Origin of the sequence: Rothia aerolata (assembly GCF_014635585.1) — a bacterium.
Classification (GTDB): Bacteria; Actinomycetota; Actinomycetes; order Actinomycetales; family Micrococcaceae; genus Rothia; species Rothia aerolata.
This window is the reverse complement of the sequence record NZ_BMDC01000001.1, coordinates 1-115,343: the sequence shown is the minus strand read 5'-3', so window position 1 is coordinate 115,343 and position 115,343 is coordinate 1. Positions and strand designations below refer to the sequence as shown.

General features: G+C 58.4%; 92 protein-coding genes, 1 rRNA gene and 1 pseudogene (1 of these 94 running past the window's edge). 35 read left to right on the top strand and 59 right to left on the bottom strand.

Going from position 1 to position 115,343, the window contains the following annotated elements; translation table 11 throughout:
* From IEV00_RS00460 to IEV00_RS00445, 4 genes are all read left to right on the top strand, one after another.
* A protein-coding gene (locus tag IEV00_RS00460; RefSeq protein WP_188358389.1) for a leucyl aminopeptidase crosses the window boundary here: on the top strand, positions 1-1,484 show its 3' portion. 34 nt of this gene lie to the left of the window's left edge; 1,484 of the gene's 1,518 nt are visible here — the last part of the coding sequence; its start codon lies beyond the left edge, outside the window; its stop codon occupies positions 1,482-1,484.
* Positions 1,485-1,732: 248 nt separating this feature from the next.
* Positions 1,733-3,103 carry a dihydrolipoyl dehydrogenase gene (lpdA, locus tag IEV00_RS00455; RefSeq protein WP_188358388.1) on the top strand — a complete coding sequence of 457 codons (1,371 nt, stop codon included), beginning with the start codon at positions 1,733-1,735 and terminating at the stop codon, positions 3,101-3,103.
* A 101-nt stretch (positions 3,104-3,204) separates the two neighbouring features.
* Complete coding sequence (gene sucB / locus IEV00_RS00450) at positions 3,205-4,941, top strand: 2-oxoglutarate dehydrogenase, E2 component, dihydrolipoamide succinyltransferase (RefSeq protein ID WP_188358387.1); 1,737 nt, start codon at positions 3,205-3,207, stop codon at positions 4,939-4,941.
* A 166-nt stretch (positions 4,942-5,107) separates the two neighbouring features.
* Positions 5,108-5,503, top strand: a complete 396-nt coding sequence (locus IEV00_RS00445; protein WP_188358386.1) for a hypothetical protein — start codon at positions 5,108-5,110, stop codon at positions 5,501-5,503.
* A 51-nt stretch (positions 5,504-5,554) separates the two neighbouring features.
* Here IEV00_RS00445 and IEV00_RS00440 read toward each other — a convergent pair whose 3' ends face one another.
* Positions 5,555-7,072: a serine/threonine-protein kinase gene (locus IEV00_RS00440; protein ID WP_188358385.1), complete on the bottom strand. Its 1,518-nt coding sequence runs from the start codon at positions 7,070-7,072 to the stop codon at positions 5,555-5,557.
* A gap of 217 nt (positions 7,073-7,289) precedes the next feature.
* On the opposite strand from IEV00_RS00440, the gene lipB reads away from it, so the two are divergent.
* The 3 genes from lipB to IEV00_RS00425 all read left to right on the top strand — a co-directional run bounded on the left by lipB (position 7,290) and on the right by IEV00_RS00425 (position 9,940).
* The gene (lipB, locus tag IEV00_RS00435; RefSeq protein WP_188358384.1) at positions 7,290-7,991 is read left to right on the top strand and encodes a lipoyl(octanoyl) transferase LipB; all 702 of its coding nucleotides are present in this window, start codon (positions 7,290-7,292) and stop codon (positions 7,989-7,991) included.
* 84 nt (positions 7,992-8,075) lie between these two features.
* Positions 8,076-9,083, top strand: coding sequence for a lipoyl synthase (lipA, locus tag IEV00_RS00430; protein WP_188358383.1), 1,008 nt, complete (start codon positions 8,076-8,078; stop codon positions 9,081-9,083).
* A 110-nt stretch (positions 9,084-9,193) separates the two neighbouring features.
* Positions 9,194-9,940 (top strand): DUF4191 domain-containing protein, encoded by a 747-nt coding sequence (locus IEV00_RS00425; protein ID WP_188358382.1) that lies wholly within the window; start codon positions 9,194-9,196, stop codon positions 9,938-9,940.
* A gap of 647 nt (positions 9,941-10,587) precedes the next feature.
* Here the strand turns inward: IEV00_RS00425 and IEV00_RS00420 are convergent.
* Positions 10,588-11,043, bottom strand: coding sequence for an RDD family protein (locus tag IEV00_RS00420; protein WP_308936395.1), 456 nt, complete (start codon positions 11,041-11,043; stop codon positions 10,588-10,590).
* A 195-nt stretch (positions 11,044-11,238) separates the two neighbouring features.
* Here IEV00_RS00420 and glnA (IEV00_RS00415) point away from each other — a divergent pair, with 195 nt between their 5' ends.
* Both glnA (IEV00_RS00415) and budA read left to right on the top strand, forming a co-directional pair.
* Positions 11,239-12,663, top strand: a complete 1,425-nt coding sequence (gene glnA / locus IEV00_RS00415; RefSeq protein ID WP_188358381.1) for a type I glutamate--ammonia ligase — start codon at positions 11,239-11,241, stop codon at positions 12,661-12,663.
* 131 nt (positions 12,664-12,794) lie between these two features.
* Positions 12,795-13,598 carry an acetolactate decarboxylase gene (budA, locus tag IEV00_RS00410; protein ID WP_229722983.1) on the top strand — a complete coding sequence of 268 codons (804 nt, stop codon included), beginning with the start codon at positions 12,795-12,797 and terminating at the stop codon, positions 13,596-13,598.
* 27 nt (positions 13,599-13,625) lie between these two features.
* On the opposite strand, the gene IEV00_RS00405 is transcribed toward budA, so the two are convergent.
* Positions 13,626-16,796 carry a bifunctional [glutamine synthetase] adenylyltransferase/[glutamine synthetase]-adenylyl-L-tyrosine phosphorylase gene (locus IEV00_RS00405; RefSeq protein WP_188358380.1) on the bottom strand — a complete coding sequence of 1,057 codons (3,171 nt, stop codon included), beginning with the start codon at positions 16,794-16,796 and terminating at the stop codon, positions 13,626-13,628.
* A gap of 76 nt (positions 16,797-16,872) precedes the next feature.
* On the bottom strand, positions 16,873-18,213 hold the full coding sequence (gene glnA / locus IEV00_RS00400) for a type I glutamate--ammonia ligase (RefSeq protein ID WP_188358379.1): 1,341 nt from the start codon (positions 18,211-18,213) through the stop codon (positions 16,873-16,875).
* Between the two features lie 168 nt (positions 18,214-18,381).
* Here glnA (IEV00_RS00400) and panB point away from each other — a divergent pair, with 168 nt between their 5' ends.
* Positions 18,382-19,302 carry a 3-methyl-2-oxobutanoate hydroxymethyltransferase gene (gene panB / locus IEV00_RS00395; RefSeq protein ID WP_188358378.1) on the top strand — a complete coding sequence of 307 codons (921 nt, stop codon included), beginning with the start codon at positions 18,382-18,384 and terminating at the stop codon, positions 19,300-19,302.
* A 7-nt stretch (positions 19,303-19,309) separates the two neighbouring features.
* Here panB and IEV00_RS00390 read toward each other — a convergent pair whose 3' ends face one another.
* Positions 19,310-19,510, bottom strand: a complete 201-nt coding sequence (locus tag IEV00_RS00390) for an SPOR domain-containing protein (RefSeq protein ID WP_188358377.1) — start codon at positions 19,508-19,510, stop codon at positions 19,310-19,312.
* Between the two features lie 121 nt (positions 19,511-19,631).
* Here IEV00_RS00390 and map point away from each other — a divergent pair, with 121 nt between their 5' ends.
* Both map and ppgK read left to right on the top strand, forming a co-directional pair.
* The gene (gene map / locus IEV00_RS00385) at positions 19,632-20,543 is read left to right on the top strand and encodes a type I methionyl aminopeptidase (RefSeq protein WP_188358376.1); all 912 of its coding nucleotides are present in this window, start codon (positions 19,632-19,634) and stop codon (positions 20,541-20,543) included.
* Between the two features lie 39 nt (positions 20,544-20,582).
* Complete coding sequence (ppgK, locus tag IEV00_RS00380; protein WP_308936399.1) at positions 20,583-21,407, top strand: polyphosphate--glucose phosphotransferase; 825 nt, start codon at positions 20,583-20,585, stop codon at positions 21,405-21,407.
* Positions 21,408-21,669: 262 nt separating this feature from the next.
* Here the strand turns inward: ppgK and nrdR are convergent, their stop codons facing one another.
* Positions 21,670-22,167: a transcriptional regulator NrdR gene (gene nrdR / locus IEV00_RS00375; RefSeq protein WP_188358375.1), complete on the bottom strand. Its 498-nt coding sequence runs from the start codon at positions 22,165-22,167 to the stop codon at positions 21,670-21,672.
* A 3-nt stretch (positions 22,168-22,170) separates the two neighbouring features.
* Positions 22,171-23,538 carry a histidinol dehydrogenase gene (gene hisD / locus IEV00_RS00370; RefSeq protein WP_188358374.1) on the bottom strand — a complete coding sequence of 456 codons (1,368 nt, stop codon included), beginning with the start codon at positions 23,536-23,538 and terminating at the stop codon, positions 22,171-22,173.
* A 361-nt stretch (positions 23,539-23,899) separates the two neighbouring features.
* On the opposite strand from hisD, the gene IEV00_RS00365 reads away from it, so the two are divergent.
* Positions 23,900-25,192 (top strand): M20 metallopeptidase family protein, encoded by a 1,293-nt coding sequence (locus IEV00_RS00365; protein WP_188358373.1) that lies wholly within the window; start codon positions 23,900-23,902, stop codon positions 25,190-25,192.
* A 141-nt stretch (positions 25,193-25,333) separates the two neighbouring features.
* Here the strand turns inward: IEV00_RS00365 and IEV00_RS00360 are convergent, their stop codons facing one another.
* The 24 genes from IEV00_RS00360 to dinB form a co-directional block, all read right to left on the bottom strand.
* On the bottom strand, positions 25,334-25,885 hold the full coding sequence (locus IEV00_RS00360) for a DoxX family protein (RefSeq protein WP_188358372.1): 552 nt from the start codon (positions 25,883-25,885) through the stop codon (positions 25,334-25,336).
* 378 nt (positions 25,886-26,263) lie between these two features.
* Complete coding sequence (gene dnaE / locus IEV00_RS00355) at positions 26,264-29,755, bottom strand: DNA polymerase III subunit alpha (RefSeq protein WP_229723092.1); 3,492 nt, start codon at positions 29,753-29,755, stop codon at positions 26,264-26,266.
* Between the two features lie 120 nt (positions 29,756-29,875).
* Positions 29,876-30,826, bottom strand: coding sequence for an RluA family pseudouridine synthase (locus IEV00_RS00350; RefSeq protein ID WP_188358370.1), 951 nt, complete (start codon positions 30,824-30,826; stop codon positions 29,876-29,878).
* Positions 30,823-31,437, bottom strand: coding sequence for a signal peptidase II (gene lspA, locus IEV00_RS00345; RefSeq protein WP_229722982.1), 615 nt, complete (start codon positions 31,435-31,437; stop codon positions 30,823-30,825). The genes IEV00_RS00350 and lspA overlap by 4 nt, the downstream gene beginning before the upstream one ends.
* A gap of 172 nt (positions 31,438-31,609) precedes the next feature.
* On the bottom strand, positions 31,610-32,296 hold the full coding sequence (locus tag IEV00_RS00340) for a DivIVA domain-containing protein (protein WP_188358369.1): 687 nt from the start codon (positions 32,294-32,296) through the stop codon (positions 31,610-31,612).
* Positions 32,297-32,500: 204 nt separating this feature from the next.
* Entirely contained in the window at positions 32,501-32,800 is a 300-nt protein-coding gene (locus IEV00_RS00335; RefSeq protein WP_188358368.1) for a YggT family protein, read from the bottom strand.
* A gap of 1 nt (position 32,801) precedes the next feature.
* Positions 32,802-33,497, bottom strand: a complete 696-nt coding sequence (locus tag IEV00_RS11200) for a cell division protein SepF (RefSeq protein ID WP_188358367.1) — start codon at positions 33,495-33,497, stop codon at positions 32,802-32,804.
* Positions 33,498-33,593: 96 nt separating this feature from the next.
* Entirely contained in the window at positions 33,594-34,397 is an 804-nt protein-coding gene (locus tag IEV00_RS00325) for a YggS family pyridoxal phosphate-dependent enzyme (RefSeq protein WP_188358366.1), read from the bottom strand.
* A gap of 2 nt (positions 34,398-34,399) precedes the next feature.
* The gene (locus tag IEV00_RS00320) at positions 34,400-35,173 is read right to left on the bottom strand and encodes a purine nucleoside phosphorylase YfiH/LACC1 family protein (RefSeq protein WP_188358365.1); all 774 of its coding nucleotides are present in this window, start codon (positions 35,171-35,173) and stop codon (positions 34,400-34,402) included.
* 83 nt (positions 35,174-35,256) lie between these two features.
* Positions 35,257-36,456, bottom strand: a complete 1,200-nt coding sequence (ftsZ, locus tag IEV00_RS00315) for a cell division protein FtsZ (RefSeq protein WP_188358364.1) — start codon at positions 36,454-36,456, stop codon at positions 35,257-35,259.
* A gap of 201 nt (positions 36,457-36,657) precedes the next feature.
* Positions 36,658-37,581 carry a cell division protein FtsQ/DivIB gene (locus tag IEV00_RS00310; RefSeq protein ID WP_188358363.1) on the bottom strand — a complete coding sequence of 308 codons (924 nt, stop codon included), beginning with the start codon at positions 37,579-37,581 and terminating at the stop codon, positions 36,658-36,660.
* A gap of 2 nt (positions 37,582-37,583) precedes the next feature.
* Positions 37,584-39,062 carry a UDP-N-acetylmuramate--L-alanine ligase gene (murC, locus tag IEV00_RS00305; protein WP_188359385.1) on the bottom strand — a complete coding sequence of 493 codons (1,479 nt, stop codon included), beginning with the start codon at positions 39,060-39,062 and terminating at the stop codon, positions 37,584-37,586.
* Entirely contained in the window at positions 39,062-40,159 is a 1,098-nt protein-coding gene (murG, locus tag IEV00_RS00300; RefSeq protein WP_188358362.1) for an undecaprenyldiphospho-muramoylpentapeptide beta-N-acetylglucosaminyltransferase, read from the bottom strand. Before murG ends, murC begins: the two co-directional genes overlap by 1 nt.
* A gap of 78 nt (positions 40,160-40,237) precedes the next feature.
* On the bottom strand, positions 40,238-41,974 hold the full coding sequence (locus IEV00_RS00295) for an FtsW/RodA/SpoVE family cell cycle protein (protein WP_188358361.1): 1,737 nt from the start codon (positions 41,972-41,974) through the stop codon (positions 40,238-40,240).
* 46 nt (positions 41,975-42,020) lie between these two features.
* The gene (murD, locus tag IEV00_RS00290; RefSeq protein WP_188358360.1) at positions 42,021-43,559 is read right to left on the bottom strand and encodes a UDP-N-acetylmuramoyl-L-alanine--D-glutamate ligase; all 1,539 of its coding nucleotides are present in this window, start codon (positions 43,557-43,559) and stop codon (positions 42,021-42,023) included.
* 2 nt (positions 43,560-43,561) lie between these two features.
* Positions 43,562-44,677 (bottom strand): phospho-N-acetylmuramoyl-pentapeptide-transferase, encoded by a 1,116-nt coding sequence (gene mraY / locus IEV00_RS00285; RefSeq protein WP_188358359.1) that lies wholly within the window; start codon positions 44,675-44,677, stop codon positions 43,562-43,564.
* Positions 44,677-46,260: a UDP-N-acetylmuramoyl-tripeptide--D-alanyl-D-alanine ligase gene (locus tag IEV00_RS00280; RefSeq protein WP_188358358.1), complete on the bottom strand. Its 1,584-nt coding sequence runs from the start codon at positions 46,258-46,260 to the stop codon at positions 44,677-44,679. Before IEV00_RS00280 ends, mraY begins: the two co-directional genes overlap by 1 nt.
* On the bottom strand, positions 46,257-47,939 hold the full coding sequence (locus IEV00_RS00275; RefSeq protein ID WP_229722981.1) for a UDP-N-acetylmuramoyl-L-alanyl-D-glutamate--2,6-diaminopimelate ligase: 1,683 nt from the start codon (positions 47,937-47,939) through the stop codon (positions 46,257-46,259). Before IEV00_RS00275 ends, IEV00_RS00280 begins: the two co-directional genes overlap by 4 nt.
* Positions 47,940-48,039: 100 nt before the next feature.
* A complete protein-coding gene (locus IEV00_RS00270; protein WP_188358356.1) occupies positions 48,040-49,884 on the bottom strand; it encodes a peptidoglycan D,D-transpeptidase FtsI family protein in 1,845 nt (614 codons plus the stop codon).
* Positions 49,885-49,958: 74 nt separating this feature from the next.
* Positions 49,959-50,645 (bottom strand): cell division protein FtsL, encoded by a 687-nt coding sequence (ftsL, locus tag IEV00_RS00265; RefSeq protein WP_188358355.1) that lies wholly within the window; start codon positions 50,643-50,645, stop codon positions 49,959-49,961.
* A 2-nt stretch (positions 50,646-50,647) separates the two neighbouring features.
* Positions 50,648-51,634: a 16S rRNA (cytosine(1402)-N(4))-methyltransferase RsmH gene (gene rsmH, locus IEV00_RS00260; protein WP_268234160.1), complete on the bottom strand. Its 987-nt coding sequence runs from the start codon at positions 51,632-51,634 to the stop codon at positions 50,648-50,650.
* Between the two features lie 42 nt (positions 51,635-51,676).
* Positions 51,677-52,111, bottom strand: a complete 435-nt coding sequence (gene mraZ / locus IEV00_RS00255) for a division/cell wall cluster transcriptional repressor MraZ (RefSeq protein ID WP_188358354.1) — start codon at positions 52,109-52,111, stop codon at positions 51,677-51,679.
* Between the two features lie 232 nt (positions 52,112-52,343).
* Positions 52,344-52,739 (bottom strand): SCO2097 family morphological protein, encoded by a 396-nt coding sequence (locus IEV00_RS00250; RefSeq protein WP_188358353.1) that lies wholly within the window; start codon positions 52,737-52,739, stop codon positions 52,344-52,346.
* Between the two features lie 99 nt (positions 52,740-52,838).
* Positions 52,839-54,104 (bottom strand): DNA polymerase IV, encoded by a 1,266-nt coding sequence (gene dinB, locus IEV00_RS00245; protein WP_188358352.1) that lies wholly within the window; start codon positions 54,102-54,104, stop codon positions 52,839-52,841.
* Between the two features lie 189 nt (positions 54,105-54,293).
* On the opposite strand from dinB, the gene IEV00_RS00240 reads away from it, so the two are divergent.
* Positions 54,294-55,403, top strand: coding sequence for a polyprenyl synthetase family protein (locus IEV00_RS00240; RefSeq protein ID WP_229722980.1), 1,110 nt, complete (start codon positions 54,294-54,296; stop codon positions 55,401-55,403).
* Positions 55,404-55,494: 91 nt separating this feature from the next.
* Here IEV00_RS00240 and IEV00_RS00235 read toward each other — a convergent pair whose 3' ends face one another.
* Positions 55,495-55,872 (bottom strand): Rv2175c family DNA-binding protein, encoded by a 378-nt coding sequence (locus tag IEV00_RS00235; RefSeq protein WP_188358350.1) that lies wholly within the window; start codon positions 55,870-55,872, stop codon positions 55,495-55,497.
* A gap of 127 nt (positions 55,873-55,999) precedes the next feature.
* Between IEV00_RS00235 and IEV00_RS00230 the strand changes: the two genes are divergently transcribed.
* On the top strand, positions 56,000-57,430 hold the full coding sequence (locus tag IEV00_RS00230; RefSeq protein WP_229722979.1) for a serine/threonine protein kinase: 1,431 nt from the start codon (positions 56,000-56,002) through the stop codon (positions 57,428-57,430).
* 3 nt (positions 57,431-57,433) lie between these two features.
* Here the strand turns inward: IEV00_RS00230 and IEV00_RS00225 are convergent, their stop codons facing one another.
* Positions 57,434-58,807, bottom strand: coding sequence for a class II 3-deoxy-7-phosphoheptulonate synthase (locus tag IEV00_RS00225; protein WP_188358348.1), 1,374 nt, complete (start codon positions 58,805-58,807; stop codon positions 57,434-57,436).
* A 171-nt stretch (positions 58,808-58,978) separates the two neighbouring features.
* Positions 58,979-59,722 (bottom strand): lysophospholipid acyltransferase family protein, encoded by a 744-nt coding sequence (locus IEV00_RS00220; RefSeq protein WP_188358347.1) that lies wholly within the window; start codon positions 59,720-59,722, stop codon positions 58,979-58,981.
* A gap of 142 nt (positions 59,723-59,864) precedes the next feature.
* Between IEV00_RS00220 and IEV00_RS00215 the strand changes: the two genes are divergently transcribed.
* The 5 genes from IEV00_RS00215 to IEV00_RS00195 all read left to right on the top strand — a co-directional run bounded on the left by IEV00_RS00215 (position 59,865) and on the right by IEV00_RS00195 (position 66,245).
* The gene (locus IEV00_RS00215) at positions 59,865-60,635 is read left to right on the top strand and encodes an alpha/beta hydrolase (RefSeq protein ID WP_188358346.1); all 771 of its coding nucleotides are present in this window, start codon (positions 59,865-59,867) and stop codon (positions 60,633-60,635) included.
* 11 nt (positions 60,636-60,646) lie between these two features.
* Positions 60,647-62,593, top strand: coding sequence for an AMP-dependent synthetase/ligase (locus IEV00_RS00210; RefSeq protein ID WP_188358345.1), 1,947 nt, complete (start codon positions 60,647-60,649; stop codon positions 62,591-62,593).
* Positions 62,594-62,739: 146 nt separating this feature from the next.
* Positions 62,740-63,336, top strand: coding sequence for a TetR/AcrR family transcriptional regulator (locus IEV00_RS00205; RefSeq protein WP_188358344.1), 597 nt, complete (start codon positions 62,740-62,742; stop codon positions 63,334-63,336).
* 73 nt (positions 63,337-63,409) lie between these two features.
* Positions 63,410-64,741 carry an anaerobic C4-dicarboxylate transporter family protein gene (locus IEV00_RS00200; RefSeq protein WP_188358343.1) on the top strand — a complete coding sequence of 444 codons (1,332 nt, stop codon included), beginning with the start codon at positions 63,410-63,412 and terminating at the stop codon, positions 64,739-64,741.
* A gap of 43 nt (positions 64,742-64,784) precedes the next feature.
* Entirely contained in the window at positions 64,785-66,245 is a 1,461-nt protein-coding gene (locus IEV00_RS00195) for an amidohydrolase (protein WP_188358342.1), read from the top strand.
* Between the two features lie 90 nt (positions 66,246-66,335).
* On the opposite strand, the gene IEV00_RS00190 is transcribed toward IEV00_RS00195, so the two are convergent.
* Entirely contained in the window at positions 66,336-67,748 is a 1,413-nt protein-coding gene (locus tag IEV00_RS00190) for a mycothione reductase (protein WP_188358341.1), read from the bottom strand.
* A 668-nt stretch (positions 67,749-68,416) separates the two neighbouring features.
* Positions 68,417-71,866 carry a pyruvate carboxylase gene (locus tag IEV00_RS00185; protein ID WP_188358340.1) on the bottom strand — a complete coding sequence of 1,150 codons (3,450 nt, stop codon included), beginning with the start codon at positions 71,864-71,866 and terminating at the stop codon, positions 68,417-68,419.
* Between the two features lie 293 nt (positions 71,867-72,159).
* Here IEV00_RS00185 and IEV00_RS00180 point away from each other — a divergent pair, with 293 nt between their 5' ends.
* A complete protein-coding gene (locus IEV00_RS00180) occupies positions 72,160-72,969 on the top strand; it encodes a ParA family protein (protein ID WP_188358339.1) in 810 nt (269 codons plus the stop codon).
* Positions 72,970-72,990: 21 nt separating this feature from the next.
* Here IEV00_RS00180 and IEV00_RS00175 read toward each other — a convergent pair whose 3' ends face one another.
* From IEV00_RS00175 to IEV00_RS00155, 5 genes are all read right to left on the bottom strand, one after another.
* A complete protein-coding gene (locus tag IEV00_RS00175; protein WP_188359383.1) occupies positions 72,991-73,584 on the bottom strand; it encodes a MerR family transcriptional regulator in 594 nt (197 codons plus the stop codon).
* 282 nt (positions 73,585-73,866) lie between these two features.
* On the bottom strand, positions 73,867-74,598 hold the full coding sequence (gene ftsR / locus IEV00_RS00170; RefSeq protein ID WP_188358338.1) for a transcriptional regulator FtsR: 732 nt from the start codon (positions 74,596-74,598) through the stop codon (positions 73,867-73,869).
* On the bottom strand, positions 74,598-75,050 hold the full coding sequence (locus IEV00_RS00165) for an FHA domain-containing protein (protein ID WP_188358337.1): 453 nt from the start codon (positions 75,048-75,050) through the stop codon (positions 74,598-74,600). Before IEV00_RS00165 ends, ftsR begins: the two co-directional genes overlap by 1 nt.
* Positions 75,051-75,301: 251 nt before the next feature.
* Positions 75,302-75,688: a glycine cleavage system protein GcvH gene (gene gcvH / locus IEV00_RS00160; RefSeq protein ID WP_188358336.1), complete on the bottom strand. Its 387-nt coding sequence runs from the start codon at positions 75,686-75,688 to the stop codon at positions 75,302-75,304.
* A 113-nt stretch (positions 75,689-75,801) separates the two neighbouring features.
* The gene (locus IEV00_RS00155; RefSeq protein ID WP_188358335.1) at positions 75,802-79,284 is read right to left on the bottom strand and encodes a bifunctional proline dehydrogenase/L-glutamate gamma-semialdehyde dehydrogenase; all 3,483 of its coding nucleotides are present in this window, start codon (positions 79,282-79,284) and stop codon (positions 75,802-75,804) included.
* A gap of 164 nt (positions 79,285-79,448) precedes the next feature.
* Between IEV00_RS00155 and IEV00_RS00150 the strand changes: the two genes are divergently transcribed.
* The gene (locus IEV00_RS00150; protein ID WP_229722978.1) at positions 79,449-80,363 is read left to right on the top strand and encodes a LysR family transcriptional regulator; all 915 of its coding nucleotides are present in this window, start codon (positions 79,449-79,451) and stop codon (positions 80,361-80,363) included.
* A 192-nt stretch (positions 80,364-80,555) separates the two neighbouring features.
* On the opposite strand, the gene IEV00_RS00145 is transcribed toward IEV00_RS00150, so the two are convergent.
* Entirely contained in the window at positions 80,556-81,503 is a 948-nt protein-coding gene (locus IEV00_RS00145) for a sugar-binding transcriptional regulator (protein ID WP_188358334.1), read from the bottom strand.
* Between the two features lie 99 nt (positions 81,504-81,602).
* Here IEV00_RS00145 and IEV00_RS00140 point away from each other — a divergent pair, with 99 nt between their 5' ends.
* From IEV00_RS00140 to IEV00_RS00125, 4 genes are all read left to right on the top strand, one after another.
* Positions 81,603-83,360: a glycerol-3-phosphate dehydrogenase/oxidase gene (locus IEV00_RS00140; protein ID WP_188358333.1), complete on the top strand. Its 1,758-nt coding sequence runs from the start codon at positions 81,603-81,605 to the stop codon at positions 83,358-83,360.
* A 155-nt stretch (positions 83,361-83,515) separates the two neighbouring features.
* Positions 83,516-84,316 (top strand): MIP/aquaporin family protein, encoded by an 801-nt coding sequence (locus IEV00_RS00135; protein WP_188358332.1) that lies wholly within the window; start codon positions 83,516-83,518, stop codon positions 84,314-84,316.
* Between the two features lie 36 nt (positions 84,317-84,352).
* Entirely contained in the window at positions 84,353-85,912 is a 1,560-nt protein-coding gene (glpK, locus tag IEV00_RS00130) for a glycerol kinase GlpK (protein ID WP_188358331.1), read from the top strand.
* A 111-nt stretch (positions 85,913-86,023) separates the two neighbouring features.
* Complete coding sequence (locus IEV00_RS00125) at positions 86,024-87,742, top strand: ABC-ATPase domain-containing protein (protein ID WP_188358330.1); 1,719 nt, start codon at positions 86,024-86,026, stop codon at positions 87,740-87,742.
* A gap of 3 nt (positions 87,743-87,745) precedes the next feature.
* Here IEV00_RS00125 and IEV00_RS00120 read toward each other — a convergent pair whose 3' ends face one another.
* Both IEV00_RS00120 and IEV00_RS00115 read right to left on the bottom strand, forming a co-directional pair.
* Positions 87,746-89,314 carry an SLC13 family permease gene (locus IEV00_RS00120; RefSeq protein ID WP_229722977.1) on the bottom strand — a complete coding sequence of 523 codons (1,569 nt, stop codon included), beginning with the start codon at positions 89,312-89,314 and terminating at the stop codon, positions 87,746-87,748.
* A 136-nt stretch (positions 89,315-89,450) separates the two neighbouring features.
* Positions 89,451-90,677, bottom strand: coding sequence for an MFS transporter (locus IEV00_RS00115; RefSeq protein ID WP_229722976.1), 1,227 nt, complete (start codon positions 90,675-90,677; stop codon positions 89,451-89,453).
* Between the two features lie 208 nt (positions 90,678-90,885).
* On the opposite strand from IEV00_RS00115, the gene IEV00_RS00110 reads away from it, so the two are divergent.
* The 3 genes from IEV00_RS00110 to IEV00_RS00100 are packed head-to-tail and all read left to right on the top strand — an operon-like array spanning position 90,886 to position 92,931.
* A complete protein-coding gene (locus IEV00_RS00110; protein WP_188358329.1) occupies positions 90,886-91,464 on the top strand; it encodes a methylated-DNA--[protein]-cysteine S-methyltransferase in 579 nt (192 codons plus the stop codon).
* Complete coding sequence (locus IEV00_RS00105; RefSeq protein ID WP_188358328.1) at positions 91,464-92,195, top strand: alpha-ketoglutarate-dependent dioxygenase AlkB family protein; 732 nt, start codon at positions 91,464-91,466, stop codon at positions 92,193-92,195. The genes IEV00_RS00110 and IEV00_RS00105 overlap by 1 nt, the downstream gene beginning before the upstream one ends.
* A 16-nt stretch (positions 92,196-92,211) precedes the next feature.
* Positions 92,212-92,931: a DNA-3-methyladenine glycosylase I gene (locus IEV00_RS00100; RefSeq protein ID WP_188358327.1), complete on the top strand. Its 720-nt coding sequence runs from the start codon at positions 92,212-92,214 to the stop codon at positions 92,929-92,931.
* On the opposite strand, the gene IEV00_RS00095 is transcribed toward IEV00_RS00100, so the two are convergent.
* Positions 92,928-94,229, bottom strand: a complete 1,302-nt coding sequence (locus IEV00_RS00095; RefSeq protein WP_188358326.1) for a cytochrome P450 — start codon at positions 94,227-94,229, stop codon at positions 92,928-92,930. The two genes, IEV00_RS00100 and IEV00_RS00095, sit on opposite strands and share 4 nt — an antisense overlap.
* Before the next feature lie 50 nt (positions 94,230-94,279).
* The gene (locus IEV00_RS00090; RefSeq protein WP_188358325.1) at positions 94,280-94,963 is read right to left on the bottom strand and encodes an SAM-dependent methyltransferase; all 684 of its coding nucleotides are present in this window, start codon (positions 94,961-94,963) and stop codon (positions 94,280-94,282) included.
* Positions 94,964-95,396: 433 nt separating this feature from the next.
* Here IEV00_RS00090 and IEV00_RS11105 point away from each other — a divergent pair, with 433 nt between their 5' ends.
* The 6 genes and pseudogenes from IEV00_RS11105 (at position 95,397) to IEV00_RS00070 (ending at position 101,979) form a co-directional block, all read left to right on the top strand.
* Entirely contained in the window at positions 95,397-96,632 is a 1,236-nt protein-coding gene (locus IEV00_RS11105) for a PTS transporter subunit EIIC (RefSeq protein WP_229722975.1), read from the top strand.
* Positions 96,633-96,687: 55 nt separating this feature from the next.
* Complete coding sequence (locus tag IEV00_RS11100; RefSeq protein ID WP_229722974.1) at positions 96,688-97,350, top strand: PTS sugar transporter subunit IIA; 663 nt, start codon at positions 96,688-96,690, stop codon at positions 97,348-97,350.
* A gap of 15 nt (positions 97,351-97,365) precedes the next feature.
* Positions 97,366-98,807, top strand: a pseudogene (locus IEV00_RS00080) (glycoside hydrolase family 1 protein).
* 116 nt (positions 98,808-98,923) lie between these two features.
* Entirely contained in the window at positions 98,924-99,790 is an 867-nt protein-coding gene (locus IEV00_RS00075; protein ID WP_188358324.1) for a PRD domain-containing protein, read from the top strand.
* A gap of 121 nt (positions 99,791-99,911) precedes the next feature.
* On the top strand, positions 99,912-100,946 hold the full coding sequence (locus tag IEV00_RS11090) for a hypothetical protein (protein WP_229722972.1): 1,035 nt from the start codon (positions 99,912-99,914) through the stop codon (positions 100,944-100,946).
* Positions 100,849-101,979, top strand: coding sequence for an ExeM/NucH family extracellular endonuclease (locus IEV00_RS00070; RefSeq protein ID WP_229723090.1), 1,131 nt, complete (start codon positions 100,849-100,851; stop codon positions 101,977-101,979). The genes IEV00_RS11090 and IEV00_RS00070 overlap by 98 nt, the downstream gene beginning before the upstream one ends.
* Positions 101,980-101,985: 6 nt before the next feature.
* Here the strand turns inward: IEV00_RS00070 and xerD are convergent, their stop codons facing one another.
* The 13 genes from xerD to IEV00_RS00005 all read right to left on the bottom strand — a co-directional run.
* The gene (gene xerD / locus IEV00_RS00065; RefSeq protein ID WP_188358322.1) at positions 101,986-102,948 is read right to left on the bottom strand and encodes a site-specific tyrosine recombinase XerD; all 963 of its coding nucleotides are present in this window, start codon (positions 102,946-102,948) and stop codon (positions 101,986-101,988) included.
* 2 nt (positions 102,949-102,950) lie between these two features.
* On the bottom strand, positions 102,951-103,715 hold the full coding sequence (locus IEV00_RS00060) for an NUDIX domain-containing protein (RefSeq protein WP_188358321.1): 765 nt from the start codon (positions 103,713-103,715) through the stop codon (positions 102,951-102,953).
* Positions 103,716-103,820: 105 nt separating this feature from the next.
* Positions 103,821-105,506 (bottom strand): CTP synthase, encoded by a 1,686-nt coding sequence (pyrG, locus tag IEV00_RS00055; protein WP_188358320.1) that lies wholly within the window; start codon positions 105,504-105,506, stop codon positions 103,821-103,823.
* A 92-nt stretch (positions 105,507-105,598) separates the two neighbouring features.
* Positions 105,599-107,305, bottom strand: coding sequence for a DNA repair protein RecN (recN, locus tag IEV00_RS00050; RefSeq protein WP_188358319.1), 1,707 nt, complete (start codon positions 107,303-107,305; stop codon positions 105,599-105,601).
* A gap of 68 nt (positions 107,306-107,373) precedes the next feature.
* On the bottom strand, positions 107,374-108,315 hold the full coding sequence (locus IEV00_RS00045; protein ID WP_188359379.1) for an NAD kinase: 942 nt from the start codon (positions 108,313-108,315) through the stop codon (positions 107,374-107,376).
* 180 nt (positions 108,316-108,495) lie between these two features.
* Entirely contained in the window at positions 108,496-109,224 is a 729-nt protein-coding gene (locus IEV00_RS00040) for a TlyA family RNA methyltransferase (RefSeq protein WP_188358318.1), read from the bottom strand.
* Positions 109,221-109,382, bottom strand: coding sequence for a hypothetical protein (locus tag IEV00_RS00035; protein WP_188358317.1), 162 nt, complete (start codon positions 109,380-109,382; stop codon positions 109,221-109,223). The genes IEV00_RS00040 and IEV00_RS00035 overlap by 4 nt, the downstream gene beginning before the upstream one ends.
* Positions 109,375-110,364: an HAD-IIA family hydrolase gene (locus IEV00_RS00030; RefSeq protein WP_188358316.1), complete on the bottom strand. Its 990-nt coding sequence runs from the start codon at positions 110,362-110,364 to the stop codon at positions 109,375-109,377. The genes IEV00_RS00035 and IEV00_RS00030 overlap by 8 nt, the downstream gene beginning before the upstream one ends.
* A complete protein-coding gene (locus tag IEV00_RS00025) occupies positions 110,365-111,594 on the bottom strand; it encodes a hypothetical protein (protein WP_188358315.1) in 1,230 nt (409 codons plus the stop codon).
* Between the two features lie 231 nt (positions 111,595-111,825).
* A complete protein-coding gene (ycaC, locus tag IEV00_RS00020; RefSeq protein WP_188358314.1) occupies positions 111,826-112,446 on the bottom strand; it encodes an isochorismate family cysteine hydrolase YcaC in 621 nt (206 codons plus the stop codon).
* Between the two features lie 310 nt (positions 112,447-112,756).
* Entirely contained in the window at positions 112,757-113,101 is a 345-nt protein-coding gene (locus IEV00_RS00015; protein WP_188358313.1) for a hypothetical protein, read from the bottom strand.
* A gap of 12 nt (positions 113,102-113,113) precedes the next feature.
* On the bottom strand, positions 113,114-114,790 hold the full coding sequence (locus IEV00_RS00010; protein ID WP_188358312.1) for a sodium:solute symporter family protein: 1,677 nt from the start codon (positions 114,788-114,790) through the stop codon (positions 113,114-113,116).
* Positions 114,791-115,101: 311 nt separating this feature from the next.
* Positions 115,102-115,343 (bottom strand): 23S ribosomal RNA (locus IEV00_RS00005); the annotation flags it as partial.

Genomic DNA, 115,343 nt, shown 5'->3' with positions numbered 1-115,343 from the left:
CTTCACCCAAGAGCACCGATTTAAACCAGCAGGTGCTCGTGCTGGGTGTCTATTCCAGCGCGGAGGGCCCTCTTCTCGCCCACCCTCCCCTAGACGGTGAAACTGCCCAGGGCCTCGAAGCAACCCTTGAGGATTTGGGTATGACAGGATCTGCTGACCAGCTGGTGCGTCTGCCCGGCTTTGACGAGGTTGGAACCGATATTGTTGCTCTCATCGGCTTGGGTAAAGAACCTGAGAATGAGGCTGAGAAACTGAAAGCGCTCCGCTACGGCGCCGGTTCAGCTGTGCGCCAGCTGGCAGGTTTCACCAGCCTTGCGCTGAGCCTTGAAGCTGAGACCGTCGAGCAGGTGGCGGCTGTGGCTGAGGGTGCGGCCCTGGGAGCTTTCTCTGACCCCCAGCTGCGGGCCAAGTCCCTCGAGTCTGTTAAGGCAGCCGTTGAAGAGGTTGCTATTTTGACCGAGATTGACGCCGACGCCGCCGCTGATGCTCTCAGCCGTGCCCTGATTCTGGGTGAGGCGGTAGACTCCACCCGCCGCCTGGTCAACACCCCGCCCAACCTTCTCTACCCTGCCTCTTTTGCCGAGCGTGCCCAGCAGCGGGTAGCTGATTTGCAGAACGTAGAGGTCAGCGTCCTCGACGAAAAGGCCCTGGCAGAAGAGGGCTTCGGAGGAATCAGCGGTGTGGGTCAGGGTTCCAGCCGCCCTCCGCGCCTGGTGGTGGTGCGCTACGCACCCGAGAAAGCCCAGACCAGCATTGCCCTGGTGGGTAAGGGAATCACCTTCGATACCGGCGGTATTTCGCTCAAGCCCGGTTCCTCTATGTTCACCATGAAGTCAGACATGGCCGGTGCGGCAACCGTGCTTAACGCCGTGGCAGCAGCCGCTGAGCTGGAGCTACCCGTATCCGTCACCGCCTACCTCTGCCTGGCTGAAAATATGCCCTCCGGTACCGCAATCCGCCCCGAAGACGTGCTGACTATGCGAGACGGCCGCACCGTAGAGGTGCTCAATACCGACGCCGAGGGCCGACTGGTTATGGCAGACGGCATCGCCTACGCCTCGGAAAAGGAGCCGGACGTTATTCTGGACGTCGCTACCCTCACCGGCGCCCAGATGGTCGCCCTGGGCACCCGCACCGCCGGCGTCATGGGCAACAGCGAGATTCGCGAGCGCATCGTCTCCTCAGCCGAGGCAGCCGGTGAAGACTTCTGGCCCATGCCGCTGCCCGAGCACCTGCGTGAGGGGCTCAAGTCCCCCGTGGCAGACCTGAAGAATATCGGTAACGGCCGCTGGGGCGGTATGCTCACCGCCGGTATCTTCCTCGAAGAATTCGTGGGTGAGAAGGACGGCGCTAAGATTCCCTGGGCTCACCTGGATATTGCAGGCCCCTCCTTCAACGAAGGGAAGCCTTTTGGCTTCACCCCGAAGGAGGCAACCGGTATGTCTCTGGCTACCCTGCTGACCTTCATTGAGTCCTACGCCTAAAATTCTGTCAAGAGCCGGTGAAGTTTATGTAAACAGCACCGGCTCTTTCTATCTCGCGGCTCAAGATAATATAGGGTCACTTTTATCTCTCTACCGTCGGTTTGGGGTACGGTAGATGAAAAGGTCGCACTGCTTACTGTGCCAAACCTCATGTGTGGTTTCACACCGTGCCGAGGGGAACACGATAAGCTGTAAGTGCAAACTCAAGCAAGGGATTAATTCCAACCTACGCAAGGGAGCGTCTAACCTTGGCAACAGCTCAAGAATTCGACATTCTAGTTCTCGGTGGCGGTAGCGCAGGCTACTCCGCAGCACTTCGTGCAGTTCAGCTCGGTTTCACCGTTGGTCTGATTGAAAAGGGCAAGCTGGGCGGTACCTGCTTGCATACCGGCTGTATTCCCACCAAGGCTTACCTGCACGCAGCAGAAGTTGCAGAAGAAGCTAAGGAATCTGAGAAGGTCGGCGTTAACGTATCTTTCGAATCCATTGATATGGCAAAGGTGCGCGACTACAAGAACGGTATCGTGGCAGGCAAGTTCAAGGGCCTGTCTGGTCTGCTCAAGATGAAGAAGATTACCGTGATTGAGGGTGAGGGTAAGCTCACCGCTGAGGACACCGTCACCGTTGATGGAACCGAGTACAAGGGTAAGCACATCGTCCTTGCCACCGGTTCAGTTTCCAAGACCTTCGGTCTGGAGATTCGCGACCGCGTGATCACCTCTACCGAGGCACTTGAGATGGACTACCTGCCCAAGAGCGCAATCGTGCTCGGCGGCGGTGTGATTGGCTCTGAGTTTGCATCTCTGTGGAACTCCATGGGCGTAGACGTCACCATCATCGAGGGTCTGCCCCACCTGGTTCCCAATGAGGATCCCTCCGTTATCAAGATTGTTGAGCGCGAGTTCAAGAAGCGCGGCATCAAGTACAACCTGGGTACCTTCTTCGAGAAGGTCGAGCAGGATTCCAACGGCGCCAAGGTAACCCTCTCAGACGGCAAGGAATTTGAGGCTGACCTGGTTCTCGTTGCTGTTGGCCGTGGCCCCAACACCGAGGGCTTCGGTTTCGAAGAGCAGGGCATCACCATGGATCGCGGCTTCGTGATTCCCAACGAGCGCCTGCACACCGGCGTGGGTAACATCTACGCAATCGGCGATATTGTTCCCGGCGTTCAGCTGGCCCACCGTGGCTACCAGCAGGGTCGCTTCGTCGCCGAAGAAATTGCCGGCCTGAACCCCATGGTTGTTGAAGACATCAACATCCCCAAGGTCACCTTCACCAACCCCGAAATTGCTTCCATCGGCTACACCCAGCCCAAGGCAGAAGAGAAGTTCGGCAAGGAAAACATCGAAACCACCGAGTACAACCTGGCTGGTAACGGTAAGTCCTCCATTCTGGGCACCGGCGGTATCGTCAAGGTAGTCCGTGAAAAGGACGGCCCCATTGTGGGTGTCCACATGGTTGGTAAGCGTATGGGCGAGCAGATCGGTGAGGCTCAGATGTGGGTTGTCTGGGAGGCCTTCCCCGAAGACGTCGCTCAGTTCATCCACGCTCACCCCACCCAGAACGAGTCCCTGGGCGAGGCTGCAATGGCTCTGGCTGGCGCTCCCCTGCACGGCTAAAAGTTTGATTGGTTAGGTTGGCGAGATTCCCTGTGCACAGGGGCTCTCGCCAACCGGCACAAGATAAAAGTTTCCGCATCTACAAGGAGATAGTTAGAAATATGTCTACTACCGTAGAACTGCCCGCACTGGGCGAATCAGTGACCGAAGGTACCGTGACCCGCTGGCTGGTTGAGGTCGGCGATACCGTCTCTGTTGACGATCCGCTGCTGGAAGTTTCCACCGACAAGGTTGATACCGAGGTTCCCTCCCCCGTAGCAGGTACCGTTGAGAAGATTCTCGTTGAAGAAGACGAGGATGTTGAGGTTGGCGGTGCCCTGGTTATCATTGGCGACGGCTCCGGTGCCGCAGCTGACGATTCCGCTGAGGAAGAAGAGGAAGAGGCACCCGAAGCCGAGGCTGAAGAAGCTCCCGCTGCCGAGGAAAAGGAAGAGAAGAAGGAAGAGGCTCCCGCAGCAGCTTCCTCCGGCTCAGCTTCCGGCCAGGAAGTTACCCTGCCCGCCCTGGGTGAATCAGTCACCGAGGGTACCGTGACCCGCTGGCTGGTTGAGGTTGGCGAATCCGTTGAGGTCGACCAGCCCCTGCTGGAAGTTTCCACCGACAAGGTTGATACCGAGGTTCCCTCCCCCGTTGCAGGTACCCTGCTTGAAATCCGCGTGCAGGAAGATGAGGACGCCGAGGTAGGCCAGGTTCTGGCTATCGTGGGCGACGCTTCCGCTCCCGCTGCAAGCGAGGAGAAGAAGGAAGAGGCTTCCGCCAAGGAAGAAGCTCCCGCTGCCGAGGAAAAGGAAGAAAAGAAGGAAGAGACCGTCTCCCAGACTTCTGAGGCACCCGCCAAGGAAGAGAAGAAGGAAGAGGCTCCCGCGGCTGAGGGTAACGGCGAAGTTTACGTGACCCCGCTGGTGCGCAAGCTGGCTAAGCAGGAGGGCATTGACCTCTCCACCATCAAGGGCACCGGTGTTGGCGGCCGCATCCGCAAGCAGGATGTTCAGGCTGCTGTCGAGGCTAAGAAGAGCTCCGCACCCGCCGAGTCCGCTGCACCCGCTGCTGCTTCTCAGGCTCCCAAGGCTGAGGCTCCCAAGAAGGCAGAAGCACCTAAGGTTGAGGTTTCCTCCAAGCGCGGTACCACTGAGAAGGCACCCCGTATTCGCCAGACCGTTGCTAAGCGCATGGTGGAGTCGCTGGCAACCTCTGCCCAGCTGACCACCGTTCAGGAAATCGACCTGACCCGCCTGGTTGCCCTGCGCAACAAGGCTAAGGACGCTTTCCAGGCTCGCGAGGGCGCAAAGCTGACCTTCCTGCCCTTCTTCACCAAGGCTGTGACCGAGGCTCTGCAGCAGTTCCCCCAGTTCAACTCCTCCATGTCAGATGACTACAAGGAAATCACCTACCACGGTTCCGAGAACATCGGCCTGGCAGTAGACACCCCCAAGGGTCTGCTGGTTCCCGTGGTTGCTGATGCGGGAGACCTGAACATTGCAGGTCTCGCAAAGAAGATCGGTGACGTTGCCAACCGTGCCCGTAACGGCCAGATTGGCCCCGAGGAGCTGTCAGGTTCCACCTTCACCATCTCCTCCACCGGTCAGACCGGCGGTGTCTTCTTCACCCCGATCATCAACCAGCCCAACGTTGCAATCCTGGGTATCGGCTCCACCAACAAGCGCCCCGCAATTGTTCAGGATGCCGAGGGTAACGATGTGATTGCTATTCGTAGCCTGGCTTACTTCTCGCTGACCTACGACCACCGCGTGGTTGACGGCGCAGATGCAGGCCGCTTCTTGAACTTCATCAAGCAGCGCCTGGAAGAAGCAGCTTTCGATGCTGAGCTGGGTCTCTAAGACTAGCTAGCTTTCGCTAGGCTTTAGTGGGTGCTTTCCCCTTGTGGGAAGGCACCCACTTTTTCTTGCATAAAAATAGACAGCCTACTGTTCAAGTGGCGGTTGCCATAGTCAACTTACTGTCACAGTGTCTGCAAATTGCGCCGAGCTTCCGTAGACTACTGCTATGGCTATCGCAACAAGTATTCTCGTTTTCCTGCACGTGCTAGGTGCAACCATGGTGGTTGGTATCTGGCTCGGAACCTTCAAGCGCGGTGTGGTTCTGCCCGGTCAGTTCCATGCGGCCCTGCTTCAGATTATTACCGGCTTTGCCCTCTACTTCATCGGCATGAGCGGCAATGCCCAGATGCCCACTGCCTACCACATGGTGGTAGGTATCAAGATGGTGCTGGGTCTGTGCGTTGCTGTGGCAGCTTTCCTGGGCCAGAAGAAGTACAAGTCTGCTAAGCTGGCGGGTAATCCCGAGGCTGGCCGTAACGTAGCTCTGGCCCACGCTACCGGCGGTCTGGGCCTGATTGCCCTGGCTTTCGGAACCCTGGGTCTTGATCTGGTTTTCGCCTAAACTTTTAGCTCAATAAGAAGAAGCCGTGACCGTCTGGTCACGGCTTCTTTGCTATGTAGCCGGTTCAACGGTGCTGAGCCGCCACCCCTGAGGTGTTTTTTCCAGAGTTACGGTGACCTTCTGCTGCATTTGTCCGTTGACCAGAGCGATATTGTTCTCGCGGTTTTCCGCGGCGGCGCTACCTGGGATGCCCTCGGCCGAGAAGGTAGCGGTGAGCCTCAGGGAATTTTCTTCCCGATCAAGCAATTGCGACTCAAGCACGACCAGCCTGGTTGCGGCCAGCCGACCGTCTGTATCTTCTTCCATGAGATTGCGGTCGCTACGGGCTATCTGAGAGTCAGCCGAAGCATAGTCAGCAATCGCTGTGACATCAGATTCCCGAAGAGCCAGATTCCTGGCCTCGATCAAGTCTCCCAGTAGGTGCGAAGCATCCGGACTAGGAGCACTTTCCTCCGCCGGGGCTTGCTGGCCCTGCGCAGATTCAGCCCGTGGAGCGCCGTCCTGCCCCAAGACTTGAAGCGCGGCAACCGCCCCGCCCGCAAACAGCAGGACGGCCAGGGCGGGAAGCATCCACTTTTTGAGGTTTAAGGACGGCGCCAGGCGGCGGCGCACGGGGCGGTTGAGGTCGCGCACCCGCGACTTATAGGGCTCGGAGCTCGAACGCTTGACGTTGAGGGCGGCAGAAGACTCCTGCGGCAGGGGCGCGGCAGTCAGCAACCCCCTCTGGCTGGGATGCACGCTTTCAAAGAGGTTCACCGGGGCCTGCCCAAAGCGGTTGCGCAAGATTGCCGCGGCCTCCTGCAGTGTGTGCCCGCCGGTTCGGTCGATCAGGGCCTCCAGCACCACGCCCAACTGGGTTGGATAGTCAGGGTGGGTCATCGACAGGGGTGCCCGCTGGGAGAGCTCACCGGCATCTTCGCCGGTAATGGCCAACCAGATAAGGCCGGCTGCTCGGGAAATATCCCGACTATAAGCGTCTTCGCATATTGCCTCAGGAGCCCCGCGCAGTTCTTTCTCGGGGAGAATCAGTTTGGCCCTTCCGCGCGCGTCAAAGCCAATATCAACAGAGGAGAGATCGAAAAAGGCAAGCTGCTGGCGGTGAAGCCAGTCCACCGCCTCTGCCAGATCCTCTGCAAGAGAAGCAACCTCAGACCCGGTAAGGGCCTTTCGAGCCGCCAGCACCTGCTGTAGGGTTCCGCCGGGAAGATGCTCAAGCCACACCTGCTCGCGACCCTGGCTCACCACCAGGGCCACCACGGTGGCTAGGTGTTCTTGCTCGGGCAGGGCACACAGCCGCTCGGCCGGTTTAAGGTTGCCCTGCTCGGAGTTCAGCTCCACCACGGTGTAGGTGGCGCTGGGCAAATCTCCAGAATTCTGCTCGCCCGCCGCATACTCAGCTGCCCACGCCGTTTTGGAGTCGGTGGCGTAGAGGGTATAGAGGATGTTCAGAGGCACTGGTGGCTCCTCTTCACTGTCCTCGTCTGCCCCGGTGGTCTGGGGGTGCCAGTCCTGCAAGATAATCCCCGCCGGGCGGTGCGAGTTTTTCGGTAGAGAATAGGGCGTTGTCATCGATGTGATTTCTGCATGGCTCTTCATAGAAGAAACTCTTGCATAAGGCGCAAGAACCTGCTGGAGGTTATCCACAGTTGACCCATTTTTGCTGGTCAGACCAACAGGAATGGCTACATATTCAATGAAACATTTACGTAATATTTGACTGTTTAATCACCGGACGTCTAGTGAAGCCACATTTTCTAATCTGCCGGGTTAGGGATAGGCTAGAAGCATGAGCTTGAAGATTGAGAAGTTGGGGTTTGCCCCGGATTTCGTTGATTACAGTGAAGCACTGGAGCTTCAGCAGAAAATCCACGCCAAAGTTGCCGCTGAAGAGCAACAAAATACCGTTCTTCTTCTCGAACATCAACCCGTGATTACTGCCGGTAAGCGCACCGGAGACCACGAGTACCCCGTTGGCGATTCCATTCCCGTAGTCAAAATTGACCGCGGCGGTAAGCTCACCTGGCACGGCCCGGGCCAGCTGGTGGGCTACCCGATTGTGCGCCTGCCTGAGCCCATCGATGTGGTGCGCTACGTGCGTATCTGCGAAGACGTGATGATTGAGACCCTGGCGGAGCTGGGCATTGATGGCCAGCGTGTTGAGGGCAGAAGCGGAGTCTGGATTCTGCGCGAGGGCCAGCAAGACCGCAAGATTGCCCAGATTGGTATTCGGGTAGCCCAGAACACTACCATGCACGGCTTCGCGATTAACTGTAGTAACGATCTTGACCCCTTCAGCTCTTTTGTTCCCTGCGGAATTACCGATGCCGGGGTCACCTCCATCAGCGACCAGCTAGGAAAAACGGTTAATCCCGCAGACATAGTGGATTTGGTGGAGCAGAAACTTCAGGACCACGCTGATCAGCTGGCCAAGGTTTTCGCCCCCACCGGCACCGAAGATTCTTCTGTTTCTCTTCCCTGGGCGAAATAATTTTTCCCCGCCCAACGTTGGAACCACAGAGTCTGTTTTTTCCTCACCAGGAACTTGAACACGTTTATAAGGAGCGTTTCCCGAATGACCGTAGCTGCTGAAGGTCGCAAGTTGCTCCGCGTTGAACAGCGCAACATGGCTGTTCCGCTGGAGAAGAAGCCTCACTGGATTAAGACCAAGGCAAAGGTTGGCCCCAACTACAAGGAGATGATTGATCTCTCCACCGGCTCGGGCCTGCACACCGTGTGTGAAGAGGCCGGTTGCCCCAACATTTATGAGTGCTGGGAAGACCGCGAGGCAACCTACCTCATCGGTGGTTCAGAGTGTACCCGCCGCTGCGACTTCTGCGCTATCGACACCGGTAAGCCGGTGGCCCTCGATAAGACCGAGCCCATTAAGGTTGCTCTGAACGTCAAGAAGATGGGCCTGCGCTACACCACTGTTACCGGCGTTGCCCGCGATGATCTTCCCGACGGCGGCGCCTGGCTCTACGCCGAGACCATCCGCCAGATTCACAAGGTCTCCCCCGGCACCGGTGTAGAAATTCTGATTCCCGACTTCAAGGGCAAGGAAGAAGACCTACAGCAGGTAATCGACGCCAAGCCCGAGGTTTTCGCCCACAACCTTGAGACCGTTCCGCGCATCTTCAAGAAGATTCGCCCCGCCTTCCGCTACGAGCGCTCCCTCGAGGTAATCCAGCAGGGCAAGGAAAACGGCATGATTACCAAGTCCAACCTGATTCTGGGCATGGGCGAGACCGATGATGAAATCTACGAGGCCCTCTGCGACCTGCACGATTACGGTTGCGATACCATTACCCTGACCCAGTACCTGCGCCCCGGCCCCCTCTTCCATCCCATTGACCGCTGGGTCAAGCCACAGGAATTTATCAAGTATTCCGAGATGGCCGAAGAGATTGGCTTTGCCGGCGTGATGGCCGGGCCCATGGTGCGCTCCTCCTACCGCGCCGGTCGCCTGTGGGCGCGCGCTATGAAGCACAACGGCTACCCCATTCCCGAAGAGCTGGCTCATATCGACGACGACGGCGCTGCACTTCAGGAAGCCTCCTCCCTGGTAGCGGCTGGCTTCTAAGATAGAGAGACGGGCAAACGATTTAGTATCGAGCCTTCTCTCATATAAGATGAAGTCAAAATGTCCGGCTAGCGGGCAATCCCTCAACTCGTTCTGTAAAGGAAACCCACGTGGCTTCTACACGCTCTGACAAGCAAGCAGCCAAAGCTCAACAGCGGGCTGAAAAAGAGAAACGGAAGAAGGCTAAAGGTCCGGGTACGTTTGCCCAGATGAAGCAGGTCTTCGAGATGACCAAGAAGTCAGACCCCAACATTGTCTGGTATATGCTTCTTGGTGCTCTGGTGACCATGCTGGTCTTCATCCTCATTGGTGTGCTCACCGGTAACTGGATTACCTGGACCATCATCGGTATTCCCTTTGCTGTTCTGGTGGCGATTCTGATTCTCTCCCGCCGCGCTGAACGAGCTGCCTTTGGCCAGATTGAGGGTCAGCCCGGTGCGGCCGGTGCCGCTATGAGTTCTCTGCGCCGCGGCTGGATTGTTGAGCAGCAGCCCGTTCAGATGAATGCCCGCTCCCAGGCCATGGTCTTCCGCGCGCTGGGCCGCCCCGGCGTCGTCCTGGTGACCGAAGGCCCCCGTAACTCGGTGGGTGCCCTGATTAGCCAGGAGAAGAAGCGCCTAAAGCGTGTTGTGCCTTCTGTTCCGGTACACGTGATTAACTCCGGCAACGATGAGGGCCAGACCCCGCTGAAGCAGATTACCAAGGAGATGAACAAGCTTCCTAAGTCCCTGACTCAGCAGGAAGTCCACCAGGTGAACAACCGAATTTCCACTCTCGGAAACAACATGCTGGGCGTACCCAAGGGCATTGATCCCACCCGCATGCGCCCCGACCGCAAGGCAATGCGCGGCCGCTAAAGCTGAAACATAAAAGTCCCCCGCTGGCTCAGCCGACGGGGGACTTTTTGTATATTCCCGCTTGATTATTGGGTTCTAGGACTAATCTGTGGCCCGCCCCGGGCACGTCACCCAAGATAACGGCAGTAAAGCCTAGCTTCTAACAGTCTGTGTGCAGATTCAAAAAGGGACAAGCACACCGAGTCGCCGAAGCGGCGACTCAACGAGACAGAGTCATCTACACGGGCTACCGTAATCACCGAGTGGCCATTTTTAGACCGTTTTTCTCTGATTTTCGGTACAAAAATGGCCACTCGGGGAAGCTCTAGGGAGAAGGTACAAGCTTATTCTTGCCGGGGACCCCAAGGTACACGTGAAGTCCCCAGGTACAAGACAATACTTGTACCTGGGGACTTCACGTGTACCTTGGGTCGATTAGCGGACCACGCTTGTACCTTAGAAAATATGCCAGCGCTCACGTGTACCGAGAGTCTGTTTCAGTGCAAAATTCAGGAATGCCCCATGTTTCCCATATCGCAGGTGTTGGAATTTTAGGCGGTAGAAGGTTGAGACTAGCTTCTGGTACTAACCTGTGAGGCCGGTTGCCTTGCGTTCTTGCGGGGGCGGGGTGTTGGGAACACAGATTTGTCCTATAACCCTGTATGTTCCTAACGGATTCTCACCAGCAGGGTGTGGCGGGCCCTATCGTGGAGCCCCCTCTGATCTGAATCCATGATAATCACCGGCAGAACCAGCATCACCAGAGTGGCTCGCACCAGCCCCGAAATCCAGCCCGCCGGAGCGCCGTCCATACGCTGAACCTGCAACCCCAGAAGCAGGTGCCCCAGGGTATGGCCCATAAATCCTACGCAGACCGTCTGATACAGCCAGAAAAGCACCAGCACAGCGGTGTTTTCAGCAATCGATGAACCACCTAAGCCCACCAGCGCCATCAGACCGTAACAGAGAAACCAGTCAATAATAAAGGCGAGAATTCTTCTTCCGCCGCGGGCAATCGACCCCGGCCCACTCTCGGGCCTACCCAGGTGCTGCCCCGGGTACTGCTGGTTGCTGGGCGCGCCCTCTAACCACGAACCTAAATCTTCACGCTCAATCACAGACACAAGACTACCCGGCAGCCACGGCAGCACGAAAAAACCGCCCTACAATGTGCCCCGGGTCATAAATTCTCGTTACAGAGCCGAAACATACGTGATACCAGCCAGCAAACAAGCGAGAATAGTCTTGGAACCAAGACAGGGAACCATCCCTTACCAACCAGGTCGAAACAAACTCGATTACAAGGAGATCAACCGACCATGTTTACCAGCGCACAGGAAGTCCTGGACTTCATTAAAGAAGAAGAAATCGTCTTCGTAGATATTCGCTTTGTTGATATGCCCGGCGTTCAGCAGCACTTCAACCTGCCCGCCAAGGCAGTCGATGATGACTTCTTCGTTAACGGCCAGCTCTTTGACGGTTCCTCGATCCGTGGCTTCCAGGGCATTGCTGAATCTGACATGCAGCTGATTCCCGACGTTGAATCGGCCTACCTTGATCCCTTCCGTGTGGAAAAGACCCTGGTTATTATCTGCTCCATCGTCAACCCCCGCACCGGCGAGCCCTACCACCGCGACCCCCGCGGCGTTGCCGAGCGTGCCGAAGAATACCTGAAGTCCACCGGTATTGCAGATACCGCCTTCTTCGCTTCTGAGGCTGAATTCTTCGTCTTTGAGGATGTGCGCTACCAGGTAACCCCCCAGTCAACCTTCTATTCCGTTGACTCCGACGAGGCTCCCTGGAACTCCGGCCGTAAGGAAGAAGGCGGCAACCTGGGTAACAAGACCCTGACCAAGGGCGGTTACTTCCCCGTCTCCCCCGTTGATAAGCAGGCAGATTTGCGCGATGCCATGGTGGTTGCCATGGATTCGGTGGGCCTTGAGGTAGAGCGCTCCCACCACGAGGTGGGCGCCCCCGGCCAGGCAGAGATTAACTACAAGTTTGACACCCTGACCAAGGCTGCCGATGACCTGCTCAAGTTCAAGTACGTTATCAAGAACACCGCAGATGCCTGGGGTAAGTCAGTCACCTTCATGCCCAAGCCCGTCTTCGGCGACAACGGTTCGGGTATGCACTGCCACCAGTCCCTGTGGCAGGGTGGCGAGCCCCTCTTCTATGACGAGCGCGGCTACGCTAACCTCTCTGACACCGCCCGCTGGTACATCGGTGGTCTGATTGAGCACTCCTCCTCTGTGCTGGCTTTCACCAACCCCACCGTCAACTCCTACAAGCGCCTGGTTCCCGGCTACGAGGCACCGGTGAACATGGTTTACTCGCAGGGTAACCGCTCGGCCGGTATCCGTATTCCGATTACCGGTACCAACCCCAAGGCAAAGCGCCTGGAGTTCCGTGCGCCGGATCCCTCCTGCAACCCCTACTTCGCCTTTGCTGCCCAGCTGATGGCTGGCCTGGACGGTATTCGCAATCGCATCGAGCCCCCTGCCCCCATCGACAAGGACCTCTACGAGCTGCCTGCCGAAGAAGCAGCCGACATCAAGAAGGCTCCCGCCAACCTTGAAGAGGCCCTGGCAGCTCTGGAAGAAGATCACGACTTCCTGCTCGCCGGCGACGTCTTCACCGAAGACCTGATCCAGGCATGGATTGCCTACAAGCGCGAGAACGAGCTGGAACCGCTGACCCTGGTACCCCACCCCCTGGAATTCCAGATGTACTACGGTGTCTAAGCCCTAGCGAGCTTTAGCCCTTTTCAAGGACGCCGCCCCTAGTGGCGGCGTCCTTCTTTTAAGACTTTCCCTCATCTGCCCCAAGGGGTGTGAGTGACTAAACGCCCAGCTGCTATCGCCTGAAAGGATAGATGGGGGTAGCGTGGAGAGTAAGTTTTGTTCCTTCTAACCAGGAGAATCCCGTGGCCTACACCCCCACCAAACTCAACGGCGAAACTATCTACCGCAACGAAGTTTTTCAGACCGGCCTGATGTCTCAGCTCATCGATGGTATCTATGACGGCGAGATGACCATCGGCGAGCTCCTGGGCCACGGCAACTTTGGCGTGGGCACCTTCAACGGGCTGGACGGCGAGATGATTGTGCTGGACGGCAACTGCTACCAGATGCGTCACGACGGCTCAATCAGTCAGGTGTCTCTGGACCAGAAGACCCCCTTCGCCGTCATCATGAACTTTGTGCCCACCATCCGCAAGGGTTTGCCCAACAAGATCCTGCGCAAGTCAGCTTCGCAGGTGCTGGACGATTTCACCGTCTCCAAGAACTACATGTACGCCATCAAGATTGTGGGTGACTTCGATTGGATTCGTACCCGCACCGTGCAGAAGCAGACCAAGCCCTACCCCAAGATGGTAGACGCCACCGCCAACGACGAGATTGTGCAGTTCGATAATGTGCGCGGAACCATCGTGGGCTTCCGTACCCCCATCTATGAGCAGGGTATTGGCGTTCCCGGCTGCCACGCCCACTTTATTGACGACGAGCACGAGAAGGGCGGCCACGTGATCGACTTCAAGCTCGATAACGCCTACGTTGAAATCTGCATTGGCACCGACCTCAACCTGCATCTGCCGCTGACCAGCGAGTTCTCGGCTGCCGACCTTTCCCCCGAAGACCTGGCTGAACAGATCTCCAAGGCTGAGCTGCACGGTTAAAATTTTTGCCGCTGTAGCGGTAGCTCTCTATTTAAGCGCCAGCAGGTCTGTGTCGAAGAAGAGGCGCTCGTAAACGGCGCGGGCCTGGCGGGTAATACGCAGGTAGTCTTCCTCAAGCTGCCGGGCCTGGCCGGGTGCATAGCCGCACCAGCGGGCAATCGCCTCAAGGTCTGACCGGGTAGAGGTCAGCACATCGGTTGCCCGCCCGGTGCGCAGCACGTTACAGCCGCGAATCTTAGTCGCCAGCTTCCACGCCCTCGCCAAAACCGCGACGTCCTCAGCGCTGAAGAGCCCGGCTGACTCGGCGGCGTCCAGGGCCTCCAAAGTACCTGTGACCTGCAGGGAGGGTACCTTGGCGGCCTGGCAGAGCTGTAGTAGCTGAACAATCCACTCGATGTCAGAGAGACCCCCTCGGCCCAGCTTGAGCTGCCGGGTGCGGTCGGCGCCGCGGGGCATTCGCTCGTTTTCTACGCGAGCCTTCATGCGGCGAATCTCAATAATCTGAGCCTGGCTGAACTGAGAGGGATAGCGGTAGCGGTTGATGAGGTCGACAAAGGCTGCGGAGACCTCGTAGGAACCAGCAAGGGGGCGGGCACGCAGCAGGGCCTGGAATTCCCAGGTATCTGCCCAGCGCTCATAGTATTCACGGTAGGAGTCCAGCGAGCGCACCATAGGCCCGGACTTGCCTTCGGGGCGCAGGTCGGCATCGATTTCCAGCACCTTTTCGGCGCGGATGGCCGGTGTGCAGGGCTGTTTGAGTAGCTGCACCATGCGGTGAATGAGCTCGGTGGCCTCGGCAACGGCGGCGCGCTCGTCGGCACCGGAGCGGGGCTGGTGCACGTAGATGAGGTCCGCGTCGGAACCGTAGCCAATTTCAGCACCGCCCTGGCGGCCCATAGCGATAATGGCGATGTCGGTGAGCGGCTCGCTACCCTGCTCGTAGCGTTCCCGCTGGGCAATCTGTAGGGCACCCTCAATCACGGTCTGGTCGATGGTGGCCAGTCCGGTGGTGACTTCTTCGATAGTCAGCAGGTTCGAGGCCTCCCCCATAGCGATTCGCAGATTTTCCCGCCGCCGAATCATGCGCAGGTTCCGAATGGCGGAGTCAGTTTCGGGGTGGCGGGTCAGCTGGTTGCGAATCAGGGTGTTGAGATCCTCGAAGGTGCGCGGGCGCAGTTCCTCGTCCCGATCAAGCCAGGAAATCGACTCGGGGGCATCCTCAAGAATGTCGGTAATAAAGCGGGATGAGGAAAGAATCTGGCAGAGACGTTCGGCAGCTGCCGGGGAGTCCCGCAGCATCCGCAGGTACCAGGGCGTGGTGCCCAGCGACTCAGAAATCCGGCGGAAGCCCAACAGACCGGCGTCCGGATCAACCCCCTGGGCAAACCAGCCCAGAAGCACCGGCATCAGGTGGCGCTGAATCTCGGCAGAGCGCTGAATACCCTTGGTAAGTGCTTCAATATGGCGCATAGCTCCGCGGGGATCCTTATAGCCCAGAGCAGCCAGGCGGTCGCGGGCTGCCTCTTCGGAAAGCGCCAACTCGTCTTTGGAAAGGTGAGCCACAGCCGCCAGCAGGGGGCGGAAGAAGATGCGCTCGTGCAGGGACTTCACATTGCGCTTAATCTTGTTCCATGCTTTCAGCAGGCTGTCTACGGTCAGCGTGCCGATGCGCTCCATGGAGACCAGTGAGCGCGCCAGTACCCGCTGGTCTGCCTCTTTCTCGGGCATCAGGTGAGTGCGGCGCATGTAGTGCAGTTGAATGCGGTGTTCGAGCAGGCGCAGGTACTTGTAGTCGTCTTGGAACTGGGCGGCGTCTGCTCTGCCGATAAAGCTGGCGTTGGCCAGGGCTTCCAGCGAATCTGTGGTGGTCTGGGTACGCACCGTTTCGTCGGTGCGCCCGTGCACCAGCTGTAACAGCTGAACGGTAAATTCAACATCGCGTAGGCCACCGGGGCCCAGCTTAATCTGCCGGTCAATTTCTTTCTTAGGGATATTGTCGGTCACCCGGGCACGCATGGCCTGCACCGACTCCACAAACCCCTCGGAGGCCGACGACTCCCAGACAAAACCGTTCATGGTTTTCATCCAGCGGTAGCCCAGCTGCGGATTACCGGCGATGGGGCGGGCCTTCAGCAGGGCCTGGAACTCCCAGTTTTCAGCCCAGCGCCGGTAGTAGGTCTTGAAGGAATCAACGGTGCGCACCAGAGCGCCGTCCTTGCCCTCGGGGCGCAGGTTGGCGTCTACCTCCCAGAGCATGGGCTCTGGCGCAGGGCCCATAATTGCTTTGGCCAGTTCCTGCACCAGCTCGGTGCCAATGGTAGAGGCAGTGTTCTCGTCGATAGCCTCTACCCCCTCGGGCAGATCGCTAACGGGCTTGCGGTCAATCGCGTAGACCACATCAACATCGGAGATATAGTTGAGCTCTCTCGCCCCGCACTTGCCCATGCCGATGACCGCCAGCTCAACCTGGGCGACGTCCTGCGGGCTACGCTGCCGACCCACCTCAGCGCGGGCAACCGCCAGCGCACCCTCAATCACCGCAGCCGCCAAATCCGCCAGCTTGCGGCCCACGGTGGGCATAAACTCGTGGGGAGCGTGGGAGAGCAGGTCGCGGATAGCCAGCTCCGCCTGGTGGCGCCGGTAGGCGGTGCGCAGGGCAACGTAGGCCTCTTTGCCGCTGACAGCGGCTACCGGGTCGGACGACGCCGGGTCGGCTCCGACTGCCTCCAGCAGGCTGGTGCGGTAGAGAGTATCCAGGGGTGCGAAGGGGGTCAGGTGGTCCCGGTCAATCTCAGGGATCAGCGAGCGCGGAAATTCGTCCTCGAGCGGGGAGAAAAAATCCAGGTCGAACAGGTCTACCTGCTCGGGGTGGCGAATGAAGAAATCGCCAAAGGCCTCGGAGGCTCCCAGCAGGCGGAAGAGGGCGGGCTGCTTCTCCCCCTGATTGACCTTGCCCACCATATCGGGGCGCTTCTCTAACAGACGCACCAGGGCGGGCAGGGCCATATCGGGTGAGGGGCTCAGGCGTAGACCCGCAAAAAGAGCCTGCCGGTCTACCGGCTCAAGCTCCCGGGCGGTCAGCCAGCGGGAGGCTTTTTGAGCGTCGTAGAAACCGATGCTGACCATGTCAGACAAAAGCTTCTTCTGCGCGCGCTTTTCCGCTTCGACGTCCTTATTTTGCGTCTGGCCCTCGGCCATGAATGCACCCCTTCATCTTGGCCCGATAAGAAAGGGTGAGCCAAGGCGTGCTCGGCTCACCCTCTATAACAGTATTTTAGAGAATTCCCAGATTGTTTTTCAGCTCGTAGGGGGTCACCTCGGCCCGGTAGGCTGACCAGTCTTTGCGCTTGTTGCGCAGTAGCTGCTCAAAAACCTGCTCGCCGAGAATCTCTGCCATGAACTCGGAATCTTCCGTCTTATTAATGGCGTCCCAGAGCGAGGAGGGCAGGGAGTGGTAGCCCATAGCCCGGCGCTCGGAGGAGCTCATAGCCTGTAGGTCTTCGGTAACTGCCGGGGAGAGCTCGTATTCATTTTCAATGCCCTTGAGGCCTGCCCCCAGCACCACCGCGTAGGAGAGGTAGGGGTTGGTGGCCGAGTCGATACCGCGGTATTCGATGCGGGCCGACTGCATCTTGTTGGGCTTATAGAGGGGAACCCGCACCAGGGCCGAGCGGTTGTTGTGGCCCCAGGAGACGTAGGACGGCGCTTCGTCCCCGCCCCACAGGCGCTTGTAGGAGTTCACGAACTGGTTGGTGACCAGGGTGAACTCGGGGGCGTGCTTGAGCACACCGGCAATGAAGTGGCGGGCGGTGCGGGAGAGCTGGAATTCTGCCCCCGCCTCGAAAAAGGCGTTGGTATCGCCCTCAAAGAGGGAGAAGTGGGTGTGCATGCCGGAGCCGGGCTGATCTGAGAAGGGCTTAGGCATGAAGGTGCCATAGATTCCCTGAGCCAGCGCCACCTCTTTGATGACGGTGCGGAAAGTCATGATGTTATCGGCGGTTTGCAGCGCATCGGCATGGCGCAGGTCGATCTCGTTCTGGCCGGGGCCTGCCTCGTGGTGGGAGAACTCCACCGAGATACCCACCTCTTCGAGCATGGTCACCGCCCGACGGCGGAAATCCTGCACAATGCCGCCGGGAGTGTGGTCAAAGTAAGACTCCGAATCCACCGGCTCGGGTATGCCGTTAGCACCCAGCTCCTTGGATTTGAGCAGGTAGAACTCAATCTCGGGTGAGGTGTAGCAGGTGAAGCCCATGTTGGCGGCCTTCTCCAGGGTGCGCTTGAGAACGCCGCGGGTATCTGCCGCGCTGGGCTCGCCGTCGGGGGTCAGAATATCGCAGAACATTCGGGAGGTCGGTTCCTCCTGGCCCCGCCAGGGCAGAATCTGAAAGGTCGAGGGGTCGGGTTGCAACAGCATATCCGACTCGTAGACCCGAGAGAGCCCCTCAATCGAAGACCCATCAAAGCCCAGGCCTTCCTCAAACGCAGCCTCGACCTCGGCAGGTGCTAGCGCCACTGACTTGAGGGTTCCCACCACATCGGTAAACCACATACGCACAAATCGAACGTCGCGCTCCTCGATGGTGCGCAAAACAAACTCTTGCTGACGATCCATGACGCTCCTTCGCCTCATTCCACTGATAAAACTGCTCACTTATAACTTTATAAGTGACAGGTCTTCCCCACCGAGCTCAACCGCTCTTTTTGAGACAGCTCTCTGTAACACGCGTGTAAATTCTTTCTCTCTTCTGCTGGAGAGTCAGGTCACGGTAGTATTTTGTCCATGATTTTGCCCCAGGAAAATTCAGCTCTAGCCGCCGAAGAAGCGGCTCCTTATTCGTCTACCCCTGAGCCTGCTTCTGCGCAGACCACACCCGCAGAGGTCGCTTCTTGTCTCGATAGCGTGAAGAAAATTCGCACTGTACATCTTGCCCAGGCTAAAGAACGCGGTGAGAAGTTTTCCATGCTCACCTGCTACGACTACCTCACCGCCCAAATCTTCGATGAGGCCGGTATAGAGGTTCTGCTCATTGGCGACTCGGCGGGCAACAATGTGCTGGGGCATGAGTCCACGCTGTCTATTACCGTTGACCAGCTGATTCCTCTGGTTGCCGCGGTGGCAGCCGGTAGCCGCCGCGCGCTCGTCCTCGCTGATCTTCCTTTCGGCTCCTACCAGGCCTCCCCCTCCCAGGCGGTGGAGACCGCCACCCGCTTTATGAAGGAAGGCGGGGCCCACGCCGTCAAAATGGAGGCCTCCGCCTACTACGCCGAGCACGTTCGCGCGGTGGTCAAGGCGGGAATTCCCGTGATGGCGCACATCGGTTTTACCCCGCAGTCCGAGCACGCACTGGGCGGTTTTAGGGTGCAGGGGCGCGGAGATTCCGCCGCCAAGATTAAGGACGATGCCGCCGCGCTGGTCGAGGCCGGCGCCTTCAGCCTGCTGCTGGAGATGACCACCTCGTCGGTAGCCGCCGAAATCGAGGCAGAGTTCGATGTTCCCACCGTGGGAATTGGTGCCGGTGGCGCAACCACGGGCCAGGTGCTGGTCTGGCAGGATGCCTTTGGACTGCGGAAGGGCAAGAAGCCCCGCTTCGTCAAAGAATACGCAGACCTTCACACCGTTCTGTTCGAAGGTGCCCGCGCCTACCGCTCAGAGGTGCTCTCGGGGGTTTACCCCGCCGCCGAGCACACCTTCGAAAGCTGACTCAACTTTAGCTATTCCAGCCGTCGTTATCCCACTCTTCATTGCGCTTAGCGGCGGTCTTCATGGCGTTCTCAGCCTCTTCACGGGTGGCAAAAGGGCCCCACAGCTGCGAAGAACGGGACTGCTGCCCCTCCTCCACCTCGCCGGTGGTGAGGTTGTACCAGAACTGGGGATCGTGGGGGCCGGGGGTGTATTCAGAAAGACTCATAGTGTACTCCTTGGTGCCTGCGGCTCAATTCAACCGCTATTCCTAACTGTGGCAAAATATTCAGCAGCTGACAAGCCTTTGAGCGGAGCTCTCATCCGGTTTACCTACTACCATGGAAACCATGGCAAATAGCAAGACTTCTCATAACCTTCCCGCAGAACCCGGCAAAGCTCCCGTGGGCAACCTGACCCCCGGCGTCGTCGCACCCATGCGCCCGGTGCCCGCCCACATTGACCGCCCCGAGTACGTAGGCCGGGCGGAGGCTAACGAGGGCAACGACTCCAACATGTACACCCCCGAAGAGATTGAGCTGGTGCGGGAATCCGGCACCATTGCAGCCAACGCTATAGCCGAAGCCCGCAAGATTGCGGTACCCGGAACCACCACCAATGAGATCGACGTGCTCATTCACGAGTACATCTGCGACCACAACGCCTACCCCTCCACCGTCGACTACCGCGGCTACACCAAGGCGGTATGCACCTCGCTCAACGAGGTGATCTGCCACGGAATTCCCGACTCCACGGTGCTAGAGGACGGCGATATTCTCAACCTGGACGTCACCGCCTACAAGAACAAGGTGCACGGCGACACCAACGCCACCCTACTGGTAGGCGACGTCGATGAAGAATCCCGCCTGCTGGTCGAGCGCACCGAAGAGTCCCTGAACCGCGCCATCAAGGCCGTGAAGCCCGGCCGCGAAATCAACGTGATCGGCCGTGTGATTGAGAAGTATGCCGCCCGCTTCGGCTACGGCGTGGTGCGCGACTTCACCGGCCACGGCGTAGGCCGCGAATTCCACTCCGGCCTGATTGTGCCCCACTATGACGCCGCCCCCGCCTACAACACCGTGATGGAAGTGGGCATGATCTTCACCATCGAACCCATGCTGACCCTGGGCGACATCGCCTGGGATATGTGGGACGACGACTGGACAGTCGTAACCCGCGACCGCAAGCGCTCCGCTCAGTTCGAACACACCCTGGTGGTGACCGAAGACGGCGCTGACATTCTGACCCTGCCCTCCCTCTAACCCTCTTCCTCTAGGAGAAGACCCGTGACCGAAACTATCGTGGAAAAAGTAGAAGCTCAGGTAGAAGTCACCAAGCCTGAACCCAAAGACCTCGCTATCGGCATTGACATTGGCGGCACCGGTATGAAGGGCGGAGTCGTAGACACCCGCACCGGCAACCTGGTCTCCGAGCGCTTCCGCATTCCCACCCCCTCCCCGGCAACCCCCGAAGCCTGCGCTGAGGTAGTGGTTCAGATTGTTGAGGAGCTACAGTCCCGCGAACTAGCGCCTTCCCCCGATTCTGCCATTGGCATTGACTTTCCCGCCATCGTCAAAAACGGCATTACTCTCTCCGCCGCCAACGTCGATGAGTCCTGGATTGGCGCAGACCTTGAGGGCATTATGTCTGAGGCCCTGGGCGGCCGGAAGGTCTATGCCCTCAATGACGCCGACGCCGCCGGTCTGGCCGAGGCGCACTACGGCCAGGGCCGCGACCGCGACGGCCTAATCGCCGTCATCACCCTGGGCACCGGTATTGGCTCAGCCCTGATTATCAACGGCCAGCTGGTACCCAACACCGAACTGGGCCACCTCGAAATCGACGGCCACGACGCCGAGACGAAGGCCTCAGCCCGCGCCCGCGAACGCGATGAACTCTCCTGGAAGAAGTACGGCAAGCGCCTGCGCCGCTACTTCACCCACGTGGAGATGCTCTTCTCCCCCGACCTCTTCGTGATTGGCGGCGGCATCTCCAAGAACCCCGACAAGTTCCTGCCCTACTTTGAAGAGGACGTGCGCACCCCCATCGTCATGGCCCAGCTGCGGAACAACGCCGGCATTGTGGGCGCTGCGCTGTGGGCAGCGGGTTGGGATCACGCGGAGTAGTTGGATTCTCCCGCTCTGCGGGTAGCGCCTGGCTCAACCTCCCTTAAACGCACGCTTCGCGATTCCGCTCACTCTTGTGCGCTCGCACGCTCGCGCCCGTTTCGCTCCATCCCGATGTCAGTCAGCTGCTCACGACTCGCTTTCGCTCGCTTAGCGGAAAGTCGCGACTAAACGCCAGCGGGGATTCCGCTTCACTCAACTGGCATCGGGGCTGGCGTTTAAGGGAGGTTGAGTGAAGCGGAATCCCCGCTCAGTTTTAACTTTAGATTAGCGTAGGCTGGTTCGGGTCTACCTCGCCCGCACCCCCACTGCTCTTCTGGAACTGCCGCAAATCCTCAATTGCCTTCTCAAAGTCCTCCAGTCCGCTAAAGGCCTGATAGACGCTAGCAAAACGCAGGTAGGCAACGGCATCCAAGCGAGAAAGCGGCTCCAAAATGGTCAGCCCCACCTCGTGGGCGTCGATCTCCGCCAGGCCGCGGGCGCGAATCGTCTCTTCAACCTCCTGGGCGAGCTTCGCCAGGTCGTCCTGGGTCACCGGGCGGCCCTGGCATGCCTTGCGCACACCGGAGATAATTTTCTGCCGGTTAAAGGGTTCGGTCACCCCGGAACGCTTAATCACCGCAACCGAGGTGGTCTCCACGGTCGAAAAGCGCTTACCGCACTCGGTGCACTGGCGCCGGCGCCTAATCGCAGCGCCGTCATCAGTGGTGCGTGAATCTACCACGCGGGAATCCGGGTGCCGGCAGTAGGGACAAATCATAGATTAGCCTTTGAAGTCTTGGGTACGGGCGGTAATGGCCTCACCGTGCGCCGGCAGATCTTCGTTGTGGGCCACAGCAATAATGGACTCGCCAATCTCCGCCAGGGCAGCATCGGTGTACTCAATCAACTGTACCGCTTTCATAAAGGCAGTGGTATTCAGGCCCGATGCGAAGGATGCCGACCCTGCTGTGGGCAGCACGTGGTTAGACCCCGCCGCGTAGTCGCCCAGGGGCACCGGCGAGTAGGGGCCAATAAAAATCGCACCGGCATTGCGGATTTTAGAGGCAACCTCTGCGGCGTTGGCAGTGTGGATTTCGAGATGTTCAGCTGCGTAAGCATCGGCAACGGCTATCGACTGCTCAAGATTATCGGTGAAAATCACGCCGGACTGGGGGCCCTCAAGGGCGGTTTTCACACGCTCGGCGTGCTTGGTGGCAGCGGCACGCACCCTGATTGCCTCGGCGACCTTTTCAGCGGTCTCAGCACTGTGGGTAATCAGAATCGAGCCGGCGTTGGGGTCGTGTTCTGCCTGAGAAATCAGATCGGCTGCCACGTAGTCGGGGTTGGCGGTTTCATCGGCAATCACCGCAATTTCGGTGGTGCCCGCTTCGCCGTCGATACCCACAACGCCCTGCAGCGCCCGCTTAGCCAGGGCAACAAAGATATTGCCGGGGCCGGTGATCGTGTCTACGGACTCGAGAACTTCACCGGCGTCGTCCACGCCGTAGGCCATAGCCGCCAGCGCCTGGGCGCCGCCGACAGCCCACACCTCTTCCACGCCGAGCAGGTGGGCAGCGGCCAAAATGGTGGGGTGGGGCAGGCCCCCGAACTCCTCCTGCGGCGGAGTACAAAGAACAATCGAATCAACACCGGCTGCCTGGGCAGGCACGATGTTCATAATGACGGACGACGGGTAGACGGCCAGGCCGCCGGGAACGTAGACACCGGCGCGGCGCACGGGGGTCCAGCGGAAGGTCAGCTTGGCACCGGGGGCAACCTCAAGCTCGCGGTCGTCGGGGCGCTGGGCCTGAGCGAAAGCACGGGTTCGCTCGATAGCAACTTCCAGGCCCTCCTTAACCTGAGGGTCCAGGGTTTCAACAGCCTTGCTCAGCTCTTCAGCGGGAACGCGCAGGGCTCCCTGCTCAACGCCGTCAAACTTGGCGGAGAGCTCGCGCAGATAATCCGCGCCCTCGGCCCTCACCCGAGCAATAATTTCATCCACGGTTTTGGCAGCGTTGCCCACATAGTCGTTGGACTGGCGGGGCACAACGTTACGGAGCTCCCCGTAACTCAGATGCTGGCCGCGCAAATCGAGGGTGCGCATAACCGGAGGTTGAAGGGCGGAGGTATTCTGCTCGGTGTTAGTCATAGATTTAGTCTACTCGGCAGCTTTGGCAGGCGGAATCTATGAAGTGGAGACTCCCAAATATTGAGCGGCTCTGTCTTTGTCAAACCTGGCTGTATAGAATGAAACTCAAGACGGTACGATAAACTGATTATGTGGCTGAGACAACGAATGCTCCTTTGTCAGCGGGTGTTGTAATCTCTAGAAGGTGCTTATCAATCGGGAATTTACGCAATACGCCAATTGCAATCCTTCGAGGCAACGCTGGGCAGTTGTATCGCCTCGAATTCCTAAAGAAGCCCATCCACACGGGTGAAGCGACCAGTAAATAGCTTGAAACTAAACAGTGAGTTTCAAGCGGCGATGTCGAAAGGAAGAGCGTGTCATGAGCACACCAGATAATATTCGGGAACTCTTGAACAAAAGGGCGGAAGAAACATCAAAAGACATGATTGCCTGGAGGCATCATCTCCACAGGCATCCTGAGCTATCCAACCGTGAGATTAAAACCTCGGCCTTTATTGCAAATCGCCTACGGGAGATGGGCCTCGATGAGGTAAAGACCGGTATTGCCGGTCACGGCGTGCTCGGTGTGTTGCGTGGCGGTCTTGCAGGTTCGGGTGTTGCGTTGTTGCGTGCTGACATCGATGCACTGCCTGTTGTAGACGAGTCGGGTGTGGACTTTGCATCAACCGTAGTCGATCAAGACTACCCGGGCGGCCCCTTCCCTGTATCACACGCCTGTGGGCATGACTGCCACACAGCCATGTTGCTCGGGGCTATGAGGATTCTTGCTGAACAGCGTGGCTCACTACCTGGAACAGTGCTGGCGGTCTTCCAACCCGCTGAAGAAGGTGCCCCCTACCCAGAAGCTGGTGGAGCCAAGGCTTTTATCGATACGGGTGTGTTAGATGAGTTCTCACCTACAGCGGCCTTTGGTATGCATGTTCAACCCTATCCCAAAGGCATGGTCTCTCTCATGTCAGGTGTACAGTTTGGCGCATCGTCAATGATCCGCATTGTTATAACAGGCGAGCAGGTTCACGGCTCAACACCGTGGATGGGAACTGACCCGATGCCAGCGGTCGGTGCGATTCTAACCAGTATCGGTCAGGTGTACCGATCCACCGATGCGTTCAGCCCGAAGACTGTGTCCATCGGCCATATTGAAGATGTTGGCCGGTTCAACGTAATCGGCCAATCAGTCACCCTGTGGGGAACAATACGCACACTAAGTGATCAAGTAATGGAGGAGGTTCAAGGTAAAGTCCGCGATCTCGTTCACGGTATTGCACAAGCATTTGGATGCTCGGCTGAAGTGGAATACGCTCAGCCAGTTCCTGCGGTCAGCAACACCGAGGAATGGGTTACTAAGCTCCGACCTTCCTTGGCAGAGGTTGTTGGCGAAGACAATATTTTTGTGCCCGACCCAACGTTGGGCTATGACGACGTATCAGAGTTTATCGTCAGGTTCGGTGGTTTATACGTCGGTCTGGGTGTTCAAGACACCGAGTTTGGAGATGGCCAGGTGCAAGCTGTAGAGGGCGGGCGTGGAGTGGTGCCAAACCACCACCCAGCTTTCTACGCCGACGATAAAACCTTGATTACAGGCGTTAAGCTCCATGCCCACGTGGCATACAACCATCTGCTGTCCCAGAGACGACCAGCCGAGCACTAAGAGCGAGTTCTGCACACGGGGTTTAGGCGAACTTTAGGGTGTTTTTGGTGGCTGGGGTACCTTGTGAGTAATCCTTAGCAAAGGAGGGTCGGTGGCACCAGCGGTGCCACCGACCCTCCTTGTGGTTCTGGGAGCTAGATTCTAGCGGTTGTTCTTCTTGTTCAGGAGCAGGTAGTCCAGGGAGAACTTGCCTGCACCGGTGAAGAAGAGAACTACGCCGGGGACGAAGTAGTAGAGGGCGGGTTCGAAGCTCAGGCCGCCGCTTTCACCAATCAGACCACCCATGGGGATGTTCACAGCCAGGATGATGAAGGCGAACATGCAAGCCAGCCACAGGGCAGACCAGCGAGTGAAGAGGCCCAGGGTCAGTGCGATACCGAGCAACAGCTGGCCGGTGACAACCAGCACGCCGAAGAAGAGGGGTGTCCACTCGCCCACCGGGGCGGTACCGAGGAACTTGACGAAACCCTCGAAGCCGTGCAACTTGCTCCAGCCGTGGAGGAAGATTGCCAGGGTGCCCAGGCGCAAAACCAGCAGACCGACGTTGCGGAAATTCTCACCGTTCATGTAGTCCATGGTCACAATACGCTTCCAAGTGCTAGGACGACCCTCAGCTGGGCGGGCGTGTGCTTCGCTCACAGGTGACTGGACGACGGGCATGCTGCTTGTGTCTGCGTATGCAAGGGTGGACATTGCGGAATCTCCTCTATCAGTCTGAATGCTCGTTTTACTGTATCGAGTCATTCAAAAGTTTTCTTTTGAACCAACACATTTAGGATATGTAAAACCCCAGAATTTGGCGAATATAAAGGTCATTTTCACACCATCAAAAAGGTCAAAAAGCACTAAAGTATGTCCCCATAAAAGGGCTTGTCAGAGCAGGAATCGAGCCGGTTAAACATAAGGTCAGACCAACCCCATTTTTAGCCGGTTGTAAGCAGATTAACTTTTTGTGAAGTTATAAATTTTTCTACCCTATGCGCGGCATCATAAAAAGCTTAAAGCCAGCCCGAGAGCACCTAGCCTATAGGGAGGTTGGCTAGGCACTCTCGGGGTGGCTAAACCGCCTTTTTAAACGTCCAAGCAGGCCGGGCCCAGCAGCACCTTAAGGTCGCCGTAGAGGGCCGGGTTTGGTTGTACGCGAAGGTCAGCGCCCAGGCGAATGAGCAGCTTCTTGGTGCGGGTGTTCATAGAAATCCGCACCTCAGATTCGCCCCGGTGGTTCCGCAAAATGGTGCGCAACTCCCCCAGGGTCTGTTCGGTAGCCTTGAACTCGGGAATGGCGATAGTCACCGGCCCCGCCGCGCCGTCCACCGAAATATCGGGCACGTTGAGTTCCTGAGCAGAGATAGTCACCGAACCGTCATCCCGCCGCTGCAGGCGGCCCTTAATCGTGCAAATCAGGTCTTCCGAGAGCACCGGAGCAATCGGCTCGTAGGCCCGACCAAAGAACATGACCTCAATAGAGCCGGTACGGTCTTCCAGCTCCACCCGCGCGTAGGGATTGCCCGAGGCCTTCGCCACCCGCCGCGAGACAGAGGTGATCATGCCCGCCACCGTCACAATAGCGCCGTCCGGCTTGTGGGAGTCGTCAGAAATCAGGGACTGCACGGAGGAATCCGAGAGGGCATCCAGCTGCTCCTCGATACCGCGCAAAGGGTGGTCAGAGACGTAGAGGCCCAGCATTTCGCGCTCAAAGTTGAGCTTGTCTTGCTTATCCCATTCGGGAACATCGGGAATAGCCACCATGAGGTCGGTCGAGGGGTCTTCCTCATCCATGCCCAACCCGCCAAAGAGGTCAAACTGGCCGGCGGCCTCCTGACGCTTGACAGCGACCGTGGCATCCACGGCCTCTTCGTGGATCATCGACAGGGCTCGGCGCACGTGACCGAGGTCGTCAAAAGCACCCGCCTTCACCAGGGAGTCAATGGTTCGCTTGTTGCAGACCACCGCCGGAACCTTCTTCAAGAAGTCATTGAAGTTCTCGAAGCGGCCCTTCTCGTTACGTGCCTGCACCATGGCGGTGACCACGTTGGAACCCACGTTGCGGATAGCACCCATACCAAAACGGATGTCATCGCCCACAGGGGTAAAGTTCAGCTCCGACTCGTTGACGTCGGGCGGCAGCACCGTAATCTTCATGTGGCGGCACTCATTGAGGTAGAGCGCCAGCTTGTCTTTATCGTCGCCCACCGAGGTCAGCAGAGCCGCCATGTACTCGGCCGGGTAGTGGGCCTTCAGGTAGGCGGTCCAGTAGGAAACCAACCCGTAGGCTGCGGTGTGCGCCTTGTTAAAGGCGTAGTCGGAGAAGGGTAGCAGAATATCCCAGAGAGCCTTAACCGCCTCTTCCGAATAGCCGTTATCCAACATACCCTGGTGGAAGGTAGCGTACTGCTTATCCAGCTCCGCCTTCTTCTTCTTACCCATCGCGCGGCGCAGAATGTCTGCCTCGCCCAGAGAGTAGCCCGCCACCTTCTGAGCAATCGCCATCACCTGCTCCTGGTAAACGATTAGGCCGTAGGTAGTATCAAGGATCTCTGCCAGCGGTTCTTCCAGCTCAGGGTGAATCGGGGTGACTTCCTGCTGACCGTTCTTACGCAGGGCGTAGTTGATGTGCGAGTTAGCACCCATGGGGCCGGGGCGGTAGAGCGCCAAAACCGCAGAAATGTGCTCAAAGTGGTTGGGCTGCATCATCTTCAGCAGCTGGCGCATGGGGCCGCCGTCGAGCTGGAAAACGCCCAGGGTATCGCCGCGCGCCAGGAGCTTATACGACTCGGCGTCATCAATTTCCAGGGTCTCAAGATCCAGCTCAAAATCGCGGTTGAGCTTAATGTTCTCCAGCGCATCGGAGATGATGGTCAGGTTGCGCAGACCCAGGAAGTCCATCTTAATCAGACCCAGCCCCTCACAGGTGGGGTAATCAAACTGGGTAATCACCTGACCGTCCTGCTCACGGCGCATGATCGGAATCACGTCAATCAGGTTGCGGGATGACATGATCACACCGGCCGCGTGCACACCCCACTGGCGCTTCAGGCCCTCGATACCCTTGGCGGTCTCGAAAACCTTAGAGGCATCGGCGTCAGACTCAATCAGGTCGCGGAGGTCCTGGGCATCCTTATAGCGCTTGTCCTCCTCGTTATAGACATTGGCCAGGGCAATGTTCTTACCCATGATGTCTTCGGGCATGGCCTTGGTCAGGCGCTCGCCGGTTGAGAAGGGGTAGCCCAGCACACGGGAGGAGTCCTTCAGCGCCTGCTTGGCCTTAATGGTTCCGTAGGTAACGATCATCGCTACCTTGTCTTCGCCGTACTTCTCGGTCACATAGTGAATCACCTCAGAACGACGGCGATCGTCAAAGTCCACGTCGAAGTCGGGCATGGAGACGCGGTCGGGGTTGAGGAAGCGCTCGAAGATGAGGTCGTGTTCCAGCGGGTTGAGGTCGGTAATACGCATGGCGTAGGCCACCATGGAACCCGCACCGGAGCCACGGCCGGGGCCCACACGAATGCCCTGGCCCTTAGCCCAGTTGATAAAGTCTGCCACCACCAGGAAGTAGCCGGGAAAGCCCATCTGGGTGATGATGCCGACCTCGTACTCTGCTTGCTTGCGCACCTTATCGGGCACGCCGTTGGGGAAGCGGTAGTGCAGGCCGCGCTCCACTTCTTTAACGAACCAGGATTCCTCGTTTTCGCCCTCCGGCGTGGGGAAATCCGGCATATAGTTGGCGTTCATATTGAACTCAACGTTGCAACGCTCTGCAATCTCAAGAGTGTTGTCACAGGCCTCGGGATAGTCACGGAAGAGGTGACGCATCTCCTCGGGGGACTTCAGGTAAAAGTCCTCAGCATCGAACTTGAAGCGCTTGGGATCCTGCATGGTCGAGCCCGACTGCACGCAGAGCAGAGCCGCGTGCGCCTTGTGGTCTTCGTAGCGGGTGTAGTGCAGGTCGTTGGTGGCCACCAGCGGCAGGTTCAGTTCCTTGCGCAGGCGGTGCAAGTCTTCCATCACGTTCTTTTCAATCTGAAGACCGTGATCCATAATCTCGCAGTAGTAATTGTCTTTACCGAAGATATCGCGGTAGTCAGAGGCAGCCTGAACTGCCTCCTGATACTGGCCCAGGCGCAGGCGGGTCTGGATCTCGCCCGAGGGGCAGCCGGTGGTAGCAATCAGGCCTTTGGAGTAGGTCTGCAAAAGCTCGCGGTCCATACGCGGCTTATAGAAGTGGCCCTCGAGAGAGGCCAGGGACGACGCTCGGAAGAGGTTGTGCATGCCCTCTGTGGTCTCTGCCCACATGGTCATGTGGGTGTAGGCACCACCACCGGACACGTCGTCACGGCCGGCATTCTCGCCCCAGCGCACGCGGGTGCGGTCTTGGCGGGCGGTGCCGGGGGTAATGTAGGCTTCCACACCGATAATCGGCTTGATATCGTACTGGCGAGCCTTGTTCCAGAAATCGAAGGCACCGAAGAGGAAACCGTGGTCGGTGGTAGCCACCGAGCTCATGCCCAGTTCTTTAGCGTGCTCAAACAGGTCGGTAATACGCGCCGCGCCGTCCAACATGGAATACTCGGTGTGCACGTGCAGATGGGCAAAGTCTTTCTTAGAACTCACTATTTTCTCTTCTCGTTCACAATCCTTGATACCGACCCTCTGAGCCATTCGCCCCGGCCCGGGCAACGGCTAGAAATGACCGTCGCGCAGGGACTCTAGGGCAAAGTCCAAGTCTTGCGGGTAATCGCTTTCAAACTCCACATAAGCCCCGGTCACCGGGTGGTCAAAGCCGAGTTTATGGGCGTGTAGCCACTGGCGGGTTAGCCCCAGATTAGCACTCATGGCAGGGTCAGCACCGTAGGTTAAATCACCCGCGCAGGGGTGGTTCAGCGCTGAGAAATGCACACGAATCTGGTGGGTGCGGCCGGTCTCTAGGTGAACCTCAACCAGGGCCGCCGGGCCAAAGGCCTCAAGCACCTCGTAGTGGGTTACCGACTCCCTACCACCGTCAACCACCGCAAAACGCCACTCGTGGCCCGGGTGCCTGCCAATCGGGGCGTCGATGGTGCCCTTGAGCGGATCGGGAATCCCCTGCACCAGGGTGTGGTAGACCTTCTCCACGGTGCGCTCCTTGAAGGCCCGCTTCAAAACGGTGTAGGCCTGCTCGTTCTTGGCCACCACCATCAGCCCCGAGGTGCCAACATCCAGGCGATGAACGATTCCCTGCCGCTCAGCAGCACCAGAGGTAGAAACCCTCACTCCGGCCCCCATCAGGGCACCCACCACAGTGGGGCCGTGCCAGCCCGGCGACGGATGGGCGGCAACCCCCGCCGGCTTATCGACCACCACCAGATCGTCGTCCTCAAAAACCACCCTAAAACCGTCAACCACCTGCGGCTTAACATCGGTTATATCGCGCGGGGCAGGAGCATCAACTACCACCCGGTCAGTCGCGGTCAGTTTGGTGGACTTCGCTGCCTTCAGCGATTGCCCCGTGGCGTTAAAGAGACTCACGTAACCCTCTTTAATCCAGGACGTCGCTTGGGTGCGGGGGATCTGTAAGAATTCGGCAACCGCGGCGTCCAGTCGCAGCCCGGCCAGGGCATCGGCCCTAAAATCAGCGTGTACGCGCTCGCTCATGCGGCGGTCTCCTTTTTAGCGTGTTTAGCCTGTTTTTTCTCGTGGTTTTCCCTAGTACCGTCGAGGTTAATCCCCAGAAAGACCAGCAGTACCAACGCAGCCATGGAGACACAGATACAGGAATCGGCGATATTGAAAATGGCAAAACGCCCAATAGAAATGTAATCGACCACGTGGCCCACACCAAAGCCGGGAGCGCGGAAGAGACGGTCCGTCAAATTCCCCAGAATACCTCCGGTGAGCAGGCTAAGAACCAGCACCCAGTACAGGGAGGTAGCCCGAAGAAGATAAAAAATGCTGACGCAGACAGCCACCGCCATCACCAGGGTAAAGACCCAGGTATGCTCTTCACCGATAGAGAAGGCGGCGCCGGGGTTGAGGATGTAATGCCACCACATCACACCGTCAATCACGGTAATACGCTCCCCCAGCTGCATGTGGGTTTCCACGATTCTTTTCACCCACTGGTCTGCCCCAAAGGCAAGACCCAGCACCAGCACTGCGAGCACAGCTTTTGCGCCACCGCTCAACACGGGGGTTCGTGGCCTCTCTTGTGGCTTGGGCTGGTCAGGCTCACCACGGTCTAGCTCGTGTGCTTTTGGTTCAGACACCACAAAATCTCCTTGACTCTCACGCGGTTGGCCCGGGGCGACCCCCACCATCATACCGGTCTGGTCTGGGAGGCCCAAGAAACAGGAAAGCGGTGAATGTATCTTCTCAGATACATTCACCGCCAAGCACCGGGCAGCAGGCTAGTAATCAGCCCGGTGTTTTCATGTGTCACTATCGATTCAACCAGCCGGTTTTGGTGGCGCCGGTCTGGGGAGAATCAGAATTTTGAGTTTCAGTCTCGGTGGAAGAAGCAGAAAGGTCAGTATCCAGAGACTGTTCAACCGTGGTGCCGGTCTTCAAACGGGTCAGCTGCGACTCAATGTAGTCGCGCAGGCCCTCACGGTACTTCTGCTCAAAGCCGCGCAGCTGCTCCACAGAGCCCTCAAGTTCTGACTTGGTATCCACCAAGTCGCCCAGAACCCTGGAGCGCTCTTCCTGGGCAGAGCTCAGCAGGTTCTCTGCTTCTTCGCGGCCCTCGGAGAGCAAACGCTCCTTCTCGCGCTGGCCCTCAGCCACGTATTCATCGTGAACCTTCTGAGCCATCGCCAGCAGAGATGCCGCACTTGAAGGATCAGCGGCAGGCACTGAACCGGTAGTAGCTTCATCGCCTGCAACAGCGGGCATAACAACGGAATCTGACTCAACGAAAAGATCCTGGCCTTCGCCCGCCGAAGCATCGGTTGCGCGGCTCTCTGCCTCTTCAACCTGACGCTTCAGGCTTGCGTTCTCTGCATTCAAGCGACGCAGTTCAATCACAATTTCATCCAGGAAATCATCGACCTCTTCGGGGTTATACCCCTCTTTGAACTTGGTCGCCTGGAAGCGTTTATTAATGACTTCTTCTGGTGTTAAGGCCATTAAAATTTCCCCTCTAATTTCAAGCTTTTCGCGGGCCACCCCGCGAAGTGATGCTATAAACCCTCAGCATCACTAACTCTAAAATTTTACATTTGATAGCTGATGTTTGCCTTCGCGAGAGCCTGAATGTCTTGAAAAATCGTAAGACTCACATCTACAGTTCAGCCCTCATCTGCCGAAAAAACGGCGGACGAGGGCTGGTTTTTAAGACATACCGGCGGTGATGTTGGCAAGAATGCTATAGACAAATCCCACCACGACCACCAGAATCAAGAACCCCAAGTCCAGGGCCATTCCACCAATTCGAAGGGGCGGAACCACCCTGCGCAGGAAGTTCATGGGAGGGTCGGTGACAGCGTTGACTGCCGAAGCAACCACCAGAACAATTCCCTTGGGCCGCCAGTAGCGGGCAAACATCTGAATCCAGTCAAAAATCAACCGAAGAATCAAGGCAAAATAGAACAGATAGACCGCGATGGTCAGTGCAGCAAAAAGAAAACCCATATTAGCCCTGGTTGAAGAGGTCTGAGGAATCGCTGTCGAGCGCTACGGGAACCTCAGCTCCCTCTGCCCCCAGAACTTCCAGGTTAGCGGGAGTCAGCAGAAAGACCTTGTCGGTAACCCGCTCAATAGAACCGTGCAGGGCAAAGGCCAGACCAGCGGAGAAGTCAACCAGCCGCTTAGCTTCAGACTCACCCATGTCGGTCACGTTCATGATCACCGGAATGTTCTCGCGGAAAGACTCGCCAATAATCTTGGCATCGTTATAGGAACGAGGGTGAATGGTGGTTATACGGCGCAATTCGTCTTCACTTTCGTTGGCGTCGGAAAATCTTTCGGAAGAGGGGGCGGGTTGGGCAGGGCGGGTCTCGGAGCCTGCGCCCCGAGAACTATCAGCTAAAGACTCAGAAACAGCGGAGCTGGCAACCGATCGAGCCGGCTTCTCACGCTTGGGCTCAATAATGGGCGCCAGGGTTTCAGGCTCATCGTCGACTTCTTCTTCATACTGATTCTGAAAATGTTCCTCAGAAACAGGCTGGGTATCGTAGGCTACCTGGGCCTCATCGAAGAAATCATCGTCGTGTTCATAGTCAGGCTCGCGAAAGTCATCGTGAGTCTTCCTGCGAGACTCGCTGGCAGGCTCGTGCTGCTCTGCCAGGCCAAGGTAGGCCATCGCCTGTTGGAGGGTTCGCCCTGCCATGATTACTCCCCTTCTTATAGCGCGAATTTTCTAAATCTAGCTCAGGTTAGAATCGCACTGAGTTTTACTGCACAGAAAAATAATGTGTTCGCTCCACTAGTTTACCAGCGGGCGGGAACCCATGATTTGCGACCCAACACGCACATTGGTGGAACCCCAGCGAATAGCCGCCGCTAAATCCCCGCTCATACCCGCTGAAATCTCTCGGGCATGAGGATAGTCTGCTTGAAGTTTCTGAGAAATCCCATAGAGCTTCTCAAAGGCTTGATCAGCGTCTGCTCCCAGCGGAGCCACCGCCATGACTCCCCCGCAGCTCAGACCCTCGGTGTTTTCTAGTAGCTCAGCCAGGGCCAGCACCTCTTCTTCTGAGGCGCCACCGCGCGCTCCCTGGGCAGCGTGGCCGGGGGCGACGTCGTCGTCCAAATTCACCTGAATCAGGCACTGCAAGCCGCCCAGCTCATAGGCAGCGGGAGCCTGGGCCTCTCCGGCTTCAAAGCGCGCCAGCTGGTTAGCGTAGGCCTTGCCCAGCGCCTTAACCAAAGACGCCCGATCCACCGAATGCACATCGGCAGCATACTTCACCACTGACTTTGCCTTATTAGTCTGTAGCTGGCCGATATAAGACCACCTCAGCGGCTCCCGACCCGCAACATGCTCGGTGAGCTCCTGGGCCTTGCTCGCCGCTTCCTGGTCGCGGTTCTCACCGACCCTGCGCACCCCCGCATCGTAGAGGGCGGCAACGTCAGAGGCGGGAAAGAACTTGGTGACCACCGTGAGCTTGGGCTGGGGCGAGTCAGTGGTTCGTACCCCGCTGAGATCAGTGGCAGCCTCAGCAATCTTGCGCTGAATCGCTTTGAGGTTCTCCGATAGTTCCTGATAACGCTGCGTTGAATATTCCATGCTCACTTCTCAATCCACACAAGACCGGCAATTCGCCCGAGGGGTTCTCCCCTGCGGTGGGAAAAGAGGCCTGAGTTCTCTAGTGTACAGTCAGCAAAATCGTGGTGCACCCGGGTGACCGCCTGGTGGGATTCAAGGACGGCGGCTGCGCCAGCTGGCAGGTTCAGGGCGGGTGTGTGCCAGGAGGTTTCTGCGTAAACAGCAGGCAGACTTCTACTAGATTCGTCTCTCATCTCGACAGGCACCTCGTAGCAGCTACCGCAAATGGAGGGGCCCAGCCAGGCCTGTATGTTAGCCGCACCCCGCTCAACCATCTTCTCCACGGTAGCCTCCAGCACGCCGTCCAGCAACCCTCGGCGACCCGCATGCGCCACCGCTAACACCGGCTGATGCTCATCGGTTTCTCCTACCAGTACCACGGGAATACAGTCTGCCACCATCACCGCCAGCGGCACCCCGCTAGTTGTAACCGCCGCGTCAGCCACCGGCGCAGCATCGCGCACCCGCTCAGCCTCAGCCTCGGTTTCAGCCCCGGCGGTTGCTACCGAAGAAATATCGGCGTCAAAAACGTCGGTGCCGTGCACCTGGTTGAGGTAGACAAAGCGCCGTTCACCTAAGCCAAGTTGCTGCTCTAACCGCTTGCGGTTGCGTAGAACAGCCACCGGGTTCTCTCCCACGTGGAGTCCCAGGTTGCCCGCTGCGCTGTTGGTAAAGCCCACCTGCACGGTGGACTTTCCAACCGCAAACTCTCTGTGCGAATGAAGTATCTCAGACATGATTTCCTACATGAAAATCGCCCCACCCGATAACCTTGAAACTCTCAAGATTTTCTAGGTGAGGCGAATCTTCTCTTAGACGCTTACTTCAGGAAGTCAGGCACGTCCAGCGAGTCCTTGCGCTGGTTCTGAGCCGGTTCCTCAACCACCGGGGGCAGGTCAACGTCGAAGCCCGCGTTAGAGGGAACGTCGTTGTTGTTCTGCTGCCAGGAGTTCTGCTGCTGGGAAGGTGCAGCCTGGGCGGGAGCTGAGGTGTTGTTGCCGAAGCTCTGCTGGTTGCGCTGAGCCTGCTGCTGGGCGCCCAAGTTGTTGTTGGCGTTGGTCTCGGGGTTAACCGAGTCGAAGCCAGCGGCAATCACGGTCACGCGAGCCTCATCGCCCAGGGCATCGTCAATCACAGCACCGAAGATGATGTTGGCATCGGGGTGGGCAACTTCCTGAACCAGGCGGGCTGCCTCGTTGATCTCGAAGAGGCCCAGGTCGGAACCGCCCTGAATGGAGAGCAGAACGCCGTGGGCACCGTCGATCGATGCTTCCAGCAGGGGTGAAGCAATAGCCAGCTCTGCCGCCTTAACCGCGCGGTCTTCACCTGAGGCTGAACCGATACCCATCAGGGCCGAGCCTGCACCCTGCATCACGGACTTAACGTCTGCGAAGTCGAGGTTGATCAGGCCGGGTGTGGTAATCAGATCGGTGATGCCCTGAACACCGGAGAGCAGAACCTGGTCAGCCGACTTGAAGGCATCGAGCATGGAGACGTTGCGGTCTGAGATAGACAGCAGACGGTCGTTGGGGATAACAATCAGGGTGTCAACCTCATCGCGCAGAGCGGCAATACCGGTCTCTGCCTGGTTGGAGCGACGGCGACCCTCGAAGGTGAAGGGGCGGGTCACAACACCGATGGTCAGGGCACCGAGGGAGCGGGCAATGCGGGCAACCACGGGAGCGCCACCGGTACCGGTGCCGCCGCCCTCACCTGCGGTCACAAAGACCATGTCTGCACCCTTGAGGACTTCCTCAATTTCCTGCTCGTGGTCTTCGGCAGCCTGGCGACCAACCTCGGGGTTAGCGCCAGCACCGAGGCCGCGGGTCAGCTCGCGGCCCACATCAAGCTTCACGTCAGCATCTGACATCAGCAGAGCCTGGGCATCAGTGTTGATTGCGATGAACTCAACGCCGCGCAGACCTACCTCGATCATGCGGTTGACTGCGTTGACGCCACCGCCGCCGATGCCGACGACCTTAATAACTGCCAGGTAGTTCTGGGGAGTTGCAGTGTCCATATATTGCCTCAATTGTTAAAGTATTCGGTGAGCCAAACCCTAAACCTTGAAGCCAAGGTTTAGAACTAGGTTCATTTTGACATAGGTTTTCAGAAGAAAGCGTACCAATAGAGACTAGTAGCTGTCTTATAAATTGTGCATGATTCGCTGTTTTTTACGCAAAATACAGGGAATCAGTTCCAACCTCTACTTTAGATTGAATTATTTGGTTGTGGGGACCATCGGAGAGGATACATCGTAGGTCGAAACGGCCCCATCTTTCCCCACTGAAGACCTCAACTGAGCTAAAACCTTAGCTTTAAGTTCACTGTCCTCAGCGGTGCCCCACACCACCCGGGTATCATCCTGCATGGTCAAAGCAATGGTCGAGGCAGAATCGGCCTTGGCCTCTTTAACCTGGGAAAGCAGGTCTGCAGGAAGGGCCTCAAGTACCGCTGAAATGGTGTTAAATTCCTGGCTGCCGAGAATACCGGTACCACCGTCTACCAGGGGCAGACCGGCACTTTCGACAGAGTCTACAGAGCCCAGCTGCTGCCCCTCGGCATCAACCAGTTCGTAGCTGCTTCCGTTTTTGACCACGGCAACAGGTATGCGCTCCTGCAGAGTAACCACCAAATCGTGCGGAGGGCGAGCCTCAACCGAAATGCCCCGCAACTTGTTGGGCTCCCCCACCAAATCGGCAACCTCTTGATCGGTGATTCGGGTGAGGGGCCTTCCCTCCAGAGGGCTCAACCGGTCTTCAACCGCCGACTTCTGTAGCAGCGAGGCTCCCTCCACCGTAATGGTCCTGGTGGCTAAAAGAGGTGAGTAAAAAACAACCCCGATGAAGAGCAGGGCCAGTACCGCAAGGGTTGCCAGCGCTACACCCCATTTTTTCCAGCGGGAACCGGTGAAGGCCCGCCGTCTGCCTGACTTAATCGGGGTTACCGGAGCAGCTTCATTCTGCTCCTGTTTCTTTTTAGGGGCGCGCTTGGTCTGCTCCCGCCACTGGGAGAACTTGCTGGGCGGCTGGGCCTCTACCATCTGGTTTTTATCCAGAGGTGCTACCCGGTCTGAGTTCACTCGAATGCGCGGGCGCTGAGCATCCTGGCCGGTCTGCTGAGAGCCTGAACGGTGGGAGCCCACGGTTAGTCCTCCGCCAGCTGGGCAAGCTGATGAACGATCTGAGGCCCGTATTCAGTTACGTTGCCGGCGCCCACGGTCATGATGACATCGCCGGGCTGAGCCTGGTCTACTATCCGCTGAATGGCCTCCTGCGGAGTTGCTACATAGTGCACTTCCGAATAGCCCGCATCGGTAATCAGGCGCGAGGTCACGCCCTCAATCGGCAGCTCCCGGGCGGGGTAAATATCCATCACATAGGCTCGGTCAGCCTGCGACAGTGCCCGAGCAAACTCCGAAGCAAATTCTCGGGTACGGGAGAAAAGATGGGGCTGGAAGAGCACGTAGAGATTGTGGCCGTCTGCCACAGTGCGGCCCGCCTCAAGAGCTTTCTGTACCTCGGTGGGATGGTGGGCGTAGTCGTCAAAGACCTTGACGCCGGCGACGTCCCCCCGCAGGGTAAAACGCCGGTCGGTTCCGCGGAAGTGGGTCAGCGCCTCAAGTACAGCCTCGGGGCTGGCTCCGGTAAGCAGGCCGCAGATGAAGGACGCCGCCGCGTTGAGCTGGTTGTGCTGACCCGGCACATTCAGTCTCAGGCTCGCTGCTCCGGTATAGGTCTTCTCCCCCACGGTAAAGTTCCATTCCAGCTGCGAGGAACATGAAATACCCTCGCTGGTAGTAGCAGAAATCCGCACGTGGGCATCTGGGGATTCTCCGTAGGTAACCGTCTCTACCCCGGCAGCAAGTGCCCGCTGGGCCAGTGCCACAGCACCGTCGTCATCGGCGCAGGTGACCAGCACGCCACCCTCCGGCATAGAAGCCACGAAGCGGTTGAATGCCTCATAGACCTTCTCTGCGGTGCCGTAAAAATCCAGGTGGTCGGGCTCAACATTGGTCACCACCGCAATCTGAGGGCGATAGCGCACGAAGGAACCGTCGGACTCATCGGCCTCGGCCACGAACCAGGGCTGATCCGCAGAGCTCAGCTTGGCGTTGGTATCGAGACCCGCCACCACGGAGCCCACCGCGAAGGAGGGATCGTAACCCAGGGCATCGGCCATCACCGAAATCATGGAGCTGGTAGTGGTCTTACCGTGGGTTCCGGCAACCGCAATCACCGAAGAATTGTGCATGGTCGCCGCCAGCGCCTCAGAACGGTGAATCACCTTAAGCCCCAGCTCGCGCGCCCGAACCAGCTCGGGGTTATCTTCCTTAATGGCGGTCGAGACCACCACGGTATCTACGTCCACAATATTGGCGGCGTCCTGGGGCACTGAAACCTTCACGCCCAAAGACCGCAGTTCTTCCACAGCAGCGGATTCAGCCCGGTCAGAGCCCGAAACGCTCACCCCGGCCTGCACCATGAGGCGGGCAATAGCAGACATACCTGCCCCGCCAACGCCCACAAAGTGCACCCGACCCAAGTCCTGCATGCGCAGACGCTCGGGAAAGGGAGGGTTGAGGGGGCCGGGCATATCGAGCTCGGTGTTCATGAGGGGTGCCATCATTTTTTCGCCGCCTTTATCACTTCGTGAGCCATGACCGATGCCGCGTTGCGGATACCCTGGTCAGATGATTTCTTTGCCATTGCTTCCAGCCTCTGCGGGCTGGCCATCAGGTGGGGAATATTGGAAACGAACCAGTCAGCGCTAAAGTCTGAGTCATTAATCAGAATGCTCGCCCCGGCATCGACAAGGGAGCGGGCATTGAGCGCCTGCTCGCCGTTGCCAATCGGCAGCGGAACAAAGATAGCGGGTAGCCCCACCGCTGCCACCTCAGATACCGTGGCAGCACCGGAGCGCACCACCATCAAATCTGCCGCCGCATAGACATCTTCCATGCCGGTAATAAATTCAACCTGGTGGTAGAGAGGGGCCTGCAGAAGCTGGTCGTTCGTATCGCGCAGAGCCTTCTCGCGGCCGGTAATGTGAAGCAGCTGAAAGCCCCATTCCTCTAGCCTGTCATAGATTTCTGCCACCGCCCGGTTGAGGCTCTGGGCGCCCAGCGACCCGCCGGTGACCACCAGGGTTGGCAGGTCAGGGTCAAGGTTCAGGCGCTTGCGAGCTCCGGCGCGCTCTGCTGCCCGGTCGAGCTCCTCGATGTTCTTGCGCATGGGCATGCCCACGTGGCGGGCTCCGGTGATAGGGGTCTGGGCAAAAGCGGTGCCCACCATAGCGGCCTTGCGCGCGCCCACCTTATTCGCCAGGCCGGGCTTTGCATTCGCCTCGTGAATCACCACGGGAATTCCCAGCTTATTGGCCGCCAGGTACATGGGGGTGCACACATAGCCGCCCACTCCAACCAGCACATCCGCCCGGGCTTCCTTCAAAATCTTCTGCGCCTGCTTGAGCGAGGCGGCAAAAAGTCCGGGGAATTTGAGGGCCTGCAGGTTAGGCCTGCGGGGAAAGGGCACGCGCGGAATAAAGGCAATGTCGTAACCTGCCTGCGGAACCAGCTGGGCTTCCATGCCATTTTCGGTGCCCACCATCAGGATCTTTGCCTGCGGTTCGAGCACCCGGATCTCGCGGGCAATAGCGAGCATGGGATTAATGTGCCCGGCGGTGCCGCCACCGGCAAGAACAATGGACGGTGACTCGCTCATATTCTCTTTCTCCAGACTAAATTTCCGTAGTGCTCAATTTTACGTTCCCCGGGGCTTCAAACCCAATTGGCGGGTTGGCTACTCTTTTCTTGGGCCGCCGGAGCGGTGCTCCCGGCCCCTGCGAATGCTCTTCAGCGGTGCCAGACCCGGCGGGAGCTTAGACTCCCGCTTCTCCTGTGGCTTGCTCTGGGCAGGTTTCGGGGTGGCTGCAGAAGTAGCCCGAGGACGATGCGCCCCCTGCTGGCCTGCGCGCTGCGGCTGGCCCTGCTGCCGGTTCTGCTGGGGTCTGGTAGTTTTCCGTTGGCCGGAGCTCCCACTGCCCTGCCGCCGGTTCGCCGAGGCTCGGCCGGACGGCGTCGTCCTTGCCTGGCCAACCCGCCTATTAGTTGACGGGCGGGTCGAACCCGAGCGCCCCTTCTGCGGTGCCCTCGGCCCCAGTCCAAAGACCGCCAGTAGGTCGTAGATATCGAAACCGGCATCGTCCCCGGCGGCATCCAGGCGGGTCTGCTCTGCTTCGACAACCCTGCCTAAGCGGCTTCGGCGGGCACGTTCCTTGGGCGTCTCCCCAGCATAGTAGGTGGTCGAACCGTCCGCGACAATGGGCTGAAGCGGTGTTTGGCGGGCAAAGGCTATCAGCACGCCCGTAGCCGCCAGCAAGGAAATCAGCGAGGAACCACCGTAGGAGATAAAGGGTAGGGGCACGCCAATCACCGGGAGCATACCGGTGACCATAGCGATATTGATGCTGGCCTGGCCAATAATCCAGATCGCGATAGTTCCCGTAGCCAAGGCAATAAAGCGGTCTGTGGTGCGCAAAATGATGCGGATGCAAACGTAGAGCAGCGCCAGGTACAGGATCACGATGAGCAGGGTGCCCAACAGGCCCAGCTCCTCCCCGATCACGGCAAAAATGTAGTCGTTATGGGCTTCGGGCAGATAGTTGTACTTCTGACGCGACCGGCCCAGGCCCACGCCCCAGAAACCGCCGGTAGCAAGGGCTGCAAGGCCCGACTGGGACTGGTCGCAGGTGGAGCCTTCACACTGTCCAAAGACACCAAATATACGGGCAAGTCGGTTGGGAGAGGTCAGTACCATCGCGCCGAAGCCCAGCAGAATCACCAGCAGCGCTATCAGGTAACCCCGGTAGTTCATGCCCGCCAGCCAGAGAATGCCCAAAAGCATCATGGCGTAGATCATCAGGGTGCCCACGTCGTGACCCAGCAGAATCAGGACGACCAGGGGCACGAAGCCAAAGAGCAGGGGAAAGTAAGCCTTGCGGAAGTAGCGGGAGATACCGCCCTGCTGGGAAAGAACCCAGGACATCCAGAGGGTAATTAGTAGCTTAGAAAGCTCAGAGGGCTGAATCGAGATGCCACCGAACTGAATCCAGTTGCGATTGCCGTTGACCGTGGTACCGATTGCCAGCACCAGCACCTGCATCAGCAGGGCCAGCGCCAACATAGAATGCATCACCCATTTATTGCGGTACCAGGTCACCGGCATAAAGCTCAGGGCCACCATGCCAACTACACCAATCACCGCAAAAATTGCCTGGCGCTGTACCTGGGTAAAGGGAGAAGCACCTGCGGCAATCTGCTCCACGCTGGAGGCAGAAAGCACCATAATCAGTCCCAGCGCTGTCAGCGAGAGGGCTATAGCGGCCAACAAAATTGGCAAACCGCGCAACGAAGACATAGAGACACGGCGGAACTCCCGCTGTGCGCCCCGGTAAATTCCCCCTCCGATTTTTCGCAGGAGGCCCGGTTCATCAGCGTGAGCCCTTTGGGTGCCGCTTGAAGCTGTTTCTGAAGTCACTCGTGAGGCCCCTTTACCTTGACTCTCTTCTACCTGTTCAGCCGGTTTAGGCGCGGTCTGAATTGATCTTCTCAACCAGCTCCGCCACCGCATCGATAAAGGCGTTACCGCGGTCTGCGTAGGAGACGAACTGATCCATTGAAGCTGCCGCGGGTGCCATGAGCACCGTATCATTCTGTTCTGAGAGCTCGTGGGCCTTAGCCACGGCCTGTCGCATCACGCTCTGGCCGTCTGAGGAATCCTCTACGCCGGAGGTAATATCAACCACCGGCACCTCGGGGGCGTGCTCCTTCAGGGCGCTCAACAACCCGGCGGTATCCGTTCCAATCACCAGCACCGCCTTGAGTCGCTGCTGGTGCTGGCTGACCAGCTCTGCATAGTCCACGCCCTTGGAGAGTCCACCAGCAATCCAAATCACCGGGTTAAAGGACGCCAGGGAGGCGTTGGTGGCGTGCGGGTTGGTTGCCTTCGAATCGTTGACCCAGAGCACCCCGTGGGTGTTGGCCACCGGCTGAATGCGGTGGGCGCCGGGCTGGAAGTTTTTCAGACCCTGCTGGACGGCGCGGGGTTCGATTCCTGCCGCGCGGGCCAGGGCCGCCGCCGCCAGGGCATTCTCTACGGTGTGTTTGGTGGGTAGCTCGCCGGTGTCTGCGACTTCGGCGACCTCCAGGGCCTCTTTCTGCCGGTTCTCGGTGAAGGCCCTATCGACCAGCAGGCCTTCTACCACGCCCAGCATCGACAGGGCAGGGGTGTCTGCCCAGAAGCCAATCGCCCGGCAGCCTTCTTGCACGTCGGCGTCCTCAACCATCGAGATAATCTCGGGCTGGTTAGCGTTGAAGATGCAGGCCAGCTGGGTGTGCTCATAAATGCGAGCCTTATCGGCAAGGTAGTTGGCGTAGCCCTCGTGCCAGTCCACGTGGTCTTCTGCCACGTTGAGCACAACCGAGGCCAGAGGCGACATCGAATGAATCCAGTGCAACTGGAAGCTTGAGAGCTCTACGGCGAAGAAGTCGTATTCAACGGGGTCGCGTAGGGCATCGAGAATGGGGGTGCCCACGTTGCCCACAGCAATCGCCTTGTAGCCGGCAGCCTGCAGAATCGACTCGGTCATACCCACGGTGGTGGTCTTACCATTGGTGCCGGTAATGCAGAGCCACTGCGGGGTCTTACGCCCCTCTCGCTGGTTCAGTCGCCAGGCGAGTTCAACGTCGCCCCAAATTTGAACCTGCTGGTCAACGGCCTCAGCCAAAATGCCCAGGCTGGGGCGCAGACCGGGGCTGGTCACCACGAGATCGGGCTTCTGGCCCTCGACCAGGGGAAGGGTGTCCATAGCGATCTCCCCCAGCAGAACCTCGGTCACGCCCACAATCTTGAGGGTGTCAGCCTTGCTGCGGTTCTCCTGAGAGTCCTTGCCATCTACCACCACCACGCGGGCGCCCAGTTCCACCAGAGTATCGGCAGCGGAGAAGCCAGAAACACCCAGGCCGGTAACCACCACGCGCAGCCCCTGCCAGTCAGAATCCCAGCTGGTCAGTGCCTCAAGACGCTCGTTGTGATAGATCGGATTTTCGTTGCTAGCCTTCATGGTTAGACAATCACTCCCCCATTGTTCAGAAGCCAGTCACCGTAGAAAATGCCCAGGGCAAGCAGCACGCAGAGGCCGGCGACAATCCAGAACCGAACCACCACGGTTACCTCTGCCCAGCCCTTGAGCTCAAAGTGGTGCTGAAGGGGCGCCATACGGAAAATGCGCTTGCCACCGGAGAGCTTGAAGTAGCCCACCTGTAGAATCACGGAAACCGAGATAGCCACAAAGAGACCGGCGATAATAATCAAAAGCAGCTCGGTACGGGTCAGAATGGCAAAGGCTGCCAGGGCTCCGCCCAGGCCCAGAGAACCGGTGTCACCCATAAAGATAGTTGCCGGGGAGGTGTTCCACCAGAGGAAGCCAATCAAAGCACCAATCAGGGCTGCTGCCAGCATGGCAAGCTGACCCGGATCGCGCACCTCGTAGCAGGCGCCGGACGATTCGGGCGAGCAGAGCTGGTTGGTCTGCCACATAGAGATCAGCATGTAGCCGGAGAAAACCAGAATAGCTGCGCCAGTTGCCAGACCGTCAAGACCGTCGGTGAGGTTCACAGCATTGGTGGTAGCGGTAGCAATGAGGTTTGCCCAGATGACAAAGAGGATTACGCCCACCACCGGGCCCGCAAAGGCTAGGTCGAGGGCGGTATCACGGGTAAAAGAAATGTGGGTTGAGGCGGGAGTCCAGCCCTTGTCGTTGGGAAAGAAGAGCGCCAGCACACCAAAAATCACGCCCACCGCGCCCTGAAGCACAATCTTGCCCTTGGGGGTCAGACCCTCAGACTGCTTCTGCGAAATCTTTTTGAAGTCGTCGATAAAGCCCACGCCCGCCATTCCCAGCATTAGGAACATCGCTAGCAGAGCTGACATAGAAGGAGACCAGCGGGTATCAAAGAAGAGGGCGGTAATCCAGAGGGAGAGGAAGAAACCTGCCACGGTTGCCACCATCATCATGGCACCGCCCATGGTGGGGGTGCCCCGCTTGGTCTGGTGGCTGGTGGGGCCGTCCTCACGAATAAACTGACCGAATTGCTTGCGCACCAAAACCCTGGTGAACAGCGGTGTTCCCACAATGGAGATCACCAGAGCAATAGCAGCTGACAGAAGAATGGGAATCATTACTTCAGGGTGCCTTCCCGGTCGTTATCCGAATTATCTTGATCAGGCAAGGTTTCATTGCCAAATTCAGAGTTTACCGCGCCCACCTGCTCGCCCGCACTGAGCCAGCGTGCGTTGCTTCTCTCATTCTCCCTCAGCATCAGCTGATCCATGGTGGCGACTTCTTCGCCCAGCTTGCCCATGCCAGAGCCGTTCGAGGACTTAAAGAGAACGATATCGCCCGGTGCCGCTTCTTCGCGCAGAATCTCCAGTGCTTCTTCGGCAGTTTCTACCCAGGTAGCCTCATTGCCCCAGGAGCCTTCAAGATGGGCGGCGTTGTAGGCTGGCTTTGCTTCCTTACCCACCACTACCAGCTTGCGGATGTTCATGCGCACCGCCAGACGACCCAGACGGTCGTGCTCCTCCAAGGATGCCTCGCCGAGCTCTAGCATGGCACCCAAAATCGCCCAGTTGCGACGACCGGAGTCGCGGCCCAGGTGAGCCAGGGTGCGCAGAGCAGCAGCCATGGATTCGGGGTTAGCGTTGTAGCCGTCATTGATGACGGTAATGCCGTCGGGACGTTCGGTACGCTGCATACGCCAGCGAGAAACTGCCTTGGCAGCATTGAGCTCGCGGGCAATAGTTTCAGGGGCAAGACCCGCCTGGAAAGCCACGGTAGCAGCGGCCAGCAGGTTAAAGACGTGGTGTTCGCCAATAAGCTGGGAGGCAACATCGAAGCGTTCTCCGCCGGGGAAGACCAGTTCAAAGACCGGGCTACCGTTTTCATCGGTGCGCAGGTTCTCGGCGTAGATGCGGGGCTGGTCGCCGCCGTCATGGTTCTTCTCCCCCACGCCAAAGTAGACCGTGGGAACCTTGGAGCGGGAAATCATGCGGCGCACGCGGTAGTCGTCGTCATTGAGCGCCAGGGTCTTGCCCGCGCCCTCGGCCAGCTCGCCCTTGGTCTTCTCGATGTTATCGACGCCGCCGAACTCGCCGGCATGCGCGGTACCCACCTTAAGCACCACCGCGTGGTCGGGCTGGGCAATATTGACCAGGTACTCGATGTTACCCACGTGGTCGGCGCCCATCTCAATCACCAGGTAGCGGGTGCTTTCATCGGCGCGGAAGATGGTCAGCGGCACGCCCACTTCGCCGTTGTAGGAGCCCACGGGAGCAATGGTCTCCCCGGCGGTTTGAAAAATCCCCGCCAGCAAATCCTTGGTGGTGGTCTTACCGGCTGAGCCGGTGATACCCACCACGGTAAGCTCTCTGGCGGCCCGCATCTGCTCCACACAGTACTTGGCCAGACGCCCCATCGCCAGCACGACGTCGTCCACCATCACCTGTGGGAAGGCTTCGCCGGAGGAATCGCTAACCTGCCGCTCAGTCATCGCCAGCACCGCACCCGCCTCAAAAGCGGTTTCCACAAACTTGTGGCCGTCGGTTACTTCGCCGGGCTTCGCCAAAAAGAGGCTTCCGGGAGTAATTTCGCGGGAATCGGTGGTAGCTGCGGTCACGAAGAGAGATTGCGCCCGGTCTTGGTCAAGGCCAAGCAGGGTGCCTCCGGTAGCCTCAGCAACCTGAGCACTCGATAGTTTAATCATGCAGACGCATCTCCCAACATAGAACGGTAGGCGGGCAAAACTTCAAATCCGTGGTGAGCCAGCGCGCGGGCCACCTCAACGCGGTCATCCAGATCGAGGTTGACGCCTGCGACCTCCTGGGCGACTTCGTGGCCGCGGCCAGCCACCAGAATGGAATCGTGGGGGCCAGCAAGGTCAATAGCCTTTTCGATTGCGGCGGCGCGCGGAGCCAGGTTGAGAATCTCGGCGGCGCGAGCGCCGTCCTTCTGAGCATCGCGCGCACCCGCTTCTACTGCGGCGCGAATCGGCTCGGGCGCTTCGTCGTGGGGGTCGTCGTCGGTAATAATGACGACGTCGGCGTGGCGGGCGGCAATCTCACCCATGATGGGGCGCTTGAGCTGGTCGCGCTCTCCCGTGGCACCAAAGACAATCATGACCCGGCCGTCTTCGTGGGCGGGATCGATTGCCTCTAGCGCCCGTTGCAGGGCATCGGGGTTGTGGGCAAAGTCAACAATGGCGGTGGGAGCCGTGCCAATGAGCTGCATTCGACCGGGAACCACCGGGGTCAGGGTCTCTGCCTCAGCCAACCGAGCAGCCAAGTCGGCGGTGTTCTGACCCGACTCATAGACCATCACCGCTGCCAGAGCTGCGTTGGAAACGTTGAAATCAGCCGGGAGCTGGGTCGAAGACTCGATACGCGCACCATCGCCGCGCACCACGGTAAAGCGGTGGCCGATGCCCTCTCGCTCCACCTCAGTTAGCACCCAGTCCTGCCGACCCAGATGAGCGGGAAGTTCCTGCACTCCGCGGCCAAAATGGGTGGTGAGGGCTACAACATTCTCAGCCCCCATAGCCGTCCGTGCCCGGTCCAGCATCGTCTGGCCCCAGGAGTCATCGGCACAGATGACAGCGCGGCGGGACTTCTCAGGGGTAAAGAGGGCTGCCTTGGAGGCACAGTAGCTCTCCATGGTGCCGTGAAGATCCAGGTGATCCTGGGTGAGGTTGGTAAAACCCGAGACGTCATAGCGTACGCCGTCTACCCGGTGGTAGTCCAGCGCGTGGGAAGAAACCTCCATCGCCATGGAGCTAATTCCGCGCTCTGACATGAGCGAAATCAAAGAGTGAACATGGGGAGATTCGGGGGTGGTCAGCTTGGAGGGAATCGGCTGAGAACCGGCCAGAATCTCGATGGTGCCGATCAGGCCGGTGGTGTGCCCCAGCTTCTGCATGATCGAGTTAATCATGTAGGTGGTGGTGGTCTTACCGTTGGTTCCGGTCACGGCAAAAAGCGTAGGCGCAGAGCCGTCTTGGGGCTGGGAGTTATAAATGACGGCGGAGAGCGGGCCCACGAGTTCCCGCAGGTTCTCGCTCACCAGCAGACCAACTTCGCCGGGCAGCTCACCGACCAAATCCACACCGGCCCGGTCGGTCAAAAGCGCCGCTGCTCCCGACGATACCGCAAGGTCCGCGAACTGAGCGCCGTGGGATTTGGCGCCGGGCAGAGCAACGTAGAGATCCCCCGGCTGTACCTCACGCGAGTCCATGGTGATGCCACCGATGGTTGTGCCTTCACGCACCAGCTCCGTGGCAAAGCCGTGCTCATTCAACCACCAAGCAATCTCAGTAGCCGACTTTCCTTCTACCGTGCTCGGCCGCAGCGACTGCGCGGTACCGCTGCCGATAGATTCTTCGGTGCTCATGTTCTCCTGTGCTTTCATAACGACTTTGATTTTATAGCCTTACAGATTCTCTTGCTCTTTAGCTTCCCTCACTTTAGGGCAGAAAGTTATCTCGCCCCAGCTAGTCTGAACCTTTCAGATCTTCTTCAAACTTGGGAATTTCAACGGGTTCAGTGGTGGAGAAAGGCACGTGGTAGGTCTGCAAAACTTTTTCCATAATTTCAGAAAACTGGGCCTGGGTTCCCGCGCTACCAACATTCGAAGCGTCAGCCTTAGGCCGCTGCAGGGTCACACTCACCATAAACTGAGGGTCTTCTAACGGAGCCACCCCGCAGAAAGAGGTGGTATAGCCGTCATAACCGGCCTTAGTCTCACTTGGAGCCTCTGCGGTACCGGTCTTGCCGCCTACCCGGTAACCCTCAACCTGGGCGCCCTTGGCATTTTGAATCACCACATTTTCCATGAGCGAGAGTGCCTTACGAGCGGTCTCTTCACTGACCACCCGCACTCCCTCTTCAACGGGGCGAACTTCCTCCACGCCGTCCTCGGAAATCACAGCGTCAATAATGCGGGGCTTTAGCTTTACACCCAAGTTTCCAATGGTCTGATAAATCAGGGAGGTCTGCAAGGGGGTTTGTGAGACACCCTGGCCGAACAAAATGGTGTACTGCTGGCGGATATCCCACTCGTTATAGTCGGTGACCATGCCCTGGCTTTCGCCGGTGAGCTCAATCCCCGTGTAGTCACCCATGCCGTACTTCTTCAGCCAGTTATAACGCTGTTCTCGGCTGAGCTTGCTACCGGCCATGACCGTACCGGTGTTCATCGAGTCGGTGATAATTCCGGAGAAGGTTCGCTTTTCAGCGGGGTGGCTGAAAGCATCGTTAATGGTCTGACCTTCAATCTCAAGTTCAGGTGGAATATCAAAGACCGTGCGAGGCTCTACCAAGCCCTCTTCCATCACCGCAGAGGCGGTCAGAATCTTCTCGGTTGAGCCCGGCTCCACTGCCTGACTAATGGCGCGCGGAGTCATATCCTCAAGCTCAAACTTGTCTGAACCGGGATCCATGGTGAAGGAATCCGCCAGCGCCAGAATCGAACCGTCCTTGACCTTCATGACCACCACGGTGCCCCACTGAGCCTCGGTATCTTCTACCCGTTTCTTAATGACCTGCTGGGCAAAATACTGAATATCCTGGTCAATCGTCAGGCGCACATTCTTACCGTTAACCGAAGGTTTAACCTGCTCGTCACCCACCGGTATACGAACCCCGTCAGCTGAAATCTCATAGACCCGCTCACCATCGGTACCGGCCAGAACATCACCCATCACCCGCTCAATACCCACCGAGTAGTCAGTCATCTGGGTCTGGTCGCTACCCTCAACAGCCTCTTCAATCATGCTAAAGCGACCAACAATTGAGCCGCCCACCTGGCCATTGGGGTAGAGGCGGTCGGAGAGAATCTCACCGTAGACAAAGGTTGCTCCCAAGTCTGAGATACTGTCATAGACCTCGGGCGGAACGTTTTCTTTAATGACCTTGTACTTGCTATCACCGTCGAGGGCAGCTTTGACCTCGGTATCCTTCATCTTCAAGATATCGGCGAGCTTATAGACCAGCTGGGTAGGGGTAATGGTTTCTTTCTCATTGGTGTTAGGAATAAACCGCTCGTACTCCTGCACCGCGGTTTGGTCAACGGTAATGTTGTAACGCTGCACCGACCGGGCCAGCACATTGCCGTTGATGTCCATAATCTCCCCGCGCAGGGCAGGAACAGTCTGAACACGGGTACGCTCAGAACGAGCCTGCTCTGCATGGCCCGCAGGGTCGAACCCCTGAAGGTAGAGCAAGCGCAGCCCGAGAATACCCAGCCCCGCCGCTCCACCAGCACCGGCAATAAAACCTCGCCGACTCAACTGGCGGTGCCGATTGGGGGTGGGTTCAGGTGAATCAGTTGTGCTCAACGAATCGTGCCCTCTTGCTCGTGATTTCTCAAAGTAAACGAGGTGCCCGAAGAAACTCCTCGGGCACCCTCAGTCTAGTTGTTATTTTGCGAACTGTTATTGTCGGTACCGGCTGTAGGTTGCTCGGCACTGGGTGCAGGCTCAGGCTGAGAAGAACCGGAAGCACCGGGCTGACCCGCCGCGCTAGGAGATGCTGAGGCACTTGCTTCGGCCTCGGCCTTCTTCTTTTGCTCTGCTTCCTCTTTCTTCTTCTGCTCCTCAGCCCGTTCACTAGCGGTAGCGGAGGCTTCGGTGTCATTCAAGGACGGCGGATCAATCAGGTTCTTAGGCTGATCTTCGCTCTTGGTCGCCGCTAGGGGAACACCCGTCACCTTACCGGTCTGCAAATCAATACTTGCCTGAACATCGGTAGCTATCAGCCCCAGCTGAGAAGCACGCACCGCCAAATCCTGCGGAGCCTGGTAATACTCAATCTCCTGGGCCAGTGCCTCATTCTCCTGAGTCAGAGTTTCTTCCTGGGTTCTCAACTCCACCAAGTCGTACTGGCGGGAGGCAGTCATAATATTAATGAGCAGAATCAGCAGGAGCACCAGCGGAATCATAGAAAACACGGTAATCATCAAACGCCGACTGGTACGAGGGCTTGCCTCAGGCACCAGTGCCCGCTTGTTCTGCTGCTCGCCGTTTTCAGAGCGCACTACAGACAGGTGTCGGCTTTTTTTCTCAGGACTTCTACCCGGAAACTGCGGCTCGGCACTCATGATTACTTCCTCGTGCTCTTAATTTTTTCTGCTGCCCTAAGCTTCGCGCTAGCGGCTCGCGAGTTTTCTTCAATCTCAACCTCGGTAGGAGGTTCAGCACCGCGAGTCAGAACCTTGAGTTCTGGCTTGTGCTCTTCAAGCTCCACCGGAAACCCCTTGGGAGCTGAAGAAGTCGCGCGCGCGGTGATGGCGCGCTTAACCAGCTTGTCTTCGAGACTGTGATAGCTCATCGCCACCAGCCGGCCACCCACGTTCAGAGCATCGATAGCGGCAGGAACAGCCCTCTCCAGAGCATCTAGCTCATGATTGACTTCAATACGCAGGGCCTGGAAAGTACGCTTCGCGGGGTGTCCCCCCTTACGTTGGGCCCCCACCGGTACAGCAGACTGAATAACCTTAACCAGTTCGCCGGTAGTGGTCAAAGGTTTTTCCTCGCGTGCCTTAACAATCGCGCCCGCAATCCGACCGGCAAACTTCTCTTCGCCCCAGGTGCGGATAATTCTTCTCAAATCGGCTTCGTCGTATTCATTGACCACAACCGCCGCCGTGAGTTCTTCAGTAGAATCCATGCGCATATCCAGTGGTGCATCATAGGAGTAAGCAAAGCCGCGCTCGCGTTCGTCCAACTGCATGGAAGAAACACCCAAATCAAAGAGCACGCCATCCACACCGTCAAGACCCAGCTCGTCCAGTACCCGCGGAATTTCATCGTAGACCGCATGAACGGGCTTAAAACGGTCACCAAAAGCGGCAAGGCGCTCCCCTGCCAACCTGTGGGCCTGCAGGTCACGGTCAATCCCCACCACCGTGAGATCGGGAAAGCGCTGAAGCATCGCCTCAGAATGGCCGCCCATACCCAACGTTCCATCAATCACCACAGCACCGGGCTTTTCGATTCCGGGTGCGAGGAGCTCAAGACAACGGTCAAGCATCACCGGCACATGCCGGTCTTTGGCCTCCTTGGCCGTGAGATTAAATCCCTCGGTCACTCTTGCTCCTTTAGCTGAGTTTGCTTTGCCCTACAGTGTTTTCTAGGGCAGAAAATCTAAGAGTTCTTCCTGGTCTGTTTCAGAGAATTCATTCTCCTTCTCGGCCAGATAGTTCTCCCAGGTGGTGCGATCCCAAATCTCTGCACGAGACCCTGCACCGATAACCGTAAGCTCCTTACCCAGACCCGCATAGTCGCGGAGCATAGGCGGAATGGTCACCCTACCCTGCTTATCGGGAACCTCATCAGAGGCGCCCGAAAGAAAAACTCGAATATAGTCACGCGACTGTTTGGAAGAAATGGGGGCACTTCTGAGACGCTCGTGCACCTGCTCGAACTCCCTCATGCTAAAGACATAGAGGCAATGCTCCTGCCCACGTGTTAAAACCAGCCCCTCTGCCAGCTCATCACGAAATTTTGCGGGAAGAATCAGCCTGCCCTTTTCATCGAGACGCGGTGAATAGGTGCCCAAGAACATGAGCTATCACCTGCCTTCGCACCGAGGGTTCGTGCCCCGCTTCCTACACAAACTACAGCCATGTTGTTCTACTTTCCTCCACTTTACTCCACCCCACTCCACAATCAATGAAAGGTCACCCCATTTCGCTTCTTTTTGACAGTTTTCACAGGGTTTTTGCGGTAGAGGGCTGGAATTCGGGCACAAAAAATGAGGGCACTTTCAAAAGCGCCCTCATTTCGAAACTTATTTTCTAGAGACCCCGATTACGGCGTTCGTCCCACTTGTCTTCCAAACCGCGCATGAAGTTGGAGGTGTTCTGGGGCTTACGCTTGCCCGCTGCCGACTTAGCACTATCCTTGGCCGAGATCGTTCCTGAACCCTTGTGAACGGTTGCAAAATAAACACCGGCAGCAGCCACGACAAAACCCAGCACACCCAGCAAAATCAGCTTGGTAGAGACACCGGCGATAATAATTCCCAGGCCCACCAGAACCACCAAAATACCCAGCACCACGTTGCGCAGAGAAAACCGGGTGACCGGGCGTGCTTCATCAGCGGCCATCGACGAGGCAAAACGAGGATCATCAGCATTGAGCTGCTGCTCAAGCTGTTCCAAGAGCTTCTGTTCATGCTCAGAAAGCGGCATGGGTAGCCTCCTTATCAGTGGCGCGCTGGATAGTTGACGGTGCGCTAGTAGTTAAATGATACATAGTGATGTTTAGCTTCACCATATGAAACCTTCTTATTACCCTCTTCTCTCAGTGGATTTGCCGCTGACTTTGAGGAAGTTGGCGGGAAGTAAGCCCTCTGCACCAAATTTCTGCTGAATGGCATCCATAGCTGCCTCAGCTCCGTGCCAGTCGCGGGAGTAGTTCTGGGCAGTCGGCTGCAGGGTGTCATCCAGCAGGGACTGTTGCACCCCGGATTCCCGCCCTTCCAGCTTCTCTGCCCGCACCCCCAGCAGACGGATGGGCCGGGGAACCCGCCCTGCGGCGTCCACAATTTCTAGTTCCCGCAACCTCTTCATCACCGCTCGGTGAATCTCCCTGCCGGAATCGGTGGAGCTTTCTAGCAGGCAGGATCGACTGAGTGTCTCGAAGGTGTCGAAGCGAATTTTTAGGCTCAGCGAGCGGCTCTGCCGCTGGGCCTTTCGCAAGCGGCGCCCCACCGCCAGGGAAAGTTTGAAGATCTCACGGCTAATTTCTTCGGCATCGGTAGAGTCCTGCGCAAAGGTGTGTTCCGCCCCCATCGACTTCTCCTGCCGAAAGGTGACCACCGGCCGGTCGTCAATGCCCCGGGCTATCTGAAAGAGGTGCGCCCCCGCCGCCCTGCCCAACCGAGCCATCAGAAAATCGAGATCGTACTCACGTAGCTGGGCTACGGTATGGATTCCCCAGGACTCAATGGTGGAGGCGGTTTTCGGCCCCACTCCCCACAGCTTTCCCACCGGCATGGGGTCAAGAAATTCCTGCACGCGATGCGGCGGAACCACCCAGAGCCCGTTGGGTTTAGACCCCGACGATGCCATTTTGGCTATAAATTTTGAAGACGAAATGCCCACCGAGCTGGGTAGCGCCAGCTCCTGCCAGATTCGCTCGCGCACGGACTGGGCCACATCAACGGGGTTGCCCAGTCGTCTGAGGGTGGGGGTGAGATCCACAAAGGCTTCGTCTACGCTGACCTGCTCCACACGGTCGGTCACATCGTGCAGAATGGCCATGACTGCCCGTGAGTAGCCGCGGTAGTTGGCGCTGGGTTCAACGATGGTTGCATCGGGGCAGAGCTGGCGAGCGCGCTCCAGCGGCATGGCCGAGCGCACGCCAAAGGTGCGAGCCTCGTAGGAGGCTGAGAGGACGACGCTGCGGCTGCTTTCGCGCGCTACGATGACTCTCTGCCCCTTAAGTTCAGGCCGGGCCAGGAGCTCAACGGAGACAAAGAAGGCATCCATGTCCAGGTGCATAATCACGCGCTGATCAGGGCTACGGTGGCTATCGGACTGAGAATCGTGCACGCTACCCCTCACCTACCCAGAGCTCATTCTTCGAAAGTATATTCGATTCTACCCTGAGAGGGGCCTGTCTTCAATCACCTGGGTGAAGCACTAACTAGCTCTGGCCTTGGCCGGTGGCATAAGCTGGGGAGGAAAGAATTTCACGGCAGAAGGGTAGCGCGCATGGAGCCTCGGGCGAGGGAGAAGGCTTTGACGTCTTTGACTGAACAGATTGAGGGTGAACAGGCCACCTTTTTACAGGCGCTTGAAGATGAGCTGGCTCGTTTTTTTGAGTCCCAGCGAGAGGTGCTGGGCTCTATTTCACCTGAGGCTACCCCGCTCCTTGATTCAATCCGCCAGCTCTCAACCGGCGGCAAACGCTTGCGGGCTCTGCTGTGCTACTGGGGTTGGCGCGGTGCCGGGGGAACACCCAATGACCCCCGTGTGGTCAAGGCGGGTGCCGCCATTGAGCTTTTTCAGTCGGCCGCCCTGATTCACGACGATATTATCGACCGCTCGGCGACCCGCCGCGGTGCCCCCGCCGTCCACAAACAGTTTGAGAACATGCACGCCGAGCAGGGCTGGCTGGGCGACCGAAACCTGTTCGGCATGACCGGCGGAATTATTGCCGGCGATCTCTGCCTTTCCTGGTCTGAGGCAATGTTCTCTAGCATTGGCGCCGAGGCCGCCGCGGGCTTTGAGTCGCGGCGGATTTTTGACCTCATGCGCACCGAGGTGATGGCGGGCCAGTACCTGGATGTTCTGGGTGAAGTGGTGGGCTCTGAGGACTACGACCTAGCCCTGAGCCGCGCCCACAATGTGATCCGCTATAAGTCTGCCAAGTACTCCTGCGAGCACCCGCTTGCTCTGGGCGGCGCCCTGGCCCAGCAGCTCAAGGCTTCCCAGGCAAACCGGCTGGTCGATTCCTACCGCGCCTTTGCCCTGCCGCTGGGTGAGGGTTTTCAGTTGCGGGACGACGTGCTGGGGGTTTTCGGGGCACCGGAAGAAACCGGCAAGCCCGCCGGTGATGACCTCAAGGAGGGCAAGCGCACCGTGCTGGTGGCGCTGACCGAAAAGAACACGTCCCCCGAGGAGAGGGCCCTGCTCAACGATTCCCTGGGCAAGCAGGATCTCAGCCTGGAAGATATTGAAAAGCTACGCTCCATGATTATAGCCAGCGGCGCTCTAGCCGAGGTCGAAAAAATTATTGCGCAGACCCAGACTACGGTGTCGGCGGAGCTAAACGATATGGAACTAGAGCCCCTGGTCAAGCAGGCGCTGGAAGCAATCGTGGCAAAAATTTTACACAGGGCCTCTTAACCCGGGCTTTTTAAAAAAAGAGAGGCAACCCCTGACCGGGCCGGCGAACAGCCAAGCGGTTGGGGGTTGCCTTTTCACTATGTCCGATGACCTACCAGGCCATAGCCGATGCCCGGCGGCGGATTTCGGTTTTCCGGCCGTCGATGAGGGCGTCAATCGGACGACCGGGCAGGGTCTCGTCTTTGGTGAAGAGCCACTCGATGGTTTCTTCGTCGCTAAAGCCAGCGTCTGAGAGAACGGTTAGGGTGCCTTTGAGGGACTCCAGCGGCCGGTTCCCATTAATAAAGAGAGCGGGTACCTTGCGCACGCCGGTTTCGGGGTCGCGCAGAGCAAGTATGGCGCGGTCTGAGATGAGGTTGTGAACGCGGGTCACCTTGAGATCAAGGGCCTCGGCAATATCGGGAATGGTGGTCCACTCCCCTACCAGTTCAAAGATTTCAGCAGTTTTTGCGGTATTTTCTTCAGTCACGTTTCAAGTGTGCCATTGAAGCCGGCTATTTTGCTAGATTTGCGCCCCTCGTGAAGCGACCGTGCCTGCACGCATCTGAGAGTTTTTCACCAAGTTTTCAGCTTTTTCCCCTAGTATGGTGAGCAATATGAGCTCACGTACAACGCAATCTTCTATGCCCTGGCTGACCGGCGAGATTTTTGCTGGCCATTTTGAGGTGGGCAGGTTGATTGCCCGGGGCGGCATGGCAGAGGTCTATCACGGGGTTGACCTGTGGTCCAATAACCCGGTGGCTATCAAGGTTCTCTTTCCTCACCTAGCTACTGATCCCTCGCAGCAGCAGAAGTTCTTCCGCGAAGAGAGGTCCCTGCGCCAGATTAGCCACGACCACGTGGTGGGTGTAATTGATTCGGGAACCCAGCAGATACGCGGCTACGAGATGATGTTCATCGTCTTGGACTACGTGCACGGTTGCACTCTGCAGCAGTTGCTCGCCGTGCGGCCGGTGCTCTCGGTAGGTGAAACCCTCGAGATTATGATTCCGGTGGTTGAGGGGCTCTCAGAAGTACACGCCCACCGGCTCATTCACCGGGACATGAAGCCCGCCAACGTTTTGCTTTCCTCCGCCGAGCAGAGCGTGAAGCTCACCGATTTTGGGTTGACCCGTCGCACCGACCAGACCTGGACGGGCGAGCTGATGGGAACCCCCGCCTATGTTGCCCCCGAAATTATAGATCCCCAGGCCAGAGTTGGCCCCGGCGCCGATATTTTTGCCGTGGGGATTATGCTCTTTCGAATGCTCACCGGCAGGCTTCCCTTTCCCGGCATGGGCGATGACCAGCAGGTGATTTACCACAACGTCAATACCGAGATTCCCTCGGTAGCCCAGTTTGCCCCGGGGGTTACGCCTGATTTGGCGGGGGTTATCAAGTGGTGCACCCGCAAGCAGGCCTCTGCCCGCCCCGCCGATGCCACCGAGCTCTTTGAAGTGCTCCAGGATATTTCAGCCCAGCTCACTGACTCCGAGCTGGCCTATCGGGCCGATGTCTCTAGCCCACCGACCGAGACTCTCTGGGAGTCGGTGGAGACCGTTGCCGACCGCACCGGAGCCACCAAAATTCTGCAACAGACCCCGATTTCTGGTTTCGCCTGCCCCGAGGAAATCCTTGAGGACTCCGAGCTTGAAGCCTCTCATCTAGACGCGGCTGAGCAGTACCTGCCCACACCCATTGCCGGTGTGGGCCCCGAGCCTGCCCCGAAGAAAAACCCGAATTTTGAACCGATTTCCGCCGAATATAGACCAAAACCCGCCGGCTCTGTAGCCAGCGGGCAGGATTATGGTCAGGACGACGCCGCTGAGGCTGGTGCGCACCTGCAGGAGACAGAGGCAACCGACCCGCGACGTCCTGCGGTCAGATGGAGGGAGGCACCCAGCCCGGTGGCCCTCATTCTCACCGCAATTATTTTGCTCCTGGGCTTTCTCGGAGCCGGGTTTGTGGGCTGGCAGCTGGCGAACTCCCTGCTGGGCTCCGCCTGGTTCGAGGCCTGGACCTCGCTCTTTTCAGCTACCAGCCCCTAGACCTTAGCGGCGGGAGAGGTACTCGGCCACCAGGAAAGCGATTTCCAGCGACTGCTGATGGTTGAGACGGGGGTCGCAGAGGGTCTCGTAGCGGTCTGCGAAAGCAGCCTCTTCAATGGGGTCGGAACCGCCCAGGCACTCAGCGACGTCGTCACCGGTCATCTCCACGTGAATACCGCCGGGGAAGGATCCCAGTGCCTCGTGCACCTCGAAGAAGCCCCTGACCTCATCCACCACGTCGTCGAACTTACGGGTCTTGTAGCCGGAGGGAACCGAAATGGTGTTACCGTGCATGGGGTCGGTTACCCAGACCACCTTGGCGCCCTCGTTCTGAACACCCTCCACCAGCTTGGGCAGGTTCTCGCGAATCTTCGAGGCACCCATGCGGGTGATAAAGGTCAGGCGGCCGGGCTCCCGCTCGGGATCCAGCTTATCGATGAGGGTCAGCGCCTCATCAACCGTGGTGGTGGGGCCCAGCTTCACACCGATGGGGTTGTTAACCTTGGAGAGGAAGTTGACGTGGGCGTCGTCCAAGCCGCGGGTGCGTTCGCCAATCCAGATGAAGTGGCCCGAGGTGTCGTAGGGGCGGCCGGTGCGGGAATCGATGCGGGTCAGGGCCCGCTCGTAGTCCAAAAGCAGGCCCTCGTGGCCGGTGTAGAGCTCGGTGGTCTTGAGCGCGTCAAAGTCAGCGCCGCAGGCCTCCATGAACTTGAGGGCACGATCAATCTCGCTAGCGAGCGATTCGTAACGGGCGTGGGCGGGGTTGGAGGTAAAGCCCTTGTTCCACTGGTTGACCAGGCGCAAATCTGCGAAACCACCGGTGGTGAAGGAGCGGGCCAGGTTAAGGGTGGAGGCCGAGGTGTGGTAGCCCTGCACCATCCGCTTGGGATCCTGCACACGAGATTCCTCGGTAAAGTCAAAACCATTGACCATTTCGCCGCGGAAGGAGGGCAGTGTGACGCCGTTGCGGGTTTCGGTATCTGAGGAGCGCGGCTTAGAGAACTGACCGGCCATACGACCCATCTTCACCACGGGCATAGAGGCACCGTAGGTGAGCACCACGGCCATCTGAAGCAGGGTCTTGATACGGCCTGAGATACGGTCTGCGGTAGCACCGGCAAAGGTTTCAGCGCAGTCACCGCCCTGCAGGAAGAAAGCCCGACCCTCGGCAACCTCTGCCAGGTTCTTGCGCATGCGGTCAATCTCCCCGGCAAAGACCAGCGGGGGCACAGAATTGAGCTCGTTGATTGAAGCTTTGAAGTCGGGGTGGTCGTGCCAGGTGGGCTGCTGGTCAATCTTGAGGTTGCGCCACTCATCGAGCTCCGGCAGGTTTTGCGGAGTCAGTGACGGCGTAGTCTCGGGGAACAGATCGCTCATTTTTTGCCTTTGCTTACTGTTGTTGGTGGCTTTCGATACCTCACCGATTGAAAGCGAGGCCTGTGTCAAGTCTAGGGGTGAGACCTAAATATTTCACATTTATTTCTCAAGATGCTAAATGTAAGAAATATTATTGCTCAATTTTTACAAAAATTTACTAAGAATTGCTATCTACTCGGCGGGTTGAACCAGCTCAATCGCCCGGTCAACACTCACCGAGCGCTCGTCCATCACCTTTTTAACGTCACCGGCATAAACGGGGACGTAGTCCTGGCCCGCCAGCTGGCGCACCGCAGCACCGATCTCATCTGCAACCCGGCGCAAAACCTCAAAGTCGTCTGCCCGGTCGTAGTAGGCAGAGAAGTCCAGGGGCTTACCAAAAACCGTCTGAACAGTAATTTTTGTGCCGTTTTCGCGCACCCGCACGGCGTTGGAACCGATGGGCTGCACCTTCTCGGTGCCCACCTGCCCTACCGGCACCACGGGAACCCGGGCAGTCAGCGCCAGGCGGGCAACGCCAATCTTTGCCTTATAACCGCGGCTGTCGGGGGCGCGGGTGCCCTCAGGATAGATTCCCAACAAGCCACCCTGGCGTAGCTTCTCAGCACCTGCCTCCAGCGACTTCAGGGATTTTTCCCCGCCCGAGCGGTCCATAGGCAGCTGGCCCACCGCTTCAAAAAACCAGCGCCGAGCCCAGCCCGTGAGGCCCCTACCGGTAAAGTAATCAGACTTGGCCAGAAAGAAGATAGGGCGGGGCAGAGCCAACGCCAAAAATACCGAGTCGCAGAAAGCCCGGTGGTTGCTGGCAATAATAGCCCCCGAAGCGGGCAGATGCTCAAGCCCGCGCACCTCATGCCGATATACCCTGTTCAGAACCGGCCCAACTACCGAGTTTTTGAGGGTCGAATACAGCATGGGGCTCTCCTCTTCTAACATAATCGTCGCGGGCAAGTCAGTTTTCATTTTACCCGGTTTAACAGGCGGAGTTTTCTGCTGGCACAATGGAGGGTAGTCGTATACGGTCACACCTCACCGGCGCGGTGTGGGAAAGGAAGATATGTCAGAAACAGCGACGGAGCACTCCCTCCCCTCCGACATCAACCACGAGCCCCTCTCAGCTGCGGGCAGTAAGAAAATCGGCATCGTGGTGGTACACGGTTTCACCGGCTCTCCCTGGAGCGTTCGTCCCGTAGCTGAGTTCTTTGCCGAGCAGGGTTATGCGGTGGAGATGCCCCGCCTACCCGGCCACGGCACCCGCTGGCAAGATATGGTAGAGACCACCTACCTACAGTGGCTCGATGAGGTAGACCGCGCCTACTGGCGTTTGAAAGCCGACGGGCACGACGTCGTCCTCTTCGGTTTATCCATGGGAGGAGGCCTGGCCATTCGCGAGTCCATCCGCCGAGAAGTCGCCGGAACTATTCTGGTCAACCCCTTTGTACAAGACCCCACCCCTGCCCTGCGCTTTGCCAAAATTGCCTCGCGTTTTTCGCTGACCACCGAGGGAATTACCTCTGATATTGCCAAACCCGGGGTTGACGAGGGCGGCTATCTGCGAGTACCGCTGAAGGCCGCCCACCAGCTGCACCGGCTGGGCCAAGATACCCGGCCTATGTTAGGCGCCCTGAAGAATCCGGTGCTCTATTTCAGGTCAGATCAAGACCATGTGGTTTCGGATTCTTCGCACCGTTATTTCATGAAAAAGGTTCAATCTCCGATAGAATTTGTGTCACTTAATCGAAGCTATCACGTAGCCACCCTGGACTACGATGCACCTGTTATTTTGGAGAAGTCTCTCGAGTTCGTGCGCGAGCTTGAGTCCCGATGAGAAGAGAACCCATGAAATACGTTTCCGCTCCCGAGGCTTTAGTTTCTGATCCCCGCCAAAACATCACCGATATACTTGAGCGCCGTGCAGCTGATAGTTCTGACCCGGTACTCTATAAGGTGCAGCGCTCCCCCGGCAACTGGGTGCCGGTGCGGGCTACCGAGTTCCGGCGGCAGGTAACCGACCTGGCCAAGGGGCTCATAGCCTCGGGCATTGAGGCCGGCGATGTGGTGGGTATTATGAGCCGCACCCGCTACGAGTGGACCCTCATCGACTTTGCAATCTGGTACGCCGGTGCGGTTTCTGTGCCGGTCTACGAGACATCCTCCCCCGCTCAGGCAGCCTGGGCTCTCTCCCACTCCGAAGCCAAGGCTGTCTTCGTTGAGAATGAGAAGCTGGCAGAGGTGATTAGCCACTGCGGCGAGCATGAAGAGATGGCTCTAGAGCACACCTGGGTCATCGATGACGGCGCGATCGACAAGCTGGTTGCCGCTGGGGCTGATATTGAGGACGACGCCGTGGAGGCCCGCCGTTGCAACGCTAACCTCGACTCCATTGCCTCGATTATTTACACCTCGGGCACCACCGGTAAGCCTAAGGGCTGTCCGCTGACCCACGGTAACTTTGTGAGGCTGTCAGCCCAGGTTAAGGTGGCTGAGTCTAACGTCGCCCAGTACGGTAATTCCACCATTATCTTCCTGCCCCTGGCCCACGTTTTGGCGCGGGAGGTTCAGATTCTGGCCATCGACTCCGGTGTGGTGGTGGGTCACTCCCCCGACATCAAGAACCTTACCTCTGACCTGGATTCTTTTAAGCCCACCTTCCTGCTGGTGGTGCCCCGGGTCTTTGAGAAGATATATGAGGCTTCAATCCGTAAGGCAGAGAAGGGCGGTCGGGTCAATAAGGCGCTCTTCACCCGCGCGGTGACCATCGCCGGAGTCTGGTCTCAAGCAAAGATTAACGGCCACGTTTCGGTCTGGCTAGAAGCCCAGTACCGTTTCTACGACAAGCTGGTCTATTCCAAGCTCCGTGCCGCCCTGGGTGGACGCCTCAAATATGCGGTTTCTGGCGGTGGTGCCCTGGCTCCCCGCCTGGGCCATTTCTTCCATTCCGTGGGCGTGCAGGTGATTGAGGGCTACGGTATGACAGAGACCTGCGGTTCCATCTCGGTGGGCCGCACCCGCCAGTTTGAGGTGGGCAATGTGGGCCCTCTCCTTCCCGGCGCTGAGGCGCGCATAGCCGAGGACGGCGAGTTGGAGGTTCGCGGCGTCGGCGTCATCCCTCACTACTATAAGAACCCCGAAGAAGACGCCCTTGCCTTTACCGAGGACGGCTGGCTGCGCACCGGCGACCTGGCCGAATTTGACCGCAAGGGCTTCTTAAAGATTGTGGGCCGAAAGAAGGAAATTATTGTCACCGCCGGAGGCAAGAACGTGATTCCCGGCCAGGCTGAAGACCGGCTGCGCACCTCGGCGCTGGTGTCTAACGCCATGCTGGTGGGCGATGAAAAGCCCTTTGTCTCGGCACTGGTTACCCTGGACCCTGATACCCTGCCCGACGAGCTAGAGCATCTGGGCCTGCCGCGGGATATGAGTATGAAGGATGCTTCCACCAACCCCCGGGTGCGCGACTATATCCAGAAGTTTGTGGATGACGCCAACTCCTTTGTCTCCAAGGCAGAGGCTATTCGCGAATTCCGCATTACCTCGCGCCAGTGGACCGAAGAAGAAGGTCACCTCACCCCCTCCCAGAAGGTCAAACGCTCAGAGGTGCTCAAGGATTTCTCTGCCCTGGTGGAAGACATCTACCAGCGCACCCGCGAGTCGGTGCAGGAGCAGAAAGAGAACCTCCAGCACTACCGCGCTGAAACCAGCGAAAAGTACCAGGCTTTCAAGGCTGAATCAGCCGAGAAGCTGCAAGAGCTGGGCGAGAAGATTCAGAAGAAGAACAGCAACTAGCCCCGCTCCGCGCCGCCTTTGTAGCGGCAGTCAGAACGCGCCGTCCTTTGAAAGAAGGACGGCGCGTTCTTCCTTGTGCGCGGATGCACGGGGAATCAAATTTTTTAATTTTGAGTTAGTGACTAACATCTGTCAGTACCTAACACATGAACAAGGGTAAGCAGAGTCAAACCTCGAACCGCCGCAACAACAAGAAGCAGGTTCTGCGCAGACAGATTCGCCACACCGCGTTCAAGCTCTTTGCCGAGCACGGCTTCGACGAGTTCACCGTAGAACAGATTGCAGAAGCAGCAGATGTCTCGGCCATGACCTTCTACCGCCACTTCGGTACCCAGCAGGGAGTGGTCAGCGGCATGGTCTGGAATGCCGATCTGCGAGATGCAATTGCAGCCGCCCTTGAATCAGAGAATTCGTCCGATGAAATTGAAGTAATCCTCGCCAGCATCTACAGCGAACTCGATGAATGGGTTGAAGACCTTTCCTCCCGGGTTCAGCTCATCGATGGTAGCGAAGCCTTACTCGATGCCCTCTGGCAGCAAACACGGTTTTGGGTTGACGACATTGTTGAGCACCTTGAAAGTGCCACCCCGCTCATCCACCGTGTTCAGGCCCGGGCCATTGTGGGCGCCATTCTAGAAGCAATTCTGGCCTGGCCCACCCAAGATGGTTTCCCCTCTGCCGAATCACTCAAAACCACTACTCGATTGGCTCTTGAAACTGCCCTCAAGACAGTTCAGCCCTAACACAAATCTCTAGAACGGCCGACGCATTCTAGTGAGTGCCGACCCTCAATAACTAAAAAATAAAGGATCTATCATGGTCATCCTGTTGATTGAAGTCGCACTTCTTGCCTTCTTCATCCTCTACGGCCTGCGCCGCGGAGGTGCACTAGGTACCGGTATCTACTCCATGTTGGCGCTAGCTATTATGGTCTACGTCTTCCGGGAGCCCCTGGGAAATCCGCCCCTGACCCCGGTCATGATTATTCTGGCCATCGGTATCGGCGCGGGACTGCTTGAAGCAGCCGGAGGTCTTGATTTGCTGGTCTACTACGCCGGCCGCCTCATCCAGCGCTTCCCCAAGGCCATTACCTTTGTAGCCCCGCTCATCGTCTTCTTCTTTGTCTTCGGCGTGGGTACCACCAACATCGCACTCTCCCTTGAGCCCGTTATTGCCCGCACCGCCCTCAAAGCAAAGGTGCGCCCCGAGCGTCCCCTGGTTGCTAGCGTTCTCACCGCCAACATGGCCCTGCTGACCTCCCCGGCAGCTTCATCGGCCATTGTTGCCGCAACCATCCTGGGCTCTGCCGGCTTGGCCTACTCCACCTACCTGACCATTGCGCTGATTTCCGCTCTGGTGGCAACCCTGGGTCTCTCCCTCTTCATGACCTTCCGCGGCGCTAACCTGGAGAAAGATCCTGAGTACCAGCGCCGTCTCAGCGCCGGTCTAATCACCGAAGAATCAACCGACCTCGATGAACGCCCCGTTTTCACCCGCGCTCAGAAGCTCTCCGTGGTCTTCTTCCTGGCAGCAGTGATTGTTGTGCTGGCCCTGGGTCTCTTCCCCGACCTGGTAGGTATGATTACCTCCCCCATCGTCTCCGCCACCGGTGAGCAGGCATTCATGAAGCCCTCAGATACCGTTCAGATCATGATGTTCGTGGCAGCCGCCCTCATTCTGACCTTTACCCAGGCTCAGGCCAAGCAGCTCATGACCTCAAAGATCTTCCTGGCTGCGGTGGGTGCTTCCATCACCGTTCTGGGCCCCGGCTGGCTGGGCGACACCGTCTTCAACGCTCCCCACAACGCTGAGACCCTCAAGTCATCGGTGGGTGAACTCTTGAACTTCGCTCCCTGGAGCATCTTCATTATCATGGCTCTGGTTGCTACATTTATTATGGCGCAGACACCGGTTATTGCGATTGTCTTCCCGCTGGCCCTGGGCCTGGGCGTTTCACCGGTGCTACTGGTAGCCCAGCTCCAGGCGGTCAACGTCAACTACTTTATCCCTGCCCTGCCCACCCTGCTTTTCGCCGAGGAAATTGACCCCACCGGTTCCACCAACCGTTTCCGCGCTTGGCTATCGGGCCTGGTCTCCACCGCCCTGGCTATTCTGAGCGGCCTGGCCATTTCCCCTCTCTTCAGCTAATTTATTGAGAAAATTTTTATAGGAAACCTAAGGAGTTTTCGCCATGACAACCGCAGACCTCACCTCCATCGACACCTGGGTTGAGCAGAATGCAGAAAAAACAGCAGACATTGCCAACCAGATCTGGGATCTCTCTGAGATGCGCTTCATCGAGTTCAAGTCGAGCGAGATTCTTCAGAACTACCTGAGCGACCACGGCTTCACCATCGAAACCGGTATCGCCGGTATGAAAACCGCCTTCCGCGCTAGCTGGACCAACGGCGAAGGCCCCACCATCGGCTTTCTCGGCGAGTTTGATGCCCTGGCAGGGGTCAGCCAGAAGGCAGGCCTTGACCACCCTGAGCCCCGCGACGAGGTTCAGTCGGGCCACGCCTGTGGCCACAACCAGCTCGGTTCAGCCTCTGCCACCGCGGCCATTGCAGCCACCAAGGCCATGCAGGAATCCGGCCTGACCGGCACCATCGAATTCTATGCCTGCCCCGCAGAAGAAGGCGGCTCGGGCAAAACCTTTATGGCCCGCGAAGGAGTCTTCGCTAACACCGACGTCTTCCTGACCTGGCACCCCATGTCCATCACCACCGCCTGGACCTCCCCCACCACCGCTAACGTTCAGGCAACCTTCCGCTTCCACGGCACCGCAGCCCACGCTGCCCAGAGCCCCTGGCTCGGCCGTAGCGCCCTGGACGCCGTCGAGCTCATGAACGTGGGCGTCAACTACCTGCGTGAACACATCGTTCCCGATGCCCGCGTACACTACGCCGTCACCAACACCGGCGGTAAGTCTCCCAACGTGGTGCAGGCCAATGCCGAGGTTCTCTACCTGGTTCGGGCAGGCAAGGTGGAAACTGCCAACGAAATCTACGAGCGGGTTCAGAACATCGCCAAGGGCGCCGCTTTGATGACCGGCACTGAGGTAGAAGTTATTTTTGAGAAGGCTTGCTCTGAGTACATGCCCAACCCCACCATCACCCAGGTTGTTGCCGACGAGCTGGAGAAGGTTGGCGCCCCGGTATGGAGCGAGGAAGAAAAGGATCTAGCCGCCCGCATCAAGGCAAACTACGGCGAGGGAGAAATCTCCCAGCACATCAAGCAGGCTCTGGACTTCACCGGCGGTGAAGACCCCAACGGCATGATTGCAGAAGACACCGCAGCCAACGTGCTCTCGGAGATCGTTCTGCCCTACACCGGCAAGGGCAAGATTATCGGTGGTTCCACCGACGTTGGTGACGTTTCCAAGAACGCCCCCACCGCCCAGCTCACCCTCACCGGCATGCCGGTGGGTACCGGTATGCACTCCTGGCAGGTAGTCTCTGTGGGCCGCACCTCCATGGCCCACAAGGGCGCAAAGGTTGCCTCTAAGGTCATGGGCCGCACCGCCCTGCGCCTGCTCCAGGACCCTGAACTCGTTGCTCAGGCGAAGAAAGAATACAACGACGCCATGGGTGGCAAGGCCTACGAGTGCCCCATCCCCGAGGGTATCGAGCCCAAGCCTTTTGAAGGCTAATTAGCCCCTGACTAAAGTAGAGCCCCGAACCGGCTAGCCGGTTCGGGGCTCTTTCTATCTCAGTTTGAGTACTTGCTAGTGGGCAGAATGCTACTGAGCAGAATCAATCTCCAGGCCCAGCAGGGCGTTTTCTACCACCTCGGTCAGAGCCGGGTGAATCCAGAACTGACCGCGAGCCATATCCTGCACCTTCAGCCCAAAGCTCATGGCCTGAATCAGCGGCTGAATCAGAATCGAAGATTCCTCACCAATCAGGTGGGCACCAAGCAGATCACCGGTATCTTTGCGGGCAATCAGCTTGCACAGTCCGGCAGAATCCTCCATGGCCCAGCCATAAGCAACGTCACCGAAGTTCTGCACCTTCACCGTGATCTCGAAGCCCTCGCGCTCGGCAGCTGAGCGCGCGTCGTCCTCGGAGAGCCCCACGGTAGCAATCTGCGGCGAGGTAAAGACCGCCGCCGGAACAAACCGCTCGTCGGTAGAGCGCAGAGAATCGGGGTGGGTGAGGTTGTACTGCACGGTGCGGGTCTCCGCGTTGGCCACGTGCTTGAGCATGTAGTCAGAGCTGACGTCGCCCAGGGCAAAGACTCCCTCAACCACCTCGCCACCGGCCAGAACGCGGTGGTAGCGGTCTACAGCGATAGTCTTGTTCTCGCGCACGTCAAAGAACTTCTCAGCCGCCAGGGTATCTGAGTTGGGGGTGCGGCCCGCCGCTACCAACACCAGGTCTGCTTCCACCTCAACAGTCTCGCCCTCATGATCGAAAATAACGGTGGAGGAACCGTCCTGCTCATCGCGGATTTCCTTGAGCACGTGGTTGAGGCGCAGGTTCCACTGCTGGGCGGCTTCGCGCTTGAAACGGTCAGTAATCTCGGTGTCATAGCCGCGCAGGACGACGTCGGTGCGCACCGCCTGGGTCACTTCGGCTCCTAGCGCGGAAAAGACGTGCGAGAACTCGGCGGCGATAAAGCCACCGCCAATCACCACCACTCGCTGGGGCAGGTCGTCAATGCGCATCACTGTATCTGAGGTCTCAACGTTCTTGGAATTGATACCGGGAACCTCGGGCAGCACGTTGCGGGAGCCGGCGGCAATCACAATCTGCGGAGCGCTCAGGCGAGCGCCGCTGGCGGTTTCAAGAGTGTGGGTATCAACAAACTTCACGTATTCCTGAAAGACGGTGACGTTGTCGAGGCCGAGTCGGTAGTCTAGGCCTCCGCTGGAGATAGCGTCAATGCGGGAGAAAATGCGGTCTCGCATGGCGGGCCAGTCAACCTTGGTTACCTCGGCTTCAAGGCCCAGGTGGCCGCTGTGGGTGGCGTGGTGGGCGACGGTAGCCGGGTAGACATACTGCTTGGTGGGAATGCAGCCGAAGTTAAGGCAGGTTCCGCCGAAAGTACCGCCGTCGATGATAGCGACCTTCTTATCGTCCCACTCCTCGTTAATCAGGGAGTTACCGGAGCCGGAACCGATGATAATAAGGTCAAATTCCTGAACTGTCATGGTTGCCTTTCGCTAGAGAATCTTTTCTCTACTCTAACGTGTGTAGCCTATAAAACATTCCGGCACCCTATACTTCAGAGTATGACCATGAAACGGGGCCTCCCCCTCGCTTACAGGGTTATAGGCCAAATCTGTGTTTCTCAAGACCCCACTCACTGACGAACGCAGGGCAACCAGCTCCACAGGTTAAATCCAGAAGCTAGTCACAACCACACACCACCCAGAATTCCAGCACCTGCGATATGGTACTTGGGTTTTAAGCTAAAACAGACTCTCGGTACATGTAGATTCCCGCTGAAGTGTCGCAGGTACAAGCGAAGCCCTTAGGGTACAAGTGAAGTCCCCGGGTACAAGACAATACTTGTACCCGGGGACGCTGCTTGTACCCTAGGTAGCCCTGCAAGAAGAAACTTGTACCTTGTCATCACTGAGCTTGCCCGAGAGGCCATTTTTATACCGAAAATCGGAGAAAAACGGTATAAAAATGGCCTTTCGGCGACTCATGTTAGAGAAGGCGCTTTTCTGCCACCTCTCGGGTTACACGCCAGAGTTTGGACTTTTGTCTTATACCCCCTTAAACAGAAAGTGACCAGCAAGGTACTCTGCACACCAGATCTAACTGGTCGCAGAGATAACCCTGCTGGTCACGAAACTCAGCTGAACTGAACCTAGTCGGTCTTGAGCACCAGGAGCAGGTCACCACCCTGAACCTGGGAGACCTCGTCGTAGACCACGCGCTCGACCGTGCCGGAGACCGGTGAGGTGATGGATGCTTCCATCTTCATGGCCTCGATGGTGGCAATCTGGTCGCCCGCCGAGATCTGGTCGCCTACCTTGGCGGTGATGCTCACGCCACCGGCGAAGGGGGCAGCGATGTGACCCTTGTTAGAGGGATCAGCCTTCTCTGCTTCCTTGACGTTGGACTCCACCGAGAGGTCACGCACCTCTACAGTGCGGGACTGGCCGTTGAGAGTACAGATCACGTGGCGGATACCCTTGGAGTCGGGCTCAGAGATTGCCTGCAGGGTGGCAATCAGGCGAACGCCCTTGCCCAGGGAAATCACGTGCTCGCGGTTTTCGATCATTCCGTAGAGGAAGTCGCGGGTGTGCAGAATCGATACATCGCCGTAGTCCTCTCGGATTCGCTCAAACTCGCGGGTGGGTGCGGGGAAGAGCAGGCGGTTCAGCGCCGCCCGGCGGGTTGCCGAATCGGAGTTCAGGGCCTCGCGGTCATCCTCGGTGAGCTCGTTGACGCCGGGCTTGGCCAGCTTGCGGCCCTCCAGCGCCTTGGAGCGGAAGGGTTCGGGCCAGCCCGCCGGCGGAGTGCCCAGCTCACCGTTGAGGAAGCCAATCACAGAATCGGGAATATCGAAGTTCTGCGGGTTCTGCTCGAACTCGGCGGGGTCAACGCCCATGCCCACCAGCTGTAACGCTAGGTCACCCACCACCTTGGACGACGGGGTCACCTTCACGATGTGGCCCAGCATCCGGTCTGCTGCCGCGTACATGTCCTCAATGTCCTCGAACCGGTCTGCCAGACCCAGGGCGGTTGCCTGAGCGCGCAGGTTAGAGAGCTGACCACCGGGAATTTCGTGGTTGTAGACACGACCGGTCGGTGAGGTCAAGCCGTTCTCAAAGGGCTTGTAGATAGCGCGGACTGCCTCCCAGTAGGGCTCCAGCTCCAGCACGGCGTCCAGGTCAATTTCAGGACGACGCTCGTGGCCGTCCATACCCGCCAGGAAAGCGGAGAAGGAGGGCTGAGAGGTGGTGCCCGCCAGGGTAGCGGTAGCAACATCCACCGCGTCAACACCCGCATCAACCGCCGCCATGAGGGTGGCCACCTGGCCGCCTGCGGTGTCGTGGGTATGCAGGTGCACGGGAAGATCGTAGCGCTCGCGCAGGGCGGTGACCAGGCGGCGGGCTGCCTCGGGGCGAAGCAGACCAGCCATATCCTTAATGGCTAGAATGTGGGCGCCTGCCTCAACAATCTGATCTGCCAGACCCAGGTAGTAGTCCAGGGTGTAGACCTTCTCGTTGGGGTCAAGCAGGTTACCGGCGTAGCAGAGCGCCACCTCGGCCACCGCAGTACCGGTCTTGCGCACCGCCTCAATGGCCGGCGTCATCTGAGAAACGTCGTTGAGCGCATCGAAGATACGGAAAATATCAACGCCGGTCTCAGCCGCCTCCTGCACAAAGGCATCGGTGACCTCAGTGGGATAGGGGGTGTAGCCCACGGTGTTGCGGCCACGCAGCAGCATCTGAATCGGCACGTTGGGCATGGCGGCCCGCAGGTGGGCCAGGCGCTGCCAGGGATCCTCGCTCAAGAAGCGCAGGGCAACATCGTAGGTAGCACCGCCCCAAGCCTCAATCGAGAAGATATTGGGGGTGGTGTGGGCTACCGCCGGTGCAGCTGCCAACAGGTCACGGGTGCGAACGCGGGTGGCCAGCAGAGACTGGTGGGCGTCGCGGAAGGTGGTATCTGTAACCGCCACCGGCTTGTAGTCGCGCAGATACTTGGCAAAACCCTCGGGGCCCAGTTCCAGCAGCTTCTGGCGCCAGCCCGCCGGGGGCTCGTGGTCCGAAGCGTCGAAGGGGGTGCGGAAGGGTTCATCGACCTTGTCACCGGGGAAACGCGGTAGCTTCTTGCGGGGGTCAGGGCCTTCGATGCGCGGGCCGTGGGGCTGGTTAACCGTCACTTCTGCCAGGTACTGTAGCGCCTTGGTACCGCGATCACCCAGCGGCTTCTTGCGGGTCAGCTCGGGGTGCTCGTCGATAAAGGGAGTTGAGACGTCGCCGGCGCGGAAGGTCGGGTCTTCCAGCACAGCTTGGAGGAAGGGGATGTTGGTGGCAACACCGCGGATACGGAATTCGGCCAACGCACGCTGGGCACGTTGGACGGCGGCGTCAAAGGTACGGCCGCGACAGGTCAGCTTCACCAGCATGGAGTCAAAGTGGGGCGAAATCTGCGCGCCAGTGTAGACCGTACCGCCGTCCAAGCGAATACCCGAGCCACCGGCTGAACGGTAGTAGGAAACCTTACCGACGTCGGGGCGGAAGCCATTGGCGGGGTCCTCGGTGGTAATGCGGCACTGCATGGCGAAGCCGCGCAGGTGAATCTCATCCTGGGATAGGCCCAGATCCTCCAGCGACTCCCCCGCTGCAATGCGCATCTGCGACTGCACAATGTCAACGTCGGTGACTTCTTCGGTGACGGTGTGTTCCACCTGCACGCGGGGATTCATCTCGATAAAGACGTGCTGGCCAGCTCGTTCACCGGCGGTATCCACCAGGAACTCCACGGTACCGGCATTCTGGTAGCCCAGCTCTTTGGCAAACTTCACCGCATCGCGGAAGAGCGCCTGGCGGATTTCTTCGTCTAGGTGGGGTGCCGGAGCAATCTCCACCACCTTCTGGTGACGGCGCTGTAGCGAGCAGTCACGCTCAAAGAGGTGGATGATGTTGCCCTGACCGTCTGCCAGAATCTGCACCTCAATGTGGCGCGGGCGCAACACGGCCTGTTCCAGGAAGACGGTGGGGTCGCCAAAAGCGGTGTCGGCCTCGCGCATAGCGGCTGCCAGCGCATCGGGCAGAGCTTCCTTGCTCTCCACGCGGCGCATACCGCGGCCACCGCCACCGGCCACAGCCTTAACGAAGATGGGGAAGCCAATCTTTTCAGCTTCGGCAATCAGGTAGTCGGTGTCTTTCGAGGGTTCGGAGGAGGCGAGCACGGGAATACCCGCCTTACGGGCAGCCTTGAGCGCCTTGACCTTGTCACCTGCAAGTTCTAGAACTTCCGGCGGAGGGCCGATGAAGGTAATTCCCTCAGCAGCAGCCGCGCGTGCCAGGTCAGGGTTCTCTGAGAGAAAGCCATAACCAGGGTAGATAGCATCAGCGCCGGCTTCTTTGGCAACGCGAATAATCTCGTCAATATCGAGGTAGGCGCGTACGGGATGTCCCTCTTCACCAATGGGGTAAGCCTCATCCGCCTGCTGACGGTGGATGGAATGGCGATCCTCGTAGGGGAAAACACCAACCGTTTTGGCACCGAGCTCGTAGGCCGCTCGGTAGGCACGCAGGGCGATTTCGCCGCGGTTAGCTACTAGAACTTTTTCAAACATATTTTTCCATTTCGTCTAAGGCCGTAAAGTTCGGCTGAGACTAAATATCACGGTGTGTGATAGCACCAATATATCTAGGTGAGTAGCAGGTCACTGTATTCACTGACTTTAGAGCAAATATTTCACGTTGTTTGCGTTCAGGTTGCATTCTGCGGAACATCCGGTCACACTTAGCTGTTTTATAGACGGCATTTTGTAGCCAGTTTGGCGCAGAAGTGCGTTCACTAGCGGCTTTCGGTAGCATTGACTGGGCAGGATTTCTGCCAGAGTTTTTGTTCACTAGGGGTGGGGTTATGCCGCATATTGTTTCGATCAGCAGCCTAAAGGGTGGCGTGGGTAAGACTTCGCTCACGCTGGGTCTTGCTTCCGCTGCCCTCTATGCAGGTCAGCGGGTGCTGGTGATTGATATGGACCCCCACGCCGATTCTTCCACCGGTCTGGGCCTGCCGGTAACTTCGGTGGATATCGGCAGCATGCTGACCCACCCCGAACAGTACTCGCTGGCTGAGGGTGTGTGCACCTCGGCCTGGAACTCCATTGCGGCTGAGCAGGCCCCGGCCAATGTTGAGGACGACGCCGCTGGCCTTGGTAGCGTTGAGGCGGTGCGGGGCTCAGCAGCCTCAACAGCTCTGGAACACATGGAAGCAGGCGAAGAACTAGACCGTTTGGTGGCCCTGCTGGCCGGTACCGTCGATGACTACGACCTGGTTCTGATTGACTGCCCGCCCACCCTGGGCAGGCTCACATCGATGGCCTGGGCGGCATCTGACCGCGTGATTTCCGTTGCCGAGCCCTCGCTCTTTTCGGTGGCCGGCACCGAACGTACCCTGCGTGCCATTGCCCGCTTTGAAGAAAACACCGACTATTCGGTGGGGGCCGCCTCGGTGGTTATTAACAAGGTTCGCTCCACCCCCGAGCACTCTTTCCGCATTGACGAGATGAAGTCTATGTTCGGTGAGCTGGTGGCTGAGCCGGTACTTGAAGACTTTGACAGCTTTCAGAGAATCCAGGGAGCCGCCTACCCCGTGCACTTCTGGCCAGAAACCAGCGCCCAGGACTTTGCCGCTGATCTCTCAGCCCTCTATCGGGGCCTCATCGACTAGTCAGTGGCGAAAAGTATTTATTTAGCGGGCGGCCTTGCGCGCCCGCAAAGCCGAAAGCTCATCGTGAACTTCGCCGGCGACGTCCTGAGACTCCTGGGTAACCTCGCCGGGCAGCTGCGAGAGGTTGACCTCAAGCTCGCGCCACACACGGCCAATAGCAATACCGAAAACGCCCTGACCTGCCTGTACCAGGTCGATGACCTCGGTGGGTGAAGTGCACTCGTAGACCGAGGCGCCGTCAGACATCAGGGTGATACCCGAAAGATCCTCTACCCCGCGGGTGCGCAGGTGCTCAACAGAGGTTCGAATCTGCTGGAGGGAAACGCCGGTATCGAGCAGGCGCTTAACAATCTTCAGCACCAGCACATCGCGGAAAGAATACAGCCGCTGGGAACCGGAGCCCGAAGCCGACCGCACGGTGGGCGTTACCAGCTTGGTGCGAGCCCAGTAGTCGAGCTGGCGGTAGGTAATACCGGCAGCCTTGCAGGCGGTGGGGCCGCGGTAGCCAAGATTTTCATCGACCAAAGAAACGGGGTCGGTAAAGAGAACACCCTGCTCGCCGTGGGGCGGCTGCTGGGGCATGACGGCGTCGAATCCCAGCAGGGGCTGGTCCATGGGAATCGCCTGAGAAGCATCGGTAGCCAGAGACAGGTTAGGCACCTGGGCAGAAGGTCTAGAACCCTCAGATCCATTAGCTACCATGGGCACTCCTCTTTCTTTCTCGTTGAAACTGACCTTAGCTATGTTACCGCCGGTCACGAACAAATCACGGTTAATTTGCCGGGCAGAAGGCGGGCATTTTTGGTGTGTTAAATCATGAAAGGGTGCCGCGGCACCCTCCCACAAACCACTTCTAATTTAACACGCAACCGCGCAACTTAAAAGTTGCCCGCCGGGTTACTCGTAACTGGGCATAGACGAGGCCACCAGGGCCATGTGCAGGCGCAGACAGAGCTGGGCGATTTCCCCGGCCCGCTCGGCGGCCTTGGCCTGGGACTGTTCATCGCGGCGCGAAGCCAACGGAGCTACGGCCATCTCCACCAGGCCCACCTCTCGCTCGGCGGCGGCACGGAACTGGCGCAGGTGGCGCGGCTGCAGGCCGTGGGCGGTTAGCTCGGCACAGACCTTGGTTACCACCACGTCGTAGGCATCGTAGGGCCCCTCTTCTGCCAGCAGGCCAAAGGTGATGAGCTCCCGTAGCAGGGGCATATCAGTCTCGGTCTCAGCCGAAAGTTCCCGCAGGGTAAAGGTTTTGCCCGGCTCAACCGAGGCAGACATAACAGGAGCCGCCGGAGCAGAAGTATCAACCTGCTCAACCTTCTCTTCAACAGTCTCGGGAGGATCCTGCCACAGACCGGCGTCAACCTTTTCTTTGATGACTCTCAGGGGCAGGTATTCATCGCGCTGTTTCTGCAGGATAAAGCGCAGCTGCTTGACGTCATCGGCAGAATACTTGCGATAGCCGGTGTTAGTGCGGTGGGGGTGCACCAGGCCCTTGTCCTCAAGAAAACGAATCTTCGAGGCGCTGATACCGGGAAACTCGGAAGCTAGGGCTGATAGCACCTGGCCGATGGTTTTGTCTTTAGCGACCTTCTGGGACTGGTCGGTTGCTTCGGAGGAATCTGCCATTACTTGCCGGTTCCCAGGAAGAAAGCAAAGTGGAACTTACCGATACGGATTTCCGCGCCGTTCTTCAAAAAGGCCTCGTCCACGCGGTCACCATTAACGTAGGTGCCGTTCAGAGAGTTGTTATCGGTGAGCACAAAGGTACCCGCGTTGGGCACAAAGACGGCGTGCTGGCGCGAGACGGTCACGTCATTGAGGAAAATATCGGAGTTGGGGCTACGACCGGCAACAATCCTCTTCACCGCGCCGTCCTCAAGAGTCTCAACGTTGAGCAGAAAGCGGGCACCGCGCAACTCAGCGTTGGTGCCGATCAGCAGAGCCGAGCCCTCGGGCAGGGTGGCAATTGTGTTGAGCTCTTCTTCATTAGGTGAAAAGCTACCCTGCTTCTGCGACTGAAGGTTAATGGCTGCGGTGCTCAGCGCAGAAGTTTTGGGGTGCGCTTCGTGGTTGGTCATAGATAAACTTCCTCAATCGGGTACCCTCAGGTAGCATCTCAGCCGAACCCAGAGCACATAAAAACAGGGCTACACGGTGCGTGTAGGGTTCATGCTTGCCACCACAACTTGGTCACGGAACAATAAACATTGAACCTCGTGTCTAATCTTAGCTTTATCCTCGCGCAGGTGCACACCGTGAAACCTAAATTTAACGCAAAAATCATCGGTGGCTCTCATGAGAAAGCCACCGATGATTAGCGGAAAGGCTCTTAGGCGATCTCTGCCTTATAAGCCTCAGCATCCAGCAGGTTAGCCAGGTCAGCCTCGTTTTCGGGCTTAACCTCAATCAACCAGCCCTTAGCGTAGGGATCGCTGTTGACCAGAGCGGGGTCAGCTTCGAGCTCCTCATTGACAGCCACAACCTCGCCGTTGACCGGTGCAAACAGGTCTGAAACGGACTTGGTGGACTCAATCTCACCGAAGGTCTCTGAGACAGTCAGGCTATCGCCCACAGCGGGAAGGTCAACGTAGACTACATCGCCCAGGGCATCCTGTGCGTGGTCGGTGATACCGATACGAACAGTGCCCTCAGCGGAGACGCTGGTGACCCACTCGTGCTCAGAGGTGTAGGAGAGATTTGAGGGTACTTCGCTCATGGCGATTCCTTTCATCCTGTGCGGTTTAAATCCAAGAAAAAGTATCCCACAACTTAGGCTGCAATCTACTTTTTGACTCGGGTCACACAGAGGATTTTTCTAGGGCGGGCAGCTTAGATGACGTGCTCTGAGAACTTGTTGGGGTTACCAAAGCGGTGGGCGGTGATGGAGACTGCCTGCTCCTTGACAAAGGGCAGCATCTCAATGCGGCCTGCTTCGGTGACCGGAGCGGTGTAAACACCCAGGTCAGGCCGCCCGTCCAGCGCCTCGAAGATACCCGCTGCATCGCCACCGATGTAGCGAATTCGGGTGCCTTCCAGCGGGCCTCCCTCGAACTCACGCACGTCCTTCTTAGCATTTGCCGCCAGGAAGCTGCGGTATTCTTCGTCGGATTCCACGGTGATGGTTACGCCGTGGTTTTCCAGGGTTCCGGCCACCGCAACGGGAAGTTCGCGGGCAACGGAGAGGTAGACCGGGGCCTTGGCGGCAAGACCTGCCAGTACCACGCGTAGCACCTCAAAGAAGTCAGCGTCGGAGTCGCCGCGCACCTGAACGGTCTGGGTGGCGTAGCGCAGGATGTTGCGCTCCACGCCCAGCTGGGAGGGGTCGTGGCCGATGCCGAATTCGGTGTTCCATGCCTGGGAGTCAGAGCTTGCCGAGCGCAGCAGGAACTCCAGCTGCTCCTGGTCTACAGCAGAGGGCTCGCGGGTTGCAGCCAGTACCTCGCGCACGGCGGGAACGGTGGGGGCCGCGGTTGCCTGCGAGGGCTTGGTCTCCCAATCGGAGAGGGCCACCAGGTAGTTGGGGCCGCCCGCCTTGGTGCCGGAACCAACGGTGGACTTCTTCCAGCCACCGAAGGGCTGGCGACGCACAATCGCACCGGTAATACCGCGGTTGACGTAGAGGTTACCTGCCTGAACCTTGGAGAGCCACAGGGCCAACTCGTCAGAGTCCAGGGAGTGCAGGCCTGCGGTAAGACCGTAGTCGGTTGCGTTCTGTAGCTCGATAGCCTCTTCCAGGGTATCGGCGGTCATCACGCCGAGAATGGGGCCGAAGTACTCGGTCAGGTGGTACTCGGAGCCGGGCTTCACGCCATAGCGAACACCGGGAGACCAGAGCTTGCCGGAGTCATCCAGCTGCTTGGGCTTGATAGCCCATTCCTCTCCCTCGCCCAGGGTGGTCAAGCCGCGCAGCAGCTTGCCCTCGGCGGGTGCGATGATGGGGCCCATCTGGGTCTCGACATCCTGGGGGTAGGAGACGTGCAGGGAGGACACCGCATCGAGCAGCTGGTTGCGGAAGCGCTTGGAGGTTGCCACGGTGCCCACCAGAATCACGGTGGAGGCGGCGGAGCACTTCTGGCCCGCGTGGCCGAAAGCCGAGTAGACGACGTCCTTGACCGCCAGATCGAGGTCGGCATTGGGGGTCACGATAATCGCGTTCTTGCCCGAGGTCTCGCCGAAGAGCGGAAGGTCCTTGCGCCAGGAGCGGAAGGTCTCAGCGGTCTCGTAGCCACCGGTGAGAATCAGGCGGTCTACCTTGGGCGAGGAAATCAGCTGCTTGCCAGCCTCGCGGTCGCTGACCTTAATCAGGCGCACGACCTCGCGGGGCACACCCGCCTCCCAGAGAATATCCGCAATGACGGCGCCGGTGCGGGCGGTGTTGGTTGCAGGCTTGAAGATGACGCCGGAGCCCGCAGCCAGGGCGGCCAGCACACCGCCGGTGGGAATAGCGGTCGGGAAGTTCCACGGGGGTACCACCAGGGTCAGGTTCACCGGCTTGTGGGTGGCACCGTCCACCTGCTCTACCGCCTCGGCCAGCTCGGCGTAGTAGTTGGCAAAGTCAATCGCCTCGGAGACTTCGGTATCGCCCTGGTCCAGGGTCTTACCTGCCTCAGCTGCCATGACCTCCAGCAGGTCGGCACGGCGTACGCCAAGGTTGATGGCGACCTTGCGGAGCACATCAGCGCGCTCCTTGCCGGACTTAGCACCCCAGGCTTTAGAAGCCTCGATAACGGAGTCAATCAGGGGCTCAACCTCGTCAGTTGAAGCCAGCTGGTTCTCTTCCAGCAGCTGAATGCCCAGCTCGGTGGTCTTGGAACGCTCCAGGATTGCCCGACCCCAGGCGCGGTTGGCACTCAGCGAGGGGTCGGTATCGGGGGCGTTCTCGAAGCCGAAACGGGGGCGCCAAACGTTCTCAGCGGTTTCTTCGTTACGGTTCTGCTTGCGCTTGGGCTCGGGCACCTCGTCGGTCACGGAGTTCAGCGCACGGGTGAAGCGGCGTTCCTCGCGCTGGTAGAGCTCTTCGTGATCGTGCAGGTCGAAGACGGCGCTCATGAAGTTCTCGGAGGAGGCGTTTTCTTCCAGGCGGCGCACCAGGTAGGAAATCGCAACGTCGAACTCCTCGGGGCGCACGGCGGGCACGTAGAGCAGCAGGTGGCCCACGCGGCGGCGGATAATCTCTGCCTGCTGCGATGCCATGCCGATGAGCATCTCAAACTCAATGTCGTTGGCAACGCCGCGCTCTTCTGCCAGGAGCAGGGAGAAAGCAACGTCAAAGAGATTCTGGCCCGCAACACCCAGGCGGATGTTCTTGGTGTGCTCGGGGCGCAGAGCGTAGTCCAGCACGCGCTTGTAGTTGGTGTCGGTGAGCTGCTTGGAATCCCAGGTGGTAACCTCCCAGCCGTGGGTCACAGCCTCAACAATTTCCATGGAGAGGTTAGCGCCCTTGACCAGGCGAACCTTAATGCGGGAGCCACCGTTGGCAACGCGCTCAGCCGCCCATGCCTGCAGGCGCTGCATGGCGTCGAGGGTGTCGGGCAGGTAGGCCTGAAGCACAATACCGGCTTCGAGGTTCTTCAGCTGGGGCTGGTCCAGAATCTTGGTGAAGACCGCGATGGTCATGTCAAGATCGTGGTACTCCTCCATGTCCAGGTTAATGAACTTCTTCAGAGGTGAGTTGGCGGCCTGCTCGTAGAGGGGGGTGAGGCGGCGAACGGCCTCATCAACCACCTCGTCAAAGGCCCAGGCGGAGTGGGGGCCCGAAACAGCCGACACCTTCACCGAAACGTAGTCAATGTCGTCGCGCTTGAGCAGACGAGAGACCTCGGAGAGACGGCGCTCTGCTTCCTTATCGCCGAGAACGGCCTCGCCCAGCAGGTTAACGTTGAGCTTATTGCCCGAGGAGGTCAGGTGTTCAATAGCGGGGCCCAGCTTTTCGTCGCGGGCATCAACCACCAGGTGACCGACCATCTCGCGCAACACCTTGCGGGCTACAGGCACGGTGGGCCAGGAGGCGTACCTACCCAGGAAACCACCAGCGTTCACGGCTGACTTCATGTACCAGGGCAGGAAGCCGGGTACCAGGTGGGCAATCTTCGCGAGGTTCTTGCCCGCAATGGCGTCGTCCTCAGGGCGAATCACGTCGTCCACAAAGCCGACGGTGAAGTCAAGACCGTTGGGGTCTTTCAGCACGCCCGCCAGCATTTCAGCGGAGGTGTCGGCGGGAACAGACTGGGCTTCCTCAAGCCACTCTTTCACCAGCGCCTTAGCTTCTTCAGCCAGCTTCTGGTACTTCTCTGATGCAAAGGGGTAAGCCATTGTTCGGCTCCTATTCCCCGGGGCTAGCCCGGCTCATCATGAACTCTTTGCCTCTATTTGACCACGTTATGGTCAGAAACACACGATTAGGAAATGTGAATCTTTCTTGCGAAAACAGTTTAGTATTACTTAATAAATTTTTCCGCTTGTGAAAGGGCTTACCCGTGTACGACATCCGTCGCCTCAACATGCTCCTTGAGATCAAAGAGCGCGGCACCCTCGCCGCCGCCGCGCGCGTTCTCCACCTCACGCCGTCGGCGATTTCTCAGCAAATGACAGCCCTGGAAAAAGAAGTGGGCGCTCCCCTAATACAAAAGGTGGGCCGCTCCGTTCAGCTCACCGAGGCGGGCCGCATTGTTGCAGAGGGAGCCCACAGCATCTTTCGGGAGCTAGACGCCACCGCCACCAAAATTGCCCAGCTTTCCGGCGAGCCCTCCGGCACCCTGCGCATTGCCATCTTTCAGTCAGCCGCTATGGCTCTGCTAACCCCAACCCTGATTGAGCTAGCCCATACCGCCCCCAAGGTAAACCTGGTGGTAGACCAGATTGACCCCGAAACCGGCCTGGAACTCACTCGCTCCCGCCAATTCGACCTGGTGATTGCCGAGACCTATCCCGGACGCTTTGCCCCCGAACACGATGACCTTGAGCTACAGTTCCTCACCAGCGACCCGCTACATCTGGCGGTTGCGGCAGACTCGCCAGTAGAGAATTTGCAGGACGCCGCCGTCCTCCCCTGGGTACTGGAGGGCAGCCACAACACCTCCCGGCAGTGGGCGATTAACAAGTGCAGGGAGGCCGGTTTTGAGCCGCAGGTTCACTTTGACATTGAAGATTTGCTTATGCACTGCCGTTTGGTCAAAGAGGGTTTTGCCGCGGCAATTCTGCCCTCTCTGGCGACTTCTTCTCTGCCAGCCGACTTCGGCATTAAGCTCATCGAACTACCCGGCAGGCCGCAGCGGAAAATCTACACGGCGGTGCGCAAAGACAGCATTGAGGCGCCGGCTATCTTAGCCCTCAGAGCCGCCCTGAAAAAGGCTACCAACCAACTCCCCCACACCTTGGCCGAAGCAGAATAGAAAAGAGTGGCCAGGGAATACAGGTGTACCTACGTCAACCCGACAAGAAGAAACGTGTACTTTACCTATCGAGCTTCTTCGAGTGGCCATTTTTATACCGAAAATCGGAGAAAAACGGTCTATAAATGGCCACTCGGCGATCATGGCAGCCCGTGCAGATGACCCTGTTTCATCGAGTCGCCTAAACGCTTTCTAGGAGCCAGCCAATGCCTGCGCCAGCTGGGTATCGACCACCAAATCGGTAATCGCCCCGGTTTCTAAGGCACCGCGGAGGGCCTTGAGGCGGTGGTTGCCCGAAACCACCGCAATCCGCCGCTTAATCTTGGCAAGATTGTTGGGGCTGGGTCCGGAAGCCCGGGCGTTAACCTCAAGGTCCGCATAGGTTCCGTCTTCTCGAAGCAGAACCGTACACATATCCCCCACCACCCCGTGGGCACGCAAGTCTGCCTGCTCGGCGGCGTCAAAATAACCGCCCGAATACACGTGGGAGGGCACCGCCCCGCCAAAGGCACCGATACCAAAGAGGGCGACGTCCGCCTTCTGCTGGGTCTTCAGAACCCCCTGAATACTGCGCTCCTGCCACATGGCCTCGCGGGTTGAGGCGTGGTCAAAAAAGGCTGGTACCGGAAAATGCACCATGTAGGCGTTATAGGCGTGGGCAATTGAGCCCAGGATAATACCGGAGTAGGGAATGCCGGTGTGTCGGGCGTTGCCTGCACCGTTGAGCTGAACCACCACCACGTCTTTGAGCGGCCGGGTGGGGAGATACTTAGCCACCTCGGTCACGGTGGATCCCCAGGCAACCCCCACCACCGTGCCGTGGTCGATGAGGGAATCAAGCAGTTTGGCACCTTCGCGGGAAACCAGCTCTATTCTGCCCATAGGGCTCATGTCGGCGGTCGTATTGACCACGTTTACATTGATTTTGAAGCGGGCAGACAGGGACTGGGAAAGCTGACTCTTAGGCTTGAGATTCTCGTTGAGGCGAATCTGTACAATGCCGCTTTCACGAGCGTGCCTCAGCAGCCGAGAAACCGTAGCGCGGGAAGTTCCTAACTCTTCCGCCACAGCCTCCGTCGTCATCCCCCGCATATAGTAGAGGTCAGCCGCCTGATAGGCCTGAGCATTACGTTCGTTCACTTTTCTTCAGGCCTCTTGAAAATCCGTTCAAAAGTTTTGGTCATAACTACCATACGTTGTTCAAATGTAAATAACGTTAATTTGAAAGGGGTTATGTTCATGTCCACCACACAGTTTGCCCACAATTCTAAGCTCACCGCGGCCTCCCGCGCTGCGGCTCTCGACGCTATGTCTGACTCCGAGGGCCTTGATATTTTGGTGATCGGCGGCGGTGTAACCGGTGCCGGTATTGCCCTGGACGCCGCTACCCGCGGTCTGCGCACCGGAATCGTTGAGGCCGGCGACTGGGCTGCGGGCACCTCGGCCTGGTCTTCCAAGCTGGTGCACGGCGGCCTGCGCTACCTCTACAACCTCGACTTCAAGCTGGTTGCAGAGTCTCTGAGGGAACGCGGTCTATTGCTCAATAAGATTGCTCCCCACCTGGTTAAGGCTCAGCCCTTCCTCTGGCCGCTGAAGATGCCCGTGATTGAGCGCGCTTACTCGGCTGTGGGAATCGGTATGTACGACGCCATGGCTTTTGCTGGTGCCCGCGGCAAGAAGACCGTTCCTGCCCAGCGCCACTTCACCAAGAAGGGCACCAAGGAAATCTTCCCCGACATCAAGAACTCTGTCTTCACCGGCGCCATTCAGTTCTACGACGCCCGTGTGGACGACGCGCGTCTGGTAGTCGATTTGGTACGCACCGCCTCCGGCTACGGCGCTCTGGCTGCCTCCCGCACCCAGGTGGTACGGGTTAATAAGGACGCCGCCGGTAAGGTAATCGGCGCAACCGTCCGCGATCTGGAGACCGGCACCGAACGCGATATCAAGGCCAACCACATTATCAACGCCACCGGTGTTTGGACCGAGGAATCCGAGGCCCTGGCCAACGAAGACACAGGCCTGAAGGTTCTCGCTTCCAAGGGTATTCACATTATTGTTCCCCGCGACCGCATTAAGGCAACCAGCGGTATCTTCACCATGACCGAGAAGTCGGTTCTCTTCATTATCCCCTGGCAGCGCTACTGGATTATCGGCACCACCGATACCCCCTACCACGAGGATATTGAGAACCCCGTTGCCACCGAAAAAGACATTGACTACGTCATTATGCAGGCCAACAAGCTCCTAGAAAACGAGCTGACCCGCGACGACGTCATTTCAACCTACGCCGGTCTGCGCCCGCTGTTGCAGCCCAAGCTCAAGTCAGGCTCCGAGACCGCCTCAACCAAGGTTTCCCGCGAGCACACCGTCACCGAGGTTGCACCCGGTATGAGCGCCATCGCCGGCGGTAAGCTCACCGGTTACCGCGTGATGGCAGAAGACGCCGTGGACTTTGCGCTCGGTGGTCGAGCCAAGTCCAAGCCCTCCATCACCGAGAATATTCCGCTGGTGGGCGCTGACGGTTACCAAGCTGCTCTGGCTTCTTCAGAGAAGATTGCCCAGAAGCACGGTTGGACTTCCGACCGCATGGACTCTCTCTTTGAACGCTACGGTTCTGAGATTTCAGAGATTCTGGCCCTGATTGACTCCTATGCTGAGCTGGGCAAGCCGCTGGCTCACGCTCCTCAGTTCCTGCGCGCAGAGGTTCTCTACGCTGTACGGGCAGAGGGTGCCCTGCACCTGGAGGACGTTCTGATTCGTCGCGTTCGCCTGGACCTTGAACAGACCGACCGCGGCCTTTCCTCAGCCGAGGAAATTCTGGCCATCATGGCCCCCGAACTGGGCTGGTCTGAGGCAGATGCTGCCCGCGAGCTGGAGCTCTACGGTCAGCGCGTTGAAGCTATTGCCCAGGCCCAGACCCGCCAGACTGACTCCGAGGCAACCGGCCTGCTGGCTGCTTCAGGTCACGTGGCACCCCGTGTAGAGCTGAGCTAATCAGTTCTTCCCCCTTGGCAGAGCGGGTAACCGCCCGCTCTGCCACCTCGTTTTTCCATAATTCAATATCAAAACCCTAGGAATCTTCCAATGACGCAACCTTCCGGGGCTCACTGGTTTGTTGATCTAGGTAAGGCACAGAAAGGACAAGCCACGTGAGTGATTTGTTTACTTCAGCCACACTCCTAGCCGAGGGCGCAAGCCCGCTTGTTACTGCAACGGGAGAAGCCACAGGCTGGGGAGTCTTTCTCTCAGAAACCCTGGGTACAGCAGTACTTATTCTTCTCGGAGCTGGCGTCTGCGCGGCAGTTACCCTGCCCAAGTCTGCAGCCCGCAATCACGATTGGATTCTCATTGCTTTTGGCTGGGCTATGGCGGTTTTCGCAGCGGTCTACCTCTCGGCACCCTCCGGAGCCCACCTGAACCCCGCCGTCACCGTTGGCCTCTTTGTGGGGGGCAACGACTTCGCGCCAGGAGTCGCCCCCACCGTGCCCAACATGCTGATCTACTTCGCAGGTCAGTTCCTCGGTGCCTTTATCGGTGCCTGGCTGGCTTTCCTTGCCTACCGGGGCCACTTCAAAGAAGCAGAGCCCGGCACTACTCGTGGCATTTTCAGCACGGCACCTGCCATTCGTAGCTATGGCTGGAACCTGCTTACCGAAATCATCGCCACCTTTGTTCTGGTGGGCTTCGTGGTAGGCTCGGGCCTGACTCCTTCGGGACTTGGCCCCCTGGGTGTGGCACTGATTGTGCTGGCCATCGGTATCTCGCTGGGTACCCCCACCGGTTACGCCATCAACCCCGCCCGTGACCTCGCTCCCCGTATCGCCCACGCACTGATGCCCATCAAGAATAAAGATTCCTCAGACTGGGCCTACGCCTGGGTTCCCGTGGTGGGCCCCATTATCGGCGCCATTCTGGCCGCGCTTATTGTACCGGCGATGCTCGCCATCTAAACTTTCAAACAAAACAATCACAAGGATGTGAACACTATGTCAAAGACCGAACTCCCCGATCGCAAGAAGTACATTCTCTCCATCGACCAGGGAACAACCTCTTCCCGCGCTATCCTCTTCAACAAAGAGGGTGAAATTGTTGCTGTGGGCCAGCACGAGCACGAGCAGATTTTCCCCCGGGCTGGCTGGGTTGAGCACGACCCCATGGAAATCTGGGAGAACATCCGCAAGTCGGTCGGTGAGGCCCTTTCCCGCGCCGAGGTCAACCACCACGAAATCGCAGCCGTAGGCATTACTAATCAGCGCGAGACCGCCGTGGTCTGGGATAAGAAGACCGGCAAGCCCATCTACAACGCAATCGTCTGGCAGGATACCCGCACCCAGAAGATCGTCGATGAGCTTGGCGGCGATAAGGGGTCCGGAATCTACCATGACATCGTGGGCCTCAACCTCGCCACCTACTTCTCGGGCCCCAAGGTCAAGTGGATTCTTGACAACGTAGAGGGAGCTCGCGAAAAGGCTGAAGCCGGCGACCTGCTCTTTGGTAACACCGATACCTGGGTTCTGTGGAACATCACCGGCGGCGTAGAGGGTGGCGTGCACGTCACCGACGTCACCAACGCCTCCCGCACCCTGCTCATGAACATCCGTACCCTGGAATGGGACGAAAACATTGCAGCAGACATGGGAATCCCCATGAGTATGCTGCCCGAAATCAAGTCCTCCTCAGAGGTCTACGGCTACGGCCGCCAGAAGGGTCTGCTTCCCGGTGTTCCGATTGCCGGTATTCTCGGCGACCAGCAGGCTGCCACCTTTGGCCAGGCCTCTTTCGAGAAGGGCATGGCAAAGAACACCTACGGCACCGGTAACTTCATGCTCATGAACACCGGCCACGAGCCCGTGATTTCTGAGAACGGTCTGCTCACCACCGTTGCCTACAAGATTGGTGATCAGAAGCCCGTCTATGCTCTGGAAGGTTCCGTTGCCGTCACCGGCTCCCTGATTCAATGGCTGCGCGATAACCTCAAGATAATCGATGATGCCTCCGAGTCAGAGGTTCTTGCCACCAGCGTTGAGGATTCGGGCGGAGCCTACGTGGTTCCTGCCTTCTCGGGCCTCTTCGCTCCCCACTGGCGCTCCGACGCCCGCGGCGTCATCGTCGGCCTGACCCGCTTCGTCAACCGTGCCCACCTCGTGCGCGCCGCTCTTGAGTCTGTGGCCTGGCAGAGCCGCGAAGTGCTCGACGCTATGAATGCGGACGCCGACGCCGCCGATGTGGGGGTTCACCTGGGTGAGCTACGCGTAGACGGCGGTATGACCGCCAACGAGTTCCTTATGCAGTTCCAGGCAGATGTTCTGGGCGTTCCCGTGATTCGCCCCAAGGTGATTGAAACCACCGCCCTGGGTGCCGCCTACGCCGCCGGTATTGCCGTGGGCTTCTGGGACGGCGAGCAGGACGTGATCGATAACTGGGCCGAAGACAAGCGCTGGGAGCCCTGCGATGACCGTGAAGAAATCGAACGCCAGTACCGTAACTGGAAGAAGGCAGTCTCCAAGACCCTGGACTGGGTAGACGAAGATACCGATACCGAGTAAGGATTCTTGCTTCTAGGCAGGCAACCTACAGTGTCTCTGACGCTGTAGGTTGGCCTGCCTTTCTTTTTCCCCGTGCGGGTTCTGCGAGGGTCTTACCTGTAGGGTGGAGACATGCCTACATCTGAAACGTTCCGAAAGAAACTTCACTCCCTCGACGGTAAATCCTACGGTGCCCTCAAGCAGCTCACCGGCGCCTGGGATTTCGGAACTTTCACCCTGCACATCGATAAGGTGCAATCAGACCCCTACGCGCCGGCGTCCCGCATGCACCTGGTGATTCCCCGTCAGGCCACCGCCCTGCCGGGCGAGCTGACCCGCAGCGCTGAGCAGCGCGTAGCAGCAGCCGACTTTATAGCCCGCGACCTCGCCGATGCGATTCGACAGGGCCCGCGTGAATACGGTTTTGTGACTCCGGGCCAGGAGATTCTGCCGCGTAGTTCAGTGGTGGTTAGTGAGTCAGCGGTGCAGGTTCGGTTTACCTTTCAGTTTCCCGCTGCGGGACGGCGCGTGAAGGGCAAGCTCGCCGCACGGCTACTCGGGGAGCGCCTTTTCGACCTGGTGAAATACTCTGCCGTGGGCGAGCGTCTTGACCCCGAGCAGCTGCGGGAGCACGTGGAAACCTACACCGACTTCAGCGCGCTGCAGGGGCAGCTTAGCGAGCGCGGGCTGGTGGCTTTTGTTGCGGACGGCGCGATTTTACCCCGGTCTGCTGGGGATAGTGATACTCCCCTGCGTTCTGCCCTTGCCTTTGAGTCGCCCGAGGAATTTCGGGTGAAGTTTAGTCTGCCCAGCGGCCGGGAGGTTACCGGTATGGGAGTGCGAGCGGGCATTACCCTGATTGCCGGTGGCGGTTTTCACGGTAAATCTACTCTGCTGCGCGCTATTGAACGCGGGGTCTACTCTCATGTGCCTGGTGACGGCCGGGAGTTTGTGGTCACCGATCCCACCGCCGCGATGGTGCGGGCTGAGGACGGCCGGGCTGTTACGGGAACCGATATTTCCCCCTTTATCAATAATCTGCCCGGCGGTGCCGATACCTCGCGGTTTTTCACTGCCAATGCCTCTGGCTCTACGTCCCAGGCTGCCAACCTTGCTGAGGCGCTGGAAATCGGCGCTAAAACCCTGCTCATTGACGAAGACACCTCGGCCACCAACTTCATGATTCGCGATCAAGCCATGAAACAGCTGATTGCCGCCGAACACGAGCCCATTACCCCCTTTGTTGACCGGGTGCGGGCTCTCTATGACCAGCTGGGAGTCAGCACCATTTTGGTGGTGGGTGGTAGCGGCATCTTCTTTGGAGTGGCCGATTCGGTGATAGCTATGAGGTCTTACGTGCCCTCAGACGTCACCGATCGAGCCCATCAGATTGCCGGTGCTCGTGCTAAGCCGGTTGACTTTGACTTTGCTTCCTATAGCGCGGTTACTAGCGGCCGCAGTGTTGTTCCCGCTTCGCTGAGGGGTAGCCGGGGCAGTAAGCCGCCCCGGGGCCGGGGCCTTGAACAGGTACAGATTGGCAAAGAAAACCTGGACCTACGCTATCTTTCCCAGCTGGTCGATGCCGGCCAAACCAACGCGATAGCCCTGGCACTGGAGCTGGTGGCCCGGGAACTCGACCGCCCGCAGAACCCAACTCAGGGCAGGCACCTGCACAGCGCCGTCCTAACGGTGATTGAGCAACTTCAGCAGCAGGGCCTCGACCTACTGGTAGGAGCCGCCGGGGCCCGCGCCGAAAGTAGCGCGCGGGTGCGCGGGGACTTGGTGCTCCCTCGAGTGGCTGAGCTCCACCAGGCAATCAGCCGCTGGCGGGGGCTGAAAGTCGGGTCTTAGACCCTAGACCAGGCCCAGCCAGTTCCAGTAGGTGGCGCTCAGCAGGAGCACCAGCAGGTAGCCAATGACGGTCAGCGGAATACCGGTGCGCAAGAACTGCTTGGTGGTGAAAGCACCGGTTCCGTAGGCCAGCATGTTCTGCGGTGCCGAGACGGGCAGCAGGAAGCCGAAGCTGATGATGAACTGCTGGATGACCACGAACCCCAGGCCGCCGTCGGGGGTTTGCAGGGTGGTGGCCAGGGCGATGTAGACGGGAATCAGGGCTGAGGAGAGCGAAGTAGCCGAGGCAAAGCCCAGGTGAATCAGAATCGTGAAGATAGAAACCAGGGCGATGGTTGCCAGAAGCGGCAGGTTATCCAGGCCCAGGGCGCCAAAGGTCTTCTGAGACAGCCAGGCGGCAGCGCCGGTCTTGAGTAGCAGGGAGCCCAGCGAAATACCGATGGCAAAGACCACCAGGGTTCCCCAGTTAATCAAAGATTCGGCGGTCTTCCAAGTGAAGACACCCACCTTGGGTAGCAGCAGAAAAGCGATGGCAACAATCGTGACGGTCGAAGAATCAATGGGGTGCAGAATATCCTCAGTTGCCCAGAAGATGAGCAGCAGAACCGAGACCACCACCAGACGGATTTCGGCACCGGTGATGGGGCCAATTTCGGCTAGCTGGGCGCGCACGGTTTCGCGGCCGCCCTCCATGCGGTCGGTCTCGGGTTTAATGGCCCAGCGCATCACGAAGAAGAGCACCACCGACATGATGATTGACCAGGGGGCTGCCCATAAGAACCACTCACCCCAGGAGACGTTCTCCCCCATCGAATCGCCGATAAAGCCCATGGCAACCAGGTTCTGGGCGGCTGCGGTTTTGATACCGATGTTCCAGATAGAGATGGACTGGGCGGCGGTGATAATGAGCAGGGCCGCCATCTTAGAGTTCTTCTCTAGCCCGAAGGCAACGACCATACCCATGAGAATGGGGACGACGGCGCCGGCGCGAGCGGTTGCCGAAGGAACGAAGAAGGCGAGGATGACGGAGATGACGATAGCGCCGATAACGATGTGAGAGGTCTTTTCACCGGCGAATTTCAGCACCAGCAGAGCAAGGCGCTTGTGCAGGCCCGTTGCCTGCATGGCGGCGGCCAGGGCAAGGGCCGCTGCCACCAGAGCCACGCTAGATGAGCTGAATCCACCCAGAGCGGTGGGGAGAGCGCTGCTGGTTCCCAGCATCTCTCCCGGAGATTCGGGGTCGGGAGTGAAGCCCAGGAAGAGGGTGATGTAGGCGATAATCATCACCGAGGAAACCGGGTAGCTAACTGCCTCGCTGACCCACATAACCACGGCGAAGCCCAGAACGGCCAGGGCAACCTTGCCCGCCTGGTCTAGAGAATCATCGAAGGGAAGTAGCAAAATGGCAACCATCACCAGGTGGGCGAGAACAAACCAGATCGGTTTGAGGTGAAGGTGGGCAAGAAAGCCGTGCGGTGACTCATCGTGGTGGTGGGTCTGCTGGTGGGCTTGAACTACCCTGTGTTCGCGTTCTGCGGCGTGTAGGTGATGGGACTTCATTGCCTTGTTCACGGCGTACCTCCAGAATGATTATTCTGGTTTCAGATTACTCCCGCCGTTCAGGCCTGTTTTCGGCGCTCAACAGTTTTGGAGGAAAGTTTCCTTAGATAAAGTTAGGGTTATTTCGTATTTATCTTCTTCCCCTTAATTAGGCCTTTCCGCTCATGACCACGCGGGGGTGACCCAGGTTGGAAATCAGGGTCAAAATAAGGGAAAGCAGCAGGGCTGCCACCGCCAGCCAGTAGGGGGCGCCTGCAAAGGTTGCTGCCGCCAGAGGACCCGCTACCAGCGGGGCAATGGCGCCGCCGATAAAACGTACACCGGAGTAAGAAGATGAGGCAACGGAACGCGGAAGATCGGTTGCTTCCATCACCGATTCGGTGAGAACGGTGTTGAGTACACCCTGGAAACCGCCAGCGAGAATCACCGCAATAATCAGCGTGCTCAGAGCGTCAAAGAAGAGCGCGCAGACCGCCATAGCTAGCAGCAACAGGGTGAACATGCACAGCAGAATAGATTTGAGCGAGAATCGCTGGGTTAGCTTGGGGGCAATCAGCACCGAGGCCAGCGCCAGGGCAAAGCCCCAGCCAAAGAAAACGTAGCCCAGCTCGTGGGCACCAAAATTTAGGCCCCGAGCCGCTGCGGCCTCTTCTAGCGGGTAGGGGCTGTAGGCCAGCAGGATAAAGAAAGAGAAGTTGTAGAAGAAGGCGATGAGGGCAAGACGCCGCAGGGCGGCATAGCGCAGGGATTTGAGGCCCGCCCAGAAATCCTGCTTAGCGCTCGGAGCGGGAGTAGTCTCTCTGGGGTAAACCAGCAGAATTGCTAGCAGTCCCAGTAGCATGAGGGTTGCGGTGCCAAAGAAGGGCGCCCGCCACGAAAAGGAACCGAGCACTCCGCCCACCAGGGGTCCCACGGCCAGGCCAACCCCCAAGGCAGCCTCGTAGAGAACAATCGCCTGCTTAGAACCACCCGAAGCAGCACCGACGATCGCCGCAAGAGCGGTGGAGATAAAGAGGGCGTTACCCAGGCCCCACCCCGCGCGGAAGTCAATAATCTGATTGACGCTCGCCGAAGCGCCCGCCAGGGCCGAGAAAACCACAATCAGTAGCAGGCCGGCGAGCAGGGTCTTTTTGGTTCCGATACGAGAGGAGAGCCAGCCGGTGAAAAACATAGCGATGCCGGTAATAAAAAGGTAGCTGGTAAAGAGCAACATGGTCTGTGAAGCCGTTGCGTTCAAATCCCGTGAAATAGCAGGAAGAATCGGGTCTACCAGGCCGATTCCCATAAAAGAAACCGTGCAGGCAAAGGCAATAGCCCACACCGCCTTGGGTTGGTGAAGTATTGAAGCAGGTGCGGAGTCGTCTTGAGACGGCACTATAAAATCCCCTCCAGGGCTACTAATCTCTATTTAATTACACTTATGCAAATTCAGCCAGTACACAAGGATACTCCTCAACACTCGAAAGCAAAACCTCTTTACCGGTAAAATTTTTCAGCCCTCGATTCCGGGGAAGCAGACCGAGTAGAATAAGAGGACTACCCACAGACTGACGCCCGCATTAGGGGCGGCCGAAAGAACCAGCATGAATGTAGAGCCCAGCAGCCCCGAAGAAACCTCCCCTCAGCCAGATTCCTCTTCCTCACAGCCCACCTTCCGCCACGGCGTCCATACCACGCCCCTGGGAAAGATCTATTTAGCAACCAACGGCTCCGCCCTGACCGGCGCCTGGTTTGAGGCTCAGACCCATTTTGGCTCCGAGAGCGAGCTGGGCGAGCGGGTTACAGTCAGCAGCGAGCCCGTGCTACAGCAGGCCGCCCGCGAACTCGACGAGTATTTTGACGGCGACCGCCGAGTCTTCGATGTGCCGCTGGCTCCCTCGGGTACCGACTTTCAACTCGCCGTGTGGAATGCCCTCAAAGACATTCCCTTTGGTTTCACCACCACCTACGGGGAGATTTCTAAAATTGTTGGCCCCCACGCCCCCGCCCAGGCGGTTGGTCAGGCGGTGGGCAGGAACAGGTGCATCATTTTTCTTCCCTGCCACCGGGTTGTTGCGGCCGACGGTAAACTTTCCGGCTACTCAGCGGGGCTGGACCGCAAGCGCTTCCTCCTCGATTTTGAGGCACCCGCCTCCGATGCAGACGAGGGCACCCTCTTCTAGTGGACTCCCTCTTCGCGGACTCAGAAATCAACCGCCCGGTCAGGGAAATCCTGCCGGGGGTCATCCACTACCCCAGCTGGCTCAGCACCGAACAGCAGGATTTTCTGGTTAAGAAATTCTTTGAGTGGGGGTCCGATTCCCGGGGAATACCGCCCCACCAGCCGGAGATTTTCGGCCATAAAATGTCGGTGCGGCTCACCAGCCTGGGGTGGCACTGGGCAGACTACCGGTACACGCGCCAGGCGGCGGAGTTTGGCGGTGCTTCTCCCCTGCCCGTGCCCGACTGGATGGTGCGCTTGGGCCGAGCGGCTCTGGCGGATTGCTACTCGGAGAATCACGCCTCGCAGTGGCCCCGGCTGGGCAAGGGGCTCACCCGATGGGCAAACTCTTTTACCCCCGACATAGCTCTGGTCAACTACTACGCTCCTACCGCCAAGATGGGCATGCACCAGGACAAAGAGGAGCGGTCAGATATGCCGGTGGTCTCGCTCTCGATTGGCGACACCGCAGTTTTCCGTGCCGGTAACACACTCACCAAGACAGCCCCCTATACAGATTTACTTTTAGCCTCCGGCGACCTTCTGGTTTTTGGTGGCCCTTCGCGGTTCATGTACCACGGGGTGCCCAAAGTTCTGCCGGGCACCGCACCCCAAGACTGCCGCCTAGACCAGGGCCGCATCAACATCACCCTCAGAGAAACCGGTCTCAAAGACCCGCAGGCCCAGCGCTGAGACCCGAAAGGAATCCATGACAGCTCAGAACCCAGATATAGTCATCGGCTCAGACGGTCTGGCCCGCCCCACCTGGTGCAGCCGAGAAGACTTCATGCGAGACTACTATGACGCCGAATGGGGCAACCCCCTAGGAGGGGAAGCTGATTGCTTTGAGCGCCTCTGCCTTGAGGGCTTTCAGGCGGGACTTTCCTGGCGAACCGTGCTGGCCAAACGCGAGGCTTTGCGGGAACACTTTGCCGGTTTTGATCCAAACCGGGTAGCCGACTTCAGCGAGACCGATCTTGAGCGCATAGCTCAAGACCCGCGCGTCATTCGCTCGCCTCGCAAAATTGCGGCAGCGGTAAACAACGCGCGGGCTACACTCGCCCTCCGCGAGCGCGCCACTACTGTGCACACTCACGGGGCGGGCTTTGACGGGGCAAATTCCGAGGACGACGCTCGCCTACTCGGTTTCGCCCTTCCGCTTCACGGCGGAACTCGCCAGCTTGAGGTGGAAGACGGTCTACCTGCCCTGCTCTGGTCGTATCAGCCAGAGGCCACTCCCGTTCCGGCTACTCAGGCAGAGGTTCCCACCACCTCAGCCGAATCTACGGCCCTTGCCAAGGAGCTCAAGAGATGGGGCTTCAAGTTTGTTGGCCCCACCTCTGTTTTTGCCATGATGGAGGCCATTGGCATTGTTGATACCAACCTGGTGGGCACCTATAAGCGGGGGCTCTCCGGGGTGTGGGCTTAGCGGTTGACCCTCACCCGCACACCGGTGCTGGGGCGGGTCAGAATCTTGGTCCAGGGGAAGCTGGTGTCGAGCTGATCCTGAGAAATTTCTACCGACTCGTGACTCAGCGCGGCAACGGTAGCTGACAGGGCCGCCACCGCAATTTTCTCGCCGGGGCAACGGTGGTCGGAGCGTACCTCGCCGCCACCCTGGGGCAAAAATCCGGTGACCTGCTCCCAATCATCGATTCCCATAAACCGCTGGGGGTCAAAGTCAGCGGGATTCTCCCAGATAGAGGGTGAATTGTGGGTTCCCACAATGTCCATCAGCACGCGCTGCCCCTTATGCAGAGGGCAACCCGAAATCTCGGTATCCTGCTTCACGAAACCGGGAAGCATGGGAACGAAGGGGTAGACCCTGCGAACTTCTTGGGCAAAGGCAATGGCTTCTTTCAGATCGATGAGGCTACCGCCATTGGCGGCTACCGCCTGCCGGAGCCTCTGAGCCCACTCGGGATTCTGCACCAGAGCCACGGCACCAAACGCAGCGAAGCGAGAAACGGCTACGGTGGGGCGGGTCAGATTTTGAATCTCAATAGCAGAGATATGAAGATCAACCAGCTGCCCGTTTTCATCGCGCAGGTCAGCAATATGGGCCGCTACCGAATCGGGGTCAACGGTTACCTTACCCGCGCGAATATCGCCCATGAGCTTATAGAAATAGGAGTCAAGGCGTTTACGATCAACCTGCGCCAGAACATTCTTAGCAGGGTTGCCAAAGGTATCTAGCAGGTGGCTGTACTGCTTGGCCCGCTTGACCATCTGGGCCTCTTTCATGGGCAGCCCCGCCCATCGGAAGGCTGCAAGACCGTAGGCTACCGCGATGTCGTCGTAGACGTTGCCCGGTTTGCTAGCCCAGCCCTGAACCGTCTTTTGAATTTCTTCAGCTACCAGCTGCTTAAAGACTTCCACCCGTGAATCTTCATAGGCCATATCAGCCATTTGCTGCTTGCGGACCTTGTGGGGCTGCCCGTCCATGCCGTGAATAGTGCCCTTGCCAAAGAGAGAATCACTGATGGGAGCAGGCATGGCCCCCTCGCGGGAAATCTTGGATTCATCGTAGAAAAATTTTACGGCTTCTTCGCCGCGAATTACCGTGGCATCTTTACCCAGCATGGTAAAGGTGAAGGGGGTATGGGAGTGGGGCTCAAGCCCCGCTTCCCTGCGCCGGTTGGCGGCAAAGAGGTAACCGCTCTTGAGAAAATCAAGGGACTTATCTTTGAGACTTTTCAGGTTTTTAGGTGCGATACTCATAGTCATGTATTAAGCATACTTTCTACCCGGGGAGAAGTTACGCAGAACACACACTTTCATAGCAGGGCCTTTTCAACCACAATCAGGCCGTCTGGAATCGTACCTTTCTGCCCATCGGGGCCTTCGACTTCACGCTCCACCGCCCCGGCGAAAATAACTGTGTCGCCGGATTCCTCAGGCGCCAGGTACTCGGCCTCCTGCACAGGGTTGGGGAACCGATGAAAGTCTGGATCGACCTCAGCCCAGGGCGGTAGCCCCGCGTGGGAAAGCACAATCAGCCGCCCGCCGGGCTTAACCCTCTTGAGCGCGTCGGCAAGAATTTGCTCCCGAAAAAGCTCAACGGGCGACTGCAAGAAACTTGAAACAACCACATCGAAGGTTGCTTCAGACTCCCAGGTGGTGAGGTCAGCACAAACAAAGTTGGCCTCATCCTCACTCAAGCCCAGAGCGGCCGCGTTTTCGCGGGCACGCGCCACAGCGACGTCCGAAATATCAATACCGGTTGCCCGCCAGCCGTGCTGGGCGAGCCAGAAAACATCCCCGCCCTCGCCGCAGCCCAGGTCTAGAACCGTACCGGGTTCAAGCTTGGTCAGCTCAGCCTCCAGGGTGGCATTGGCCTTCCCCGACCACATACGTTCCCGCTGGCTATACATTTCGTTCCAGAAATCGCGGGGCGGCAAATCAGTGCTGGGCATGTTATCACGCACGCCGTGTTTCTTCTGCTGGTGCTGGTCTGTCATACTTTTACTCTACCGAGAGACCAAGAAGATGCGACAATGGTTCTCCGCAGGGCAAAACCCTGGTTGGCGATAATTTTCGTGGCCGGTCAGCCTGGATTAGACAGGGCCATCGATTGTATGTAAGCTGGTGCACAGAAAGTTTAGATAACTGGCAATCCTAGGGTTGTTACTTAGGCGGTTGCTATCTTTGCGCAGAGGCAAGGAGCAACTGTACTGGAGGCAAGACCTAAGCACTTCATGCTTTGCATGTGGAGCTTGGGTCTTTTTTGTTTCCTTGGGGCTTTTACCCTCTTACGGGTAGGAGCTTTCGGCAATGAAAAAGACCCCGGCACCGGATTAATCAGCTTTGTGTAGGACGTCGCTCAGGCGGCTCTTGTAGCAGAGGCTGGTTGAGTTTCGGCCCGGGATTGCCGAGTATTCCAAGGAGAATGCCGTGGCTTCTACCAAAGTTGACTACGCTCAGACCGGGCTCGATGTGCTCGATCTCGTTGGCGGCGAAAACAATGTTCGCTCGCTGGCGCACTGTGCAACCCGTTTGCGGTTCACGCTCAATGACAATTCCAAGGCCAATAAAGACCAGATTTTAGCCCTGCCCGGTGTTGTCACCGTGATTCAGGCAGGAGGCCAGTACCAGGTTGTCATTGGCGATAACGTGGTAACCGCCTATGATGCGATCACCACCAATTCAAATCTGGGTAAGTCCGACGCCGGTTCTGAAAGCGACAGCCAGAAGCCCAAGAATCCTTTCAACCGATTCATCTCGATGATTTCGGCAATCTTCTCCCTCATTATTTGGACCATCGCGGCAGCAGGTCTTATCAAGGCATTCCTAGCCCTCTTTACCGTGGGCTTTCCCCTGCTAGATTCAGAGTCACAGACCTACCTGATTCTCAGCGCTCTCGGAGATGCCTTTATTTACTTCTTCCCCATTGCTCTGGCGGTTTCAGGAGCTAAGTATTTCAAGGTCAATCTCGGAACTTCAATTGCTATTGCCGCTTTTCTAGTCTACCCCGCTATCTACGGACTCTACGAAGCGGGCGAGCCGGTCTCGCTTTTCGGCATTCCGGTAGTGATGGCTTCTTACACCTACTCGGTCTTCCCCATTATTGTGGCCATCTGGGTTCAGAGCCTCATCGAACCGAAGCTCATGAAGGTTATCCCTTCTTGGATGCGTAACTTTACAGTGCCCTTCATCGTTATCATCGTTGTTTCGTTACTGACCCTTTTGGCCATCGGCCCGGTTATCTCGCTAGCAACCAACCTCGTTGCAGATGGACTCACCTGGATTTGGGGGCCTGCACCCTGGTTGGGCGGCTTCATTATGGGTATGTTCTGGCAGGTCTTTGTGATGTTTGGTCTGCACTGGGGTATCTCGCCCATCATGATTAACGAAATTGCGATTAACGGCCACTCTCTGCTCTTCGGTGCTCTCCCCTCTGCTGTTCTTGCCCAGTGTGCAGCAGCCCTTGCGATTGCCCTGCGCACCCAAGATAAAAACCTGCGTCAGATGGCTCTGCCTACCTCTATCTCCGGTTTCTTCTCCGGCGTAACTGAGCCTATCGTCTACGGTGTGAATCTTCCTCTGAAGAGGCCCTTCTTCATCGCTATCACTGCAAGGTGGTATTGGTGGAGCACTCGCTGCCTCTGGCGGCTCGGGTTCTACAGCTAATATTTTCGCCTCAATCCTCACCCTTCCCGCTTTTCTCGGAGTCGGAAACTTCTTGATGCAGATTATCGGTGTAGCCGCCGCAATCGTTCTCTCTTTCGTGGTAACCCTGCTCTTCGGAGTACCGAAGCAGACGGCTCACCGGGCTGAAAGCGTGACAGCTGGCCCTGACCTCGAACCTGAAGCCTCAATCATCGAGACCCGCGAGGCCAATACCAAGGTGGTTCCCGCTAACGCCATTGTTACCCTGCCCGCTGAGGGTAGCCACACCACCGACCTGGTTGCCTCGGCAGACGGCGAATCAATTGCGCTGGCAGATGTTGATGACCCCGTCTTCTCATCGGGAGCTATGGGCCAGGGCATCGGCATTAAGCCCACCAGCGGCAATGTGTACGCTCCTATCTCGGGCAAGGTTCTCACCGCCCTCGACTCGGGCCACGCCTACGGTATTCGTTCAGAAACCGGCGTTGAGGTGCTCGTTCATGTGGGCGTTAATACCGTACAGATGAAGGGCGAGGGCTTCACCATGCACGTGAAGAAGGGCGATACCGTAGAAGCGGGCCAGCCTCTGGTTACCTTCGACCGCCAGGCAGTAGCAGAGGCGGGCTACCAAGACACTGTCATCACCATCATCACCAACTCCGGCAACTTCTCCACCATCGAACCGCAGGTTGGCAAGCAGCTCACCGCCGGTGAACTGGCAGTTGTTGTAGAACGCTAAGAAAGGAAATCTAGAATGTACCGCAAAAAGCTCAAGCCCTTCCCCCAGGGATTCCTCTGGTCTGCCTCTACCTCTGCTTACCAGTCTGAAGGCGCCTGGAACGAAGACGGCCGCGGCCCCATCCGCACCGATATTCGGGAAGATCTGCCTGAGGGCACCGCTGACTTCAAGATAACCTCTGATCACTACCACCGTTTCAAAGAAGATATAGCCCTCATGGCGGAGATGGGTTTCCGGGCCTACCGCTTTCCATCGCTTGGTCCCGCATTATTCCCGACGGCGACGGAGAAATTAACCAGAAGGGTATCGACCACTACCACGAGGTCATTGATGAGCTGCTCAAGCACAACATTGAGCCCATTGTGACCATGTTCCACTTCGATACTCCCCTGGCTCTTGAAGAAAAGGGTGGCTGGGCCAACCGCAGCACCGCAGATGCCTTTGTTCGATACTCGGAAATCCTTTTCAATGAGTACGGTTCAAAGGTCAAGTACTGGTTGACCATCAACGAGCAGAACATGATGATTCTGCACGGAAAGCGCCTGGGGTTCTTCGCCCCGGAGACCACCGAGAAGCAGCTGAACCAGTACAACCACAACATGTTCGTGGCCCAGGCAAAGACCATGGCCATGCTGCACCGCATGCATCCGCAGGCCAAGATTGGCCCTGCCCCCAACATCGCCTACGTCTACCCGGCGTCGTCCAAGCCCGAAGACGTCATTGCCGCCGATAACTACAACGCGGTGCGCAACTGGCTCTACCTCGATCTCGCGGCCCGCGGTGAGTACAACACCCTGGCCTGGTCGATTATGGAAGAAAAGGGAACCGCCCCCGAGATTGCCGAGGGCGATATGGAGATTCTGAAATCTGCCAAGCCAGACTTCATCGCCTTCAACTACTACAACACCGCAACCGTTGCAGATGCCCCCTTTGGCGGTGGCGCCTCGGAGCGTTCAGAGGCTGCCGACCAGCAGGTTTCAGAAGGTGAGGAGGGAATCTACAAAGCACTCTCTAACCCCCATCTGAAGATGACCGACTTTGGCTGGGAGATCGACCCGGTGGGTATGCGCATGACCTACCGTGCTATCTGGGACCGCTACCGTCTGCCGCTGATTGTCACCGAGAACGGTCTGGGCGCCTACGATGAGCTCACCGAAGACGGTCGTGTGCACGATGACTACCGCATCGACTATCTGCGCCAGCACCTGGAACAGACCCAGGAGGCTATCTCAGACGGCGTGGAGATTCTGGGCTACTCCCCCTGGACAGCCCTGGATCTGGTTTCAACCCACCAGGGTTTCCGCAAGCGCTACGGTTTCATCTACGTCAACCGCACCGATGACGACCTCAAAGATTTAGCCCGCTACCGCAAAGATTCTTTCTTCTGGTACCAGCAGCTCATCAAGACCAATGAGCTGCCGGCCGCCGACTGGAAGCCCACCTATCCCCAGAGCTAGTTTGTCTATGAATGACGCGCGGGCCCCGCTTTCTCAGGCGCAGGAGCGGCCCGCGCGTCTGCTGTGTTCACCAGATAAACTAGGCTTGAAAGCCCAACCCTTCGGAGGTCTAAGCCGTGAAGATTGCCCATATCTATAACAACAATGTTGTGCTGGCTGTCAATGCAGCCGGTGAGCAATCTGTGGTAATCGGGCGCGGGCTGGCCTTCAACAAGAAGAAAGGTCAGGAACTCGATACCGATAAAATTGAGCAAACCTTTGTGCCCGAGCAGACAGCCGATGATTACTCTCAAGCCCTGCTCGCTGAGATTCCCTCTGAGGTCTTGGCCCTGGCCACCGAACTAGAGGACTATGCTCGCGGGCAGCTGGGTTTCAGTATGAGTCACAGCCTGGTTTTGCCCATGTCTGACCACCTCAACTATGCCCTGCAACGGGCTCGGGAGGGAGTCGAGATGGATTTCCCCCTGGCCTTTGAGGTGGAGCACCTTTACCCCCGCGAAGTAGCTTTTGGCCGCTATGCGCTCAAGCGGGTGAAAGAGCAGCTGGGGGTAGAGTTACCCGACGGCGAAGCAACCGCCTTTGCCATGCACCTGGTCAACACCATGTTTTCTGAGGCTGATTTAGCCAAGGCATATAAGATGACCGAGCTCTTTGCCCAGATCTTTACCGTGATTGCTTTTGCCTACGGGAACCCCATCGACCAGTCCCATGTCTCGGTGGCCCGCTTTGTCACCCACCTGCGCTACCTCTTTGTACGGGTGGAATCCGTGCAGGCACTGACCGGCAGGCCCGCTGTACCTGCCGTGCAAAAAGCCGTGAAAGACTCCTACCCCAAAGCCGACTCCTGCGCGCTCAAGGTAAAGACGCTTCTGGAAATGCACCTGGGAGTTGAGCTCTCTGCCGACGAACAGACCTACCTCACCATCCACATTGCCCGCCTGGCAGAAGAACTCTGGCAGGATTCCTCAACCAATAAGGCCTGAGGTAACAAAACCCTCAGCCGCCCATAATATTTACGCTGAGTTTACCCAGGTGAGAGATAAATCCTTTATGTTAGAGGGGTTGTTATCCACAACACCCATACACACTGGATAAAGGATCACCATGTTCTCACGACTCTCCCTGCGCACCGTCTCCGCGGGTTGCTCACTCGCGCTGGCAGCCGGGCTGGGCGCCGTCCCGCTGGCAGCGACTCCCGCGCTCGCCGCCGATACCGTCTCTATCGCAGAGATTCAGGGCAACGGCCAAACCACTCCCCTCTCCAACCAAACCGTAACCACCCGCGGCGTGGTCACCGCCGTCTATTCCACCGGCGGTCTCAACGGCTACTACATCCAGACCGCGGGCAGCGGCGGCGCAGAAGATGCAACTCCCGGCGCTTCAGACGGCATTTTCGTCTACTCACCCCAGACCGTCTCTCAGGTAGAAAAGGGTGACTATGTTGAGGTGACCGGTAAGGTCTCCGAATACTATGAGCAGACCCAGATTACGGTGACTTCTGGCAACCTCACCCAGCTCAGCGAAGACTTCGCCCCGGTTCAGCCGATCACCGGCACCTTCCCCGAAAACGAGATTGACCGCGAGGCTATTGAGGGAATGCTGGTGCAGCCCACCGGCGACATCACCATCACCGATAACTACAACACCAACCGCTACGGTGAGATTGGCCTGGTCAACGGCACCGAGCCCCTGCGCACCGCCACCGACGTCGTCGCGCCCGGTGAAGAAGCGGTTGCCTACGAGGCGGTCAACGCCGAACGCTTCTTTGCCCTGGACGACGGCGCCACCAGCGACTATACGCGCGGCGGCTCCGACATTCCCCTGCCCTATCTCTCGGGAAATAACCCCGCCCGTGTGGGCGCTTCCGTGAGCTTTGATGAGCCCGTGGTGGCCACCTATAGCCGGGATCTCTGGCGGCTTCAGCCCACCGAGCCTATCACCGGTGACAACGAAGCCGAGCTAGCCCCGGCCCACTGGACTGCCACTCGAGAAGCAGCTCCCGAAGAGGTGGGCGGTGAAGGTAAGCATCGCCAGCTTCAACGTGCTCAACTATTTCTCCACCACCGGCGATACCCTAGCGGGCTGCCGCTTCTACACCGACCGCGAGAAGAACCCCATTTCGGTCAGTGGCGGCTGTGACGCCCGCGGTGCGGCCAACCAGGAAAACCTGCAACGCCAGCAGGCTAAGATCGTGGAGGCAATCAACACCCTGAACGCCTCGGTGATCTCCCTGGAAGAGATTGAAAATTCAGCGGCTTTCGGTAAAGACCGCGATGAGGCTCTGAACCACCTGGTCGATGGGCTCAACGCTGCCGCTGGCTACACCAAGTGGCAGGCCGTGCAGTCACCCGAGGCCCTGCCCGAGTCAGAGGATGTAATTCGTACCGCCTTTATCTACCAGCCCAATCAGGTCAAGCCCCTGGGCGAATCAACCATCTATAGCGGAAGCGATGCTTTCTCCAACGCTCGTTTGCCTCTGGCGCAGGCCTTCACCCTGGCCGATGCCGATGAAGACGATGAAAGCTTTGTAGCCATTGTCAACCACTTCAAGTCCAAGGGTTCCGGTAGCGGCGAGGGTAACCAGGATTCCGGCGATGGCCAGGGAGCCTCTAACGCCTCTCGCGTTGCCCAGGCTGAAGCTCTCACCAACTTCGCCAGCCAGCAGGCCCAGGCCCACCAGACCGAGAACGTGGTGCTGCTGGGTGACTTCAATTCTTACACCCGCGAAGATCCCATGCAGGTTCTCTACGGTGCCAGCTTCACCAACATTGGAGACTACTACGATGCCGGCAACACCTACCTGTTTGGTGGCCGGGTTGGCTCTCTGGACCACGTGCTGGTGAGCCCCGAATTCCTGGATAACACCACCGGGGCAGACGTATGGAATATCAACGCTTTTGAGTCGGTGGGCCTGGAATACAGTCGCTATAACAACAACGTCACCAACCTGTATTCGCAGACTCCCTACCGCTCCTCCGACCACGACCCCAAGCTCATGGGCTTCAACCTGCGCGTTGAGTCACCCGACGAGCAGCCGGATGAGCAGGACGGCGGTTCCACCGTTCCTCCTGCCCACGCCAAGAACAATGAGCGGGGCAAGGGAAACAACGGTCAGGGCAATGACTTCACCAAGAAGTCAACCCTGCCTCCAGGCCAGGCTAAGAAGAACTAGCTAGGTCTATCGTGCTCGCGGGTGGCTGGACGCAAAGACCTCCCGCAGGGTCTCTGCGGTGACCTTGGTATAAATCTGGGTGGTTGTTACCGAGGAATGACCCAAAAGCTCCTGCACCACTCGGATATCTGCGCCACCTGCGAGCAGGTGGGTGGCGTAGGAATGGCGCAGGGTGTGGGGGGAAATTTCCTCTGTCAGTTGAGCCCTTTCAGCTGCCTTTTTGAGAATCAGCCAGGCCCCCTGCCGGGTCAGCCTGCCCCCGCGGGCATTGAGAAAGAGCGCTGCGCTTCCCTTACCGTGGGCGGCTAAACCGGGTCTTGCCCGCACCCTATAGTTCTCGATTGCTTCCAGGGCAAAAGAGCCCACCGGCACGATCCGCTCTTTATTGCCCTTGCCGAAGAGGCGGACGGCGCCGCTGCGGTTTCCGCCGGAGCCCGCGGCGGTCTCGGGCAGGGAGAGATCGTCAAGATCAACGTTGATGACCTCAGAAATTCGGGCGCCGGTGGAGTAGAGAAACTCCAGAATGGCGCGGTCGCGCAGACCCGTAGGGGTGGAGATATCAGGGCTTTCCACCAGTTTGGTCACCGATTCCACCGGAACAGCTTTGGGCAGACGGGTTCCGATGGTGGGAGGGTTAACCGCGGCGGCGGGGTCGGTCTCGGTGATTTTTTCCAGCAGGAGGAACTTGTGAAAACCCCTGACCGCCACCACAATTCGCGCCACGCTGCGAGCGCTGAGCGGTTTGCCTCCTTTGCCCGGTACCTCTGCCAGGTGGGTGGCAAAATCTCTGACCTGTTTTTTGGTAATGACGGCGGGGGCAATGACCCCTACCTCTTGCAGATAGGTGCAGTACTTGCCCAGATCCCGGGCGTAGGAATCCACGGTGTTGCGGGAGAGGCCCCGCTCGATGGTCAGAAAGTTCAGGTATTTCTCAACCGCCAGCTGAAGCTCTGTAGCCTGGCCCTCCACGTTTAGCGCTGGGTTTCCTGCTCTGGGGCGGACTCTGCCGGTCTGATTTCCCCGCGGAAGTTCTCACCGCGCAGAACCGGGTGGGCGCTAAACGGTGCGTCAGCGCTGAAGAGGGTTTCAAAGTTGCGTTTGATGGCTGCATCCACGGCAAGAATCGCGTTGGTTGAGGAGGCGTTGTGGATACGGCCGGCGAGAACTGCCTGCACGGCGTCCTCAATATCCACCCAGCGCATCACGATCTCGGACTCTTCGTGGACCCGCTCTTCTCGCTGGTCGCGGGGAATCTCGCTGATACCCCGCGCCAGAAAGATACGGCAGGCCTCCCCCATGCCTCCGGGCGAGTTATAGAACTCCATGAGCGAATCCCACTGCTCGGCCTGAATAAAAGTTTCCTCCGCCAGCTCACGGGCGGCAGCTGCTTGCGGGGGCTCGCCGTCAATATCGAGCAGACCGGCGGGCACCTCCCAGAGGTTGGCCCGCACCGGGTGGCGGTACTGGTTGATGAGCAGAATCTGGTTCTGCTCATTCAGGGCGGCTACCGCCACCGCACCGGGGTGCAGCAGAAAGTCCCGTTCAAAGGGCTCAGCTCCCTCTTCGAGGGCAATCCCCTCGCGAATGACGTCCCACACGTAGCCCTCGAACTTGGTCTCACGACTGGTGACGTAGCGAGGGTTGGCAATATCAGCAATAGTCTGCTGACTCTTTGCGATTTCGGGGGCGTTCAGCCGCGGAGCATTGCCTACGCTGGGGTTGAGGTTCTGCTGCATGTCTCCTCCAGACTGTAGCGGCGCCCTGGTTTTGATGTAAGGACGCCGCTGCGTTAGGTTGTGCGCGAATACTTTCGCGCGTGCGTGTTGGTGATAATCTCTAGCTTACTTGCCCGAGCGCTTTGCCAGTGCCGCCTTAATCAAACCGGCAAAAAGCGGGTGGGGGCGGGTGGGGCGAGAGCGGTACTCGGGGTGGGCCTGGGTTGCCACGTAGTAGGGGTGCTCGCTGGCAGGTAGCTCAACGTACTCCACCAGATTGCCGTCGGGTGACTGGCCCGAAATCTTCAGGCCCGCCTCTTCCAGCTGCTGGCGGTAGTCGTTGTTGACCTCGTAGCGGTGACGGTGGCGCTCTGCCACCTCAAGCTCTCCGTAGGTTTCTGCCACTACGGAACCTGCCACCAGCTGGGCGGGGTAAAGGCCCAGACGCATGGTGCCACCCAGGTCGCCGGCTCCCTCAACGAACTGCTTCTGCTCCTCAATGGTGGCAATCAGCGGTGCCGGGGTCTCGGGGTCAAACTCGGTCGAGGAAGCCTCCTTGATGCCCAAAACGTTGCGGGCAAATTCCAGAACCATGGACTGCATACCCAGGCAGATACCCAGGGTAGGAATCTCGTTCTCGCGGGCAAATTTCAGGGCACCGATTTTGCCGTCCAGGCCTCGAATACCGAAGCCACCGGGCACCAGAACCGCATCCATCCCGCTCAGGTGGGCGGCGGCGTCCTCATCCGTGGCGCAGGCATCAGCGGCAACCCACTTCACGTTGACCTTGGCCTGGTTGGCAAAGCCACCGGCGCGTAGCGCTTCGGAGACCGACAGGTAGGCATCGGGAAGGTCAATATACTTGCCCACCAGGGCCACGTTTACCTCGGTCTGGGGCTCGTGTACAGCGGCGAGTACCTGATCCCACTCGCTAAAATCGGCGTCACTGTAGTTCAGACCCAGGAAGTCCAGAATGTAGGTATCGATCTTCTGGCTGAAGAGGGTCTTGGGAATGTCATAGATGCTGGGAGCATCGGGGCAGGAAATTACCGCCGCAGGGTCCACATCGCAGGCGTTGCCAATCTTGTTCTTGTGAGACTCGGGAACGTCCCGCTCACAGCGCAGAATCAGACCGTCGGGAATAATGCCCAGTCCGCGCAGGGCGGCCACTGAGTGCTGAGTGGGCTTGGTCTTCAGCTCCCCCGAGGGGCCAATGAAGGGCACCAGAGAAACATGCAGGAAGAAAACGTTGTTCCGCCCTACATCACGGCGCACCTGGCGAGCCGCCTCCAAGAAGGGCTGAGACTCAATATCGCCCACCGTGCCACCGATTTCGGTAATGATGATGTCGGGAGCGTCATCGCGCTCCGCCGGCAGGCGCATGCGGCGCTTAATCTCATCGGTGATATGGGGAATCACCTGCACGGTGTCACCAAGGTACTCGCCGCGGCGCTCCTTGGCGATGACCTCCGAGTAGACCTGACCGGTGGTCATGTTAGAAGACTGGTCTAGATTTTCATCGAGGAAGCGCTCGTAGTGGCCGATGTCGAGGTCGGTTTCAGCGCCGTCGTCGGTCACAAAGACTTCACCGTGCTGAAAGGGGTTCATGGTACCGGGGTCAACGTTGAGGTAGGGGTCTAACTTCTGCATGGTCACAGAGAGTCCACGCGAGCGAAGAAGCCTACCGAGGGAGGAAGCTGAAAGCCCCTTGCCGAGTGAGGATGCAACACCGCCAGTGACGAAAATCTGACGGGTTACCTTGGCCTGATCTGAAGTATTTTTATTATTCACCACGGAATTCCAGATTATCACGGCTTGCGGCTCTACAGAATATCGGCTCTGTCTCAACGCAGGTAACGAAACACAGTTTTTACACCGGCCTCCTCCGTTGTAGCTCAAATTCCCTATAGCTGGCCGGCGTTTTTCAGCAACTCCCGGGCGTGTTCCTGGGCAGAGGCAGACTGGTCGTGGCCAGCCAGCATACGGGCTAGCTCCACCACTCGCTGTTCCTCATCGAGCACTTCGATCTTTGACAGCGAGGCGTCGTCATTCTTCAGCACCAGAATGTGTTGGTCGGCAAAAGCTGCCACCTGGGGCAGGTGGGTGACCACCAGAACCTGCACGTGTTTGGCGAGCATGGCAAGGCGGCGGCCAATTTCAACGGCCGCTTTACCGCCCACGCCAGAATCCACCTCGTCGAAGATGAAGGTGGGTACCGGGTCAACCTCGGCCAGCACCACTTCCAGCGCCAGCATCACGCGGGACAGTTCACCGCCGGAGGCCCCCTTGCCCAACGGCCGGGGCACCGCCTGCTGGTAGGACTTGAGCATAAAGGTCACGGTATCGCGGCCGTGGGCGCCAAACTTCTCTGTTTCCTCAACCTCAACCACCAGCGAGGCATTGGGCATGGCCAGCGCACTCAGCTCTTCGGAGACCGCCGACGCCAGCTTTTTCGCCGCTTTTTCCCGCAGTTTCTTCAGCTGGTCCGCCTGCTCCCCCAGGGTCTCGCGCAGCTGGGTCAGCTCGGTTTCCAGCGCCTCTGCCCGGGCGGGGTCATCGCTCAGAGTCTCCAAGCGGGCGCGGGATTCTTCTGCCCAGGCAAGCACCTCGGCAATATCCGCCCCGTACTTGCGGGTCAGGCTTTTCAGCTGGGCTCTGCGGGCCTCGACCTCAGCCAGGCGCTCGGGCCCCTCGGTATCGAGAGAAGATACATAGGCTGAGACTTCTTCGGCTATATCGGTCACCTGAATCAGGGCGTCATTGACCCGGTCGGCCAGCGCCTTGAGCTCCCCGTCAGAATCTGCCTGCTGGGCCAGGGACGAGCGGGCGGTATCCAAGAGCGCCATCACGTTGGGCTCGTCGGCGTCCCCGTATTCAGACCCCGCCAGGGCAGCGGAGGCCAGGGACGCCGCCGCCCGCAGCGACTCGACATTGGCAAGTTTTGCCGACTCCGCTTTGAGGGCTTCGTCCTCCCCCTCCTGCGGCTGCACCGCATCAATCTCTTCCAGGGCCCCCTCAAGGGTCTGCGCCTCCAGGGCGCGGGCCCGGGTGTTCTCCCGCACCTCTCGAAGTTCAGCGGCTGCCTCCCGGTACCTGTCGTAGGTGGCGCGGTACTTTTTCAGCAGCTTGGCGAGCTTCTCCCCCGCATAGGAATCCAGGGCATGGCGCTGTTCTGCCGCCGATTTGAGGCGGAGCTGGTCTGACTGGCCGTGAACCGCCACCAGGGTTTGGCCAATCTCAGACAGGGTGGCGATGGGGGCGGAACAGCCTCCCACATGGGCTCGGGAGCGGCCTGCCGCAGAGACGGTACGGGCCAAAAGCAGCTCCGAGGTGTCTTCATCAATTTCTTCCACCGAGCCGCCGGCGTCCTCGGCTAGGGTAATAGCCTGGTGCTCGCGCGGCAGGCGCACCACCGCCTCTGCCAGGGCATTTTTGGCGCCGTTGCGCACCGAGCTGGCATCACTACGGGCGCCCAGGAGCATGCCCAAGGCGGTAACCACCATGGTTTTACCCGCACCGGTCTCACCGGTTAGCACCGAAAAACCGGGCTCGAGGGGCAGGCGGGCATCGGTAATAATACCCAAATCGCGCAGGTGGATTTCTTCAATCACGGGGCTCTACTCCAGGTGCTAGTTACTGCCGGTCTGCTCCAACCGGCCACATTGAGAAACTAAAAAAATTAATCTTGGGCGGGCTCAGACCGGTCTGTAGTACCGGTGGTAATCGGCCCCCGCCAGCCGTGAATCGGAAGCTCGAACTTAGCCACCAAACGCTCAGAGAAGGGCACCGGGTGAATGCGGGCCAGCCTCACCGGCTTGGACGAGCGCGAAACCTCCACCCGGGTTCCGGCAGGGAGGTCGCGGGTGCGCCGTCCATCGCACCAGAGCACGCCCGAAACGTCGGGGCGAATCAGCTCCACCGCCATAGTGGAGTTGGGAGAAGTCACCAGGGGCCTGGAAAAAAGGGCGTGGGCGCTCAGGGGCACCAGTAGCATAGCCTCAACTTCGGGCCAGACCACCGGCCCGCCGCCGGAGAAAGCATAGGCGGTTGACCCCGTGGGGGTTGCCAGCACCACGCCGTCGCAGCCGAAGCTGGAGAGCGGGCGCTCGTCTACCTCCACCACAACCTCAATCATTTTCTCCCGGTTGCCCTTTTCAACGCTGGCCTCGTTCAGCGCCCAGGTATCAACGATTTTCTGGCCGTTTGCCCAGGCTTTAACGTCTATGGCCATGCGTTCTTCTACCACGTATTCACCGTTGACAATGCGTTCGACCGTCTCGGTGAGGTCGGATTCCTCAGACTCAGCTAGGAAGCCCACGTGGCCCAGGTTTACGCCCACCAGGGGAATCTGGGTGTGGCGAATCTTCTCGGCGGCACGCAGAATAGAGCCGTCTCCACCCAGCACCACTCCCAGTTCAATATCAACCAGAGCAACGGTTTCGCGCACAACCCGCACAGGAACAGGCTTCTCCCAGCCCTCCTGCAGGGATTCCAAATCGGCCCGCTCCATCACCGGAGTCAGTCCCGCTTCAAAGAGCTGTCGACAGGCAGCGCGGGCAGCCCGGCGCGCTTCTTCGCGGCCCGTATGGGCAAAGACCAAAATCTTGCGAGAGCTAGAGATTTTGGGCAGGGCCGCGGTAGGCGGGGCAAAGAGTTCCTCGCGGTTCACCGTTGATTTGCTTGAATCGTTCACGTCTCTAGCCTAAGCCACACCGGCTAGTGAATAAAGCAATTTGGCGCGGTATTCGAAAAAATATTCGAAAACCGCGCCGTTATGGGGTCGCTATTTTGGAGCCTCTGCCTACTTCTTACACCAGAGAAAGAACTCCACATTGCCGTCTTGGCCGGGCAGGGGGCTCGCTTCCACACCGCACACGGTCAGTCCGTGGCTCTCGGCAGAAGTTTTCACTTTCTCTACCGCCTGTTCCCGGGCCTCGGGGTCAGCCACCACGCCTCCACGGCCGATCTGGTGTTTGCCCACCTCGAACTGGGGTTTAACCATCAGGAGCAGGTCTCCCCCGCTGCGTACAGCACCGGCTAGTGCCTCCATCACCAGGGTAAGGGAGATAAAGGAGAGGTCGCTAACCACCAGGTCTACCGCGCCGCCAATATCCTCCGGCCGCAGGTAGCGAACGTTCATGCCTTCAAAGACGTCCACGCGCGGGTCAAAGCGAATTGAGTCCACCAGCTGGTCATGGCCAACGTCCACCGCCGCCACGCGATTGGCACCCTTACGTAGCAGAACATCGGTAAAGCCGCCGGTTGAGGCTCCGGCATCCAGGCAACACTTACCCTCCACCGCAACCTCGGGAAAGGCAGCGAGCGCCCCGGCCAGCTTGTGGCCGGCACGGGAAACATAGGCCAGCAGGTCAGATTCCTCAACGGTCAGCCGGTCGGTTTCAGCTACCTTCATGGAGGCTTTGGCGGCAACCCGACCATTCACGGTCACTGCCCCTTCGGCAATCAGCTGAGCCGCCAGGGTTCGAGAACGCGCCAGCGACCGCTCCACCAGCGCTTTATCCAGCCTCACTTTTCCCCGTTCTTCAGCTCGGTTTCTAGCTTCTCGATTAGACCGGTCAAGCGGTTGATACGCTCGGTCGGATCCAGTGCGAGCACCGCCTCAAGCTCGCGCTCAAAAGCCGCCAAATCGTCGTCCTGCACCGAGTCCTGCGGCGCCTTCTCACTCACGGATGAGCTCCCGGGGAGCCAGCACAGTCTCCGTCTCGGGGTGCGCCGCCCACCAGGCGGCACAGGCAACACGCACCCGGTCAATCTCAGCTCCCTCACCGCGCAGGGTCAGGGTATCCCCTTGAGCGAGCGCTTCAAGGGATCCGAGGACGGCGCTCGCCGAGTTCTCCGAGGTCTCTACGGTGATCTCGGGGTAGTCGAGGAAGAAGTCAGCCAGAGTTTTCAGGATGTAGGTGGGCCGTTCCAGGCTCACCGCCGCTAGCACCGATTCAAAGGTATCAACGCCGGTCATCACCAGAGCGGTGGGCATACCGGCCCGGTTGCCACCCTGGATATCGGTATCGAGCCGGTCCCCCACCACCACGGGCCGCACAGCGCCCAGCTTCTGTGCTCCGGTAGCAAAAATCGGAGCCTCGGGCTTGCCCGCCACCAGCGGCGTGCGGCCGGTTGCCGTTGCCACAGCGCCCACCAGGGTGCCGTTACCGGGGGCAATACCGCGCTCCTTGGGAATGGTGAAGTCGGTGTTCGATACCACCCACAGCACCTCGGGGTCAGCCAGGGTGTAGGCTGCCTCGGCCAGGTTCTCCCAGGTAATCTGAGGGTTGAAACCCTGCGCTACCGCCCGGGGTTCCTCCTGCTGGGAGAAAACCGGGGTAAGACCGGCCTCGGTCAGGCAGTCAGCCAGCGCCTGGGCGCCGCAGACCAGCACCTTATCCCCCGGTTCCAGGTGCTCTTTGAGCATCCGGGCCGCGGCCTGGGCGGAACTGACCACGTGGTCAGCATCGGTCTTAACCCCCAGCTGTTGCAGGTGCTCCGCCACCGTCTCAACGCTGCGCGAGGCATTGTTGGTCACGTAGGCTACGGGAACACCCATCTCCACTGAGCGGTTGAGCGATTCTACAGCACCCTCAATCGCGAAGGGGCCGGCGTAGACCACGCCGTCCAAATCACTCAGAATTGCATCAAAAGAATCTAGTAGCATTTAGGCTTCTTCGCTGGTCTCTTCTGCTTTCTCAGACTCTACAGAGTCTTCTGCCTCTTCAGGTTCTGCTGAGGTCTCTGCTTCCTTGGGCTCCGCGGCGGCGTCCTCAGTTTCTTCCTCCCGAGCTTCCGCCTCCAGGTCCACCGAGGGCTCTTCTGCCTCAAACAGTTCCGATTCGCCGAAAATATCGAAAATTTCGGGGTCGGCAAAGTCGCCCTGACCCAGGGCGGCTTCGGTCACCCGCGCCAGTCGGAACCAGCGGGCGGCCTCCTTGGCACGACCGTCTTCTTCCAGGAGATCGGCGTAGGCGCTAAACAGGCGGGGACTGTATTCAAAGCCTCGCTTGCTATTGAGCTGGGGAATCTCGAGAGCCTTAAGCGCGCCCTTGAGGTCACCCTGATCGTGCTTAATACCCGAAACCACCAGCGCAATTTCCACCCGCTCAGCAGCCGGCAGGTCGTAGGTCTTGGATTCCTCCGCCAGCTCCAGCGCCTTAGGAATTCGGCCCAGGGCACGCTCGGAGTCAATCAGAAGCGCCAGGTGCTCCTGGGAACCGCTAATACGACGGTGGGTGCGCAACTCACGCAGCGCCATTTCAAAGTCTTCAGCCACGTAGGCGGTAACGCCCGCAGCCTCGCGGACGGCGCTGATACGGCCAGCGCGCTTGACGGCGTACTTAGCATGTTCCAGGGCAAAGGCGGGGTCGATTTCCAGGTAGCGCCCTGCCATCACCAGGTGCTTTGCCACAGCCTCGGCGTTGTCTTTCTCAAGAGCACGCAGTTCCCTCTGAGCAGCAAAGTCCAGCTCCTTGCCGGTCACATCGGTGTCCAGTTCAGGAGCCACGCCCTTAGACGGACGGTAGCCCTCTCCCCGAGTTGCCGCGGCACCAAATTCACGAGCGTCTCGGCGCTTAGCACCACCGCGCTGGTGGCCACCACCGGGGCGGTTCTCGTTGTTGAAACGGCGGCCCTGCCCTCCGTGCTCCTGGCGGCGGTCGCCGTCCTTAAAGCGGCGGTTTTCACGGTCGTTGAAACGACGCTCACCGTCACCGAACCGGTCTTTGGAGCGGCGGTCTGAGAACTTACGCTCGCCCCGCGGCTGGTCGCCAAACTTCTTGCCACCGCGGTTGCGGTCGAAAGAGGAGTTACGGTCATTTCGCTTGTTGAAGCCATCATTACGGCGGCCGTTACCACCGTGAGAACGTGAATCGCGGCGCGGTGAATCAGTCAAGTAAGCTCCTCTATTCATTTGATGTATGCCCGAAGATAGAAAGGGGCACGCTAGACACTGTCGATTAGTCTATCTGGAATCTTCATACTTGTGCAGGGGTAGCCCGCTGTTTCTCGGTGCGTTTTCTCTTACATCCAGACCTTGTTCAGGAATGTCAAAAAGCGCCCTTAAAGCAAAAAGGGCGGCACCTACCCTTGGGTAGGTGCCGCCGCACGCTTACTTATCGAGAGCTTATGAGCCCTTGACGGTGTTGTACTGGGTCATCAGGTTAGCGTAGTCGCTGATGTGGTTAGCGAAGAGGGCGCCCAGACCCTCAACGTCGTTGCGCCAGTCGCGGTGCAGTTCGCTAGCAACAGCGAACCAGCTCATCAGCTGAGCGCCGGCCTTCGACATGCGATCCCAGGCTGCATCGCGGGTAATCTGGTTGAAGGTACCGGATGCGTCGGTCACAATAAAGACCTCGAACTCTTCTTCAAGAGCGGCGAGAGCGGGGAAAGCTACGCAAACCTCGGTAACGATACCTGCAATAATCAGCTGCTTCTTACCGGTTGCCTTGACCGCTGCGACGAAGTCCTCGTTGTCCCATGCGTTGATCTGGCCGGGGCGGGCGATCAGAGGTGCATTGGGGAACTTCTCAATCAGCTCGGGAAGCAGAGGACCGTTGGGGCCGTCCTCGAAGGAGGTGGTCAGAATGGTCGGCAGGTTGAAGTATTCAGCCAGGTCTGCAACTGCCAGAACGTTGTTCTTGTAGGTGTCAGGTTCCATGTCGCGAACCAGGGACATCAGACCAACCTGGTGGTCAATCAGCAGAACTGCAGCATCGTCTTTGTTGAGGCGTGAGTACTTAGCCATGATATTTTCATCCTTTTCTTGAATAACTAATCTTTTATTTTGTTTTTTGTATCTCTCTCGAGTACATGAATTACTTTACAGGTAAAGTTTTCGGATGTACACCCGGGGTGCTAGTTTGTTGCGAAACTTTACGCGTAAAGTTTTTGACCAGGTTTCAGTGGGTTCACATCCTGCCCTTACCCCAGTTCCCCACCCTACCGCCGTCATGAAGAATCTAACAGGGGTTTTACCGGAGTTTCACCCGCGCGACGCCCTCCCGTTAAAGAAAAGAAGAGGCGAGACCACCTCGGGTCTCGCCTCCCTCAAGAGGTTACTGGGCTGCGGGAGAGCTCTCGCCCTCAGCAATCTTCTCCTCAATATTTTCAAAGTTGCTCAAGATATCCTCAGCAGGAACGGGAGCAAACCTACTCCAGAGGAAGAAGAGAATTCCCGCCACTAGCATGGAAAGGCCGGTCCACAGGTTGATATGGATGCCGCCCGTCTGCTCGAGCTCTGCAACGGAGTGAGTCAACCCGGTAGCGGTCACAATAATTCCATAGACCACGAAGAGGCCCCCGATAATGTTGCGCAAATCGGTGCGTCGCGTGGAGCGCACAATCTTATCTTTTTCAGCCTGAGTCAGGGGCTGACCCTGCTCAGTATCTTTTGTATTCATGGCAAACCAACCTTAGATAATCATCAGGTAGAAAACAACGCACAGCGCCAGAGCAACGGTACCCAGCAGGGCGGGTGAGCGGTACCAAGCCGAATCTCCCACCACGGCATCGCTGGTCACATCGATAGCACCCACGCCGTACACCAAACCGGTCAGTTCATCATCGGTCTTGGGCTTGGTCACCAGCGAAACCAGAACAGCCACCACGATGACCGTCACGAAGGAAATAATCGCACCGTAGAGGGTCTCGGCGGTTGCTGTCTCAAACAGACTCGGATTGTTCAGGTAGGCAATCCACACAATGGTCGGGGCAACAATACCGGCGATATAACCCCACAGACCTGCTGCCGGGGTCATCCTCTTCCAGAGCAAACCCAGAATAAAGACCGCAAAGAGCGGGGCGTTAAAGAAAGAAAAGAGGGTCTGCATGTAAGTCATAATATTGCCGAACTGGGCAGCCAGGAAGGCGGTGAAGACGCCGATGACCACGCCAATCACGGTAATCCAGCGACCGGTTGCCAGGTAGTAGGCATCGCTCATCTTGGGCTTGATGTACTCCTGCCAAATGTCATAGGTGAAGACGGTGTTGAAAGAAGAAACGTTAGCAGCCATACCCGCCATGAAGGAGGCCATGAGGCCGGTGACCGCCACGCCCAGGACGCCGGAGGGCAGGTACATCTGGATGAGCTTGGGGATTGCGTCGTTATAGGTAAGGGTTCCGTCTGCAAACTGGTTGCCCAGGGTAGCCGCCGCGATCATACCCGGCACCACCACAATCAGCGGAATGAAAATCTTGGGGAAGGCACCGATGAGCGGGGTACGGCGGGCCGCAGACATATTCTTAGCGGAAAAAGCACGCTGCACCTCGGTAAAGTTGGTGGTCCAGTAACCGAAAGAGAGCACAAAGCCCAAGCCCAGCACAATGGCCAGCCAGTTAGCCCCAATGGGGTTGGTAACATCCCCAATGCCGGTGCCCTGCCAGGCGTTCATGTGAAGGCTTGAGACACCCTCGGTGTTGGCGATAGCGGTGGTCAGGCCATCCCATCCCCCAACACGGTGCAGACCCACAATGGTCAGCGGCACCAGGCCAGCAATAATCACGAAGAACTGAAGCACCTCGTTGTAGATAGCCGAGGAAAGACCACCCAGAGTAATGTAGGCGAGCACAAACACCGCAGAGACAATGATGGCCATCCACTGGCTCCAACCCAGCATAGCCTCAATCACGATAGCCATTGCGTAGAGGTTGATTCCCGCGATGAGTACATTAGAGACAGCAAAGGCCAGGGAGTTGACCAGGTGTGCTGGCCTGCCAAAACGACGCAGCATAAACTCGGGCACGCTTCGCACCTTGGAGCTGTAGTAGAAAGGCATCATTACCAGACCAAGAAAGACCATAGCCGGTACAGCGCCGATGAGGTAGTAGTGCATGGTAGACATGCCAATTTCAGCACCGTTAGCAGCCATACCGAGAATTTCGGTTGCGCCGAGGTTTGCCGAGACAAAGGCAAGACCGGTAATCCATGCTGGCATTGAGCGCCCCGACAGGAAGAAGTCCATCGAGGTCTTAACACTTCTGCGGGCGATCAAGCCGATCGCCAGCACAGTAGCGAAGTAGATAAACAGCATCAGGTAGTCCACGACCTGCAGGTCTAGGCGAACCCCTTCAGATGCAGCTTCAAGCGTCATCGCTTGCTCCTGTTTCTTAATGAATTGAGATTGGCTTACTCAACAACGAACAGCCAATGTGCGAAAGTATGTTCACTTAAGTTTGCACCTGTTCATATATGTTTTCAAGGACAGGTAAGGGCATTTCACAATTTATTTATTGGGGTTCAGGGGTTCGTTTTTGTTCGAAACGGGAAGTAGAAAATATCCTTAAACAAAAAGAGGGAGGCGTGAGCCTCCCTCTTTTATCAAACCTGTATTCAGCGTTTTGCTACCTCAAAACTGCATAGTGGACGCGACAACCCAAAACAAGCCAAACCTAGCCAAAAAAATAAAGTAAGCCTTCGACCAATTAGTACCAGTCAACTCCAACAGTCTCCAGTCCTGTCTTCCATACCTGGCCTATCAACCCCATCATCTACAGGGAGTCTCACACGCTCCAAGAGCGCCAGGAGATCTCATCTCAAAACAAGCTTCCCGCTTAGATGCCTTCAGCGGTTATCCCTCCCGAACGTAGCCAATCAGCCATGCACCTGGCGGTACAACTGACATACCAGAGGTTCGTCCGTCCCGG

Bases quoted from the DNA above. Each gene is read 5' to 3' on its own strand.
- lipA (WP_188358383.1), top strand. From the start codon at position 8,076: ATGACCGTAGCTGCTGAAGGTCGCAAGTTGCTCCGCGTTGAACAGCGC.
- IEV00_RS00185 (WP_188358340.1), bottom strand. From the start codon at position 71,866: ATGTTTGAAAAAGTTCTAGTAGCTAACCGCGGCGAAATCGCCCTGCGT.
- IEV00_RS00360 (WP_188358372.1), bottom strand. From the start codon at position 25,885: ATGTCCACCCTTGCATACGCAGACACAAGCAGCATGCCCGTCGTCCAG.
- murG (WP_188358362.1), bottom strand. From the start codon at position 40,159: ATGAGCGAGTCACCGTCCATTGTTCTTGCCGGTGGCGGCACCGCCGGG.
- IEV00_RS00275 (WP_229722981.1), bottom strand. From the start codon at position 47,939: ATGAGCACCGAAGAATCTATCGGCAGCGGTACCGCGCAGTCGCTGCGG.
- glnA (WP_188358379.1), bottom strand. From the start codon at position 18,213: ATGGATCGTCAGCAAGAGTTTGTTTTGCGCACCATCGAGGAGCGCGAC.
- IEV00_RS00405 (WP_188358380.1), bottom strand. From the start codon at position 16,796: ATGGCCGAGGGCCAGACGCAAAATAAGGACGTCGAAGCGGAAAAGCGC.
- hisD (WP_188358374.1), bottom strand. From the start codon at position 23,538: ATGACTAACACCGAGCAGAATACCTCCGCCCTTCAACCTCCGGTTATG.
- IEV00_RS00220 (WP_188358347.1), bottom strand. From the start codon at position 59,722: ATGCTGTATTCGACCCTCAAAAACTCGGTAGTTGGGCCGGTTCTGAAC.
- IEV00_RS00180 (WP_188358339.1), top strand. From the start codon at position 72,160: ATGCCGCATATTGTTTCGATCAGCAGCCTAAAGGGTGGCGTGGGTAAG.
- IEV00_RS00015 (WP_188358313.1), bottom strand. From the start codon at position 113,101: ATGAATACAAAAGATACTGAGCAGGGTCAGCCCCTGACTCAGGCTGAA.
- IEV00_RS11200 (WP_188358367.1), bottom strand. From the start codon at position 33,497: ATGGCAGGGCGAACCCTCCAACAGGCGATGGCCTACCTTGGCCTGGCA.
- IEV00_RS00210 (WP_188358345.1), top strand. From the start codon at position 60,647: ATGAAATACGTTTCCGCTCCCGAGGCTTTAGTTTCTGATCCCCGCCAA.
- IEV00_RS00390 (WP_188358377.1), bottom strand. From the start codon at position 19,510: ATGAGTCTTTCTGAATACACCCCCGGCCCCCACGATCCCCAGTTCTGG.
- IEV00_RS00225 (WP_188358348.1), bottom strand. From the start codon at position 58,807: ATGAGCGATCTGTTCCCCGAGACTACGCCGTCACTGACTCCGCAAAAC.
- IEV00_RS00100 (WP_188358327.1), top strand. From the start codon at position 92,212: ATGACAGCTCAGAACCCAGATATAGTCATCGGCTCAGACGGTCTGGCC.
- IEV00_RS00090 (WP_188358325.1), bottom strand. From the start codon at position 94,963: ATGACAGACCAGCACCAGCAGAAGAAACACGGCGTGCGTGATAACATG.
- IEV00_RS00250 (WP_188358353.1), bottom strand. From the start codon at position 52,739: ATGCCGCTTTCTGAGCATGAACAGAAGCTCTTGGAACAGCTTGAGCAG.
- glpK (WP_188358331.1), top strand. From the start codon at position 84,353: ATGTCAAAGACCGAACTCCCCGATCGCAAGAAGTACATTCTCTCCATC.
- ycaC (WP_188358314.1), bottom strand. From the start codon at position 112,446: ATGGCTAAGTACTCACGCCTCAACAAAGACGATGCTGCAGTTCTGCTG.
- glnA (WP_188358381.1), top strand. From the start codon at position 11,239: ATGTTTACCAGCGCACAGGAAGTCCTGGACTTCATTAAAGAAGAAGAA.
- IEV00_RS00200 (WP_188358343.1), top strand. From the start codon at position 63,410: ATGGTCATCCTGTTGATTGAAGTCGCACTTCTTGCCTTCTTCATCCTC.
- sucB (WP_188358387.1), top strand. From the start codon at position 3,205: ATGTCTACTACCGTAGAACTGCCCGCACTGGGCGAATCAGTGACCGAA.
- gcvH (WP_188358336.1), bottom strand. From the start codon at position 75,688: ATGAGCGAAGTACCCTCAAATCTCTCCTACACCTCTGAGCACGAGTGG.
- dnaE (WP_229723092.1), bottom strand. From the start codon at position 29,755: ATGTTGGACGGCGCGGCGCGTATTACCGACCTGTTTGAGCACGCTAAA.
- murD (WP_188358360.1), bottom strand. From the start codon at position 43,559: ATGAAGGCTAGCAACGAAAATCCGATCTATCACAACGAGCGTCTTGAG.
- IEV00_RS00350 (WP_188358370.1), bottom strand. From the start codon at position 30,826: ATGAGCGAGCGCGTACACGCTGATTTTAGGGCCGATGCCCTGGCCGGG.
- IEV00_RS00175 (WP_188359383.1), bottom strand. From the start codon at position 73,584: ATGGACCAGCCCCTGCTGGGATTCGACGCCGTCATGCCCCAGCAGCCG.
- IEV00_RS00335 (WP_188358368.1), bottom strand. From the start codon at position 32,800: ATGGGTTTTCTTTTTGCTGCACTGACCATCGCGGTCTATCTGTTCTAT.
- IEV00_RS00230 (WP_229722979.1), top strand. From the start codon at position 56,000: ATGAGCTCACGTACAACGCAATCTTCTATGCCCTGGCTGACCGGCGAG.
- IEV00_RS00365 (WP_188358373.1), top strand. From the start codon at position 23,900: ATGAGCACACCAGATAATATTCGGGAACTCTTGAACAAAAGGGCGGAA.
- mraZ (WP_188358354.1), bottom strand. From the start codon at position 52,111: ATGTTCTTGGGCACCTATTCACCGCGTCTCGATGAAAAGGGCAGGCTG.
- mraY (WP_188358359.1), bottom strand. From the start codon at position 44,677: ATGATTCCCATTCTTCTGTCAGCTGCTATTGCTCTGGTGATCTCCATT.
- murC (WP_188359385.1), bottom strand. From the start codon at position 39,062: ATGGCACCCCTCATGAACACCGAGCTCGATATGCCCGGCCCCCTCAAC.
- IEV00_RS11100 (WP_229722974.1), top strand. From the start codon at position 96,688: ATGCAGATTATCGGTGTAGCCGCCGCAATCGTTCTCTCTTTCGTGGTA.
- IEV00_RS00440 (WP_188358385.1), bottom strand. From the start codon at position 7,072: ATGACAACGCCCTATTCTCTACCGAAAAACTCGCACCGCCCGGCGGGG.
- nrdR (WP_188358375.1), bottom strand. From the start codon at position 22,167: ATGATTTGTCCCTACTGCCGGCACCCGGATTCCCGCGTGGTAGATTCA.
- IEV00_RS00190 (WP_188358341.1), bottom strand. From the start codon at position 67,748: ATGACAGTTCAGGAATTTGACCTTATTATCATCGGTTCCGGCTCCGGT.
- panB (WP_188358378.1), top strand. From the start codon at position 18,382: ATGATTTTGCCCCAGGAAAATTCAGCTCTAGCCGCCGAAGAAGCGGCT.
- budA (WP_229722983.1), top strand. From the start codon at position 12,795: ATGGGGGTAGCGTGGAGAGTAAGTTTTGTTCCTTCTAACCAGGAGAAT.
- IEV00_RS00195 (WP_188358342.1), top strand. From the start codon at position 64,785: ATGACAACCGCAGACCTCACCTCCATCGACACCTGGGTTGAGCAGAAT.
- IEV00_RS00165 (WP_188358337.1), bottom strand. From the start codon at position 75,050: ATGACCAACCACGAAGCGCACCCCAAAACTTCTGCGCTGAGCACCGCA.
- IEV00_RS00125 (WP_188358330.1), top strand. From the start codon at position 86,024: ATGCCTACATCTGAAACGTTCCGAAAGAAACTTCACTCCCTCGACGGT.
- IEV00_RS00340 (WP_188358369.1), bottom strand. From the start codon at position 32,296: ATGGCCTTAACACCAGAAGAAGTCATTAATAAACGCTTCCAGGCGACC.
- ftsL (WP_188358355.1), bottom strand. From the start codon at position 50,645: ATGAGTGCCGAGCCGCAGTTTCCGGGTAGAAGTCCTGAGAAAAAAAGC.
- IEV00_RS00205 (WP_188358344.1), top strand. From the start codon at position 62,740: ATGAACAAGGGTAAGCAGAGTCAAACCTCGAACCGCCGCAACAACAAG.
- IEV00_RS00215 (WP_188358346.1), top strand. From the start codon at position 59,865: ATGTCAGAAACAGCGACGGAGCACTCCCTCCCCTCCGACATCAACCAC.
- ftsR (WP_188358338.1), bottom strand. From the start codon at position 74,598: ATGGCAGATTCCTCCGAAGCAACCGACCAGTCCCAGAAGGTCGCTAAA.
- IEV00_RS00060 (WP_188358321.1), bottom strand. From the start codon at position 103,715: ATGCAGCAGAACCTCAACCCCAGCGTAGGCAATGCTCCGCGGCTGAAC.
- IEV00_RS00030 (WP_188358316.1), bottom strand. From the start codon at position 110,364: ATGCTACTAGATTCTTTTGATGCAATTCTGAGTGATTTGGACGGCGTG.
- IEV00_RS00110 (WP_188358329.1), top strand. From the start codon at position 90,886: ATGAATGTAGAGCCCAGCAGCCCCGAAGAAACCTCCCCTCAGCCAGAT.
- ftsZ (WP_188358364.1), bottom strand. From the start codon at position 36,456: ATGGACACTGCAACTCCCCAGAACTACCTGGCAGTTATTAAGGTCGTC.
- IEV00_RS00325 (WP_188358366.1), bottom strand. From the start codon at position 34,397: ATGGAATATTCAACGCAGCGTTATCAGGAACTATCGGAGAACCTCAAA.
- IEV00_RS00320 (WP_188358365.1), bottom strand. From the start codon at position 35,173: ATGTCTGAGATACTTCATTCGCACAGAGAGTTTGCGGTTGGAAAGTCC.
- IEV00_RS00010 (WP_188358312.1), bottom strand. From the start codon at position 114,790: ATGACGCTTGAAGCTGCATCTGAAGGGGTTCGCCTAGACCTGCAGGTC.
- IEV00_RS00140 (WP_188358333.1), top strand. From the start codon at position 81,603: ATGTCCACCACACAGTTTGCCCACAATTCTAAGCTCACCGCGGCCTCC.
- IEV00_RS00155 (WP_188358335.1), bottom strand. From the start codon at position 79,284: ATGGCTTACCCCTTTGCATCAGAGAAGTACCAGAAGCTGGCTGAAGAA.
- IEV00_RS00280 (WP_188358358.1), bottom strand. From the start codon at position 46,260: ATGATTAAACTATCGAGTGCTCAGGTTGCTGAGGCTACCGGAGGCACC.
- IEV00_RS00095 (WP_188358326.1), bottom strand. From the start codon at position 94,229: ATGACTATGAGTATCGCACCTAAAAACCTGAAAAGTCTCAAAGATAAG.
- lipB (WP_188358384.1), top strand. From the start codon at position 7,290: ATGAGCTTGAAGATTGAGAAGTTGGGGTTTGCCCCGGATTTCGTTGAT.
- map (WP_188358376.1), top strand. From the start codon at position 19,632: ATGGCAAATAGCAAGACTTCTCATAACCTTCCCGCAGAACCCGGCAAA.
- IEV00_RS00445 (WP_188358386.1), top strand. From the start codon at position 5,108: ATGGCTATCGCAACAAGTATTCTCGTTTTCCTGCACGTGCTAGGTGCA.
- IEV00_RS11090 (WP_229722972.1), top strand. From the start codon at position 99,912: ATGTTCTCACGACTCTCCCTGCGCACCGTCTCCGCGGGTTGCTCACTC.